Origin of the sequence: Salisediminibacterium halotolerans (assembly GCF_003814815.1) — a bacterium.
GTDB classification, from domain to species: Bacteria; Bacillota; Bacilli; order Bacillales; family Salisediminibacteriaceae; genus Salisediminibacterium; species Salisediminibacterium halotolerans.
This window is the reverse complement of sequence record NZ_RKQQ01000001.1, coordinates 1-115,343: the sequence shown is the minus strand read 5'-3', so window position 1 is coordinate 115,343 and position 115,343 is coordinate 1. Positions and strand designations below refer to the sequence as shown.

The 115,343-nt window shown below is 47.3% G+C and carries 114 protein-coding genes, 1 other RNA gene and 3 riboswitches (1 of these 118 running past the window's edge); of the genes, 92 read left to right on the top strand and 23 right to left on the bottom strand.

Annotated features, from left to right (window positions below):
• Positions 1 to 90: the 5' end (the start) of a hypothetical protein gene (locus EDD67_RS00565; protein WP_121439258.1), read on the bottom strand. 174 nt of this gene lie to the left of the window's left edge; 90 of the gene's 264 nt are visible here — the first part of the coding sequence; it begins with the start codon at positions 88 to 90; the stop codon falls past the left edge of the window.
• Between the two features lie 37 nt (positions 91 to 127).
• The gene (locus EDD67_RS00560; protein WP_158638162.1) at positions 128 to 529 is read right to left on the bottom strand and encodes a single-stranded DNA-binding protein; all 402 of its coding nucleotides are present in this window, start codon (positions 527 to 529) and stop codon (positions 128 to 130) included.
• A 471-nt stretch (positions 530 to 1,000) separates the two neighbouring features.
• Between EDD67_RS00560 and EDD67_RS00555 the strand changes: the two genes are divergently transcribed.
• Positions 1,001 to 1,198 carry a cold shock domain-containing protein gene (locus tag EDD67_RS00555; protein WP_121439256.1) on the top strand — a complete coding sequence of 66 codons (198 nt, stop codon included), beginning with the start codon at positions 1,001 to 1,003 and terminating at the stop codon, positions 1,196 to 1,198.
• 192 nt (positions 1,199 to 1,390) lie between these two features.
• Positions 1,391 to 1,948, top strand: coding sequence for a ribosome hibernation-promoting factor, HPF/YfiA family (hpf, locus tag EDD67_RS00550; protein ID WP_093073894.1), 558 nt, complete (start codon positions 1,391 to 1,393; stop codon positions 1,946 to 1,948).
• A 58-nt stretch (positions 1,949 to 2,006) separates the two neighbouring features.
• Here the strand turns inward: hpf and ptsG are convergent, their stop codons facing one another.
• Together ptsG and glcT are read right to left on the bottom strand one after the other, a co-directional pair.
• The gene (ptsG, locus tag EDD67_RS00545) at positions 2,007 to 4,031 is read right to left on the bottom strand and encodes a glucose-specific PTS transporter subunit IIBC (RefSeq protein WP_093074312.1); all 2,025 of its coding nucleotides are present in this window, start codon (positions 4,029 to 4,031) and stop codon (positions 2,007 to 2,009) included.
• Between the two features lie 232 nt (positions 4,032 to 4,263).
• Positions 4,264 to 5,109 (bottom strand): glucose PTS transporter transcription antiterminator GlcT, encoded by an 846-nt coding sequence (glcT, locus tag EDD67_RS00540; RefSeq protein ID WP_121439255.1) that lies wholly within the window; start codon positions 5,107 to 5,109, stop codon positions 4,264 to 4,266.
• A gap of 215 nt (positions 5,110 to 5,324) precedes the next feature.
• On the opposite strand from glcT, the gene secA reads away from it, so the two are divergent.
• Positions 5,325 to 7,868 carry a preprotein translocase subunit SecA gene (gene secA, locus EDD67_RS00535; RefSeq protein WP_121439254.1) on the top strand — a complete coding sequence of 848 codons (2,544 nt, stop codon included), beginning with the start codon at positions 5,325 to 5,327 and terminating at the stop codon, positions 7,866 to 7,868.
• An 84-nt stretch (positions 7,869 to 7,952) separates the two neighbouring features.
• A protein-coding gene (gene prfB / locus EDD67_RS00530; protein WP_121439253.1) for a peptide chain release factor 2 occupies positions 7,953 to 9,054 on the top strand; the annotation gives its coding sequence in 2 pieces (ribosomal slippage) (positions 7,953 to 8,024 and positions 8,026 to 9,054; 1,101 coding nt in all).
• A gap of 211 nt (positions 9,055 to 9,265) precedes the next feature.
• Here prfB and EDD67_RS00525 read toward each other — a convergent pair.
• The gene (locus EDD67_RS00525; RefSeq protein WP_123875781.1) at positions 9,266 to 9,487 is read right to left on the bottom strand and encodes a hypothetical protein; all 222 of its coding nucleotides are present in this window, start codon (positions 9,485 to 9,487) and stop codon (positions 9,266 to 9,268) included.
• 212 nt (positions 9,488 to 9,699) lie between these two features.
• Between EDD67_RS00525 and EDD67_RS00520 the strand changes: the two genes are divergently transcribed.
• From EDD67_RS00520 to hisIE, 25 genes are all read left to right on the top strand, one after another.
• On the top strand, positions 9,700 to 10,524 hold the full coding sequence (locus EDD67_RS00520; protein WP_371859247.1) for a YitT family protein: 825 nt from the start codon (positions 9,700 to 9,702) through the stop codon (positions 10,522 to 10,524).
• 50 nt (positions 10,525 to 10,574) lie between these two features.
• Positions 10,575 to 10,934: a c-type cytochrome gene (locus EDD67_RS00515; RefSeq protein WP_158638161.1), complete on the top strand. Its 360-nt coding sequence runs from the start codon at positions 10,575 to 10,577 to the stop codon at positions 10,932 to 10,934.
• A gap of 232 nt (positions 10,935 to 11,166) precedes the next feature.
• Positions 11,167 to 11,853, top strand: a complete 687-nt coding sequence (gene ftsE, locus EDD67_RS00510; RefSeq protein ID WP_093074299.1) for a cell division ATP-binding protein FtsE — start codon at positions 11,167 to 11,169, stop codon at positions 11,851 to 11,853.
• A complete protein-coding gene (ftsX, locus tag EDD67_RS00505; protein WP_093074297.1) occupies positions 11,843 to 12,736 on the top strand; it encodes a permease-like cell division protein FtsX in 894 nt (297 codons plus the stop codon). Before ftsE ends, ftsX begins: the two co-directional genes overlap by 11 nt.
• 145 nt (positions 12,737 to 12,881) lie before the next feature.
• Positions 12,882 to 14,315, top strand: coding sequence for a murein hydrolase activator EnvC family protein (locus EDD67_RS00500; protein ID WP_242005952.1), 1,434 nt, complete (start codon positions 12,882 to 12,884; stop codon positions 14,313 to 14,315).
• Between the two features lie 177 nt (positions 14,316 to 14,492).
• The gene (locus EDD67_RS00495; RefSeq protein ID WP_121439250.1) at positions 14,493 to 15,971 is read left to right on the top strand and encodes a S41 family peptidase; all 1,479 of its coding nucleotides are present in this window, start codon (positions 14,493 to 14,495) and stop codon (positions 15,969 to 15,971) included.
• A 153-nt stretch (positions 15,972 to 16,124) separates the two neighbouring features.
• A complete protein-coding gene (locus EDD67_RS00490; RefSeq protein WP_121439249.1) occupies positions 16,125 to 17,732 on the top strand; it encodes a PDZ domain-containing protein in 1,608 nt (535 codons plus the stop codon).
• Positions 17,733 to 17,900: 168 nt separating this feature from the next.
• A complete protein-coding gene (gene uvrB / locus EDD67_RS00485; RefSeq protein WP_121439248.1) occupies positions 17,901 to 19,898 on the top strand; it encodes an excinuclease ABC subunit UvrB in 1,998 nt (665 codons plus the stop codon).
• A 6-nt stretch (positions 19,899 to 19,904) separates the two neighbouring features.
• Complete coding sequence (uvrA, locus tag EDD67_RS00480; protein WP_121439247.1) at positions 19,905 to 22,796, top strand: excinuclease ABC subunit UvrA; 2,892 nt, start codon at positions 19,905 to 19,907, stop codon at positions 22,794 to 22,796.
• 140 nt (positions 22,797 to 22,936) lie between these two features.
• The gene (locus EDD67_RS00475) at positions 22,937 to 24,118 is read left to right on the top strand and encodes a DUF4097 family beta strand repeat-containing protein (protein ID WP_121439246.1); all 1,182 of its coding nucleotides are present in this window, start codon (positions 22,937 to 22,939) and stop codon (positions 24,116 to 24,118) included.
• Between the two features lie 66 nt (positions 24,119 to 24,184).
• The gene (locus EDD67_RS00470) at positions 24,185 to 24,388 is read left to right on the top strand and encodes a PspC domain-containing protein (RefSeq protein WP_121439524.1); all 204 of its coding nucleotides are present in this window, start codon (positions 24,185 to 24,187) and stop codon (positions 24,386 to 24,388) included.
• Positions 24,388 to 24,744, top strand: coding sequence for a phage holin family protein (locus tag EDD67_RS00465; RefSeq protein ID WP_121439245.1), 357 nt, complete (start codon positions 24,388 to 24,390; stop codon positions 24,742 to 24,744). Before EDD67_RS00470 ends, EDD67_RS00465 begins: the two co-directional genes overlap by 1 nt.
• Positions 24,745 to 24,884: 140 nt before the next feature.
• Entirely contained in the window at positions 24,885 to 25,820 is a 936-nt protein-coding gene (gene hprK / locus EDD67_RS00460; RefSeq protein ID WP_121439244.1) for an HPr(Ser) kinase/phosphatase, read from the top strand.
• A gap of 32 nt (positions 25,821 to 25,852) precedes the next feature.
• On the top strand, positions 25,853 to 26,704 hold the full coding sequence (gene lgt / locus EDD67_RS00455) for a prolipoprotein diacylglyceryl transferase (RefSeq protein ID WP_121439243.1): 852 nt from the start codon (positions 25,853 to 25,855) through the stop codon (positions 26,702 to 26,704).
• A 17-nt stretch (positions 26,705 to 26,721) separates the two neighbouring features.
• The gene (locus EDD67_RS00450) at positions 26,722 to 27,687 is read left to right on the top strand and encodes a nucleoside recognition domain-containing protein (RefSeq protein WP_121439523.1); all 966 of its coding nucleotides are present in this window, start codon (positions 26,722 to 26,724) and stop codon (positions 27,685 to 27,687) included.
• Between the two features lie 19 nt (positions 27,688 to 27,706).
• Complete coding sequence (ppaX, locus tag EDD67_RS00445; protein ID WP_093074277.1) at positions 27,707 to 28,366, top strand: pyrophosphatase PpaX; 660 nt, start codon at positions 27,707 to 27,709, stop codon at positions 28,364 to 28,366.
• A 31-nt stretch (positions 28,367 to 28,397) separates the two neighbouring features.
• Positions 28,398 to 28,922: an acyltransferase gene (locus EDD67_RS00440; protein ID WP_093074275.1), complete on the top strand. Its 525-nt coding sequence runs from the start codon at positions 28,398 to 28,400 to the stop codon at positions 28,920 to 28,922.
• A gap of 160 nt (positions 28,923 to 29,082) precedes the next feature.
• Positions 29,083 to 30,276 (top strand): ATP phosphoribosyltransferase regulatory subunit, encoded by a 1,194-nt coding sequence (locus tag EDD67_RS00435; protein ID WP_121439242.1) that lies wholly within the window; start codon positions 29,083 to 29,085, stop codon positions 30,274 to 30,276.
• Entirely contained in the window at positions 30,269 to 30,919 is a 651-nt protein-coding gene (gene hisG, locus EDD67_RS00430; protein ID WP_121439241.1) for an ATP phosphoribosyltransferase, read from the top strand. The genes EDD67_RS00435 and hisG overlap by 8 nt, the downstream gene beginning before the upstream one ends.
• Positions 30,916 to 32,226 (top strand): histidinol dehydrogenase, encoded by a 1,311-nt coding sequence (hisD, locus tag EDD67_RS00425; RefSeq protein ID WP_121439240.1) that lies wholly within the window; start codon positions 30,916 to 30,918, stop codon positions 32,224 to 32,226. Before hisG ends, hisD begins: the two co-directional genes overlap by 4 nt.
• A complete protein-coding gene (gene hisB / locus EDD67_RS00420) occupies positions 32,186 to 32,779 on the top strand; it encodes an imidazoleglycerol-phosphate dehydratase HisB (protein WP_121439239.1) in 594 nt (197 codons plus the stop codon). The genes hisD and hisB overlap by 41 nt, the downstream gene beginning before the upstream one ends.
• Positions 32,776 to 33,402, top strand: coding sequence for an imidazole glycerol phosphate synthase subunit HisH (gene hisH, locus EDD67_RS00415; RefSeq protein WP_186805966.1), 627 nt, complete (start codon positions 32,776 to 32,778; stop codon positions 33,400 to 33,402). The genes hisB and hisH overlap by 4 nt, the downstream gene beginning before the upstream one ends.
• Complete coding sequence (gene hisA, locus EDD67_RS00410; protein WP_121439237.1) at positions 33,395 to 34,138, top strand: 1-(5-phosphoribosyl)-5-[(5-phosphoribosylamino)methylideneamino]imidazole-4-carboxamide isomerase; 744 nt, start codon at positions 33,395 to 33,397, stop codon at positions 34,136 to 34,138. Before hisH ends, hisA begins: the two co-directional genes overlap by 8 nt.
• A complete protein-coding gene (gene hisF, locus EDD67_RS00405; protein WP_121439236.1) occupies positions 34,132 to 34,890 on the top strand; it encodes an imidazole glycerol phosphate synthase subunit HisF in 759 nt (252 codons plus the stop codon). The genes hisA and hisF overlap by 7 nt, the downstream gene beginning before the upstream one ends.
• Complete coding sequence (gene hisIE, locus EDD67_RS00400) at positions 34,887 to 35,528, top strand: bifunctional phosphoribosyl-AMP cyclohydrolase/phosphoribosyl-ATP diphosphatase HisIE (RefSeq protein ID WP_121439235.1); 642 nt, start codon at positions 34,887 to 34,889, stop codon at positions 35,526 to 35,528. The genes hisF and hisIE overlap by 4 nt, the downstream gene beginning before the upstream one ends.
• A gap of 79 nt (positions 35,529 to 35,607) precedes the next feature.
• Here the strand turns inward: hisIE and EDD67_RS00395 are convergent, their stop codons facing one another.
• Complete coding sequence (locus EDD67_RS00395; RefSeq protein ID WP_121439234.1) at positions 35,608 to 37,110, bottom strand: phytoene desaturase family protein; 1,503 nt, start codon at positions 37,108 to 37,110, stop codon at positions 35,608 to 35,610.
• 43 nt (positions 37,111 to 37,153) lie between these two features.
• On the bottom strand, positions 37,154 to 37,714 hold the full coding sequence (locus tag EDD67_RS00390) for a methyltransferase family protein (RefSeq protein ID WP_121439233.1): 561 nt from the start codon (positions 37,712 to 37,714) through the stop codon (positions 37,154 to 37,156).
• A 185-nt stretch (positions 37,715 to 37,899) separates the two neighbouring features.
• Here EDD67_RS00390 and EDD67_RS00385 point away from each other — a divergent pair, with 185 nt between their 5' ends.
• The 7 genes from EDD67_RS00385 (at position 37,900) to EDD67_RS00355 (ending at position 43,750) form a co-directional block, all read left to right on the top strand.
• Positions 37,900 to 38,940, top strand: a complete 1,041-nt coding sequence (locus EDD67_RS00385) for a tetratricopeptide repeat protein (RefSeq protein WP_121439232.1) — start codon at positions 37,900 to 37,902, stop codon at positions 38,938 to 38,940.
• 208 nt (positions 38,941 to 39,148) lie between these two features.
• Positions 39,149 to 40,108: a thioredoxin-disulfide reductase gene (gene trxB, locus EDD67_RS00380; protein ID WP_121439231.1), complete on the top strand. Its 960-nt coding sequence runs from the start codon at positions 39,149 to 39,151 to the stop codon at positions 40,106 to 40,108.
• Positions 40,109 to 40,363: 255 nt separating this feature from the next.
• Complete coding sequence (gene rapZ, locus EDD67_RS00375; protein ID WP_093074247.1) at positions 40,364 to 41,263, top strand: RNase adapter RapZ; 900 nt, start codon at positions 40,364 to 40,366, stop codon at positions 41,261 to 41,263.
• Positions 41,260 to 42,204, top strand: a complete 945-nt coding sequence (locus EDD67_RS00370; protein WP_121439230.1) for a gluconeogenesis factor YvcK family protein — start codon at positions 41,260 to 41,262, stop codon at positions 42,202 to 42,204. The genes rapZ and EDD67_RS00370 overlap by 4 nt, the downstream gene beginning before the upstream one ends.
• A 46-nt stretch (positions 42,205 to 42,250) precedes the next feature.
• A complete protein-coding gene (gene whiA, locus EDD67_RS00365; RefSeq protein WP_093074243.1) occupies positions 42,251 to 43,189 on the top strand; it encodes a DNA-binding protein WhiA in 939 nt (312 codons plus the stop codon).
• 67 nt (positions 43,190 to 43,256) lie between these two features.
• On the top strand, positions 43,257 to 43,514 hold the full coding sequence (locus tag EDD67_RS00360) for an HPr family phosphocarrier protein (RefSeq protein WP_093074241.1): 258 nt from the start codon (positions 43,257 to 43,259) through the stop codon (positions 43,512 to 43,514).
• Between the two features lie 53 nt (positions 43,515 to 43,567).
• The gene (locus EDD67_RS00355) at positions 43,568 to 43,750 is read left to right on the top strand and encodes a hypothetical protein (protein WP_093072285.1); all 183 of its coding nucleotides are present in this window, start codon (positions 43,568 to 43,570) and stop codon (positions 43,748 to 43,750) included.
• 217 nt (positions 43,751 to 43,967) lie between these two features.
• Here EDD67_RS00355 and clpP read toward each other — a convergent pair whose 3' ends face one another.
• Positions 43,968 to 44,552 (bottom strand): ATP-dependent Clp endopeptidase proteolytic subunit ClpP, encoded by a 585-nt coding sequence (clpP, locus tag EDD67_RS00350; protein ID WP_093075257.1) that lies wholly within the window; start codon positions 44,550 to 44,552, stop codon positions 43,968 to 43,970.
• Positions 44,553 to 44,824: 272 nt separating this feature from the next.
• Between clpP and rpoN the strand changes: the two genes are divergently transcribed.
• The 16 genes from rpoN to EDD67_RS00270 all read left to right on the top strand — a co-directional run bounded on the left by rpoN (position 44,825) and on the right by EDD67_RS00270 (position 60,536).
• Positions 44,825 to 46,171 (top strand): RNA polymerase factor sigma-54, encoded by a 1,347-nt coding sequence (gene rpoN / locus EDD67_RS00345; RefSeq protein ID WP_121439229.1) that lies wholly within the window; start codon positions 44,825 to 44,827, stop codon positions 46,169 to 46,171.
• A gap of 10 nt (positions 46,172 to 46,181) precedes the next feature.
• Positions 46,182 to 46,421: a glutaredoxin family protein gene (locus tag EDD67_RS00340; protein ID WP_158638160.1), complete on the top strand. Its 240-nt coding sequence runs from the start codon at positions 46,182 to 46,184 to the stop codon at positions 46,419 to 46,421.
• 185 nt (positions 46,422 to 46,606) lie between these two features.
• Positions 46,607 to 47,632 carry a sugar-binding transcriptional regulator gene (locus EDD67_RS00335; protein ID WP_093075250.1) on the top strand — a complete coding sequence of 342 codons (1,026 nt, stop codon included), beginning with the start codon at positions 46,607 to 46,609 and terminating at the stop codon, positions 47,630 to 47,632.
• Positions 47,633 to 47,774: 142 nt separating this feature from the next.
• On the top strand, positions 47,775 to 48,782 hold the full coding sequence (gene gap / locus EDD67_RS00330; RefSeq protein ID WP_121439227.1) for a type I glyceraldehyde-3-phosphate dehydrogenase: 1,008 nt from the start codon (positions 47,775 to 47,777) through the stop codon (positions 48,780 to 48,782).
• A gap of 99 nt (positions 48,783 to 48,881) precedes the next feature.
• Complete coding sequence (locus tag EDD67_RS00325) at positions 48,882 to 50,066, top strand: phosphoglycerate kinase (protein ID WP_093075244.1); 1,185 nt, start codon at positions 48,882 to 48,884, stop codon at positions 50,064 to 50,066.
• A 26-nt stretch (positions 50,067 to 50,092) separates the two neighbouring features.
• A complete protein-coding gene (gene tpiA, locus EDD67_RS00320; protein ID WP_121439226.1) occupies positions 50,093 to 50,851 on the top strand; it encodes a triose-phosphate isomerase in 759 nt (252 codons plus the stop codon).
• A complete protein-coding gene (gene gpmI / locus EDD67_RS00315) occupies positions 50,844 to 52,382 on the top strand; it encodes a 2,3-bisphosphoglycerate-independent phosphoglycerate mutase (RefSeq protein WP_093075239.1) in 1,539 nt (512 codons plus the stop codon). The genes tpiA and gpmI overlap by 8 nt, the downstream gene beginning before the upstream one ends.
• A 24-nt stretch (positions 52,383 to 52,406) precedes the next feature.
• Complete coding sequence (eno, locus tag EDD67_RS00310; RefSeq protein WP_093075237.1) at positions 52,407 to 53,690, top strand: phosphopyruvate hydratase; 1,284 nt, start codon at positions 52,407 to 52,409, stop codon at positions 53,688 to 53,690.
• 80 nt (positions 53,691 to 53,770) lie between these two features.
• Positions 53,771 to 54,817 carry a Gfo/Idh/MocA family protein gene (locus EDD67_RS00305; protein ID WP_121439225.1) on the top strand — a complete coding sequence of 349 codons (1,047 nt, stop codon included), beginning with the start codon at positions 53,771 to 53,773 and terminating at the stop codon, positions 54,815 to 54,817.
• Positions 54,818 to 54,915: 98 nt separating this feature from the next.
• Complete coding sequence (secG, locus tag EDD67_RS00300) at positions 54,916 to 55,146, top strand: preprotein translocase subunit SecG (protein ID WP_121439224.1); 231 nt, start codon at positions 54,916 to 54,918, stop codon at positions 55,144 to 55,146.
• Between the two features lie 109 nt (positions 55,147 to 55,255).
• Positions 55,256 to 55,951 carry an alpha/beta hydrolase gene (locus EDD67_RS00295; protein ID WP_093073982.1) on the top strand — a complete coding sequence of 232 codons (696 nt, stop codon included), beginning with the start codon at positions 55,256 to 55,258 and terminating at the stop codon, positions 55,949 to 55,951.
• Between the two features lie 22 nt (positions 55,952 to 55,973).
• On the top strand, positions 55,974 to 56,729 hold the full coding sequence (locus EDD67_RS00290; protein ID WP_121439223.1) for an alpha/beta hydrolase: 756 nt from the start codon (positions 55,974 to 55,976) through the stop codon (positions 56,727 to 56,729).
• Between the two features lie 38 nt (positions 56,730 to 56,767).
• Positions 56,768 to 59,047, top strand: coding sequence for a ribonuclease R (gene rnr, locus EDD67_RS00285; protein ID WP_121439222.1), 2,280 nt, complete (start codon positions 56,768 to 56,770; stop codon positions 59,045 to 59,047).
• A 125-nt stretch (positions 59,048 to 59,172) separates the two neighbouring features.
• Complete coding sequence (smpB, locus tag EDD67_RS00280; RefSeq protein ID WP_093073976.1) at positions 59,173 to 59,643, top strand: SsrA-binding protein SmpB; 471 nt, start codon at positions 59,173 to 59,175, stop codon at positions 59,641 to 59,643.
• 112 nt (positions 59,644 to 59,755) lie between these two features.
• Positions 59,756 to 60,122, top strand: a transfer-messenger RNA (tmRNA) gene (ssrA, locus tag EDD67_RS00275).
• Positions 60,123 to 60,317: 195 nt separating this feature from the next.
• Positions 60,318 to 60,536 carry a hypothetical protein gene (locus tag EDD67_RS00270; RefSeq protein ID WP_093073974.1) on the top strand — a complete coding sequence of 73 codons (219 nt, stop codon included), beginning with the start codon at positions 60,318 to 60,320 and terminating at the stop codon, positions 60,534 to 60,536.
• Between the two features lie 36 nt (positions 60,537 to 60,572).
• Here the strand turns inward: EDD67_RS00270 and EDD67_RS00265 are convergent, their stop codons facing one another.
• Positions 60,573 to 61,937, bottom strand: coding sequence for a dipeptidase (locus tag EDD67_RS00265; protein ID WP_121439221.1), 1,365 nt, complete (start codon positions 61,935 to 61,937; stop codon positions 60,573 to 60,575).
• A gap of 193 nt (positions 61,938 to 62,130) precedes the next feature.
• On the opposite strand from EDD67_RS00265, the gene ilvD reads away from it, so the two are divergent.
• A complete protein-coding gene (gene ilvD, locus EDD67_RS00260) occupies positions 62,131 to 63,834 on the top strand; it encodes a dihydroxy-acid dehydratase (protein ID WP_186805959.1) in 1,704 nt (567 codons plus the stop codon).
• Positions 63,835 to 63,877: 43 nt separating this feature from the next.
• On the opposite strand, the gene EDD67_RS00255 is transcribed toward ilvD, so the two are convergent.
• The 3 genes from EDD67_RS00255 to EDD67_RS00245 are packed head-to-tail and all read right to left on the bottom strand — an operon-like array spanning position 63,878 to position 66,097.
• Positions 63,878 to 64,279 (bottom strand): ATP-binding protein, encoded by a 402-nt coding sequence (locus EDD67_RS00255; protein WP_121439219.1) that lies wholly within the window; start codon positions 64,277 to 64,279, stop codon positions 63,878 to 63,880.
• A gap of 13 nt (positions 64,280 to 64,292) precedes the next feature.
• The gene (locus tag EDD67_RS00250) at positions 64,293 to 65,771 is read right to left on the bottom strand and encodes a SpoIIE family protein phosphatase (protein WP_121439218.1); all 1,479 of its coding nucleotides are present in this window, start codon (positions 65,769 to 65,771) and stop codon (positions 64,293 to 64,295) included.
• 23 nt (positions 65,772 to 65,794) lie between these two features.
• Positions 65,795 to 66,097 carry an STAS domain-containing protein gene (locus tag EDD67_RS00245; RefSeq protein ID WP_093073964.1) on the bottom strand — a complete coding sequence of 101 codons (303 nt, stop codon included), beginning with the start codon at positions 66,095 to 66,097 and terminating at the stop codon, positions 65,795 to 65,797.
• A 217-nt stretch (positions 66,098 to 66,314) separates the two neighbouring features.
• Here EDD67_RS00245 and EDD67_RS00240 point away from each other — a divergent pair, with 217 nt between their 5' ends.
• Both EDD67_RS00240 and EDD67_RS00235 read left to right on the top strand, forming a co-directional pair.
• The gene (locus EDD67_RS00240; protein ID WP_121439217.1) at positions 66,315 to 67,673 is read left to right on the top strand and encodes a methyl-accepting chemotaxis protein; all 1,359 of its coding nucleotides are present in this window, start codon (positions 66,315 to 66,317) and stop codon (positions 67,671 to 67,673) included.
• 55 nt (positions 67,674 to 67,728) lie between these two features.
• Positions 67,729 to 67,851: riboswitch (SAM riboswitch) on the top strand.
• Between the two features lie 89 nt (positions 67,852 to 67,940).
• Positions 67,941 to 68,978 (top strand): homoserine dehydrogenase, encoded by a 1,038-nt coding sequence (locus tag EDD67_RS00235; RefSeq protein WP_121439216.1) that lies wholly within the window; start codon positions 67,941 to 67,943, stop codon positions 68,976 to 68,978.
• Between the two features lie 21 nt (positions 68,979 to 68,999).
• Here EDD67_RS00235 and EDD67_RS00230 read toward each other — a convergent pair whose 3' ends face one another.
• Genes EDD67_RS00230 through EDD67_RS00220 form a run of 3 tightly spaced genes read right to left on the bottom strand, consistent with a single transcriptional unit; the run spans position 69,000 to position 72,135 of the window.
• Entirely contained in the window at positions 69,000 to 70,430 is a 1,431-nt protein-coding gene (locus EDD67_RS00230) for a sensor histidine kinase (RefSeq protein WP_121439215.1), read from the bottom strand.
• A complete protein-coding gene (locus EDD67_RS00225; RefSeq protein WP_093073956.1) occupies positions 70,427 to 71,125 on the bottom strand; it encodes a response regulator transcription factor in 699 nt (232 codons plus the stop codon). Before EDD67_RS00225 ends, EDD67_RS00230 begins: the two co-directional genes overlap by 4 nt.
• Positions 71,125 to 72,135 (bottom strand): YncE family protein, encoded by a 1,011-nt coding sequence (locus EDD67_RS00220; protein ID WP_121439214.1) that lies wholly within the window; start codon positions 72,133 to 72,135, stop codon positions 71,125 to 71,127. Before EDD67_RS00220 ends, EDD67_RS00225 begins: the two co-directional genes overlap by 1 nt.
• 191 nt (positions 72,136 to 72,326) lie before the next feature.
• On the opposite strand from EDD67_RS00220, the gene secY reads away from it, so the two are divergent.
• From secY to gcvH, 6 genes are all read left to right on the top strand, one after another.
• On the top strand, positions 72,327 to 73,622 hold the full coding sequence (gene secY, locus EDD67_RS00215; protein WP_121439213.1) for a preprotein translocase subunit SecY: 1,296 nt from the start codon (positions 72,327 to 72,329) through the stop codon (positions 73,620 to 73,622).
• A gap of 208 nt (positions 73,623 to 73,830) precedes the next feature.
• Entirely contained in the window at positions 73,831 to 76,218 is a 2,388-nt protein-coding gene (locus tag EDD67_RS00210; protein ID WP_121439212.1) for a 3-hydroxyacyl-CoA dehydrogenase/enoyl-CoA hydratase family protein, read from the top strand.
• A gap of 23 nt (positions 76,219 to 76,241) precedes the next feature.
• Positions 76,242 to 77,423: an acetyl-CoA C-acetyltransferase gene (locus EDD67_RS00205; protein ID WP_121439211.1), complete on the top strand. Its 1,182-nt coding sequence runs from the start codon at positions 76,242 to 76,244 to the stop codon at positions 77,421 to 77,423.
• A 74-nt stretch (positions 77,424 to 77,497) separates the two neighbouring features.
• The gene (locus EDD67_RS00200; RefSeq protein ID WP_121439210.1) at positions 77,498 to 79,279 is read left to right on the top strand and encodes an acyl-CoA dehydrogenase family protein; all 1,782 of its coding nucleotides are present in this window, start codon (positions 77,498 to 77,500) and stop codon (positions 79,277 to 79,279) included.
• A 219-nt stretch (positions 79,280 to 79,498) separates the two neighbouring features.
• On the top strand, positions 79,499 to 79,858 hold the full coding sequence (locus tag EDD67_RS00195) for an arsenate reductase family protein (protein WP_121439209.1): 360 nt from the start codon (positions 79,499 to 79,501) through the stop codon (positions 79,856 to 79,858).
• A gap of 19 nt (positions 79,859 to 79,877) precedes the next feature.
• Positions 79,878 to 80,261 (top strand): glycine cleavage system protein GcvH, encoded by a 384-nt coding sequence (gcvH, locus tag EDD67_RS00190; protein ID WP_121439208.1) that lies wholly within the window; start codon positions 79,878 to 79,880, stop codon positions 80,259 to 80,261.
• A 227-nt stretch (positions 80,262 to 80,488) separates the two neighbouring features.
• Here gcvH and EDD67_RS00185 read toward each other — a convergent pair whose 3' ends face one another.
• On the bottom strand, positions 80,489 to 80,710 hold the full coding sequence (locus tag EDD67_RS00185; RefSeq protein WP_123875780.1) for a hypothetical protein: 222 nt from the start codon (positions 80,708 to 80,710) through the stop codon (positions 80,489 to 80,491).
• 118 nt (positions 80,711 to 80,828) lie between these two features.
• Here EDD67_RS00185 and EDD67_RS00180 point away from each other — a divergent pair, with 118 nt between their 5' ends.
• The 19 genes from EDD67_RS00180 (at position 80,829) to EDD67_RS00095 (ending at position 100,826) form a co-directional block, all read left to right on the top strand.
• Positions 80,829 to 82,088, top strand: a complete 1,260-nt coding sequence (locus tag EDD67_RS00180; RefSeq protein ID WP_121439206.1) for an MFS transporter — start codon at positions 80,829 to 80,831, stop codon at positions 82,086 to 82,088.
• Positions 82,089 to 82,170: 82 nt separating this feature from the next.
• A riboswitch (SAM riboswitch) is annotated at positions 82,171 to 82,281 on the top strand.
• A gap of 170 nt (positions 82,282 to 82,451) precedes the next feature.
• Positions 82,452 to 83,477, top strand: coding sequence for a methionine ABC transporter ATP-binding protein (locus tag EDD67_RS00175; RefSeq protein ID WP_121439205.1), 1,026 nt, complete (start codon positions 82,452 to 82,454; stop codon positions 83,475 to 83,477).
• Positions 83,470 to 84,156 (top strand): methionine ABC transporter permease, encoded by a 687-nt coding sequence (locus tag EDD67_RS00170; protein ID WP_121439204.1) that lies wholly within the window; start codon positions 83,470 to 83,472, stop codon positions 84,154 to 84,156. The genes EDD67_RS00175 and EDD67_RS00170 overlap by 8 nt, the downstream gene beginning before the upstream one ends.
• Before the next feature lie 32 nt (positions 84,157 to 84,188).
• The gene (locus tag EDD67_RS00165) at positions 84,189 to 84,998 is read left to right on the top strand and encodes a MetQ/NlpA family ABC transporter substrate-binding protein (protein ID WP_121439203.1); all 810 of its coding nucleotides are present in this window, start codon (positions 84,189 to 84,191) and stop codon (positions 84,996 to 84,998) included.
• Positions 84,999 to 85,279: 281 nt separating this feature from the next.
• Positions 85,280 to 85,432, top strand: a complete 153-nt coding sequence (locus EDD67_RS13755) for a YuzK family famiily protein (RefSeq protein ID WP_162843770.1) — start codon at positions 85,280 to 85,282, stop codon at positions 85,430 to 85,432.
• A gap of 409 nt (positions 85,433 to 85,841) precedes the next feature.
• Positions 85,842 to 86,624, top strand: a complete 783-nt coding sequence (gene sufC / locus EDD67_RS00160) for a Fe-S cluster assembly ATPase SufC (protein WP_093073932.1) — start codon at positions 85,842 to 85,844, stop codon at positions 86,622 to 86,624.
• A gap of 27 nt (positions 86,625 to 86,651) precedes the next feature.
• Positions 86,652 to 87,959, top strand: coding sequence for a Fe-S cluster assembly protein SufD (gene sufD, locus EDD67_RS00155; protein ID WP_093073930.1), 1,308 nt, complete (start codon positions 86,652 to 86,654; stop codon positions 87,957 to 87,959).
• A gap of 1 nt (position 87,960) precedes the next feature.
• Positions 87,961 to 89,184 (top strand): cysteine desulfurase, encoded by a 1,224-nt coding sequence (locus EDD67_RS00150; protein ID WP_121439202.1) that lies wholly within the window; start codon positions 87,961 to 87,963, stop codon positions 89,182 to 89,184.
• Positions 89,171 to 89,632: a Fe-S cluster assembly sulfur transfer protein SufU gene (gene sufU / locus EDD67_RS00145; RefSeq protein ID WP_093073926.1), complete on the top strand. Its 462-nt coding sequence runs from the start codon at positions 89,171 to 89,173 to the stop codon at positions 89,630 to 89,632. The genes EDD67_RS00150 and sufU overlap by 14 nt, the downstream gene beginning before the upstream one ends.
• A gap of 177 nt (positions 89,633 to 89,809) precedes the next feature.
• A complete protein-coding gene (gene sufB / locus EDD67_RS00140; protein ID WP_121439201.1) occupies positions 89,810 to 91,207 on the top strand; it encodes a Fe-S cluster assembly protein SufB in 1,398 nt (465 codons plus the stop codon).
• A gap of 64 nt (positions 91,208 to 91,271) precedes the next feature.
• A complete protein-coding gene (locus EDD67_RS00135) occupies positions 91,272 to 92,138 on the top strand; it encodes a DUF72 domain-containing protein (protein ID WP_121439200.1) in 867 nt (288 codons plus the stop codon).
• Between the two features lie 83 nt (positions 92,139 to 92,221).
• Positions 92,222 to 93,046: a sulfite exporter TauE/SafE family protein gene (locus EDD67_RS00130; protein WP_121439199.1), complete on the top strand. Its 825-nt coding sequence runs from the start codon at positions 92,222 to 92,224 to the stop codon at positions 93,044 to 93,046.
• Positions 93,047 to 93,087: 41 nt separating this feature from the next.
• Positions 93,088 to 94,500 carry a bifunctional metallophosphatase/5'-nucleotidase gene (locus EDD67_RS00125; RefSeq protein ID WP_242005950.1) on the top strand — a complete coding sequence of 471 codons (1,413 nt, stop codon included), beginning with the start codon at positions 93,088 to 93,090 and terminating at the stop codon, positions 94,498 to 94,500.
• 30 nt (positions 94,501 to 94,530) lie between these two features.
• Positions 94,531 to 95,637, top strand: coding sequence for an HD-GYP domain-containing protein (locus EDD67_RS00120; RefSeq protein ID WP_121439198.1), 1,107 nt, complete (start codon positions 94,531 to 94,533; stop codon positions 95,635 to 95,637).
• 25 nt (positions 95,638 to 95,662) lie between these two features.
• Positions 95,663 to 96,457 (top strand): thymidylate synthase, encoded by a 795-nt coding sequence (locus EDD67_RS00115; RefSeq protein WP_121439197.1) that lies wholly within the window; start codon positions 95,663 to 95,665, stop codon positions 96,455 to 96,457.
• A complete protein-coding gene (locus EDD67_RS00110; protein WP_121439196.1) occupies positions 96,454 to 96,939 on the top strand; it encodes a dihydrofolate reductase in 486 nt (161 codons plus the stop codon). The genes EDD67_RS00115 and EDD67_RS00110 overlap by 4 nt, the downstream gene beginning before the upstream one ends.
• 70 nt (positions 96,940 to 97,009) lie before the next feature.
• A riboswitch (Lysine riboswitch) is annotated at positions 97,010 to 97,189 on the top strand.
• 115 nt (positions 97,190 to 97,304) lie between these two features.
• The gene (locus tag EDD67_RS00105; protein ID WP_121439195.1) at positions 97,305 to 98,861 is read left to right on the top strand and encodes a Na+/H+ antiporter NhaC family protein; all 1,557 of its coding nucleotides are present in this window, start codon (positions 97,305 to 97,307) and stop codon (positions 98,859 to 98,861) included.
• Between the two features lie 204 nt (positions 98,862 to 99,065).
• Positions 99,066 to 100,409: a sodium-dependent transporter gene (locus tag EDD67_RS00100; protein WP_121439194.1), complete on the top strand. Its 1,344-nt coding sequence runs from the start codon at positions 99,066 to 99,068 to the stop codon at positions 100,407 to 100,409.
• Between the two features lie 99 nt (positions 100,410 to 100,508).
• The gene (locus EDD67_RS00095; RefSeq protein ID WP_121439193.1) at positions 100,509 to 100,826 is read left to right on the top strand and encodes a YutD family protein; all 318 of its coding nucleotides are present in this window, start codon (positions 100,509 to 100,511) and stop codon (positions 100,824 to 100,826) included.
• A gap of 42 nt (positions 100,827 to 100,868) precedes the next feature.
• Here the strand turns inward: EDD67_RS00095 and EDD67_RS00090 are convergent, their stop codons facing one another.
• Positions 100,869 to 101,135 carry a DUF3055 domain-containing protein gene (locus tag EDD67_RS00090; RefSeq protein WP_093073906.1) on the bottom strand — a complete coding sequence of 89 codons (267 nt, stop codon included), beginning with the start codon at positions 101,133 to 101,135 and terminating at the stop codon, positions 100,869 to 100,871.
• Positions 101,136 to 101,232: 97 nt separating this feature from the next.
• On the opposite strand from EDD67_RS00090, the gene EDD67_RS00085 reads away from it, so the two are divergent.
• The 4 genes from EDD67_RS00085 (at position 101,233) to EDD67_RS00070 (ending at position 104,317) form a co-directional block, all read left to right on the top strand.
• Complete coding sequence (locus tag EDD67_RS00085) at positions 101,233 to 101,679, top strand: DUF86 domain-containing protein (RefSeq protein ID WP_093073904.1); 447 nt, start codon at positions 101,233 to 101,235, stop codon at positions 101,677 to 101,679.
• A 115-nt stretch (positions 101,680 to 101,794) separates the two neighbouring features.
• The gene (locus EDD67_RS00080) at positions 101,795 to 102,442 is read left to right on the top strand and encodes a helix-turn-helix transcriptional regulator (RefSeq protein WP_121439192.1); all 648 of its coding nucleotides are present in this window, start codon (positions 101,795 to 101,797) and stop codon (positions 102,440 to 102,442) included.
• A 46-nt stretch (positions 102,443 to 102,488) separates the two neighbouring features.
• Positions 102,489 to 103,259, top strand: a complete 771-nt coding sequence (locus tag EDD67_RS00075; protein WP_121439191.1) for a TIGR01457 family HAD-type hydrolase — start codon at positions 102,489 to 102,491, stop codon at positions 103,257 to 103,259.
• A gap of 80 nt (positions 103,260 to 103,339) precedes the next feature.
• Positions 103,340 to 104,317 carry a 2-hydroxyacid dehydrogenase gene (locus EDD67_RS00070; RefSeq protein WP_093073898.1) on the top strand — a complete coding sequence of 326 codons (978 nt, stop codon included), beginning with the start codon at positions 103,340 to 103,342 and terminating at the stop codon, positions 104,315 to 104,317.
• Positions 104,318 to 104,361: 44 nt separating this feature from the next.
• Here the strand turns inward: EDD67_RS00070 and EDD67_RS00065 are convergent, their stop codons facing one another.
• On the bottom strand, positions 104,362 to 104,598 hold the full coding sequence (locus tag EDD67_RS00065; RefSeq protein WP_093075195.1) for a NifU family protein: 237 nt from the start codon (positions 104,596 to 104,598) through the stop codon (positions 104,362 to 104,364).
• A 174-nt stretch (positions 104,599 to 104,772) separates the two neighbouring features.
• On the opposite strand from EDD67_RS00065, the gene EDD67_RS00060 reads away from it, so the two are divergent.
• Positions 104,773 to 105,090 (top strand): DUF1462 family protein, encoded by a 318-nt coding sequence (locus EDD67_RS00060; protein ID WP_121439190.1) that lies wholly within the window; start codon positions 104,773 to 104,775, stop codon positions 105,088 to 105,090.
• Positions 105,091 to 105,123: 33 nt separating this feature from the next.
• On the opposite strand, the gene EDD67_RS00055 is transcribed toward EDD67_RS00060, so the two are convergent.
• Positions 105,124 to 106,194, bottom strand: a complete 1,071-nt coding sequence (locus EDD67_RS00055) for an NAD(P)/FAD-dependent oxidoreductase (protein WP_093075201.1) — start codon at positions 106,192 to 106,194, stop codon at positions 105,124 to 105,126.
• Positions 106,195 to 106,440: 246 nt separating this feature from the next.
• On the opposite strand from EDD67_RS00055, the gene EDD67_RS00050 reads away from it, so the two are divergent.
• Positions 106,441 to 106,677, top strand: coding sequence for a YuzB family protein (locus EDD67_RS00050; RefSeq protein ID WP_162843769.1), 237 nt, complete (start codon positions 106,441 to 106,443; stop codon positions 106,675 to 106,677).
• Positions 106,678 to 106,776: 99 nt separating this feature from the next.
• Positions 106,777 to 107,013 (top strand): hypothetical protein, encoded by a 237-nt coding sequence (locus EDD67_RS00045; RefSeq protein ID WP_093075207.1) that lies wholly within the window; start codon positions 106,777 to 106,779, stop codon positions 107,011 to 107,013.
• Between the two features lie 34 nt (positions 107,014 to 107,047).
• Here EDD67_RS00045 and mqnE read toward each other — a convergent pair whose 3' ends face one another.
• Positions 107,048 to 108,142, bottom strand: a complete 1,095-nt coding sequence (mqnE, locus tag EDD67_RS00040) for an aminofutalosine synthase MqnE (RefSeq protein WP_093075210.1) — start codon at positions 108,140 to 108,142, stop codon at positions 107,048 to 107,050.
• A 227-nt stretch (positions 108,143 to 108,369) separates the two neighbouring features.
• Between mqnE and EDD67_RS00035 the strand changes: the two genes are divergently transcribed.
• Positions 108,370 to 108,720, top strand: coding sequence for a HesB/IscA family protein (locus tag EDD67_RS00035; RefSeq protein WP_093075212.1), 351 nt, complete (start codon positions 108,370 to 108,372; stop codon positions 108,718 to 108,720).
• A gap of 90 nt (positions 108,721 to 108,810) precedes the next feature.
• On the opposite strand, the gene EDD67_RS00030 is transcribed toward EDD67_RS00035, so the two are convergent.
• Positions 108,811 to 109,809, bottom strand: a complete 999-nt coding sequence (locus EDD67_RS00030; RefSeq protein ID WP_093075215.1) for an NAD(P)/FAD-dependent oxidoreductase — start codon at positions 109,807 to 109,809, stop codon at positions 108,811 to 108,813.
• A gap of 422 nt (positions 109,810 to 110,231) precedes the next feature.
• Between EDD67_RS00030 and EDD67_RS00025 the strand changes: the two genes are divergently transcribed.
• The 3 genes from EDD67_RS00025 to EDD67_RS00020 all read left to right on the top strand — a co-directional run bounded on the left by EDD67_RS00025 (position 110,232) and on the right by EDD67_RS00020 (position 112,190).
• A complete protein-coding gene (locus EDD67_RS00025; protein WP_121439189.1) occupies positions 110,232 to 111,443 on the top strand; it encodes an NAD(P)/FAD-dependent oxidoreductase in 1,212 nt (403 codons plus the stop codon).
• A 78-nt stretch (positions 111,444 to 111,521) separates the two neighbouring features.
• A complete protein-coding gene (locus tag EDD67_RS14200; protein ID WP_371859246.1) occupies positions 111,522 to 111,752 on the top strand; it encodes a YuiA family protein in 231 nt (76 codons plus the stop codon).
• Positions 111,753 to 111,869: 117 nt separating this feature from the next.
• Positions 111,870 to 112,190, top strand: a complete 321-nt coding sequence (locus tag EDD67_RS00020) for a YuiB family protein (protein ID WP_121439188.1) — start codon at positions 111,870 to 111,872, stop codon at positions 112,188 to 112,190.
• A gap of 103 nt (positions 112,191 to 112,293) precedes the next feature.
• Here the strand turns inward: EDD67_RS00020 and EDD67_RS00015 are convergent, their stop codons facing one another.
• Complete coding sequence (locus EDD67_RS00015) at positions 112,294 to 112,776, bottom strand: divergent PAP2 family protein (protein WP_093075226.1); 483 nt, start codon at positions 112,774 to 112,776, stop codon at positions 112,294 to 112,296.
• A gap of 122 nt (positions 112,777 to 112,898) precedes the next feature.
• On the opposite strand from EDD67_RS00015, the gene EDD67_RS00010 reads away from it, so the two are divergent.
• Positions 112,899 to 114,131, top strand: coding sequence for a hypothetical protein (locus EDD67_RS00010; protein ID WP_121439187.1), 1,233 nt, complete (start codon positions 112,899 to 112,901; stop codon positions 114,129 to 114,131).
• 192 nt (positions 114,132 to 114,323) lie between these two features.
• On the opposite strand, the gene EDD67_RS00005 is transcribed toward EDD67_RS00010, so the two are convergent.
• Positions 114,324 to 114,917: a biotin transporter BioY gene (locus EDD67_RS00005; protein WP_093075232.1), complete on the bottom strand. Its 594-nt coding sequence runs from the start codon at positions 114,915 to 114,917 to the stop codon at positions 114,324 to 114,326.
• Positions 114,918 to 115,343: the final 426 nt, after the last annotated feature.

Below are 115,343 nucleotides of genomic sequence, written 5' to 3'. Positions count from 1 at the left end.
TAGATCATCGACGATTTCAAGTGAGGCGAGCTGGTTATCGATTTTGGCGAGCTTGTGCATCATTACTTTCGTCAGTTCTGAGTCAGTCATCGTTTTTGTTCTCCTTTAATCTTTTTAAATGGGTTTATCAAAAAGGAAGATTGTCTTGCGGCAAAGCGGTGTCGAGCGCGGTTTCTTGCGGGACGGGGATCTCGCCGTTGTTATCATGGTTGCGTTTTAACTGCAGAAATCCGACGTTTTCGGCGATCATATCCGGGACAGAGATGCGTTCATCTTCTTCTTTTTGCAAATGTCGCATAACTACCCGCCCGTTGACAGAAATGAGCGATCCTTTTGTGCAATAATCGGCGACAAGTTCGGCGAGCCGTTTCCAAGATACCATCGGAATAAAGTCGGTATCGTACTGCCCTTTACTGTTTTTAAACGGTCGGCGCACAGCAACGGTGAAGCGTGTGTAACTGACGCCGTCTTTCGTTGTTTGGATTTCCGGGTCTCTTGTCAGGCGTCCGATAAATGTAAATTGATTCATGTTTATCCCTCCTAAATATGATTGGCTGTTTCTCCTTCTGCTCCCTTCGTAAGAGTGTTCCGGCATAAGCGCTTACAGCCCGTCCGGATTGTCGCCTACCTGCATTGACTAATCGCCGCAGCTGCACTGAAGATGTTAAAGGGGGATATGTATTGTCTGTATCAGAAAGCTGGTGGGGAATATTGACGGTGATAGAGGACACAAGCGAGGTCGTAAGCGTGGTGTAATCCGTTTCAGAGAATGAATGGCATCAATTCCACAAAACGGATTAGATGACAAATTAATAGTAGCGGATTGTAAGGATTAAAACACGTGGCTTTATACCTATATTTTCGTGTTCACAATTTGTTCAAAAAGGGAGCTTTTGAATGGAAAAATTCGTAAAGTGTTTGACGAAAGCGTTTGCAATTGATAATATAAAAGTGTGGAATCGTCCACAGAACTTTTTTACGAAGGGATTGTGTTGCGAACATGCAAGGAAAAGTAAAATGGTTTAATGCAGAAAAAGGTTTTGGTTTTATCGAACGGGATGGCGGTGACGATGTATTCGTACACTATTCTGCTATCGACCAAGAAGGATTCAAAACATTGGATGAAGGACAAGACGTAGAATTTGAAATTGTTGAAGGCACACGAGGTCCGCAAGCCGCAAACGTACAAAAAGTGTAACGAAGCGTATACATGAGACAGACAAACATATCGAACGACTGAAAGGTGCCCCGTTTTCTTTAAGCTGAAGAAAGCGGGTTTTTTTCCATAATCAAGTAACTGAAAATTCCGTGAAATTTATTCCGGTTTAAGCAGGAATTCATAAGGGGAAGAGAGAATTATATATACATACCCGAAAGGAGGAGTTTGCTTATGAATTTTAATATTCGTGGCGAAAACCTGGAAGTTACATCATCATTAAGAGATTACGTCGAGAAAAAGGTGGGCAAGCTAGAAAAGTATTTTGATACAGCACCATCCTCCGATGTCCACGTTAAAATGAGTGTTTTGAATAAAGAGCAAAAGGTAGAAATTACAATACCAATGCCGCGTCTGTTGCTCCGTGCTGAAGAAAAACACACGGATATGTACGCAGCGATTGATCTTGTAATTGAAAAACTTGAACGTCAAATTCGTAAGCATAAAACGAAAGTAAATAAAAAATTCCGCACGGACGACAGCTTGAAGTATATGTTTAAAAACGAGCTGGAGCCGCTTGCAGAAGAAGAAATTCCGGCAGATGACGAAGATGTGCAAATCGTTCGGACGAAGCGGTTTGATTTAAAACCGATGGACGCCGAAGAAGCGGTCCTGCAAATGGACATGCTCGGGCACAATTTCTTTGTTTTCGCCGATGCAGCCAGCGGATCGACAAGCGTTGTGTATAAGCGCCGCGACGGCAAATACGGGCTGATTGAGCCGGAAGCTTAAACGAATAACGAATACAAAGCCGCCGTTCACAGAACGGCGGCTTTCAGTGTGTCTATTGTTATGATGAAAGCCGGATGCGGTCGTTCTCACCCGCAAGCGTGCTGCCGGCTTCGGCAATTGTTACGCTCTGGCTTTCGTGAAGATTTGTGAAAATCACCGGTGTGATTGCCGATTTTGCATGTTCATATACATAGTTTAAATCAAATTCAAGCAAAAGGTCACCGGTTTTGACGGTATCGCCTTGCTGTACGTGTGCAGAGAATCCTTCGCCTTTCAGGTTGACGGTATCGACACCGACGTGGATGAGAATTTCTGTACCGTCTTCTGTCTGCAGCCCGATCGCGTGGTTTGTCGGGAACAGGTTGACGACCGTCGCATCGACTGGCGAAACGACGTTTCCGTTTGCCGGTTCAATCGCAAAACCGTCGCCCATCATTTTTTGCGCAAACATATCGTCCGGCACATCAGCGAGCGGTTTGATTTCTCCTTCGAGCGGCATAGCTACTTCTACGGAACTTTCAACTGCAGCAGCTGACTCAGCAGCAGCGGGATTTTCTTCCCGGCGCGGCGTCTTACCGCTTATGATGTCTTGCATTTGTCCTTTAATCGTTTCCGAGCGCGGTCCAAAAATGGCTTGGACATTTTTATCGATTTGCATCACGCCGGATGCGCCGAGCTCTTTCAAGCGTTCTTTGTCGACTTTTTCGGTATCAGCGACGGAAATACGCAGGCGTGTAATACAAGCATCTAGGTACGTCAAGTTTTCTTGCCCGCCGAAGGCAGCGATGACTTCGTGCGGCAAATCGTCGTTCGATGTTTTCGTTTCACTGCTGTCGCCGTTATTTGCTTCACGTCCAGGCGTCATTAAGTTGAATTTTTGAATCGCAAAACGGAAGCCGAAATAATAAATCAGCGAGAACGCCAGACCGACAGGGACAACGAGCCACCAATCTGTTCGGTTCGGCAAAATTCCGTATAAGAAATAGTCGATCACACCGCCGGAAAAGGTCATGCCGATTTGCACATCAAGAATGTGCATTGTCATAAACGAGAGACCGGCAAATATTGTGTGTACTGCGAACAAAATCGGAGCGACAAACAAAAAGCTGAATTCAATCGGTTCAGTAATACCGGTAAGAAAAGATGTCAAGGCAGCTGAGCCCATAATTCCGGCGACAACCGCTTTATTTTCCGGGCGGGCGCAGTGATAAATCGCCAACGCCGCAGCCGGCAGGCCGAACATCATAAACGGAAACTTCCCGGTCATGAATGCTCCAGCGGTAATTTCGGCCCCGTCACGGATTTGCGCAAAAAAGATTTGCTGATCGCCGCGAATGATTTCCCCGGCGGCGTTCGTGTACTGGCCGAATTCAAACCAAAACGGCGAATAAAAAATATGGTGCAGACCAAACGGGATGAGCGCGCGCTCAATCACACCAAAGACGAATGTTGAGATAGTACGGTTTGATTCGGTCATAATATAAGCCAAGTTGTTAAGCCCGTCTTGAGCAAAAGGCCATAAGAAGTTAAGCGCGACACCGAGCAAAATCGCTGAGGCAGCGGTAATAATCGGCACGAATCGTTTGCCGGCAAAAAAGCCTAAGTAAGACGGCAATTCAATAGTATAGAATCGATTGTACATGTAAGCGCCTAACAGACCGGCGATAATTCCGCCGAAGACGCCGGTTTGCAAGGTCGGTATCCCTAGAACCATCGCAAGGTCGGGGCTTCCCTCGACCATGCCGGCATCGATTCCGCTGATGACGCTCATCGTTACGTTCATAATTAAGTAACCGATGATCGCGGCAAGGCCGGCAACGCCGTCACCGTCAGATAAGCCGATTGCCACACCGACAGCAAAGAGCAAAGCTAAATTAGCGAAAACAATATCGCCGGCTTCTTGCATCATTTCAGCAATTAAAGCGACTGTCGGCGTATCGAGAAAAGCGAAGCGGGCAATCATGTCCGGGTTTTGCATGGCATCGCCGAAAGCGAGCAATATTCCGGCTGCCGGGAGCAAAGCAACTGGCAGCATCAGTGAGCGTCCTACTTTTTGCAGAACACCGAATGAATTTTTAAACATTGTCAGAACCTCCTGATTTTTTTAGAAGTGAAAGAGAGCAGCGCGCCGGTCGTCATTACTGCGGGCAAAACGGCCGTTTTTTGCCATAAAAAAAAGCATGAGGGAAAAGGAACGCAGGTTGAAACCGCAGCAAGAAGATAGACTTCTCCTCACGGCCAAGCTGCAAAGTCCTTTTCTCTCATGCCTGCTTTATCAGTAACACGGAAAAAGATCAGCGTAATAAGTTATAATTTTATAATGATGTGCGCACATTGTCCTCGAGCCGCTGCAAGTGCAACGTTAAATAAACGGCTTCGGACTCGGGAACAGCTGTCTTTAAGCGCTGTTGCATCACTTTCATCAACTTCCAGGCTAAACTATAGCATACGGGATATTCCGATTGCAATACCGTTTTCAAAGAATCGTGATTTTCAACGTAATTTTCGTTTCGGATCCGTTCAACCGCGTGATGAAGGTGACGGACGAGCCGTAAATAGTTTGCGTCTTGCCGGTCGATTTTGATATCAAGGTGCGTCTCGATCATCCCGATCAGTTCAGAAACGAGTTGGGTATGCTGATTGATTTCGTTTAAATTGCGATTTGTGACAGCACTGTGAATATGCAGGGCGATAAAGCCGATTTCACCTTCCGGGAAACGGATGTCGAGTTGACCGTTCAGCCATTCCGTCAGTTCTGAAGCGACGGAAAATTCTTTTGGGTAGGCAAGTTCGGTCTCTTTAAGAAACGGATTTTTAATCCCGTGCCCTTGTTCAATACGGCGAATCGTAAAATACAAGTGGTCGGTTAATCCGACGTGAATGTGTTCATTTACTCTTGCTTGGAAGCGGTCTTCCAGTTTTTCGACAAATTCATTCATAATCCCGACGAATGTTTCATCGACAAAATCGAGCAGTTTCACATACTGATCCTGTTCCTGCCTGTCTTTTAGCACGAAAAACTTTTCCGCCTGTTCATCAGCAATCGGATCGCCGGCTGAGCGGTTGAAACCGAGCCCTTTTCCGATTAAGATGACTTCCTCGTGGTCAGGGTGTTCCGCGACGACAACGTTGTTATTCAAGGTTTTTTTTACTTTCAGCATGGGCGGATCCCCCCGGTAATTTCAAACTGACGCCAAGTATAAAGAATAATCGTCAACTATTCAACAATATTCGACAATTATCTCGAAGGGCGGGACTGCTTGTAAGGCTTTCGGCAAACTGATAAAATGTACAGTAGCGTTTTATGAGGTTTTGCTCGGGTGGTTTATCTTCTTGAGCCAAACGGCGTGAAAAATCGAAAAGGGAGCCATGTCCGATGTTAGGAATGTTAAAGAAAGTGATCGGCGATTCGGATGCGCGCCATCTGAAGAAACTGCAAAAAACGGTAGATCAAATTAATCAATACAGTGATGAACTGAAGCTTTTAAGCGACAGTGACTTGCGTCAAAAAACGAATGAGTTTAAAGCACGTTATGAAGACGGGGAAAAACTTGATGATATGCTTCCTGAGGCTTTTGCGACTGTTCGCGAAGCATCGAAGCGGGTGACGGGAATGACGCATTTTGACGTCCAGCTTTTAGGCGGAATTGTGCTGCATTACGGAGATATCGCCGAGATGAAAACCGGAGAAGGGAAGACGCTTGTTGCTACGCTCCCGGTTTATTTGAACGCGATCACCGGAAAAGGAGCACACGTCGTCACTGTTAACGAATATCTTGCCCGGCGTGACGCCCGTGATATGGGGGAGATTTATGAATTTCTCGGCTTGAGCGTAGGACTCAATGTCAGCGGGATGAAAAAAGAAGAAAAGCGGGAAGCCTACCTCGCAGATGTCACTTACGGCACGAATAACGAGTTTGGTTTTGATTATTTGCGCGATAACATGGTGACGTACAAAGAGCAAATGGTCCAGCGTCCGCTTCATTTTGCGATCGTGGACGAAGTCGATTCGATTTTGATTGACGAAGCACGGACGCCGCTAATCATTTCAGGATCGGCGAACCGCACGAGTGAACTATACACCGCCGCGAATTCCTTCGTGCGGATGTTAAAGGAAGACCGTGATTATACGTTCGATGAACAGACGAAAAACGCTCAATTGACAGAAGAAGGGGTCAACAAAGCTGAACGGGTATTTAATATTAACAATTTGTTTGATTCCGAACACGTCCAGCTGAATCACAATATTACTCAAGCATTGAAAGCGCACTTGTCGATGACGCGCGATGAAGACTACGTCGTGCAAGACGGCCAAGTGGTCATTGTCGACCAGTTCACCGGACGTCTGATGACAGGCCGGCGTTTCAGCGACGGGCTGCACCAGGCGATTGAAGCGAAGGAAGGGCTTGAGATTAAGCGTGAGAGCATGACGCTTGCGTCGATTACGTTCCAGAACTTCTTCCGGATGTATGAGAAACTCTCGGGGATGACCGGGACAGCGAAAACAGAAGAAGAAGAGCTCCGGAATATTTACAATATGAACGTCTTTGCTGTGCCGACTAATGAACCGATGGTCCGCGAAGACCGGTCGGACTTAATTTATAAAACGCTCGATGCGAAACACCGCGCAATCGTAAACCATATCGAAGAGCTGTACAAAACAGGGCAGCCTGTGCTTGTCGGTACAGTAAATGTCGATTCTTCCGAGCTTGTATCGAAACTGTTGAAGAAACGAAAGATTCCGCACAATGTCTTAAACGCAAAAAATCATGCGAAAGAAGCGGAAATTATTGCAAATGCGGGTACAAAAGGCGCGGTTACGATTGCAACGAATATGGCCGGACGCGGTACCGACATCAAACTCGGCGACGGCGTCGCTGAACTCGGCGGGCTGTTTGTCCTCGGCACGGAGCGCCATGAATCGCGCAGAATTGATAACCAGCTCCGCGGACGTTCCGGCCGGCAAGGCGATCCCGGTGTTTCGCAGTTTTATTTGTCTTTGGAAGACCCGCTTATGCGCCGGTTCGGCTCGGAAAACATGAGCAAGATGATGGAGCGGCTCGGGATGGAAGAAGATCAGCCGATTGAAAGCCGGCTCGTTTCACGGGCAGTTGAACAGGCGCAAAAACGTGTGGAAGGAAACAACTTCGACGCACGGAAACAGATTCTCTCCTATGACGATGTTATGCGTGAACAGCGCGATGTGATTTATAAGCAGCGCATGGAAGTGCTTGAATCTGATAATTTGCGCCCGGTGATTGAAGATATGCTCAGCAACGTGGTGAAGCGGACGGTTGAACTGTATACGCCGGAAGAGGACGTGCCGGAAGACTGGAACCTGCAAGGCATTCTCGATTACGTCAACACGTATTTATTGACAGATAAGCAAATTGAGGAGACGGAATTGAAAGGCCTTGAACCGGAAGAGATGCACGAGCTGATCTTTGAACGCGTCAACGACGAGTACCAAGCGCGCGAAGATTACTTCGGTTCAGCGGAAATGCGCGAATTTGAGCGTGTAATCCTGCTTCGGTCTGTCGATCAAAAGTGGACGAATCATATTGATCAAATGGAACAGCTTCGTCAAGGCATTCACTTGCGTGCATACGGTCAGGGCGACCCATTGCGTGACTATAAATTCGAAGGCTTTGAAATGTTCGAGGAAATGGTCGAGAGTATTGAAGAAGAAGTGTCACGCTATATTATGAAATCGCAAATTAAAGGGAACATGGAAAGAAAGCAAGTTGCCGAAGAAAATGAAGCGGTGCATCAATCTTCATCAGACCCGGAGAAAGCGGCTAAAGAGAAGCAGTCAAACAAGCCGTACCAAAAGAATGCTGAAGATGAAACCGGCCGGAATGAACCGTGTCCTTGCGGTTCCGGCAAAAAATACAAAAACTGCCACGGACGATTGCAATAAGTTTGCCGCATTTGCGCATTCTTTTGCTGAGAGAAATTGGCCGATAGGATTGGAACAGCAGTATTTACGAAAGGTTGATCAGAGATGGATAAAGCGGAAATTCGACATGAATTGCAAAATATGGCTAACCGATTAGCGGAATTCAGGGGGTCTCTTTGACGTCACTGAAAAAGAGACCCGCATAGAGGAATTGGAAGAGCGCATGGCCACCCCGTCTTTTTGGGATGACCAAACGGAAGCGCAAAAAGTCATCGGTGAAACAAATGCGCTAAAAGAAATGACCCAAACGTACAGAAAGCTGGAAGAAGAGCTTGAAAACCTGGAAATCTCTTTTCAGCTTGTTGAGGAAGAAGGCGATGAGGAATTAGCCGCGGAGATGGAAGCGCAGTTAAAAACGCTCATTAAAGAAGTAAATGCGTTTGAACTGCAGCTGCTTTTAAGCGGACCGTACGATAAAAACAATGCAATCTTAGAAATTCATCCGGGCGCGGGCGGCACGGAATCACAAGACTGGGCGAGCATGCTCTTGCGCATGTATACCCGCTTTGCGGAATCAATGAATTTCCAAGTTGACACGTTGGATTATTTGCCCGGGGATGAAGCGGGTGTGAAGAGTGTTGTCTTGCAAATTAGCGGGCCGAATGCCTACGGTTATTTGAAAGCGGAAAAGGGTGTTCACCGTCTCGTTCGCATCAGCCCGTTTGATTCTTCCGGACGGCGTCACACGTCGTTTGCTTCCTGCGAAGTCATGCCGGAGTTAGATGATAATGTTGAAGTGACGATCAACAGCGATGACTTGCGTATTGATACATTTCGTTCCAGCGGTGCAGGCGGTCAGCACGTCAACACGACCGATTCGGCAGTAAGAATCACCCATTTGCCGACAAATACCGTGGTCAGCTGTCAGTCGGAGCGTTCACAGCTTAAAAACCGGGAAAAAGCGATGAAAGCGCTCCGGTCGAAGCTTCATCAGCTCGAACTGCAAAAACAGCAGGAAGAAGCGGATGAAATCCGGGGCGAACAGTCTGATATCGGCTGGGGCAGTCAAATTCGCTCGTACGTTTTTCACCCGTATAATATGGTGAAAGATCACCGGACAAACTATGAAGTCGGCAATACAGAAGCGGTGATGGACGGGAAATTGATGCCGTTCATCGACGCTTACTTGCGCAAACAAATCGAATAACAAGAAGCACCGCTTAAGAAGCGGTGCTCAGACTGTAGACAAACTATATTTTGATGTCAGCCATGAATCCACTACCCTCCGCTTGCCCCGGGCAAGGACTCAGCTAGTATTCGGCGGCCTCGGGCCGCCGAATCCGGATCTTCGTCGCTTGCTTTCCCGGAGGCGTCGGAGGAGTGGATGCATGGCTTCTTTTTTTATAAATACACTCACTTCAAAAAATAGGATGACCCAGCATCCCGGCTTTCTCCTGCGGGATAGCGAGACAGACGAGACCCTGCAGGGCATCAGCCCGAAGCGGCTCGGCGCTCGCCCGCGGACTAGTAAGACACGGCGAAGTCTTTTTGAGCCGATGTCGCAGTGATACCTTCAGGTGAAAGAAGCCGGACGATGCGTCGTCATCCGTTCCTTTTAACATGACAACTAATGATGTCATGACTTTGTCAACACTCTGAGCACCGCTTAAAAAAAAGCGGTGCTTTTTTATTCTAAAGCGTTAGCGGGTTCGCGTTTACAGGCTTTGCAGCCGGTGATATACTACTGAAGGATTTTAATGCGAAAGCGGTGAAGACTTTTATGATGAAAGAATTAAATCGCAATCGGCATCAACCGCTGCTCTCGCCGGCTCAGCAGACGGTTGCCGAGTTTATGTTTGTACTGCTTGGGTCCGCGCTCGTTGCGGTATCATTCAATTTGTTTTTGTTGCCTAACCAAATTGCTTCAGGCGGAGTTTCCGGGATTTCGACCATTACATATAACGTCTTCGGCATCGAACCGGCCTATGCGCAATGGGCGTTAAATATTCCTTTGTTTATAGCGGGGATCCTGCTGCTCGGAGGGAGTTTGCTTGGGAGCGTCATGTACGGGATGAAGACGCTGGCCGGAACACTCTTCTTGCCGTATGTCGTTTACTTAACCCGCGAATTGGAGCCGGCGACAACCGATCCGCTTTTGGCGGCCATTTTTGGCGGTATCGGGGTCGGGCTCGGTTTAGGAACGGTTTTTCGGACGCACGCATCGACCGGCGGCACCGACCTTGCGGCGCAAATTTTCAATAAATATACCGGTATTTCACTCGGGGTATCCGTTTTTGTTATGGACGGGCTGATTGTCGCGACAAGTGCCGCAGTGTTCGGTTTTGAATTTGCGTTGTATGCACTGATCGCCTTGTTCACGACGGGGAAAACGATCGATATCGTCCAGATCGGTTTTGGCTATTCGAAGCAAGTGCTGATTATTTCGGAAAAGGAAGAAGCGGTGAAAAACGCGCTTTTAACGAAAGTTGATCGGGGTGTAACCAAACTGAACGCCTTCGGCGGGTACACAGATGATGAAAGACCGGTGTTAATGTGTGTGGTCGGCCGAAATGAAGTGACAAAATTAAAGCGTGTCGTGCAAGAAATTGATTCCGGGGCGTTTATGATTGTAAATGACACCTCCGAAGTGCTCGGTGAGGGTTTCAAAAAAGTGTAATTCGGTTATAATTGAAATGTGTGAAGATTAAAACGAGGGGGATGAAAGAGATGAAGAAATTGACAGCCATGCTGGCGAGCGCCGTCATTATTCTCGGTGCATGCGGAAATGCTGAAGAAAACAATGACGCAGATCCTGCAGAGAATAATAATGCCGCGGAAGAGAATAATGCAAATGAAAATGCTGCTGACAGCGGTGAGTATGATCTAGCGAACGGGGAAGAAATGTATAACGGCAATTGTGCCTCTTGTCACGGCGGAGATTTAGAAGGCGGTTCAGGTCCCGGGCTTGAGGGGCTTTCGCATGACGAGGTCTTAACGGCTATCCAAGAAGGCCCAGGAAGCATGCAGGCAGATATTGTCGAAGGTGATGACGCGGAAGACGTTGCCGCGTGGGTTGCGGATCAGTAATTGTCCGGAGTTACAATAGCGGAATAATAGCAACTTCCAGCTCTTTCCATGACAGCGTTATGGAAAGGGCTTTTTTATTTTTGTAGTCAGATTGAAATCTAATTGTAAAAAACTTTAACTGTTCTTGTCGAAAATTGATGATATAATGTGATAGGTATTGTCAAGAATTGCGGCTTATTATCAAGAATAATCAATTATACACACGACTAAATATACATAGGAAGTGATCAGTTTGATTCAAATGCAGGATGTTTGGAAAACTTATCCAAACGGTGTCATGGCGATTAACGGGATGACCATCCATATCGACAGCGGAGAATTCGTGTATATTGTCGGGTCCAGCGGCGCCGGCAAATCGAGTTTTATTAAAATGCTCTACCGAGAAGAAAAGCCGACGCGCGGAGAAATCTTCATCGATGACAAAAAACTTGCTGATTATAAGGAGCGGCATATTCCTTATTTGCGCCGGAATATGGGTGTTGTATTCCAAGACTTTAAACTGTTACCCGGTTTAACCGTGTTTGAAAACATCGCTTTTGCTCTGGAAGTTATTGAAGAGAAAAAAGATGAAATTAAACGTCGCGTGATGCAAGTGTTAGATATTGTCCGGTTAAAAAATAAAGCGCGTTTTTATCCGCACGAACTTTCCGGCGGTGAACAGCAGCGCGTTGCGATTGCCCGTGCGATTGTCAACAATCCGTCGGTATTGATCGCTGATGAACCGACAGGAAACCTTGACCCGGATACGTCTTGGGAAATCATGCATATTTTAGAAGAGATCAATGACCGCGGTACAACCGTGTTGATGGCGACACACAACCGCGAAATCGTCAACAGTATGCGCAAACGGGTAATTGCTATTGAAGGAGGCCGCATTGCGCGGGATGAAGTTAGGGGGACGTACAACAATGAAAGTTAGGACATACGGCCGCCACTTTAAAGAGGGCAGCAAAAATCTCGTACGCAACGGCTGGATGACGTTTGCTTCAATTAGCGCCGTGACGGTGATGCTGCTTGTCGTCGGCGCTTTTCTTGCCGTGATCATGAACATAAATCATTTTGCCGACTCGCTGGAAGAAGATGTCGAAATTCGCGTTTTTATCGACCGCGATGCGGAAACATCGGAACAGGATAACTTGGAAGAAAATATCGACACGCTCTCGGGCGTCGACACGATTGATTATATCCCCCGCGACGAAGGTTTGGAAGACTTTATTGACAGTTTGGGTGATGAAGGGGATTATTTCGAGTCGCTCCGCGAGGAGAACCCGTTAAACGACGTGTTTGTCGTGAATGCCGAAAATCCTGAGCAAACGGATCGTTTGGCTGCCGACATTGAAGGCATGGATCATGTTGAAAACCTTGAATACGGCCAAGATATTTTTGAACAGCTGTTCTCCGCGACTGATTTCATCCGGATTGCCGGAATTGTCTTGATCGCCGGGCTGCTGTTCACAGCGATATTCTTGATTGCGAATACAATTAAATTGACAATCATTGCCCGAAAAACCGAAATCGGCATTATGAAACTTGTCGGTGCGACAAACAGTTTTATTCGCTGGCCGTTCTTTATTGAGGGACTGCTGCTCGGAATCCTCGGGTCGATTCTGCCGATCGCTGCCCTGACCTATGGCTATGACCAGCTTTATCATGCGATCGGCGAACGGACCGGTTTGGATTTCTTTGAATTCTTGCCGCCTTACCCGATGCTTTTGCAAATTTCTGTCCTGCTGGTTGTTACAGGTGCAGTCGTCGGTGTATGGGGAAGCTTAATGAGTGTTAGGAAATTCTTGAAAGTATAGCCGGATTTATTAACGGAATAATGATCGCCAGTCAGCCGGAACCGAACAGTTTGGCTGACCGATCATTGTTCGTTTCAAAGAACGACGCCTATTTCCCGGGAAATAGGCTTACATATTGCAAAACGTAAGGAAAGGAGCAAGCGCAGTGAAAAAGACGATGATCGGTTTACTGACAATCCCGTTATTTTTGTTAACGGACGCAGCTGTAAATACATATTCATCTGTTTCGGCAGAATTTAATGAAGACAAAGGGGAAGACCTGGAAGAACAGATCGAAGAATTCCGCGCAGAACAGGATGAAGCAGCGGAAGAGTCGGATTTAACGGAAGAAGAGTTAGAAGAAATTGAAGAAGAAATGGATGAAGTGGAAGCGGAACTCGCCGAATTGGATGAGCAAATGGCGGAGACGCAGATGGAAATTGATGATAAAGAAGAGGAAAAAGCTGCAACGGAGTCGCGAATCAGTGACTTGCACGCTGACATTGAAGAACTAGAAGAACGCATTGCTGAGCGTGACGATATTTTAAAAGACCGAGTCCGTTCGATGCACCAAAACGGCGGTGATGTCAGCTATCTTGAAGTCGTGCTCGGAGCGCAAAATTTCGGTGACCTAATCGAGCGGATCTCAACGCTGAACACAGTGCATGAGCAAGATCGCGATATTTTAGAAGAGCACATTGCAGATATGAAAAGTTTAGAAGAAGCAAAAGCGGCGCTTGAAGAAGAACTTGCCGCTTTAGAAGAACAAGTAGCGGAACTTGAAAGTCTGGAAGCTGATTTAGATGCTCAGATGGAAGAAAAAGACGCTTTCCTCGAAGAGCTGGAAGAAGAGGGTTATGATCTTGAAAATGATTTAATGTCGCTTGAGGATGAACAAGAATTCCTTGAACAGCAGGAAGCAGCCGCAGAGCAGGAACTGCAAGCTTGGGAAGAGGAAAAAGAGCGGATTGAAGAAGAAAAAGAGCGCCAACGGCAAAAAGAGCTTGAGCGTCAGCGCCGAGAAGAACGTGAGCGTCAGCAGCAGGAAGAAGAGGAACGCCGCGCTCAAGAAGAAGCTGAGGCGGAAGAACAGGAATCATCGACATCTTCCGGAAGCGACAACAGCGGCTCAAGCAACAGTTCGGGCAGTAATAACACGTCAGCCGAAGCTGAGAGCTCTTCCAGCGGCGGAACGCTGGCGCGTCCGGCAAACGGCCGTGTCACATCCGGTTTTGACCCGAATCGCAAGCACCCGGTTCACGGCGATGTGCGCCCGCATACAGGAAAAGATTTCGGGCGTGACGGCGGCACAGATATATATGCAGCTGAAGACGGAACGGTTATTTCCTCCAGCCGCATGGGCGGATACGGAAATACAGTGATGATTTCGCATAACATTGACGGCCAGGCCGTGACGACGATGTATGCTCATTTGGCTTCATCAAGTGTCTCGGCGGGAGACCGTGTTTCGCGCGGAGAACGGATTGCTACGATGGGGACAACCGGAACGTCAACCGGCGTACACTTGCATTTTGAAGTTCACCCTGGCGGTTATTCCGGCGGCTCGTCAGCTGTTCCTCCGGCTGAATGGCTGAATTAATCTTAAACACCGAAGCTGAAAAACCCGCGTATGTTTTGTTAAGCATGCGCGGGTTTTCTTTATTTTGCGGGTAAATATTCAGCGAATTATTTTCGAACGAGCTGACAGTCTGATATCATAACGGTAATGAATGATTAAAAAATGCGTTGCGATAAATAATTCGAATGAGGTGTCGAAATGAACAAAAAAAATGCAGTCCTCCCCGTGGCTGTCGTGTTTTCATTAGCTGCGGGCGCTGGCGGTATGTATGCGGCGATGGACTTAACCGATACGGAAGACTCTCAAGAGGAAAGCGTAAACGAAGAAGCTCTATTGAATGAAGAAGTTAGCGAAGAAGAAGACGGCGCTGACCTTGCTTCTGAGCTGGAAAAAATCGAAGAAACGTTTAACATCGTCTCATCACAGTACATTGATGATGTTGACGAGACGGAATTGGTAGATGGAGCGATTTCCGGCATGCTGGAAACGCTTGATGATCCTTATTCTGTTTACATGGACGAAGAAACGGCCGGAGAGTTTATGGAGTCGCTCGATTCCTCGTTCGAAGGGATCGGCGCGGAAGTGAATATGACCGACGGGCAAGTGACGATTGTTGCGCCGATTCCGGATACACCGGCTGAAGAGGCCGGGTTGCGTCCGAATGATCAGCTGATCGAAATTGACGGCGAAAACATCGAAGATTTATCGTTAAATGAAGCGGTGATGGAAATTCGCGGTGAGAAAGGAACGACGGTGACGTTAACGATTGACCGCCCGGGTTCCAGCGATTTAATGGAGATCGACGTCGAGCGTGACGAAATTCCTGTCGAGACCGTTTCTTCAGAAGTTGTTGAAAAAGACGGACAGACGATCGGTGAATTAGAAATCCGCTCATTTTCGGAAAACACCGCCGAACAGTTTGAGGAAGAACTGATGGCGTTAGAAGATGAAGGTATCGACGGTTTGATCCTCGATGTACGCGGCAATCCGGGAGGTTATTTGCAGAGTGTTGAGCAGATCGGCGACTTGATTGTACCCGGCGGTGAACCGATTGTGCAGATGGAAGATCCGAACGGCGAAGTTGTCCGGGAAATTTCCAATCTCGAAGAAGATAAAGACTACCCGATTGTCACTTTGATTAATGAAGGCAGTGCATCGGCATCAGAAATATTGGCAGCTGCATTAAAAGAAGCCGCCGATCAAGATGTTGTCGGCGAAACGACATTCGGCAAGGGTACAGTCCAACAGACACTGCCGTTTGAAGATGGAAGTGAATTGAAGCTCTCGATGTTCCGCTGGTTGACCTCTGCCGGAAATGATATTGACGAAAACGGGGTCGAGCCGACTCATGAAGTTTCCCAGCCGGACTACTTTTATTTATCACCGCTGGAAAATGACGAGCCGTTGGAATACGATATGTCCAATGACGACGTTGAAACAGCGCAAGTTATGCTCGGCGCGATGGGATATGATCCGGGACGGGAAGACGGCTATTTCGATGAGTCTACCGAAGAAGCAGTCCGGTCCCTGCAAGAAGAGGAAGGTTTAGAAACAAGCGGCCAAATTGATGAAGACACGGCTGATCGTATGCAGGAGCTTCTGATTGATTTAATTCAAGATCCAGATGAAGACCTCCAGCGTGAAAAAGCGATCGAACTTCTCACAGACGGCGAATAATCATGTTCATAATCAAACCGCGGTGCAAATTATCGCCCGCGGTTTTCTCTTTTGAAAGAATTTGCGAAAAATTCCTTTTCTTTTTAATGGAATCCTTTAAAATGAAAGGGAGAGAAGCTCAGTTATTTATCGTGTGGAGGAGGCATTGTTTCAATGGAAATCGGTACAGAAATATTGTGGGCGATCGTCAGGCTGTTGATGAACCCTCTTACATATATTTTTTTAATTGTTTCATGGTGGGCCGCGGCGGCTGTTGTTAAACGGCAGCGCCGGGATTTTCATACGAGAGTGCACAGTATCGGTGATCAGCTGATCTCTCCGGCTGCGGTATCTTTCATAGCGGCTGCAGCTGTCACGGCGGTTATTCTGCTGATAGGAGTTGAATTGCCCGCAGGAGTGCTTATGCTCTTAGGCGCGGTTTGGCTTCCGTTGCTGCTTACGCGCAACGGACGGTGGATGAGTTTTACGGTCGCCGGTCCGTTAACGCTGTTAATTCTCCCTTGGCTTCCTGCCGGCGGGACGGATTGGCCGCTCGTGAATCAGCGTCTCGCCGAAATATCAGAATGGAATGTGTACAACTTTGTGATTCTTTTGGCTGTCATGGCTTTAGCCGAAGCGGTGCTAATCCGTAAAGACGGCGCCGCGCAAACGTCGCCGACGGTTGTGCGCAGCCCGCGGGGGAAAATGGTCGGAGAGCACCGGGCGCGCCGGATTTGGTTATTGCCGGTCGTTTTTCTTTTTCCGGCCGGAGCAGTTTCCGGCTCGGCTTATTGGCCGCTGCTTCCCGAATTAGCCGTAACAGGCGGACTCGGGTTTATCGCTGTCCCTTTTCTGCTCGGTTTGCAGCTGCGCATTCACAGTGATATGCCGGCCGACGGCGTCCGAAAAGTCGGATTTCGTTTAACGCTGCTCGCTCTTTTAACAGCGGGTGCTGCTGCCGGTGCTTACTGGTATGAACCGTTAATTTGGGCGGTTCCGGCTCTTATGCTTTTGGGCCGCGCAGGAATATTTTTTGTCTATCAAGCCGGCGACCAAAAACGCATCAGTCAGTTCCCGCGCCTAGAGCAGGGAATGAAAGTGCTCGGTGTCCTTCCTGATACAACAGCGGAAAAACTGGAAATTCTAATCGGAGAAATCATTACAAAAGTAAACGGGCGTGAAGTTCTTTCCCAGCGAGAATTTTACGACGCCCTGCAGCAAAACCCGGCCTTTTGTAAATTGGAAATAAAGGATCGAAACGGTGAACCGCGCATTGCGCAGGCGTCAGTATACGAAAAGGATCACTATCAAATCGGCTGCCTCTTTGTACCTGACGACGAATACGGGAATTTATCCTCACGGGCGCTCCGTTCATCGGCAGTTATCCAAAGCGACCGGGCGGATATTGCCCGGGAACGCTCTGAGGAAGACTCGGCTGCTTTTCACGCGGAAGAAACAGCTGCGGGGTTCGACGAAGATATAACGGCTGAAACGCCGGAGAATGAGGCAGACTCACAGGCGGTAAATGATGACAGCGGAGATAACGTTCATGAGCGATTCTCGGAAAGCTCAGCAGAGGAAGAGAACCCCGAAGAAGAGGAAAGAACCGATGCAGAAGAAGAGCCGGAACCGCTTTTGGAACAGCAAGATGATCTGCCGGACGAAGCTTACGGACAAGCTTCCGGTTTATCTGCTTTTTACGATGAATTTCGCGATACGCGCCCCAAGCGTGATTACCAACGGCCGACGGATGCAGATGAAGACTATGATAAGAATGTTTAAACGGTTAACCGCCTGCTTAGGCGGTTTTTTCGTATGATTTTGACCGAATGCACGTTCGCAGTCTGTATGATATAATCGGTGCCTGCCAGTCAAAACAGTTGCTTTCACATGATAGAATCGTTACGCTCAAACAAGATAAACGGCAGGAAATGAAGGGGAGGGCGATCAATGACCTTGCAGGAGAGCGAAACATTTCAACTGGAATCGGCTTACGAGCCGCAAGGCGACCAACCGCAGGCAATTGAGCATCTCGTTAATGGTATATACAATGGGAAGCAGTTTCAAACTCTGCTCGGGGCGACAGGAACGGGCAAGACGTTTACCGCGTCAAACGTGATTCAGCAAGTCAATAAACCGACGCTTGTCATTGCCCACAATAAAACGCTCGCAGGTCAGCTCTACAGTGAGTTTAAAGAGCTGTTTCCGAACAACCGGGTAGAGTACTTTGTCAGTTATTACGATTATTATCAGCCGGAAGCGTATATTCCGCAGTCGGACACATATATCGAAAAAGATGCAAGCATTAATGATGAAATTGATAAATTACGGCACTCCGCGACAAGCGCTCTGTTTGAACGCAATGATGTCATCATCGTGGCCAGTGTTTCATGCATATACGGTCTCGGTTCCCCGGAAGAATACCGCGATCTTGTTGTCAGCCTGCGAAAAGGCATGGAGCGCGAGCGGAACAATTTACTGCGTCAGCTCGTCGATGTGCAATACGAACGCAACGATATAAATTTTACGCGCGGAACGTTTCGCGTACGCGGCGATGTAGTTGAAATTTTTCCTGCTTCGCGTGATGAACACTGCTTGCGTATTGAATTTTTCGGTGATGAGATCGACCGGATTACCGAGGTTGATGCTCTGACCGGTGAAATTCTCGGCGAACGCAATCACGCTGCGATTTTTCCCGCTTCGCACTTTGTGACTCGCGAGGAAAAATTAAAGCGGGCGATCGAAAACATTGAAAAAGAACTGGAAGAACGGCTCGCCGAGCTGAACAGCCAAGATAAACTGTTGGAAGCACAGCGGCTCGAACAGCGGACCCGCTACGATATCGAAATGATGCAGGAAATGGGGTATTGTTCCGGCATCGAGAACTACTCCCGGCATTTAACGTTTCGAGAAGCGGGAGCAACGCCGTATACCCTGCTTGATTTTTTCCCGAATGATTTCTTAATGATTGTCGATGAGTCGCACGTGACGCTTCCGCAAGTGCGGGGAATGTACAACGGCGACCAGGCGCGTAAATCAGTACTCGTCGATCACGGTTTTCGTCTTCCGTCAGCAAAGGACAACCGGCCGCTGACATTTGCGGAGTTTGAAGAGCATATTCATCAGGCGCTGTTTGTCTCGGCTACGCCCGGCCCTTATGAACTGGAGAAGACCCCGGAACTTGTCGAACAGATTATTCGTCCGACAGGTCTGTTAGACCCATCGATTGATGTCCGCCCGATCGAAGGGCAAATTGATGACTTAATCGAAGAAATCCGCATCCGGCGCGAACGCAATGAACGGGTGTTGGTGACGACATTGACGAAAAAAATGTCGGAAGATTTGACCGACTATTTAAAAGAAATCGGTATTCGCGTCAAATATTTGCACTCAGATATTAAAACGCTCGAGCGCATTCAGATTATCCGTGACTTGCGTAAAGGCGAATTCGATGTACTGATCGGGATCAATTTGCTGCGTGAAGGACTCGATATGCCGGAAGTATCGCTCGTTACCATTTTAGATGCAGACAAAGAAGGATTTTTGCGCGCAGAACGCTCGTTGATTCAAACGATGGGCCGTGCCGCCAGAAACGCGAACGGCCATGTCATTATGTATGCAGATAAAATAACGAAGTCAATGGATATTGCGATCGAAGAAACGAAACGGCGCCGCACGAAACAAAAGGCGTATAATGAGGAGCACGGGATTACGCCGACAACGATCAGCAAACCGATTCCGGAGCTGATTCAGGCGACGTATGCCGCCGAAGAGGAAGAAGCGTACGAAGCGTTTACGAAGGCGCCGCAAGAACAGCTCAGTAAAAAAGACCGTGAAAAGGTAATTGAACGAATGGAGACGGAAATGAAGCAGGCGGCGAAAGATTTAGATTTCGAACGGGCTGCCGAGCTGCGCGATGTGATTTTGGAGCTTAAATCGGAAGGGTGACAAAAGATGCCATTGGAAAACCTTACTGTTAAGGGAGCGCGGTCGCACAATTTAAAAGATATTGATGTGACGATTCCGCGCGATAAACTGATTGTTATGACCGGGCTGTCCGGGTCCGGCAAGTCTTCGCTCGCTTTTGATACGATTTATGCTGAAGGCCAGCGCCGTTACGTTGAATCGCTTTCGGCGTATGCGCGTCAATTTCTCGGTCAAATGGATAAACCGGATGTCGATTCGATTGAAGGCCTTTCACCGGCGATCTCGATCGATCAAAAAACGACCAGCCGCAATCCGCGTTCGACAGTCGGCACCGTGACGGAAATTTATGATTATTTGCGCTTGCTGTTTGCGCGCGTCGGCCGTCCGGTTTGTCCGACACACGGGATTGAAATTTCATCGCAAACCGTACAGCAAATCGTCGATCAGCTCCTCGGCTATGAAGAACGGACGAAAATGCAAATTCTCGCTCCGATCGTTGCCGGCCGAAAAGGAACGCATCAAAATGTACTGACCGATATCAAAAAGCAAGGCTTTGTCCGCGTGCGTGTCGACGGAGAGATGCATGAAGCGGCCGAAGCGGATCAATTAGAGTTAAATAAAAACAAAAAACATAACATTGAAGTCGTGATCGACCGGATTGTCATTAAGGAAGGAATTGAAGCGAGATTAGCCGATTCTGTCGAAACAGCAGCTAACCTTGCGGACGGCAAGGTGCTCGTCGATGTTATCGGCGAGCAAGAATTGACATTCAGCCAAAAACACGCCTGTCCGCATTGCGGTTTTTCGATCGGTGAATTGGAACCGCGAATGTTTTCGTTTAACAGTCCGTTCGGGGCGTGTCCTACGTGCGACGGAATCGGGCACAAATTAGAAGTCGATCAAGACCTTGTCATTCCCGATCCATCGCTTTCGCTTCGGGATCACGCGATCCAAGCGTGGAAGCCGGTCAGTTCCCATTATTACCCGGAACTGCTCGCGAGTGTTTGTGATCATTTCGGTATCGATATGGATACGCCGTTTAAAAATCTGCCGGAGGATCAGCAGAATATCGTTTTATACGGAGGCGGTTCGGAAATCATCAGCTTTCGGTTTGAAAATGAGTTCGGACGCACACGCGAAAAAGACATGACCTTTGAAGGCGTTTTGACAAATATTTCCCGGCGCTACCGGGAGACCGGTTCTGATTATATTCGCGAGCAAATGGCTTCATACATGACAGAGACGACCTGTCCGACCTGCAGCGGAAACCGTCTGACAAAAGAATCGCTTGCGGTTAAAATAGCGGGGTATCATATCGGCGAATTGACTGATATGTCTGTTAAAACCGGCAAGGGTTTTTTCGAAGAATTGACGCTGTCAGATAAAGAGATGACGATCGCGCGGATGATCATCCGCGAAATCGATGAACGGCTCGGATTTTTAATGAACGTCGGCTTGGAATATTTGACGCTTTCCCGTTCAGCGGGAACCCTTTCCGGCGGGGAAGCGCAGCGGATCAGACTGGCAACGCAAATCGGCTCTTCTCTAATGGGCGTTCTCTATATTCTTGACGAACCGTCGATCGGCCTCCACCAGCGCGATAATCACCGTTTGATTACGACGCTGGAGCGGATGCGCGATCTCGGCAATACGCTCATTGTTGTCGAGCACGATGAAGATACGATGCTCGCAGCCGATCACATCATTGATGTCGGCCCCGGGGCCGGTGCGCATGGCGGATGGATCACGGCTGAAGGAACACCGGAAGAAGTGAAAGCCAACTCCGCATCGTTAACCGGGGAATACTTGTCCGGGAAGAAATTTATTCCGCTTCCGGCTGAACGCCGGCAACCGGACGGCCGCAAGCTGTCGATCACAGAAGCAGAAGAAAATAATTTGCAAAAAACGAATGTAGATATCCCGCTCGGCATGCTCGTGGCGGTGACAGGAGTTTCCGGGTCGGGCAAAAGTACGCTTATTAATGATATTTTGTACAAATCGCTGGCGCAGAAACTGACGACAGCAAAAGAAAAACCGGGAAAAGTGAAAGAAGTGGCCGGCACTGAACATTTAGAGAAGGTTGTTGAAATCGATCAATCGCCGATCGGCCGGACACCGCGGTCAAATCCGGCTACTTATACGGGTGTATTTGACGACATTCGCGACGTGTTTGCGATGACGAACGAAGCGAAAGTGCGCGGCTACAAAAAAGGACGCTTTAGTTTTAACGTCAAAGGCGGCCGCTGTGAAGCGTGCCGCGGCGACGGGATTATTAAAATTGAGATGCATTTTCTGCCGGATGTCTACGTGCCGTGTGAAGAATGCGACGGAAAACGGTACAATCGCGAGACGCTGGAAGTGAAATATAAAGGAAAAAGTATTGCCGACGTGCTCGCGATGACAGTTGAAGATGCGCTGGAATTCTTTGAGAACATTCCGCGGATAAAAAGAAAAATTCAGACGCTGTTTGATGTCGGACTCGGATATATGACGCTTGGACAGCAGGCGACGACGCTATCAGGGGGCGAAGCACAGCGCGTGAAACTGGCTTCGCAGCTGCACCGGCGAACAAACGGCAAGTCGCTTTATATTCTTGACGAACCGACAACAGGGCTGCACGTCCACGATATCGGCCGTTTGCTGAACGTGCTGCAGCGCCTTGTTGATAACGGCGATACGGTATTAATCATTGAGCATAACCTTGATGTGATTAAAACAATGGATCACGTCATCGATCTCGGTCCGGAAGGCGGAGATAAAGGCGGGAAGCTTGTCGCCTCTGGCACACCGGAGGAAGTCGCAGCAATCGCTGACTCGCATACGGGGAGATACTTGCAGCCGATCCTTGAACGCGAGCGCGCCCGTATGAAAGAACGCTTAAAAGAAAAAGAAAGGGCGGCGGCAGAGTCGCCGAACTGACATGGAATGCCGTATTCTTACGGCATTTTTTTGTTGAAACTTTTAAGCCGGCTTTTCGTAATCCAAGACGAGTAAAAATTTATGAAAAAGGGAATTATATAAGGTGACTGTGCGTATGAACATTTTAAGGAGGGGTTGAAATGTCAGAAGAACGCAAAATGGTGCTGAAAATGATTGAAGACGGGAAAATCACTGCGGAAGAAGGCTCGCAGCTGTTGGAAGCTCTGAAAGAGGATTCTTCCGGCCAAGTGAAAGAAGATATTTCGAAAGTGAAGGATGCGGAAGACGCGCAAGAAGCATCGCAAACGACCGACAAAAAAGCCGCGGGCCATGAAGCAAAACCGGAAGACGGCTATATATCAAAAGATGTCAATTGGGACGCGGAAGGCGGCTTTCGGCGGGCAGAAGAGAAAGTACAGACCTTCGCCGGCCGGTTCACAGATTTTATTGAAGATGCGATTTATAAAATCAAAGAGTCCGATTTGGATTTCAATTTCGGCAATTCAGTTGAAGTTCAGCATATATTTCATCATTCCGGAGCGCATGTAGAAGAAGCGCGCGTGCATATTGAAAACGGCAATGTCGAGTTCCTTCCGTGGGACGGAGATGATGTCCGCGTGGAGTGCAATGTCAAAGTATACAAAGTGGAGGATGCCGAAGAGGCTCGCCGCACATTTTTAAACAATGTCGTCTTTGAAGTTTCTGACGATAAAGTCAAACTCGAGTCAAAGAAAAAAACGATGAAAGTCCATACGGTTGTCCGTGTTCCCCGGGCTAAATTGGAAGAAGTGAAAATCTATGCGTTTAACGGCAAGATAACCGGGGAACGTGTATCGGCAGATAAGGCAGAAATGCAGACCGTAAACGGGCGGATTCAATTCGATCATCTGCACGCAGATAAATTGAAGTTAGAAACCGTCAACGGGACTGTCAGCGTGAATCATTTGGACGCGGAAAAAGCCGATATTAAAACTGTAAATGGAACCGTGACGATTAAGAGCGCCCGCGGGGATACAGAAGCTGAAACATTGAACGGCACCATCCATTTCAGTTTAACCGATCCGACGTTCTCCCGTGCTTATTTGAAAACAACGACAGGCAGCGTCCATGTAGCGGTGCCGTCAAGAATGAAAACAGAAGGGGTTCTGAAATCGACGATTGGAAACATTGACTGCGATCTTCCGAGAATGACAATTATTGATGAGAAGCGGGACTTTGCAAGCAAGCGCGTGTCGTTTATATCGAATAAAAACGGTGACCGGCAGCTTTACTTGGAGGTCGAAGCGACAACCGGATCGATCTATGTGCAATCAGAACACTAATCCGCCCCTTATTATCGGTTCCCCCAAATGAAAAAACGAACTGCCGAAAAAATCGAGAAGGGCGTGATGAGATTGAAACGATTATACAAGTCTGAAAGCGATCGTAAAATAGCAGGCATTTGCGGAGGTCTCGGCGATTATTTCAATATCGATCCGACAATTATCCGGATCGTCTTTTTGATCTTGATTATCCCGGCCAATATTATGATGATTCTCGGTTATATTTTGATGATGCTCGTGATTCCCGATGAATCGGAAGTGGCGTCCTAATGGTCTGGCTCGTTCATATTTTAGTAAATGCCGTGACCTTGATGATCATTGCGCACTTTTTCGCTTCGGTAACATTATCAGGGTTTGGCGCGGCGATTTTAGCCAGTATTATTCTCGGGATCGTCAATATGATTGTTAAGCCGATTCTCGTGATCTTGACGCTCCCGGTGACAGTTTTAACACTCGGTTTGTTTTTGTTTGTGATCAATGCGATCACACTGTTGTTAACTTCTGCTGTTATGGGCGACAACTTTTCGATTGACAGTTTCGGGATGGCTGTCGTGGCAGCGGTGATCTTTGCGATCTTGAGTTCGTTAATCCACTCATTTATTATCGATCCGCTGACAAAACGATAAATGCGTCTAAACGGAAGGAGGTCCCGCTCCTTCCGTTCTTTTATGAATTTCCTTTCTGTCAATCGGCTTTGGGTGTGCTAAAATAAAAGTATTATTTAGCGCGGCCGCCTTATATGGTCAGCCTAAGGAGGAATTTTTGTATGGCGGAAGTTACAGCAAAAGACTTGATTGAGGAATTTAATTTAGAACTTATTAATAATGAAGAACAAACAGTTTTCAGGCCGGTCACGACCAGCGATATTTCTCGGCCCGGCATGGAGATGGCCGGTTATTTTACATATTACCCGGCCAAACGGATTCAGCTGCTCGGTAAAACGGAGCTCTCATTTTATGAAGAACTTTCTGAAAGTGATAAGGAAGACCGAATGTACCGTCTATGTACATACGATACACCGGCGATTATCATTTCGCGCGGCATCGAAGCGCCGGAATTTTTAATTGCCGCTGCAAATGCGGTCGGGGTTCCGTTATTGTCGAGTGAAAAAACAACGACAAGAATGAGCAGTATGCTGACGACGTTTTTAGAAAGCCGCTTAGCGCCGATGACGGCGATGCACGGTGTGCTAATTGATATTTACGGAATCGGCGTTTTAATTACGGGATCAAGCGGCGTCGGGAAAAGCGAAACAGCACTGGACCTTGTGCGCCGCGGGCATCGGCTTGTCGCTGACGATTCTGTCGAAATACGTCAAGAACATGACGGTATTCTCGTCGGTCGTTCGCCGGAATTGATCAAGCATTTGCTTGAAATCCGCGGTCTCGGAATCATCAATGTCATGACGCTGTTTGGAGCCGGATCGGTGAGGAATTTCAAGCGTATCGGTTTGGCGATCGACTTGGAGATTTGGGACAACAAAAAACAGTATGACCGCTTAGGGCTCGATGAAGATTCAGTAAAGATCTTCGACACCGAAGTCCCGAAAATTGAAATCCCTGTTCGGCCTGGGCGCAACTTGGCAGTAATCATCGAGGTAGCGGCGATGAACTTCAGGCTGAAGCGCATGGGAATCAATGCAGCAGAGCAATTTTCTGAACGTCTGTCCAGTGTGATCGACGAAGGAGCATCTGAAGACTGAAAATCAGTTAAAAATAATTTCGAGGTGAAACAATGATTACAGCAACAGCTCAACCACTCAATCCAATCGCATTTGAACTCGGACCGCTGACCGTTCATTGGTACGGCCTGATCATCGGCATCGGCGCTGTCCTCGGTTATCTTCTTGCTCAATCGGAAGCGAAAAAACGCGGCTTGCCTGAAGATACATTGGCGGATCTTTTACTGTTCGCTTTGCCGCTGGCGATTTTAGGAGCGCGTCTTTATTACGTGATATTCTCGTGGGAAAATTATGCCGATCAACCTGTGCGCGCCCTTTATATATGGGAAGGCGGGCTGGCGATTCACGGCGGGTTAATTGCCTCGGCGATTACAGCGATCGTGTTTGCGCGAAAAAAAGGGTTATCTTTCTGGAAAATTGCTGATATTACTGCTCCGAGCATCTTGCTGGGCCAGGCTGTCGGCCGCTGGGGTAATTTTATCAATCAGGAAGCTTACGGAGGCGAAGTTTCACGCGGATTTCTTGAAAGTTTGTTCCTGCCGGAATTTATTATTGAACAAATGTTTATTAACGGTGCCTATCATCATCCGACGTTTTTATACGAATCGCTTTGGAATCTTGCCGGTGTAGCGCTGTTATTGTATTTGCGCAAAGTCAATATGCGGCAAGGTGAACTGTTTATTACGTATATGATTTGGTATTCGTTCGGGCGCTTTTTTATCGAAGGTTTGCGGACCGATTCATTGATGCTCTTCGATGTTATTCAAGTCGCGCAGCTGATTTCGCTCGTGGCGATTGCAGGGGGGATGGCTCTGCTCGTTTACCGGCGGAAAACAGGAATGTCCAACAGGCGTTACTTAGATGCTGAGCCACAGAAAACAAACGTAAAGAAGTCAAAATCATAAGGAGAAACGTAACGATGATCTTGACGCTGAAAAAAGGCTTGCGCGCCGGGCTTGAAACATCATGGAAACTGGGGAAAATCATTTTCCCGATCACCCTGATTGTGACGATGCTCAGTCAAACGGCGGTGATGACGTGGCTGACGGAGATTTTGCGGCCGTTAATGAGCACGTTCGGTTTGACAGGCGAGTCGGCGCTTGCTCTCGTATTAGGGAATGTTCTGAATTTGTATGCGGCGATCGGCGCAATGCTGACGATGGATTTAACGGTAAAACAAGTTTTTATTATCGCCGTGATGCTGTCGTTTTCGCACAACTTATTTGTCGAATCGGCGGTAGTGAAGCAATTGGGGCTGAAAATTTCCGTCGTGCTTGTTGTCCGCATCAGTCTGGCTGCCGTATCCGGCTGGCTGATTCATCTTTTTTGGCAGGGCGGAAGTGAACAGGCGCAATACGGTTTTGCTTCCGGAGCGGCGCAGGAAGAAGTCAACGGGATGTGGCCGATTATGCTGCACGGAATTGAAAGCGCCGTGTTCGGGATTATTCAGCTCTCTATGATTGTGATCCCGATCATGATCGGGATTCAAATTATGAAGGATCTCGCCTGGCTGCCGTATTTCTCGAAATGGATGGCGCCGTTTACACGGATGTTAGGCATTGAACGGAACACGTCAACGACGCTCGCTGCCGGAATGGCATTCGGACTTGCCTACGGAGCGGGGGTGATGATTCAGGCGGTAAAAGAAGACGGGGTGAAAAAGAAAGATCTTTACCTTGTGTTTATTTTTCTCGTCGCGTGTCACGCGGTTATTGAAGACACGTTGATTTTCATACCGCTCGGCATACCTGTTTGGCCCCTTCTCGCTGTCAGGCTGATCACGGCAGTGCTGCTTACGATGGCTGTTGCCTTTGTATGGAACCGTCTGGAATCTGACGCAGAAACGGAACACCAATCTGCTTGGGGACCAGCGAAAGATAACGGATAGAAAGGAAGCTGAGAAACTGATGGAAGCAAAAAACAACAAGATCGAAACCGTCTTGTTTGATTTAGACGGGACGCTGATCAATACGATGGATTTAATTACGCTCTCGTTTTTGCATACGCTGGAAATTTATTTTCCCGACCGGCATTATACGCGGGAAGAGGTGCAAACGTTTATCGGACCGCCATTATCCGAGACATTCGGCCGCCTTAATCCCGGCAAAGAAGAAGAGATGATCACGGAATATCGAAAATTCAATCATGCGAATCACGACCGGCTTGTCACCCCATACGAAGGCGTGACAGAGACGCTGGAACAATTGCACGCCGAGGGCCGGAAAATGGCGATCGTTACGTCAAAACGGCGGGATACTGCCATTAAAGGGCTTGAACTGATGGACTTGACGCGGTTTTTCCCGGTGATCGTCAGCCTTGATGAAGTGACTAAGCACAAACCTGACCCAGAGCCGCTTGATATTGCGCTTGAGCAGCTGGATGCCGAACGCAGCAGCGCGATGATGGTCGGGGACAGCGAACATGATATTCTCTCGGGTCAAAACGCCGGCATGCTGACAGCCGGTGTCGCTTGGAGCATTAAGGGCCGGGAACATCTCGCGGCTTACAGACCGAATATTATGCTCGAAAAGATGCCGGATTTGCTCGACTATATCAATAACGGCTGATCAGCCGGAAACAGGTTGCGGGGGGTTTCAATTGGGACGGAATACAGAGCGGTATCCGGTCAGAAAAGACAATTCACTTTGGCATATATATAAAACCGTATCGTTTTGGAAAGTGGTAAAAAATTTCGCCGTCATTCAAGCTGCCCGCTATACCCCGTTTTTGCCGCTGAAAATCCGGCTGTACCGAACGTTTTTACGCATGGAAGTCGGCGACAAGACCGCTTTTGCGCTGATGGTTTTCCCGGATGTGATGTTTCCTGAACGAATTTCCGTCGGGAAGAACAGCGTTATCGGCTTTAATACGACGATTTTGGCGCATGAGTATTTAATAGATGAATATCGAATCGGTGATGTGACGATCGGTGACAACGTCATGATCGGAGCGAATACAACCATTCTCCCCGGCGTGACGATCGGCGACGGCGCGATTGTATCGGCAGCGACACTCGTGCATAAAGATGTTCCGCCTGGGGCGTTTGTCGGCGGAAACCCGATGACAGTGATCCGTCCGGGCGGTTCTGCATCTGATTCAAAACGAAACCAGCGGGATGATTGACCCGGTGGTTTTATTTGCATTTCGGCCGGGGATTTCTCACTGTCTGTTGACGGGGCTGGATGGAACAGGTAAACTACTATTTAACATCTTTATCGCTCTATCACATTAGCAAACTAAAGTAAAAGTGGAGGGCGTTGTCTTAAAAGAGAGGAGTCTGCAAATGACCAAGCTGTATATGTTTGAAAAACCGCTCGGCATGCGCGATACGCTGCCGGAACTGTTTGAACTTAAACGCTCAGTAAAAGAAACGATTCAAAAAGAGGTCAGCCTCTGGGGATACGAAACGATTGAAACACCGACGTTGGAGTTTCATGAAACCGTCGGACAAGCTTCGGCCATCCTCGATCAGCAGCTGTTTAAACTGCTCGACCAACAAGGGAACACATTAGTGCTTCGCCCTGATATGACAGCGCCGATTGCCCGGATTGCCGCATCGACATTAAAAGACGCCGAACGCCCGCTGCGTTTGACGTATGACGCGCCGGTCTTTCGAGCTCAAGAACGTGAAGGCGGACGCAATGCAGAATTTGAACAGATCGGCGTGGAATTGATCGGCGATGATTCAGAGAGTGCGGATGCAGAAGTGATTTCACTTGTAACATCTGCACTTGAGCGTCTCGATTTGCCGTCTTATCAAGTCGCGATCGGACACATCGGTTTTGTCAATGCTTTCTTGCAGGAAGTGCTCGGCAACGAAACACGCGCGGCAGAATTCCGCCGTTACTTATATGAGAAAAATTATGTCGGTTTTCAGCATGCAGCCGAAAAGCTCCCGCTCTCCTCGATCGACCGCAAACGGCTGCAAGGGCTGCTTCGTTTGAAAGGTTCGCCGGATGTATTAAACGACGCCCGGCGTATTGCTGAATCGCGCGAAGCTAATGAAGCGCTGGATCAGCTGGAAAAACTGATCGGCATTTTGGACGATTACGGAGTCAAAAATCATTTTATGATCGATTTAAATATTGTCATGCATATGAGCTATTACACGGGGACAGTTTTCGAAGCCTACAGCGAAGAGATCGGTTTTCCAATCGGCAGCGGCGGACGTTACGATAAACTGCTCGAGCAATTTGACTATCACGAACCGGCGACCGGTTTCGGTCTTCGGCTCGATCGTCTGACAGAAGCGCTCGGCAAAGAGAAAAAAGCACTCGGGAAGGATACTTGTTTAATCTTCAGTCAAGAGCGAAGAAAAGAAGCGATGGCAAAAGCAAAAGAGATGCGCGCTGCCGGAAACCAGGTTGTAATGCAGGAAATCACCGGAATCGCTGATGTCGACGCTTACTCAAAGCAGTTTGCTGACGTCGTTTATTATGTCGGAAGCCAAGGAAACGGAGGAGTCGAACATGAATGAAGAACGTTTAACGGTCGCGATGCCGAAAGGGCGGATTTTTGACGATGCTGTCGATCTGCTGCGAAAGGCCGGTTACCCGCTTCCGCCCGAATTTGAAGATTCGCGTAAATTAATCATCGACGTTCCGGAAGCATCGATGCAGTTTATCCTCGCGAAACCGATGGATGTGCCGACGTATGTCGAGCACGGCGTTGCCGATGTCGGCGTTGCCGGTAAAGACGTGATGATTGAAGAGAAGCGCGATGTCTATGAAGTGCTCGATTTAAAAATCAGCGCTTGTTACATGGCTGTTGCTGCGCTGCCGTCGTATAAAGCAGAAGCGGAAATTTCGCCGAAAATTGCGACGAAGTATCCGAATTTAGCAAACGAATATTTCCGCCAAAAAGGCGAGCAAGTTGAAATGATAAAACTGAACGGATCGATTGAGCTTGCCCCGATTGTTGGCTTGGCCGATCGGATTGTCGACATTGTTTCGAGCGGTGCGACCCTCCGTGAGAACGGATTGGAAGAAATTGAAACGATGATGCCGATCACGTCACGCTTTATTGTTAATCCAGTCAGCTACCGGACGAAAGCTGCGATGATCGACGATATAGTGGACAGATTGGCGGCTGTGTTGCAAAAAGGAGCTGGTCACGTATGAAGATTATCAGCCTGGATGAAACGGTATCGTTAAAACGAGCGATTGATCAAGGAACAGAGAATCAGCGAAAATCGGTAGAACGGATTTTAGAAGGAGTCAAAACCGGCGGCGATCAAGCCGTCCGTCACTATACCGCAGAATTTGACGGCGTCGATCTGTCTGAACCGGCTGTAAAAGCAGAGGAAATCGCAGCGGCATACGAACGGATCGATCAAGAAACGATCGAAGTGATCCGCGAGGCGATTGCCAACGTCGATGCGTTTCACAAGCGGCAAATTCAACAGTCCTGGTTCGCAAGCGAGGAGAACGGGACAATACTCGGTCAAAAGGTCATTCCTCTCGATGCAGCCGGTGTGTATGTCCCGGGCGGACGAGCTGCGTATCCGTCATCGATCATTATGAATGTTGTGCCCGCGTTAGCGGCCGGAGTCGAACGAATCGTAATGGTTTCTCCTCCGCTTGAAGATGGTTCGCTTCCGGATATCGTGCTCGTAACGGCGAATGAACTCGGCGTCACAGATATTCGCAAGATCGGCGGCGCGCAAGCCGTTGCAGCTTTGGCTTACGGGACCGAGACTCTTCCTGCGGTCGATAAAATTACCGGACCGGGAAACATTTTTGTCGCCCTGGCCAAACAGCTTGTGTTTGGAACGGTTGATATTGATATGATCGCAGGTCCGAGCGAAATCGTTATCTTAGCGGATGAAACAGGGAAGCCGGACTATATTGCCGCGGATTTATTAAGCCAGGCTGAACATGATCCGATGTCTTCAGCGATCCTCGTTACGACAGATAAGGATTTAGCTGAACAAGTATCGTCAGAAGTGAGCCGGCAATTAGAGACCCTCCCGAAAGAAGAGATTGCCGCGGCCTCAATCAGAGATCACGGCGCGATTTATACAGCAGCTTCGGAAGCAGAAGCGATTGACGCGATTAACAGACTTGCCGGAGAACATTTAGAACTGCACGTCCGTGATCCATGGGCGGTGCTGCCGAAGATCCGCCATGCCGGTGCCATTTTTCTCGGAGAAAACAGTTCTGAACCGGTCGGCGACTACTTTGCAGGCCCGAATCATGTGCTTCCGACAAACGGAACAGCGCGGTTTTCGAGTCCGTTGAATGTTGAAGATTTCACAAAAAAATCGAGTATTATCTCCTACAGCCGTCAAGCGCTGGAAGAAAACGGCGCTAAAATAGCCGGTTTCGCCCGGCTGGAAGCATTGGAAGCACACGCGCGTGCTGTTGAGATCAGAATGGAGGATTCTAATGGAAAAACGGACAGCAACGAAAACACGGAAAACGAATGAAACAGATATTTCTCTCACGTTTGCGATTGACGGACAAGGCCGTTCTGAACTTGATACCAACGTGCCGTTTATGAGCCATATGCTTGATTTGTTTACGCGTCACGGTTTATTTGATCTGCAGTTGAGCGCTCACGGAGATACGGAAATCGACGATCACCATACAACCGAAGATATCGGGATCGTTTTAGGCGCTGCCTTTCATGAAGCGTCAGTTGATAAAAAAGGGATCAAACGTTACGGCAACGTGACGGTGCCGATGGATGATGCGCTCGTTCAAGTTGTCGTCGATTTAAGCAACCGGCCGCACTTTGTCCTGCACGGAGAAATCCCGGCTGTGAAAGTCGGCACGTTTGATACGGAACTGATCGAAGAGTACTTATGGAAATTTGCCGTGGAATCGCGGATGAACCTGCACGTTGTCATTCAAGCGGGCACGAATGTTCATCATATTATCGAAGCGATTTTTAAAGCGTTAGGAAGAGCGCTCGATGAGGCGACGCAGTTTGACCCGCGCGTAACAGATGTGCCGTCGACGAAGGGAAGTTTATCATGATCGGCGTCGTCGATTACGGCATGGGCAATTTGCACAGTGTGATGAAAGCGTTGGAACGGCTTGGCAGCGAAGCGTTTTTATCCGGCGATCCAGCGGAGCTGCAAAAAGCAGATAAGCTGATCCTGCCCGGTGTCGGATCATTTCGCGACGGGATGCAGGAACTGAAAACGCGCAAGCTCGATACCTTTTTGACCAGCTGGAAAAAAGACGGCCGTCCGCTTCTCGGCATATGTCTTGGAATGCAGCTTTTGTTTGAAGCGAGTGAAGAACGCGGTGAAACAGCCGGGCTGGCATTTCTTCCCGGACGTGTCCGGCTGTTTCCGGCGGGAAACTGGAAAGTCCCTCATATGGGCTGGAATCAACTGACGGTCTCAAAGCCTGATCATCCAGCAATGTTTGGGGTTGACGGCGGTCATGTGTACTTTGTGCATTCCTATGTCGTCGAACTCGGCGACGCGGCTGCCGATGTTGCGCATACGTATTATGCCGGAATGACCGTACCGGCGGTTGTTGCAAAGGGAGATGTATGGGGCACGCAGTTTCACCCGGAAAAAAGCAGCGTCGTCGGCATGGCTATACTTAAAAATTTTTTGCACCATAAAGGAGGACCATCCCGTGACTGATTTTCATATTTACCCGGCTGTTGATATCCGGGACGGAAAATGTGTGCGTTTGATCCAAGGAGATTATGACCGGGAAACGATTTACGGCGATTCTCCGTATGACATGGCAGCCCGCTTCGCAGCACAAGGGGCAAAATGGATTCATATCGTTGATCTTGACGGTGCGAAAGCAGGCAAGCCGGTGAATGTGACACCGATTGTTGAAGCGGCGCGCAACTTAGAAGCGAAAATCGAGGTCGGCGGCGGGATCCGCACGGAACAAGATGTCCATACGTATATGGAAGCAGGCGTGGACCGGGTCATTCTCGGCAGTTCAGCTATTTCCGATCCTGTGTTCGTAAAAAATATGCTTGCGGAATACGGCGGTGACCGAGTCGCGATCGGAATCGATGCGCGTGACGGTTACGTCGCAACCCACGGCTGGCTTGAAACGTCCGAAGTGAAAGCAGAAGAACTCGCGAAAGAACTGGCTTCTGTCGGCGCGGAAACGTTTATTATGACGGATATCTCCCGCGACGGCATGATGGAAGGTGCGAACGTCGGAGCGATTGCCTGGCTTGCGAAAGTGACGGGAAAGAAAGTAATTGCCTCCGGAGGCGTCAGTTCGATGGACGACTTGCGCCAATTGCGGCAGCGCTGCGGAGAAGGAATTGTCGGCGCGATTGTCGGCAAAGCAATTTATACGAACAAAATTGATGTTGCTGAAGCAGTGCAGGAGGTGGACGGCCCGTGCTGACTAAACGGATCATTCCTTGTTTGGATGTGAAAGAAGGCCGTGTCGTCAAAGGTGTGCAGTTTGTCAATCTTCGCGATGCCGGCGATCCGGTCGAATTGGCGTCTTTTTATGATCGTGAATGGGCGGATGAGCTCGTATTTTTAGATATTTCGGCTTCGCATGAAGGGCGCGAGACGATGGTAGATGTCGTCGAAGAAGTTGCCGGAACGTTAGCGATTCCGTTTACTGTCGGAGGCGGAATCAATTCATTGGATGATATGAAACGAATCCTCCGGGCCGGAGCGGATAAAGTGTCATTGAACACCGCGGCAGTGAACCGCCCGGAACTCGTCCGCGAAGGCGCTGATTTCTTCGGGACGCAGTGCATTGTTGTGGCGATTGATGCGAAGTGGGATGAATCGCTGCGATCATGGCGTGTGTATACCCACGGGGGCCGCAATGCATCGGCGTGGGAAGTGAAGGATTGGGCCGCTCATGTCGTCTCTCTCGGTGCAGGCGAACTGCTGTTAACGAGCATGGATCAAGACGGGGAGAAAAGCGGCTTTGATGTGAATTTAACACGAACCGTCAGCCAGCATGTAGATGTTCCGGTTATTGCCTCGGGCGGCGCCGGGAAAAAAGAAGATTTTTACGAAGTATTTACTGATGGAGAAGCTGATGCGGCTTTGGCCGCGTCGATTTTTCATTACAAAGAAACATCGGTCGCGCAAGTGAAAAGCTATCTTAAAGAGAAAGGGTTGGACATTCGATGAACATTGATGAACTCACATTTGATGAACAAGGATTGCTTGCTGCAATCGTCCAAGATGCCGCATCGAAAGAGGTTTTAACCCTCGCTTATATGAACAGGGAATCGCTGACAAAAACGATCGAAACGGGTGAAACGTGGTTTTTCAGCCGCTCACGAAATGAACTCTGGCATAAAGGGGCAACGTCCGGCAATAAGCAGCGTGTGAAAGATATCCGGTTTGATTGTGATCAGGACGCTCTGCTCGTATTAGTGGAACCGAACGGTCCTGCTTGTCACCGTGGAACATACAGCTGTTTTACTGAATCGTTGCTGCAAACGGAGTCTGAATCCGCTGAAGCGGAACAGACGAACCGTTACGAGATCATTGAAGAGCTCGAAACGCTTCTTGCGACAAGAGAAGCTGAACGTCCGGAAGGATCGTATACGACCTATTTATTTGCTGAGGGCGTTGATAAAATACTTAAAAAAGTCGGCGAAGAAGCTTCCGAAGTTATTATTGCGGCAAAAAACCGCGATAAAGAAGAGCTGACCTGGGAAAGCGCTGATCTGCTGTATCATTGGCTCGTGCTGTTGCGCGAGCAGAAGCTCCCGCTCGATGATGTGCTGGCACGTTTAAAGGAACGCCACGGCCAGCAATAATGCATGATGCACGAAAATATAGGCAAAATCGTATGCGAAACGCCCGCGTTCAAAATGAACGGGGGCGTGTTTCAGTTCGTTAATTTTCTTCTGTACGGTCGCGGATGATCAGGTCGGTCGTCAGCTGCCCCGACAAGGTCACCATCGGTACACCGCCGCCCGGGTGGGTAGCTCCGCCGGTGAAATAAAGGTTATCATAAATCCGGCTTCGTGCCGGGATTTTGAAACCGCCGTTCGTGTTTTTATTCGAAGCAATGCCGTAGATCGAGCCGCCATTCGATCCATAGAGCTCTTCAATCGTATCCGGCGTAAATTGATATTCAAATTCAATGCTCTCGCGCAGCCCTTCCATGCCCATATTTTCAAGTTTGTTCAGCACTGTTTCGCGGTAATCGCTCCAGTCAGTCTTCTTTTTTGCGAGCGTTTTCGGCGGAACGTGCGTTAATACGAATAAATTTTCTTTTCCGTCAGGGGCTTGGCTCGCGTCCGATTTTGCTGAGATACCGATGTATACAGTCGGATCCTCGGCAGGTATCCCTTTTTCGTAAATTTGTTTGAACTCAAGTTCAGGATCCTCCGAAAAGAAGAAGTTATGGTGATTCAATGCGTCAAATGTCCGGTTCGTGCCAAGCAAAAGCACAAGTCCGGAAACCGTCGGTTCATACGTTTTCGAAAGCTGTTTGACTTCTTTTTTCGTTTTTCCGTTTTTCGGTGCGAGCGTTTGGTAGGCAGGAATCGCTTCGAGATTTGATACGACAACATCTGCTGCGTAATAGTCGCCGTCAGCAGTAACTGCGCCGGTAACAGTTTCGCCGTCAAGAGCGAGGTGTGAAACCGGAGAGGCGGTAAGGATATCGACCCGAAGTTCTTCTAATAAAGCTTCCATCCCTTTAGCAATATTGTACATGCCGCCTTTTACGTAATGAATGCCGAGCCCGAGCTGGACGTAAATCAGCTGGTTTAAAATGGCTGGTGACTGATAAGGATTGGAACCGACGTACATCACGAAAAAGTTAAACAGCTGTTCCAAGTACGGGTTATTGAAATACTTCTTTGTGCTGTCGGCAACGGAATGAAACGGGTCCATTGCCATTAGCTCTTTCATTGTGTGAAGCTTGCGGAACTCATTTAATCCGGAAATGCTCGTTTTATAAAAGCTTTTCATGCAAAGATCGTACATATCTTCGGAATATGATAAAAAATCAGACAGCTGTGAGCCGGGACGCTCAGAAACTTTGCTCATTTCGCTGATCATGTCCGGCAGATCCGCTGTGACATCTATGGATGTGCCGTCGGGAAAAAAGGTGCGCCACTGCGGTTCAATCCGCTGTACCTCGATATAGTCGTCCAGCTTTCGGTTGACGCGCTCAAACAGCTGTTCAAGCACCCACGGCATCGTTAAAATCGACGGCCCGGTATCAAACTGAAATCCATTGCCTGATCGGCGGTTCAGCTTTCCGCCGATTGCGTCATTTTTTTCGAGAACCGTTACTTGGTACCCTTCGCCGGCTAAGCTGATCGCAGCTGATAGACCGCCGAGCCCTCCGCCGATAACGACTGCATTTTCTTTTTGTCGATTCATTCAAAAGCACCTCCGAGAATTTTAGTCATCCGATGTGTCGCGTTTAATAAATATATGGAAACAGCCTGTATCGCTGTTTAGCCCAGTTTTGGTATTCGGCGCCGAACGTGTCAGTCAGTAGAGTTTCTTCCGAGCGGATGCGTTTTAATAAAAGCGGGAGAAATCCGGCCGCGGCAATAAAGAACCCGGCTAAACTTGCTGTATAGAGAACAAAGCCGAAAACAGCCGTGAACAGCCCGGTATATAAAGGATGACGCAGGTAACGGAATGGGCCGCTGCTGACGACTTTGTCGCCGTCTTGAACGTGGAGCCCCCTGGTGAATTGTTTCCCGAGTTCACGGATTCCCCAATAACGCAAAAGAATGCCCATAGCAAAAAGAACAGCTCCGGCAAGAGCAGACCCCGGAAACGGAAACGAGGCGACTCCGCTTTCTCTCGACAGTAAAGAAATGACGATTGCCAGAAGAACAGCCAGGAAGATCGTCGGGAAGCTTTTCGAACTTTCCTCATTCGCAGAAGCGTTGCTTTTGCGGCTGCGAAAAAAAAGGAATTCGCCGATCCAAAGGACGGCAAAGGCGGTGATGATCCAATCGCTGATCGTCATAGTCGGGCTGATCTCCCTTCGTTTAACAAAAATTATACAACCTGTACATGCTTTTATATTGATACCCTTTTTTAGGAAATGTAACACTCTTCTTTTCATTTGGCGAACACGAATTGCTGTTTGTAGCCAAATAAGTGACATGGTATAGTTGAACTAATTATGTAATGAAACGGAGATAAAAAAATATGTCACGATCAAGAGATAATGATGAAAAAAAAGCGCCGATTATTCCGATCGCGCGCGACGCTGAATTTTTTTTTAACAAAGGGAACGAACTATTAGAAAACAACCAGCCGGAACGTGCGCTTCGTTTCATGCAGCGGGCAATGGCTGCCAATCCAAATCATCCGGCATACGCTTGTCAAACCGCTATCCTGCTTTCAGAAACAGGGCGATACGAAGAATCAAATGAATTGTTGTATTATATTTACGAAAAGCTTGATTCAACGAATAATGAATCCTTTTTTTTCCGGGCAAATAATTTTATCGCGATGAATCGGTTTGAAGAAGCTGGGTTTGAATTAACACTCTATATTCAGAATGATCCAAACGGTCAGTATGTTGAGGACGCAAAAGCGTATTTGGCGCTGCTGCACGAACACGAGCAAGCGGAAAACGAAACAGCTGCGTCAGCAGAAGTGCAGTCTGATAACGCTCTTCGTTTGCTTGTCTGCGGTGATTATCAAGCGGCAGAAGAAACAGCGAGAAAACAGCTGGAGAAAGATCCGCAACAATCGTGTCATTATGCTTATTTAGCCGAGGCGCTTATCGAGCAAAAGCGGCTGGCAGAAGCTGAAGAAATTGTTACTGAATGGATGCCCTTCTCTTACGGACCGCAGTTTCATTGTTTGCTTGCGCGGTTGTTATTTGAGCAAAATAAAGTGACGCGCGAGGAAGCGGCTGCGCTTCTCAGCAAAATTCACCCGTTGCATCGCGGTGATTATTATTACTGGGGAAGAATGCTTTTGCGCTTCGATCTGTTCGAGCTCGCATTTAAAGTTTACATGCACGTTAAAATTTCACGGAAAGCCGTGAAGGATTTCTCTTTTTACCACGAACTGGCGTTGTTGGTATGGCGTAATCGATCGGCCGAAGAGGCTGAAGAAATTTGGCAATGGATTCAGCAGAATGACCGTGAGTATCCCCCGGTCGTTCGAGAGATGCTGACGCAGGTTCAAAAGAGGGAATTCCCGGCTGATATTGAGCGGGTGCTTCCGTATGCTTAAGAAAAACCGCGCTTTTGACAAACACGTTTTCGTGCGTTAATATACGGGTATGGGTATAGTGACCGCGATGAAATATAGTGTTGGCAGTTAATTAAAACGAGTCACCATGACGTACAGGCAACGTTATAGACATTCGCGGATCAGCCCGTTATGATGACGGTAGGTTCAATTCAAAACGATGATTGAAGAATTAGAGGAGTGAAAAATGATGAGTGAAGAAACCATTTATGATGTTGTCATTATTGGCGCAGGCCCTGCCGGGATGACGGCAGCTGTGTACACATCGCGCGCGAACATGTCGACGGTGATGCTGGAGCGCGGCATGCCCGGCGGTCAGATGGCGAACACAGAAGACGTTGAGAACTACCCGGGGTATGACAGCATTCTCGGTCCGGATCTCTCACAAAAAATGTTTGATCACGCCCGCAAATTCGGGGCCGAGTATAAGTACGGCGATGTGAAAGAAATTATTGACGGCAAAGAATATAAAACCATTGTTACCGGAAGCGGCGAGTTAAAAGCCCGGTCTGTCATTATAACAACCGGCGCGAAGTATAAAGAACTCGGAGTTCCGGGTGAGAAAGAACTGGGCGGTAAAGGGGTATCCTATTGCGCTATTTGTGACGGCGCCTTTTTCAAAGACAAAGAACTTGTTGTAATCGGCGGCGGCGATTCGGCTGTTGAAGAAGCCGGTTACTTGACAAAGTTCGCTTCGAAAGTCACGATCATCCACCGGCGTGATGAGCTGCGCGCACAGCGAATCCTGCAAGACCGCGCATTTGACAACGACAAAATCGAATTTATGTGGAGCCATGTCGTCACCGAGATTAACGAGAAAGACGGAAAAGTCGGCAGTGTTACTGTAGAAAGTACAAGAGACGGATCCCGAAGCGAGTTTGCAACAGACGGGGCATTCATTTATATCGGCATGCTTCCGATCAGTGAACCGTTTTTGAATCTCGGTATTACGAATGAGGACGGTTATATTGAAACGGATGAAGAGATGAAGACGTCGATCCCGGGAATTTTTGCTGCAGGCGATATTCGGGAAAAACATTTGCGGCAGATCGTCACAGCGACAGGGGACGGCAGTGTGGCAGCACAAAACGCTTACCATTATGTTGAAGAGCTGAAAGAAGAAATGAAGGAAGCGGCTAAACAAACTTAATGATTTGAAAAGTGTTTTTAACCGCTGTTTAACGCCTTTGTAACGTCATTGAAACAGAGATACGTTAGGATGAAGTTAAGGATTGACCCCCTTATGTATGTATATCAATTTGATGTGTGACGCAGGCGATTGCCTGCGTTCTTTTTTTTGGATCGTGCTCCATCAGGGATGGATAGTCGCTGAAGCTGAGATATAGTATAATTAAATTTACAATCATACCCGGCATTCATTTGCATCATGAAAGGGGACATCGGAATGAACGAAGAATCGAACACGGCTCAGCCGCTTGAACTAGTCATAATTACCGGCATGTCCGGCGCAGGCAAGACCGTCGCCGTACAAAGTTTTGAAGACATGGGGTATTTTTGTATCGATAATCTGCCGCCGGCGCTGATTCCGAAATTTATTGATTTGGTTGAAGGGTCAGCCGGAAAAATGAATAAAGTTGCGCTTGTCATTGATTTGCGGGCGCGGGAGTTTTTTGATCAGCTGTTTGACGCGATTGATTTATTATCCGGTCAAACGCTTGTTACGCCGAGAATTTTATTTTTAGATGCGAGTGATGCAACGCTCGTAAAAAGGTATAAAGAAACGCGCCGCAATCATCCGCTGGCAGAAGGGTCCGGTCCGCTCGACGGCATTCAGGCCGAGAGGGATATGTTAAATCATATGAAAGGGCAGGCGCAGACGATTATTGATACGACCGATTTGAAACCGCTCCAGCTTCGCGAACGGATATTAACGGAATTCACCCGGGAAACGCGGGATGTGTTTTCCGTTCAGCTGCTGTCTTTTGGTTTCAAACACGGCATTCCGATCGATGCGGATCTTGTTTTTGATGTCAGATTTTTGCCGAACCCGCATTATATCGATGAGATGCGGCCGAAAACCGGCCTTGATGAAGAGGTTTATCACTATGTTTTAAAATGGAATGAAACGCAGCAATTCAACGATAAACTGTTCGATCTCCTCGCGTATATGCTGCCGCATTACGAACGCGAAGGTAAACAGCAGCTCGTGATTGCGATCGGCTGCACAGGCGGAAAACACCGCTCGGTCACCTTGGCAGAATATTTCCGCTTAAAAATCGATGAGTTGAATTATCCGGCATATGTTACTCACCGCGATATTGAAAAGGGGCGTTCCAACCCATGAGACGAGCGAAAATAACCGTAATCGGCGGCGGAACGGGGTTATCCGTTTTATTAAAAGGACTGAAACATTTTCCCGTTGATATTTCGGCGATCGTGACCGTCGCAGACGACGGTGGAAGTTCCGGGCGTTTGCGTGAAGAATTGGATATACCGCCGCCGGGCGACATTCGCAACGTCCTTGTTGCTTTGTCTGAAGTCGAACCGCTCGTCGAAGAGCTGTTTCAGCACCGTTTTGAAAACGGCACAGGTCTAAGCGGCCACTCACTCGGGAACTTGCTGCTCGCCGGAATGAGTTCGGTCATGGGCGATTTTTCCCGCGGTGTGAAAGAAGTCAGCCGGGTGTTAAACGTAAAAGGCCGCGTGATTCCGGCATCAAATCACCACTTGACGCTCCACGCGGAATACAAGGACGGTTCTTACGGGAAAGGTGAATCGATGATACCGCGGGCCGGTAAACCGATTAAGAGGGTTTTTTTAGAACCTGAAGATTGCGAAGCGATGCCGGAAGCACTGGAAGCGATCAAAGAAGCGGATTTAGTTATTCTCGGACCGGGAAGTTTATATACGAGCGTGATTCCGAACCTGCTCGTTCCGGGAATCGGCGATGCGCTTAAACAAACGGCGGCGAATCGTGTGTATATTTGCAATGTCATGACCCAGCCCGGTGAGACCGACGGGTATTGTGTTTCAGATCACATCAGCGCGATCAATGAACACGCACAATACCGGCTTGTCGATGCGGTTATCATGAACACACAAACGATCCCGCTGTCTTATAAAGAACGTTATGAGCATGAAGGAGCAAAGCCGGTCACACCGGATGCGGCCAAATTGCGCGATATGAATATTGACCTCATTGAGGATGAATTGCTTCTTTTTTCAAATGAAGTTCTCCGCCATGATGCGAAGAAATTGTCGGAGCGCTTGTTAACTTTATTGTAACAGCAGCAGTCATCTGTCATAATATCAAGGCTTGGAGGTGAGACAGGTGTCGTTTGCATCGATGACAAAAAAAGAATTGACCCAGCTCGAGAACGAAGAGTGCTGTGCGAAGGCAGAATTAGCAGCCCTAATCCGCATGAACGGGTCGGTTAACCTCAACAACATGAAGCTGTCTTTAGATGTGCAAACGGAGAACGCTGCGATTGCCCGGCGAATCTATACACTGTTGAAATCGTTGTTTGACGTCCACGTTGAGTTATTAGTCCGGAAGAAAATGCGCCTGAAAAAAAATAATGTTTATGTCGTCCGTTTGACAAATCAAGCACGCGAAGTGTTAGTGCCGTTAAAAATCGTCACCGATACGTTTGCGTTCACACGGGAAATTGATGCTTCCTTGATCGAAAAAGATTGCTGTAAACGCGCCTATTTGCGCGGGGCCTTCTTGGCCGGCGGATCGCTCAATCATCCGGAGACTTCCTCGTACCACTTGGAAATTTTTTCGTTTTATCAAGAGCACAATCAGTCGCTGCAGCGTTTGATGAATGAATTCGAGCTTGGCGCGAAAATGATCGAACGGAAGAAAGGGTTTATTCTTTATTTAAAAGAAGGCGAAAAAATCAGCGAATTTTTGAACATCATCGGGGCCCATCAAGCGCTGTTTAAATTTGAAGATGTCCGGATCATGAAAGATATGAGAAACTCTGTAAATCGGCTTGTGAACTGCGAAACGGCAAATTTGAATAAAACCGTCGGCGCTGCGATGCGGCAAGTTGAAAATATTCGTTTGATTCAAAATGAGGCAGGTCTGGATGCTTTACCGGAACGCTTACAGGAAATGGCGAAATTACGAATTGAACATCAAGACGTGACATTGAAAGAACTAGGCGATATGATGGAAGAGAAAGTAAGTAAATCAGGTATTAATCACCGGATGAGGAAAATCGAAGAATTTGCCGAAAAATTGCGCGCAGGGAAAAACGTTTAACCCTGCCCTTTTTACAAAAAGTTATGTAAGCGTTTAGAAAGCAGTCTAGAGGAGGAGGCAGGAAGCAATGATCGAAAAAAAAGTAACCGTCAAACGCAAATCAGGTTTGCAGGCGAGGCCCGCAGCTCTGTTTGTTCAAGAAGCGAACAAATTCAACGCAGATATTTTTATTGCTATGGACGGCAAAAATGTAAATGCGAAAAGTATTATGGGGTTAATGAGCTTGGCGGTGAGCGCTGATAAAGAAATAACATTAAAAGCAGACGGTGCAGACGCAGAAGAAGCTCTTGCCGCACTGACAGCATTTGTCGAACGGGATGAATAAGAAAACGCCTGGTATCGTTATGATACCGGGCGTTTTAGAGTGTTAACAAAGTCATGACATCGTTAGATGTCATGTTAAAAGGAACGGATGACGACGCATCGTTCGGCTTCTTTCCGCGGGCGAGCGCCGAGCCGCTTCGGGCAGACGCCCTGCAGGGTCTCGCCTGTCTCGCTATCCCGCAGGAGAAAGCCGGGATGCTGGGTCATCCTCCTTTTTTGAATAGAGTGTATTTATAAAAAAAGAAGCCATGCATTCACTCCTCCGACGCCTCCGGGAAAGCAAGAGACGAAGATCCGTATTCGGCGGTCTCAGGCCGCCGAATACTAGCTGAGTCCTTGCCCGGGGCAAGCGGAGGTTAGTGGATTCATGGCTGACATCAAAATATAGTTTGTCTACAGTCTGAAACGCCCGGTATCGTTATGATACCGGGCGTTTTTCGTCCGTGCCGACATTTTAGCTGTTTTTTGTCATCACTTCGTCAATAATGCCGTATTCTTTCGCATCTGCAGCGCTCATGAAATTGTCGCGGTCTGTGTCGATGCGGACCTTCTCAATATCCTGGCCGGTGCGCTCAGCGAGAATCTGGTTAAGTTTTTCTTTCATTTCAACGATCCGTTTCGCGTGAATTTCAATATCGGACGCTTGTCCCTGGGCGCCGCCGAGCGGTTGGTGAATCATCACTTCGCTGTTCGGCAAGGCATAGCGCTTGCCTTGTTTGCCGGCGGTCAATAAGAATGCTCCCATCGATGCGGCCATGCCGGTACAAATTGTTTGCACTTCAGGCTTAATAAACTGCATCGTATCGTAAATAGCCATGCCGGCTGAAATCGATCCACCCGGTGAGTTAATGTATAAAGAAATATCTTTATCCGGATCGTCCGCAGCCAAGAAAAGCAATTGAGCAACGATCGAATTGGCGACGTTGTCATCAATCGGCGTGCCGAGCATAATAATGCGGTCTTTCAAAAGCCTTGAATAAATGTCATAAGCTCTTTCACCTTGGTTCGTTTGTTCAATGACCGTAGGGATTAGGTTCATTTGTTTATTCCTCCTTCATTTTCTGTTAAGTATATACTACTTGCTTATCTTCCGTACAGGTCTAATGATAACCTCAAAGGTCAATGAAGGTCAAATAAATTGGTTTGCGAACATTCATAACGTTTTACAGCTGATGCTGTGACCCTATTTCCGGGCGCCCAAGCTTTTAAACGTCATTTGCAAAACAATCTCTTCTCGACAAAACCTCATGCAGGTGATGTATAATAAAATTAACGAAATCGACGACCTGAAACCGATAGGAGGCTTCACCGATGAACATGGATTTCGGTTTATATCAGCAGCAGTCGATGAAGCTTGTGATGACAAATGAGCTGCGTCAAGCGATTACGATTTTACAATATTCTGCTTTGGATTTGGAACAATATTTACATGAGCAGCAATTAGAAAACCCGCTCATTGAATTGGCAGAACGCGACGAGTCCGAAGAGCTTGTCCGCGAATCCGTCAACCGCGAGGAACCATTTTATGATCGGCAGATCCGGACAAATGCAGAAGGGGACGAAGCTGAATTTGATCAAATCGGCGATCAGCAGGAAACCTTGCAGGATGCGCTGTTAAACCAAATACGGCTGCTTCATGTTTCGGAGGATATCCGCAAGGTCATCAGTTATATCGTCTTGTCGACCGATGAAAACGGCTATCTTACTCAATCGGACGAAGAATTGGCTGCCGAATTGAACGAAGACGTTTCTGTTGTGTCATCCGCTTTAGAGCTTTTGCAATCTTTAGAGCCGCATGGAGTAGGCGCCCGCTCCCTGCAAGAATGCCTTTTGATTCAGCTGGAAATGATGGGAACGCGGGATCCGTTAGCAGAACGGATCGTTTCTCACCATTTCGAACTTCTCGCTGCGAAGCAATATAAACGAATCGCTAAAGAAGAAGCGATCCGAACCGAAGAGGTCCAGGCTCTTGCCGACTTTATCGCCACCCTCTACCCGAAACCGGGAGCCGTTTTTCAGCAAAATACGGCCCGTTACGTCGTGCCGGACGTCCATGTTATTCGCGTCGGCGATGAGTTTCATGTCAAAATGACCGATGACAATATTCCGAAGATGTATATGAACCGGGATTACGAAAAGCTTTTAAAGTATGATAACGGCGCTGTCGAAGCATATATGAAGAAAAAGTACGAGCAGTTTTTATGGATCCAAAACAGTATCGAACAGCGCCGGCAAACGATTATCAAGGTGACCGAAGCGATTGTCCGGCATCAATACGATTTTTTTCTGTACGGCCCGGAACGCTTAAACCCGCTGACATTAAAAGCAATCGCGGAAGAGACTGAAGTGCATGAATCGACCGTTTCGCGGGCGACAACGAATAAATATGTGCAAACGCCGCGCGGACTGTTTGAATTAAAGTATTTTTTCAATTCATCGGTCGGCGATCGCCAATCCGGCGCCAACGCATCGGAGCGGGTAAAAATCTACGTTAAAAAAATGATTGAACAGGAAGAAAAACAAAAACCGCTGTCAGATCAAAAAATTGCCGAACTGTTAAAAGACGCGCATGCCATCGATGTTTCCCGCCGGACGGTCGCGAAGTACCGGGAAGAGATGCATATCCCGTCCTCATCGAAACGAAAGCGCTACAGCTAAGGAGGAAAAAATGGAGGTTCACTTTTATACAAAGGAAAATTGTTCACTATGCGAACAAGCCGAAACAGTTTTGAACATGCTGCAGTCAGAGCAGCTGATAACCCGTGTTCACCGTATTGACATCGGGGAGAGTGATGAGCTGATTGAGAGATTTCAGCTGAGAATTCCGGTTGTTGCAGCAAATGACGGAATCGTACTGGCGGAGGGCGCGGTAAGCTACGGGGAAATTGCCGCGTCGCTCTCTTCCTGACAAAATGTTCACATATTTTTAATTGATTGTTGGCAGTTTCCTTGCTATTATAGGAAATGAAGGTTCGCACACTTCCCCCGAGATTTTACATCGGCAGGTTCTTTTTTTTCGTTTGGCGGGACGGAAAGTGCCTAAGAGGGACGCTTATTGACCCGTTTAAGCCCGTGCACAAAGGAGCATCACACATGAACATGGTATTGGATGTGCAAAAAAAATTGTTGCCGGACTTAATGGAAGTGATGGAAACGCGTTATCGGATTTTACGGTTCATCCGGCTTATGCAGCCGATCGGCCGCCGTGCGCTCTCGATCAACTTGGATATGTCCGAGCGTGTTCTCCGCAGCGAAGTTACCTTTTTAAAAAAACAAGGGCTTGTTGAATTCCAGCAAACCGGGATGATCCTCAGTGCGGAAGGTCAAAGTGTTCTTGAACAGCTCGAGATCGTGATGAAGGAAGTCTTTGATATCCGTTCGCTGGAAGAAGATTTAGTCGAAAAGCTCGGTGTGAGAGAAGTTCATATTTGTCCCGGCGACAGCGATGAAACCCCCTGGGTACAAAAAGAAATGGGGCGAGCTGCTTTTCAGGTCATGAAAAACAATTTATTGCCGGAAAATAACGTCATTGCCGTCACCGGCGGACGTTCGATCGCCAATGTAGCCGACATGCTGATCCCTGACGCGAGTTTAAAAGAAACACTGTTTGTGCCGGCGCGCGGAGGGCTGGGAGAACAAGTTGAGAATCAGGCGAACACGATTTGTGCAACGATGGCCCGCAAAGCCCAAGGCAATTACCGCCTCTTGCATGTACCGGATCAGTTAAGCAAAGAAGCTTACGCGTCGTTGATTCATGATCCGGCGATTAAGAGCATTCTCGAGCAGATCCGAGCTGCGACGATGGTTGTTCACGGCATCGGCGAAGCAATGACGATGGCTGAACGCAGGAATGCCGAGGAAAGCGTCATGGAAAAACTGACGAAAAACGAAGCAGTTGCTGAAGCTTTCGGTTATTATTTTGACCGTTCAGGTGAAATTGTCCATAAGGTGCTGACGATCGGTCTGCAGCTGGAAGATTTAGAGCGTATCCCGACGGTTATCGCCGTTGCCGGCGGTGCTTCGAAATCCGAAGCGATCACGGCGTACATGAAACAAAGCCCTAATCGTATATTGATCACAGATGAAGGGGCAGCGAAAGAAATCTTAATGAAATTGTAAGTTTAAAAATCAGTATAAGTGAAATTAGTAAGGATAAATGTGCATTCAAGAGCATTGCCTGTTTTGTTGTGTAATCATTTGCAGAACAGCGCGCGCTCTTTGAAGATATAATAGGTTCACTATTTTAAAGGAGGAATTTTTCATGGCAACAAAGATTGGTATTAACGGATTTGGACGTATTGGTCGAGTCGTATTTCGCGAGGCAATGAACAATCCGGAAGTAGAAGTTGTTGCAGTTAACGATTTGACAGATGCAGATATGTTAGCTCACTTGCTTCAATATGACTCCGTTCACGGTAAGCTGAATGCAAAAGTAGAAGCGAAAGGCGACAACCTCGTTGTAGACGGGAAAGAAATCGCAGTAACTTCTGAAAAAGATCCTGCCAACCTTAAGTGGGGCGAGTACGGCGCAGAGGTCGTAATTGAATCCACAGGCATTTTCGTTCAGCGCGATGCAGCGGCGAAACACCTGGAAGCAGGCGCGAAAAAAGTTATCATCTCAGCTCCAGCTAAGCAAGAAGATAAAACAATTGTTATGGGTGTCAATGAAAACGACTATGATCCTGCGAAACACGACGTTGTTTCCAATGCTTCGTGCACAACGAACTGCCTGGCTCCATTTGCAAAAGTGTTGCAAGATAAATTCGGTCTGAAGCGCGGTATGATGACGACAGTACACTCATACACAAACGACCAAGCCGTTCTTGACGCTCCTCATAAAGACTATCGCCGTGCGCGTGCAGCAGCAGAGTCGATCATTCCGACAACAACAGGCGCTGCGAAAGCTGTTTCCCTTGTTCTTCCTGAACTTGAAGGAAAATTAACCGGCGGTGCTATGCGCGTTCCAACACCAAACGTTTCGCTTGTCGACCTTGTTGCAGAACTCGGTAAAGAAGTAACAGCTGATGAGGTAAATGCAGCGCTTAAAGAAGCAAGCGAAGGTGAAATGAAAGGCATCCTCGGATACAGCGACGAAGAGCTTGTATCGAGCGACTATAACGGCAATAACTATTCTTCCACAATTGACGCACAGTCAACGCTCGTGATGGAAGGAAACATGGTTAAAGTGATCTCTTGGTACGACAACGAAACAGGCTACTCTGCCCGTTGTGTCGACTTAGCAGCTCATATGGCTAAAAAAGGTCTGTAAGCCGCACGAAACAGTAATTATCCGTTTGTGAAAACAAAGGAGGCGGGCTCGTGTCCTGTCTCCTTTTTTACTTGAGATTCATAAAGGAGGCCGTCTAGAATGAACAAACAATCGATTCGCGATATTGATGTAAAAGGGAAACGCGTCTTTTGCCGTGTTGATTTCAACGTACCGATGAACGAAGGGGAAGTGACGGATGATACTCGTATCCGCGCCGCTCTTCCGACAATCCAAATGCTGATTGCTAAAGGGGCAAAAGTTATTCTTGCAAGCCACTTAGGGCGACCGAAAGGTGAAGCGTCGGATGAACTCCGTCTCGATCCGGTTGCAAAGCGTTTGTCAGATCTTTTGCAGCAAGAAGTTTATAAAGTTGACCAGGTCGTCGGCGAAGATGCAGAAAAGGCAGTAAACGGCCTTGAAGAAGGCGACATTGTTTTATTAGAGAACGTTCGCTTTGAAGCCGGCGAAGAGAAAAATGATGCTGAGTTGGCCGAAAAGATGGCTAAACTTGCTGATGTTTATGTCAATGATGCCTTTGGCGCGGCGCACCGCGCTCATGCGTCAACAGAAGGTATTGCCCGTCACGTTCCGGCAGTTTCCGGACTGTTGATGGAAAAAGAACTGGATGTCCTCGGCGAAGCGATGCTCAATCCGAAACGGCCGTTTACAGCGATCATCGGCGGTGCGAAAGTAAAAGACAAAATTAACGTCATCGACAACCTGCTTGATAAAGTTGATCATCTGATTATCGGCGGCGGCTTGGCGTATACGTTTATTAAAGCCCAAGGCTATGAAATCGGAAATTCGCTCCTTGAAGAAGATAAAATTGATTTAGCTAAATCGTTTATGGAAAAAGCTGAAAAGAACGGCGTGAAGCTTCATATGCCGATTGATGCCGTTGTTGCGGATAAATTCGGTGAAGATGCCAACACGCAGGAAGTCGATATTGACAGCATTCCAAACGACTGGGAAGCGCTTGATATCGGCCCGAAAACACTGGCACAATTCCGTGATATTGTTGCGGATTCTCAGCTTGTTATTTGGAACGGACCGATGGGTGTATTCGAATTGGAGAAATTCGCAAAAGGCACGATCGGTGTAGCCAAAGCGCTTGCTGATGCAGAAAAAGCTTACACAGTAATCGGCGGCGGTGATTCGGCAGCAGCCGTTGAACAATTCGGCTTTGCGGAAAAAATGGATCACATCTCCACCGGCGGCGGAGCTTCGCTGGAGTTTATCGAAGGAAAAGATCTGCCGGGCGTTGTAGCATTGAACGATAAGTAAGCGATCGAAAAGAAGGAGGCAATTTCATGCGTAAACCAATTATTGCAGGTAACTGGAAAATGAATAAAACGAAAAATGAAGCGCTGGACTTTATCCAAGCTGTCAAAGGGGCCGTTCCTTCGCAAGAGAAAGTGGAGTCGGTAGTTTGTTCGCCGCATCTATTTCTCGATGCGCTCGTGCAAGAGTCCGTCGGTTCCGATGTAAAAATCGGCGCGCAAAACATGCACTTTGAAGAAAACGGCGCATTTACCGGTGAAGTCAGCCCGGCCGCTCTCAGCGACCTCGGTGTTCAATACGTGGTTATCGGTCACTCCGAACGCCGTGAGATGTTTGGTGAAACGGACGAAAGCGTTAATCAAAAAGTTCATGCCGCGTTTAAATTCGGTTTGACGCCGATCGTCTGCGTCGGTGAATCGCTCGAACAGCGTGAGAGTGATCAAACGAACGATGTCGTCACGAAACAAGTGAACGGCGGTCTGAAAGGACTGAGCGAAGATCAAGTAAAACAGACGGTCATCGCATATGAGCCGATTTGGGCGATTGGTACAGGCAAAACGGCGACATCAAAAGACGCGAATGAAACATGCGGTGTTGTCCGTGCAGCCGTAAAAGACGCTTTCTCAGCCGATGCAGCTGAAGCCGTCCGCATTCAGTACGGGGGCAGTGTAAAGCCTGCAAACATTAAAGAACTTCTCGAGCAGTCTGACATTGACGGGGCACTTGTCGGCGGAGCCAGTCTCGAAGCAGAAGCTTTCTTGCAGCTCGCGGAGGCAGGAAATGAGTAAAAAGCCTAATGCACTGATTATTCTCGACGGCTTTGCCTGCCGGGATACAGAAGAAGGAAATGCTGTAGCACAGGCGAACACGCCGAATTTTGACCGTTACTGGAGCACGTATCCGCATGCGATGCTGAAAGCGAGCGGTTTAGCTGTCGGCTTGCCGGAAGGTCAAATGGGCAACTCGGAAGTCGGCCATATGAACATCGGCGCCGGCCGCGTCGTTTATCAAAGCTTGACAAAAGCCAACTTAGCGATCGAGGACGGGACCTTTTTCGATAATGAGGTTTTCCAAAAAACGATCAGCCATGTAAAAGAAAAAGGGTCGTCGCTTCATTTGTTCGGACTCTTGTCTGACGGAGGTGTGCACAGCCACATTAAGCATTTGTTTGCTCTTTTAGAAATGGCGAAAAAACAAGCGGTCGACAAAGTTTATGTTCATGCGTTTCTCGATGGACGCGACGTCGGACCGACGACCGGGAAAACGTACATTGAACAGCTGGAAGAAAAAATGAACGAACTCGGTGTCGGTCAAATCGCAACGCTGCAAGGACGCTATTACGCGATGGACCGCGATAATCGCTGGGACCGAGTTGAAAAGAGCTATCGCGCGATGGTTTACGGTGAAGGCCAGAAGTTCGTATCAGCAGCTGATGCGCTGGATGAATCCTACAGCCGTGACATTCACGATGAGTTCGTTGTCCCGACAGTGATGACGAAAGCAGACGGCGAAACACCGGTTGCAACGATCCAAGATGAGGACGGCGTAATCTTTTACAATTTCCGTCCGGATCGGGCGATCCAAATGTCGAACTTATTCACGAACGATTCGTTTGACGGGTTTGATCTTGGGCCGAAGTTTCCGAAAAACCTCTACTTTACAACGCTTACTCATTACAGCGATTCGGTGAATGCAGAAGTGGCGTATCCGCCGGAAGATTTAGAGAACGTTCTCGGGGAAGTTGTCGCGAACAACGGGCTTAAGCAATTGCGCATCGCCGAAACCGAAAAGTATCCGCACGTAACGTTCTTTTTCAGCGGCGGCCGCGAGGAAGAGTTCGACGGTGAAACACGGGTGCTGATTGATTCTCCGAAAGTGGCAACGTATGATCTGAAACCGGAAATGAGCGCCTATGAAGTGACGGATGCATTGCTGAAGGAAATTAATGCCGATAAGCATGATATGATCATCCTCAACTTTGCCAATCCGGATATGGTCGGTCATTCCGGTATGCTCGAGCCGACGATCCAAGCAGTTGAAGCAGTCGACGAATGCCTTGGCAAAATCGTTGATTTAATCGAGGAAAAAGGCGGAAAGTCGATTATTACAGCCGATCACGGTAATGCTGATCAGCTCACGATGGAAGACGGCAGTCCGATGACCGCCCACACGACAAATCCGGTTCCGGTGATCGTGACAGATAAGAACGTCGAACTGCGTGAAGACGGGATTCTCGGTGATTTAGCGCCGACGATGGTCGAGCTGCTAAAAATCGAAAAACCTGAACAAATGACAGGAACGTCTTTAATTAAAAAATAACTTACTCATGAAGGAGTGTTTCATATGACAATGATTACCGATGTATATGCACGTCAAGTATTGGATTCCCGCGGGAACCCGACGGTCGAAGTGGAACTGACAACAGAAAACGGCTTTGGACGCGCTATTGTGCCAAGCGGCGCTTCTACCGGCGAACACGAAGCAGTTGAACTGCGCGACGGCGGCGACAGCTGGATGGGCAAAGGTGTTTCCAAAGCAGTCGAAAACGTAAACGAAGTGATTGCCCCTGAAATCGTCGGTTTTGATGCAACAGACCAGCTTGGTTTGGATCAGCTGATGATTGATTTAGACGGAACACCGAATAAAGAAAAACTCGGTGCAAATGCTATTCTTGGTGTATCGATTGCGGCTGCGCGCGCAGCTGCTGACGCGCTCGGACTTCCGCTTTATGTATATCTTGGCGGATTCAGTGCGAAAACACTGCCGACACCGATGATGAACATTCTTAACGGCGGCGAGCACGCTGACAACAGTGTCGATATTCAAGAGTTTATGATTATGCCTGTCGGTGCAGAGTCATTCACAGAAGCGCTGCAAATGGGCGCAGAAATTTTCCACAACTTGAAAAAAGTTCTCAGCTCTAAAGGTCATAACACCGCTGTCGGTGACGAAGGCGGTTTTGCACCGAACTTGAAGTCCAATGAAGAGGCGCTTGCTACGATTATCGAAGCGGTTGAAAAAGCCGGATATAAGCCGGGTGAACAAATTCAGCTGGCGATGGACGTTGCAGCCTCTGAAATTTACGAAGACGGCAAGTACAACCTGAAAGGCGAAGGTGTTGTAAAAACAGCTGACGAAATGGTTGACTTTTATGAAGACCTCGTTTCAAAATATCCGATTGTCTCCATTGAAGACGGATTGGATGAGAACGATTGGGACGGCTTCAAAAAGCTGACGGACCGTCTCGGCGACAAAGTGCAGCTTGTCGGTGACGACTTGTTTGTCACAAACACAGAAAAACTGACACGCGGAATCGAAGAAGGAATTTCCAACTCAATTCTCATTAAAGTGAACCAAATCGGTACATTGACGGAGACGTTCAACGCGATTGAACTGGCGAAGCGTGCCGGATACACGAACGTCATCTCGCACCGCTCCGGTGAAACGGAAGACAGCACAATTTCTGACATCGCTGTCGCGACAAATGCCGGTCAAATTAAAACCGGTGCGCCGTCCCGTACGGACCGCGTTGCGAAGTATAATCAGCTTCTGCGCATTGAAGATGAGCTTCAATATGTCGGCAACTATGCCGGAAAAACAGCATTTTACAACCTGCAAAACAAATAAGCACAGTCATCCCCCGGTTTTCTTTGAAAACCGGGGGATTTTTCGATACAGTAAAATTAAAGAGAAAGGGTGATTGGATCATGAAACCTTTGCAAGTCGGGATCATCAGCGCAGGAAAGATTGCGCAAGATGCGCATATGCCTTGGTATGATAACGATCCGCGCACACAGTTGCGCGCCGTATCATCGCGGACAGCTGAAACAGCGCAGCGAGCAGCCGATAAATTCGGAATCGCGCACGTTTATACAAGCGCAGAAGAGATGCTCGCGAAGGAAAATTTGGATGTTGTCAGCGTTTGCTCCCCTAACGCTTTGCATGCCGACCATGTGATACGTGCGTTGCAGGCAGGCTGCCATGTGCTTTGTGAAAAACCGCCGGCAATGAATGAAGCCGAAGCGCTTAGAATGGAACAGGCAGCGAAAGAGGCAGGCAAACACTTGCTGTACGGGTTTCATTTCCGCCACCGCTGCGAAACAACGGTATTAAAGCGGGCGATTGATGCCGGAGAACTGGGCGAAATTTATCATATGAACGTGCAGGCGATGCGGCGCAGAGGCATTCCGGGCTGGGGCGTCTTCACAGATAAAAACTTGCAGGGAGGCGGGCCGCTTATCGATGTCGGCGTGCATATGCTTGATTTAGCGATAAATTTAAGCGGTTTTCCTGAACCCGTTGAAGCATCGGCTGTTACGCACCAGCGGTTGGGCAAAAAGCCGGGAGTCGGTCTGTTTGGCGAGTGGGATCCTCATACGTTCAGCGTCGAAGATCTTGCCAGCGGCATGATTCGTTTTGAAAACGGGGCCTCGCTTGTGCTGGAAACGTCCTACGCGGCGAATATTGAAACAGACGAGCATTTAAATGTCTCGTTGCTGGGGGACAAGGGCGGGGCGGACTTTCACCCTTTCGCTCTTTATAAAGAAGAGTACGGCGCATTATTCGACCGGATTCCCCGCTTTATCGAACAGACCGGTCCGGATGATCCTTACCAAGCGCAGATCACGCATTTTTTGAATGTGATTGACGGCAAATCAAAGCCGATCATCCAGCCGCACGAGGGGCGTTATATTCAAAAAATTCTCGATGCCCTTTATGAATCAGCAGAAAAGAACCGCGCTGTAACGTGTTAAACGGACATAGCCCCCGCTCCCGTGAAGGTATTGCGTATGCGTTTGGCTCGTGATATGATCTATTAAGGCTTAGATGTGCGTTATGGAGGTGTACAGAAGTGGAAGCGATCGTTTCGGTTTTACTTGTTATTGTATCAATTTTACTGATTACCGCCGTTTTACTGCAATCAGGAAGAAGTGCCGGCCTGTCGGGAGCGATTTCCGGCGGCGCCGAACAGCTTGTCGGGAAACAAAAAGCCAGAGGGATGGAAGCGGTGTTAGGCCGTGCAACCGTTGTCCTCGGCATTCTCTTCTTTTTGCTGACGTTGGTTTTAGGGTATTATATGTAACCGTGTACCATGAAGCAGCAGGCCGGAACCGGTCTGCTTTTTTTTGATTTAACGAGCGGCAAACAACGATATAGTCATGTTAATCGGGCTCCAAAAGGAGGTGGTGAAAGTGATCGGCTGTTTAATTCTGCACGGGTTTGCCGGCTCGCGCGAAGATATTCAAGAGATTGAAACGCATTTTACGGAAAAAACAAACTGGCTCGTTTATGTTCCTGATCTCCCCGGGCATGACGGAACGAAGGACAGTTTAAAGGCAGTAACTTACAAGCATTGGCTCTTAAAGGCGAAATACGCGTTGGAAGAGCTGCTTGAACGCTGTGATACCGTCTATCTGATCGGTTTTTCGATGGGCGGTGTTATTGCCAGTTATTTATCCGTACATTACCGGGTTGACCGGTTAGTTTTAATCAGTGCGGCCGCCTTTTATCTTAACCCGAAGCAGCTGGCCAGCGATTTAACGGGCTGGGCGGTGGAAGGCCTCCGCGGTGAACTGTCTGAAGACGAGTACTATTTGCTTTACCGCGACAAATTGCAAAATACTCCGGTGAAAGCGACGATTGAGTTTGCCAAGATGGTTCGGAAAATCCGCCCTCACTTTAGCGAAATCAGCGTGCCGACGTTAATCATCCAAGGCGAAAAGGACGGCCTCGTGCCTGTGAAAAGCGCTGAGTATATTTACAACGAAATACGTTCGGAGGATAAAGAAATTTATTTCTTCCCGGAAGCTAAACATTACATTTGGCACAGCGGGGAAAAGGAAAGTTTGCTCAAACGAATCGATCAATTTTTGCACGATAAACAGTAACTGACGGAAGGAAGATGACGTGATGGTAAAAGTAAACATCCCTCAACCATTTACATTTGAAGGCGGCGGAGACCGGGCAGTTCTCCTTTTACACGGCTTTACCGGCAATTCGGCTGATGTCCGGATGCTCGGCCGTTATTTGGAAAAGCGCGGCTACACATCGCACGCGCCGCATATGCAAGGACACGGAGTACCGCCGGAAGAATTATTTGCAGCTTCCCCGAAAGATTGGTGGCGAGATGTCGTCGCGGGTTATGAGCATTTGCAGTCGCTCGGTTACGAAAAAATCGCTGTCGGCGGTTTATCACTCGGAGGTGTGTTTTCCTTAAAACTCGGGTATACCTATCCTGTAAAGGGAATCATTCCCATGTGCGCTCCAATGGAAATTCGCGGGGAAGATATTATGCACGAAGGTGTCATCCGTTACACGCAAGAATTCAAAGAATACGAAGGGAAATCATCCGCCGTGATCGACGAAGAAATTTCGGCACTCGGCGATGCCCCCCGAACGACCATCAAAGCTTTACAAACATTATTAAACGACGTGCGCAGCAATATCGATATGATTTACACACCGACATTTGTTGTACAGGCAAGACATGATCAAATGATCGAGCCGAAAAGCGCAGAGATCATTTATGAAGGCGTCGAGTGTGATGATAAACACCTTAAATGGTACGAAGAGTCAAGCCATGTCATTACGCTCGATAAAGAGAAAGACCAGCTGCACGAAGATGTGTACGAATTTCTTGAAAGCCTGAACTGGGATGATGTCTGATCGTTATTGCGCCATGCAGTCGAAAGGAGTAATTAACAATGTCACAGACATTAACAGAAGACATCCTCAATTATTTACGATCAGAGGCGGAAAAGCCTCAGTCGGTGAAAGATTTAGAAGAAGCATTCAATATTGAAGGTGCAGAAGAATCTAAAAAGCTTATTCAAGCGTTAAATGAATTAGAAGACGGCGGTTATGCCGTCCGGACACGAACAAACCGCTACGGTGTGCCGGAAAAAATGGACCTCGTCCGCGGCGAAGTGATTATGAATCCGCGCGGCTTTGCTTTTATAAAAACGGCCGAAGAAATGGACGATGTATACATTTCACCGGAAGAAATGAGCACAGCGATGAACGGCGATACAGTATTAGTCCGGTTGAATGACCGAAAAGAGGGCGCCCGTCCGGAAGGGTCGGTTATCCGGATCGTAAAACGATCGGTCACGCAAACGGTCGGAAAATACATCGATGAAAAGAACTACGGTTTTGTTGTCTCAGACGACAAACGAATACCGGCTGATATTTTTATCCCGAAAGGAAACGAACTCGGTGCTGTTGACGGTCATAAAGTATTGGTAGAAATTACGAAGTATCCGGAAGGGCGCAAGCTCGCCGAAGGCCATGTAAAAAAAGTGCTCGGCCATAAAAACGATCCGGGTGTTGACATTCTCTCGATTATTCATAAACACGGACTGCCCGGCGAGTTTCCTGAAGAGGCCATCACGCATGCAAACAACGTGCCCGATGAGATTGAAGAAGAAGATTATGAAGGACGGCGCGATTTAAGAACGGAAACGATTGTTACGATCGACGGGGCAGATGCGAAAGATCTTGATGATGCCGTTGAAGTAAAAACGCTCGAGAACGGCAATATGCAGCTCGGTGTTCATATTGCCGACGTAACCAACTATGTCACAGAAGGCTCGCCGATTGATAAAGAAGCTTACGAGCGCGGGACGAGCAGTTATTTAACCGATCGCGTGATTCCGATGATTCCGCACCGGCTCTCAAACGGAATTTGTTCACTGAACCCGCAGGTCGACCGCTTAACGTTATCGTGCACGATGGAAATTAACAATGACGGTCAAGTCGTTTCGCACGAAATTTATCCAAGTGTGATCCGTACGAACGAGCGGATGACATACGATGATGTGCGCAAAATATTAGTCGATGACGATGAAAAGACGAAAGAACGTTATCAATCGCTCGTTCCGATGTTCAAAGACATGGAAACACTCGCGGAAAAGCTGCGCAAAAAACGGTTTGCCCGCGGTGCTATCGATTTTGATTTTAAAGAAGCCGGTGTTGAAGTTGACGAAGACGGCACCCCGACCGACGTCGTTTTACGCGAGCGCAGCGTTGCCGAACGTTTAATTGAGGAATTTATGCTGGCTGCAAACGAGACTGTTGCCGAACATTTTTACTGGCTCAAACTGCCGTTCGTTTATCGAATCCACGAAAATCCGGACGAAGAAAAACTCCAGCAGTTTTTAGAATTTGTTACGAACTTCGGCTATTCGGTCAAAGGAAAAGGAAACAGTATTCACCCGGGGGCGCTGCAGGAGCTGCTTGAAGAGGTGCGCGGCGAACCGGAAGAAACTGTCATCAGCCGCGTGATGCTGCGCTCGATGCAGCAGGCGCGCTATGAGCCGTCAAACTTAGGGCATTTCGGTTTGGCTTCGGATTATTATACGCATTTCACCTCGCCGATACGCCGGTATCCGGACCTGATTGTCCACCGTTTAATCCGCACGTATTTGATCGAGGGCAAATCGGATCAAAAAACGATTTCGAAATGGCAAAATGAACTGCCGGAAATTACCGCACATTCCTCAGATATGGAGCGCCGGGCCGAAGAAGCGGAACGGGAAACGGACGATCTGAAAAAGGTTCAGTTTATGCAAGATAAAGTCGGTGAAGAATATACCGGGATTATCAGCGGTGTGACGAACTTCGGGCTGTTTGTGGAACTTCATAACACGATCGAAGGTCTCGTACATGTCAGCTATTTAACCGACGATTTTTATCATTTTGATCAAAAACAGTTTGTCATGATCGGCGAACGGACCGGCAATACATTCCGGCTCGGAGATGAAATTGACGTCCGCGTCGTGAAAGTGGATGTCGACGAGAGATCGGTCGATTTTGAAGTGGTCGGAATGAAACCGCGCAAAAGCAAAGGGAAACCGGCAGCGAAGACGGTTGCAGCGGATAAAGCAAAAAAAGACGGCGGTAAAGCCGGGAAAAACGGCAAGAAGAAAAAGAAGCAGCCGTTTTATAACGCCGCTCCGAAAAATAAAGCAAAAAAGAAAAAATAGCATTTAATGGGCCTGAAACTGTCCGCGCGGCAGTTTCAGGCTCCGATTTTTCTCTTTCCGTAGCGGCAGAAGCGGATATTTGATAAGATAAATGCGTGCATGAAACAAAGAAAGGATGCAGTTGAATGGCTACTGAAGGACGCGATATTGCTCAAAATCGAAAAGCGCGCCACGATTTTCACATTGAAGAAACGTTTGAATGCGGGATCGTGTTAACCGGGACGGAAATTAAGTCGGTACGAAACCGCCGCGTCAATTTTAAAGACTCCTTCGCCCGAGTTAAAAACGGCGAGGTCTGGATTCATAATATGCATATCAGCCCGTATGAACAAGGAAACCGATTCAATCACGATCCTGTTCGCGCGCGGAAGCTGCTTTTGCATAAAAAAGAAATTAACAAACTTGCCGGTATGACAAAAGAAAAAGGCTACACGCTTGTCCCGTTAAAAATGTATATTAAAAACGGTGTAGCGAAAGTATTGATCGGTATCGGCAAAGGGAAGAAAAAATATGACAAACGAGAAGATCTGAAACAAAAAGCGATGAAACGCGAAGTTGAAAGAGAATTTAAAGACCGTCAAATCGGACGTTCATAACCGGCCCAGGCCCTTTGACGGCCGAGAAAATTATGTTATAATTAAATAGAAAAGTTAAGGTCCAATTGAATAGGGATCTATTCAGTCCTCCTTGACGTTTCCTTACTGACACGGGGACGTTCTGGATTCGACAGGGATAGGTCGTGCTTAAACTGCGAGCCGAGCTGAGTGTCCTCGTAAAAACGCTCATCGCCAATAGCTGGCAAAGAAAACAACGATTTCGCTTTAGCAGCGGCGTAACAACCCTGCTAGCGGTTCCTGCCTTCATCGCCCATGTGAAGGATTAAGGGACTCACTCTAAGTGGGCTACGCCTCAACCCCGCCGTCTGAGGGGGCGAGGAAGAGATCAATCAGACTAGCCTCACGGAAGCCTGTCAGTTGGCTGAAGTCGAGGCGAAACACGAATAAACTGACTACGCTCGTAGACGTTTAAGTTGCGTTATCTCTGGACGCGGGTTCAATTCCCGCCGTCTCCACCAATTGCTTATAAACGCTGATATGGTGGGATATAGATTGTTTTGGTAACAAATCCGGCAGCATTTTTGAAAATATCGTCTCAACAGAGGCGGTTTTTTTATTGTCACAAATTCTGTCGACATTATTCTACAAATGTTTGTAAACATGATATAATGAATGTGCGAAACTTAACGAGATGTTTAAAAGGAGGGGCGACTATGAAGGTGATTTTTGACCGCCGGCTGACTGAATTAGAGCAAGAACGAATCCGCCAGCTTGTCGGATTTTATCGAGGGATTTCATTATTCCGTAACGACCGGGAATTATATATCGAAGAAAAAGAAAACTTCAGCTCTGAAGCCTGTATCATGACATTGAAGTCAACGGATGTGCCGATCGCATATATCGAAACAGAAAGCTATTTAAACGGCGCGTAAAAAGGCTGCTCCGCGATTTGACGGAACAGCCTTTTTTTACTGTGCGCATTTTTTGTAAAAGTCAGCAAGAACACGCATGCCTTTGTCGAAATGATCGAGCAGCAAGCTTTCATTCGGAGCATGGAGATTATCGTCAGGCGTGCCGAAACCAAGCAGAATGACAGGCATCGTCCATAACGAATCAATCCATTCAACAACTGGAATCGACCCCCCCAGCCGGACAAAAACCGTTTCTTTTCCGAATGCATCCGTTAAACTTGTCGCCGCTTTTTGGATCAGCGGCAAGTCAGGATCGACCTTGTAAGCTTTGGCAGACAGCGATTCGCGTTTAATCTCAGCCCGGACACCTTTTGGGGTCTCCTCTTCAATAAAGCGGACGATTGCATCTTGAATCGTTTGCGGATCTTGACCGGGGACGAGCCGGCAGGTCAGTTTCGCGGTTGCTTCGGAAGGAATGATCGTTTTAATCCCTTCTTCTTGATAACCGCTGTACATGCCATTGACTTCCAGGGTAGGGCGGGCCATCAAATGTTCATTGACCGTGTATCCTGCTTCCGGAACCGTTTCAACAACACCGAGTGAAGCGGTATAATCCTCTGAGGGCGCCGCATTCATTAAATTCCGTTCGTGATCAGTAAGTTCTTCACAGTCGTCATAAAACCCCGGAACCGTCACTTGTTCGTGTTCATTTTTCATTTTAGCGAGGAGCTGACTGAGTGCGACAGCGGGATTTTTCACCGCTCCTCCGTACAGGCCGCTGTGCACATCGCGATTTGGACCGTGCAGTGTCACTTCCAGACCGGTAAATCCTTTTAATCCGTAAAGCATCGTCGGCTGACCGGCAGACACCATCCCGGAGTCGGAAATCACGGCGAAATCGGCCTGATAAGCTTCGCGGTTCGCCTCGAGGTAAGGAAGAAGGTTCGCGCTGCCGATTTCTTCTTCGCCTTCAATGCAGACTTTCATATTAACGGGAAGCTGCCCTTCTGTTTTCATATACGCTTCAAATACGGCTAAATGCATCAATACTTGACCTTTGTCATCCGACGCACCGCGCGCATACAGGCGGCCTTCGCGAATAGAGGCTTGAAACGGATCGCTGTTCCACAGTTCAAGCGGTTCAGCGGGCTGCACATCGTAATGGCCGTAAAACAACCCCGTCGGAGCTTGTTCATGCTCCAGCCATTCTGCGTATACGAGCGGATGCCCCCCGGTTTCTTCAATTTGCACGTTGGCAAAGCCGATCTCTGTTAAATAATCAGCAACAAACTCGCCTGCTTTACGGACGTCGCTTTGATGTTCCTGTGATGTGCTGATGCTTTGAATCGCTAAAAAATCTTTCAGTTTATCCAACAGCGCATCACGGTTATCGTGTAAATATTTAATAACAGCTTCTGACATACAATGTTCCCTCCTTTGACGTTCCATTGTAATTTTGCCACATTTTCGTGCTTTTAGCGATGATGAATACGGTGACAGCAAAGTGATTTTTCTGAAAACTTATTGCATCAACGTGCTAAAATGAGTATGATGAAAATTATACATGCATATTCAGGCGACTCGTGAATATGTGAAGATGTGCAGTGCGGAAAGGATGAGAAATGTGAGTGAAGAAAAAGATTTGCGGATTAAAAGCCGCGTGATCAGTGAAGGAGCCAACCGGGTGCCGAACCGGTCGATGCTTCGGGCCGTCGGTTTTAATGATGAGGATTTCCAAAAACCGATGATCGGTGTCGCGAGCACCTGGAGCGAAGTGACGCCGTGCAACGTGCATATTGACCAGCTTGCCCGTGATGCGAAAAGCGGAGCGGAAAACGGCGGCGGCGCTCCGATGATTTTTAATACGATCATGGTCGCGGACGGTATCGCGATGGGACACAACGGCATGAGCTATTCGCTGCCGAGCCGTGAAGTGATTGCCGATTCGATTGAAACGGTTGTCGGTGCAGAAGCCTTGGACGGTATTGTCGCGATCGGCGGCTGCGATAAAACGACGCCCGGGTGTCTGATGTCGATCGGGCGTTTGAATCTGCCGAGTGTCTATGTATACGGCGGGTCAATCAAGCCCGGCAAGCTTGACGGCAAAGATATTGATATCGTTAACTCGTTTGAAGCGGTCGGCCAATATCAGCAAGGGGAAATCGACAGTGAGCAGCTTCATAAGGTCGAATGCAGCGCCTGCCCGGGACCCGGTTCGTGCGGGGGGATGTACACAGCGAATACGATGGCTGCAGCAGCTGAAGCGCTTGGAATGAGTATTCCCGGCTCATCATCTACTCCCGCTGTAGATGCGTATAAAAACGAAGAATGCAGACAAGCCGGCGAATTGATCACCGACTTGTTGAAAAACGATATTTACCCGCGCGACATTATGACAAAAGAAGCTTTTGAAAATGCAATCACAGTCGTAATGGCTCTCGGCGGTTCAACAAATGCCTTTCTCCATTTGTTGGCGATTGCCCGAAGTGCAGATGTCGACTTAACGTATGACGATTTTGAACGCGTCCGGCAAAATGTTCCGCATATTGCCGATTTAAAACCGAGCGGGCAATACGTCTTTGATGATTTATTTCAAGTAGGCGGTGTGCCGGCGGTTATGAAACTTTTGCATGAGCACGGGCTGATTCACGGTGATTGCCTGACGGTTACCGGCAAAACGATGGCAGAAAACCTCGCTGAAGCGAAAGGTTTATCCGAAGGTCAAGAAGTCATTTATCCGTTTGATCAGGCTAAAACAGAGAGCGGACCGCTGATTGTCTTACGCGGAAACCTTGCTCCAGAAGGAGCGGTTGCGAAGATGACCGGGCAAACGATCACCCGTTTTGAAGGGACTGTTAAAGTCTTTGACAGTGAAGACGAAACGACAGCTGCGATTGAAGCAGGCGAAATTGTTGAAGGGGATGTCGTCGTTGTCCGCTATGTCGGTCCTAAAGGCGGACCGGGCATGCCGGAGATGCTTTCGATTACGGCGATGATTGTCGGACGAGGTCTCGGCGGCAAAGTGGCTTTAATGACTGACGGGCGTTTCTCCGGCGGTTCACACGGTTTTGTCATCGGCCATATTGCTCCGGAAGCGGCCGCAGGCGGACCGATCGCGCTCGTTCAAAACGGCGACGAAGTCATCATCGACAGTGAAACACAAGAAATTACCCTGAACGTGTCTGCAGGCGAATTAGAAGAGCGCCTCGCGTTATGGAAGCAGCCGCCGATGAAGCAGCCTTACGGTGTGCTCGGCAAATACGCCAAACTCGTATCTTCTTCCGCTAAAGGTGCAATCACGGACGGCAATTTAGAATAAGCGCAAATCAATAAACCGAGCGGGGGGCGAAAGCCTGCTCGGTTTATTTTGTGACTTTGCGCTTAATCATCAGCGTGGTTGTTCCGGCTTGATCAGTAAGCGCCCAGTCGACGGTATTTTGAATAATGAACAGCCCGCGGCCGCGTTCTTTTTCCAATAGTGAGTCGGAATCTGCCGGTAATACGGCATCCTTGAAACAATAACCCGCGCCTTTATCTTCGATGCGCAAATACACCCTCGTCCGTCCTTCTTTAATATACACAATGACCGGTTTACTTTCATCCATGAGGTTGCCGTGCTCCCAGGCATTGTTAAAACACTCGGTCAAGGCAATGTGAACGAGCAGCGATTCGCTGCCGAACCAATCGTGAAAGGCAGCGTCAAACTCTTTGATGTTTTCCCGGAACGAATGCGGTGTGTAGTAATGCTGGCAATGAAAAATCATCGTTTTACCCCTTTTATTTCAGTTTTAAAATAATCGCGCTCGTGTCATCTTGAGAACGTCCTGCCAGTGCGGCGCGCTGAACGAACGAATAGAGTCCTTCGCATGTCACAGTGTTTGCATCTTGGAATGTATCCAGCGTTTCGAAAAACCCGTCGGTACCGAAGATTAATCGTGATTCGCGCGTCAGCGGGAAAGACCGGCGGCGAAACATCGACTGTTCAAACATGCCGAGCGGTGTGCCGGCGAATGATTTCCGTTCCGTATGTTCATTCGTGATATGAAGAAGATGCGGAATGCCGGCAGAGACGATATGGCAGCTTAAACGGTTAAAATCAATTTCGGCGATCATTGCCGCGGCAAAAGAATCGTCCGGCAAGTGCAGGCAGCAATGTTCGTTCATTTGTTTCATCTGTCCTTCAGCGCTGATGCGCTGCCGTTTGACAGAGGTTTGAAAGAGCGTGTTGAGAGCTGACGTTTGCATCGCTGTATAAATACCATGCCCCATAATATCGACAAGGTAGATGATCAGTTTGTTATTTTTTTGATCGAAATAGTATCCGTATGTATCGCCGCTTAAATAAAAATGCGGATAGTAAAACGAGGTGAAATCGAATTTTTTCCCCGTGATGTTGAGCGGTAATGAGTCTTTTTGTGACTGGACTGCACGGCTTAACTCTTGGTGAATCCTCGCATACCGCGAAACATCCTGGCCGATTCCGAAAAAGCCGATCAATGTAAAGGTTTCGTCGTATCTCGGGAAAAAACTCCATTCGGCCGCCTTGTATTGACCGGAGAACGGATCGTTAATTGTACAAAAAGCGATTTCCCGGTGGTTGGAGATTTCGCTGCGAAACGCTTTCCAGTCCTCGGCTGTCATGGGCAAAACCGCTTCAATCGATTCATAACCAAAACTGGAGGGAGCATCAGAAAAGAACGTGTTCGCTTCTTCGTTGTGGTAAACGAGCTGATTATGCAGGTTGAATACATAGCATGCACCGGGAACGGATTCAATCCAGGCTTCGTTCACCGCAGGCAAAGACTGGCGGCCCGGAGTGCTGCTGCCTGCTCTTTCTTTCATGAACATCATCATGTAAAAACAAGGATGCTCCGTTGTATCGTTACCGGAGAAAATCGGTTCAATCTGGATGTGGCCGGTAAAAAAATCTCCTTGTTTTCGGCGGATCGTGAGATACAAATCTGCTTGTACGTTGGCAAAAAAATGCTCCGTTAATGAAATGACTTTCGTTGTGTTCCAAGTGAACGGAAAGAGGATTTCAAGCCAATCGTTAAGCGCCCCGTTTAAATCCTCAGCGCTGTAACCGGTTCTTTCCTTAAAACGGGTGTTGACAAACAGGATGTGCCGATCGTTGGATTGGGCTTCAATTAAGGCGATTCCGAGAGGGAATTGTTTGTACATCGTTTCAATTTGCAGCCAGTCTTCCACGGCAGGGACCGTAGGCATCGGTAATGAATTTTTTTCTCCTTCGCGCATAACTTTGCTCCTCGCTGATGGTTTTAGTCAAAGTCGAATACAGCAGTCAGGCGCGTTAATTCAAACACCTTTTTGACGCCGTCTTTTGCACCGCGTATAAGGATCGTTCCTTGCTTTTCCCGTGTCTTTTTTAATACGGAAACGAGAATGCCCAGCCCGGCGCTGTCAATATAATGTAATTCATTCATATCAATAATAAACGAGCGGAAGCCGGCATCGATTTTGTCGTAAAGGTGTTTTCGTAAATCACCAGCGTCCTGAACCGTCAACTCTCCGCTTAAGTAGACAGTGACTTGCTGTTCGTGAATAACGGTGTCGCTTACCATAGTAAAACTCCTCCCAGGTGTGTTTGAGAACTTAGAACTAAGATTTATATCCCCTCTTCCGTTGCGGAATAAACGCTTTTCCGCTATAAATGCGGCTGAAAACAGGAAAAATGTCGAATTATGATTCTTTTATTGAGACTAAGGACTTAATAAGATATAGTTTATAAATAATCATGTTATGTAAGCTGATATCAATATAACTGGGGGATTTATCTTCATGAAAAAACAAACCGGGAAGTCGAAAAAGACCGTAACGATCCGAAAAAAATTGACGCTTGTGGCGGCTGCGGCGATTCTTTTTACGCTGATTATGAGCGCGCCGATTGCCTACATACAGCTGCTTGTTTTTGACCTGGAAGTATTGACAGCGGTCATGGGTGAAGGGCTGACAAACTTGCTGCAGACGTATTTCACGACGATTATGAACCTGATAATTATGGTGACGTTTATATTTGTTGCGTTGCGGTTTGTCGTCTTGCGTCCGGTCCAGCATATGAATGAAACGATCGACAGCATGCAAGGAAAGACGATTGACTTAACGAAGAAAACAAGCGTAAAAACGAATGATGAATTAGGAAAGCTCGGCCGAGCGTTTAATGAATTAAACGGAGAACTGTCTGGATTGATCCGCTCTGTCAGCTTATCGGCAGAAGACGTATCATCGGCCAGTGAAGAAAACGCACGCTCGATTCAAGATATGTCCGTCAGCTCAAGTGATGTCAAATCGAATGTGGACGACTTGCATGAACAGGCGAAATCAGGCAATGAGGCAATCAAAGAAGTGTCGCAGTCGTTACTGGAGCTGTCTTCACTGATTCAAATCGCAAAAGATAAGGCGATTTCGGCCAGCGGCCAATCAGCTTCAACGATGGAGATCACACAAACCGGCAAGAACAGGCTTGAAGATGTTGTCGGCAAGATGGGGCGAATGAAAGCTGAATCCCGGCAAACAATCAGCCAAGTTCAGTCGTTAGAACATTATTCGAAAGATATTCATACGATCGTCGATACGATTACACAAATTTCTGAACAGACGAATCTGCTTGCGCTGAATGCCGCCATCGAAGCAGCCCGTGCCGGTGAAGCAGGAAAAGGTTTTGCTGTTGTCGCTGATGAAGTCCGGAAACTCGCAGAACAAACGTCGCGCGAGGCGGAAAATGTAACCGGCCTGATTGAAAAAATGACTGCGACGACAAACGAGACTGTCCGAGAGATTGAACGGAGTGACGCGAGCATTGCTGCCGGAGCGGAAGACGTGCAGAAAATCAGCGAATCGATGACGGAAATTTTCAGTGCTGTCGATCAAAGTGTCAAGGATATGGAAGAAATTAAAGATATTACGAACGAAGAAGTCGCGACGTCGGAGAAAATCGTCGCGCTTATTGACCAGCTGGCGACCTTCATTGAAGATACGGAATCGAAAGCCTCGAATGTACTCGCTTCAGCAGATTCAACGAATGAAATGATTGAATCGATCTCCGCGAGCACTGAAGAAATGGCGACGATGGCAGAGAATCTTCATCAGGCTGTATCAGCGTTTAAAACAGACGAAACGGTTCAGGCGAAAATATCGTGACAAAATTTTGACATCAGCAAGCGTCCGTGCTACAGTTACACAAATAAAATCAATACACTTATCGAGAGCGGCGGAGGGACAGGCCCTGTGAAGCCCGGCAACCGGTCAGACCGTCAACACGGCTGACTAGGTGCTAATTCCTGCAAAACAGCGGTACGGCTGTTTTGGGAGATGAGTCGATGCATCTATCAAGATCTTCATTCACTCCCTGCCGTAATCGGTGAGGGAGTTTTTCATCGGCACATATAATAAGTGGAGGCGATTGAGATGACGAAAACCAGTGCAGCCGGTTCAACAAAAGATTTGGCAATTTTCGGATTCGGCACCGTCGGTGAAGGTGTTTATTCATCGATACAGGAAAAAGCTGCTGAGATAAAAGCGGTCACCGGGACAGAATTGCATATTTGTGCGGTACTTGTGCAAAACGTGGAAAAAGAGCGTAATGTTGCAGCAGGAACGGTTGTCACAGACAACCCGGCTGAAATTTTGGCCAATCCTGATTTAGATACGGTTGTCGAAGTGACGCCTGATGCCAAAACAGCTTACCCGCTCGTAAAAGAGAGTTTGGAGCGGGGGATATCAGTCGTGACAGCGAATAAAGAACTGGTCATGATGTACGGGACGAAGCTGCACGAAACGGCCGATCGGACAGGCGCTTCTTTTCTGTATGAAGCCGCCGTTGCTGCGGGGATTCCGGTGCTGACTTCGATTCGTGAGACGCTGCGTGTAAATAAGATCACCCGGGTCGAAGCGATTTTGAACGGGACGAGTCATTTTATGCTTACCGAGATGGAAAACCGCGGAATTTCGTTTGCTGAAGCTTTGTCTGAAGCGCAAGATCTCGGCTATGCTGAAGCGGTGCCGGATAAAGACGTTGACGGCTGGGACGCTTGGTATAAAGCGATTGTGTTGGCAAGGTGGATTTACGGCCAGAATACCCCGATTGACGTGTACGATCCTGAAGGGATTCGGGGTATTCAAGCTGAGGAATTGCGGCAAACACGCAAACAAGGGAAATGTTTGAAACCGGCAGTGACGCTGGAAAAGCAGGGGAAATCTGTCCAGATCACCGTTTCTGTCCGGGAACTTCCTTTAGATCATCCGCTTGCTTCTGTGCAGGGCGTTATGAACGGCGTGTATATCGAAAGTGATTTAATGGGGCCGCTGACTTTTCAGGGACCGGGAGCCGGCAAGTGGCCGACAGCGAGTTCAATTGTTGAAGATGTCGTCCGCGTGTATACAAACAAGTATATTCCGGGTTCGTTTGATGTTACATCATCCGAGCATCCATCAGTGACAGTTTAGCTTCTTTCCGTGAAGCATAAGTTACCCAATACCTTCGGAACCGTCAGCATCATACAGCGGCAGGTGAACTGTTACGGCAGTGCCTTTCCCAGGCTCAGATGAAAAGGTTAATTCACCGCTGTGGGTTTCGACAATTTGTTTTACGATTGACAGACCGATGCCGACTCCGCCGCGCTCACGGGAACGCGATTTATCGGCTCTGTAAAACCGGTCTGTCAAATAAGGAATCTTTTCCGGCGCGATCCCTTCACCGTTGTCGCTGATTTCAATCAGGGCGCTGCCTGCGTCCGCTTTTATCTCCGCACTGATATGTCCGTGTTGCGGCGTATAGCGCGATGCATTGTCGAGCAGATTGATGAACACTTGCAACAGCCGGTCTTCGTCGCCGAAAATAATCAGCTCATCATTGTACTCGGTTGACATCGATTGCTCTTTATCAGCGCGTTTTAATTGCGTGTTGCGGACAGCTTCTTCTAACAGCTCGGAAAGGACGAGCGGGCTGAAGCCCGTTTGTTTGTCGTCGGCTTTTTCAAGTTGCGTCAATGTAATGAGCTGATCGACAAGTCTGTTCATTCGTGATGCCTCATGATAAATAATCGCAGAATATTCACTGCATCGCCCGGTATCCGGGGCATCTTTCATCCCGGCAAGCAGCTCGCTGTATCCGCGAATATAACTGAGAGGCGTCCGCAGTTCGTGCGAAATATTTTGAATAAAGGCGCGTTTTTTTTCATCTTCATCAGCGAGGTTTGCTGCCAGGAACCGAAACGAATCGGCCAGCCCGGCAATTTCATTTTCAACATCGATGTGCAGCCTTCGTTCATAACGCCCTTTGGCAAGCTCTTCGGCATGGCGTTCAAGTTCTAAGATCGGATGAATAAATTCCTGTTCGACCCGTTTAATCAAAATAAATAAGATAAACAAAAAAATGCCGCCGATCAAAGCAACCGCAGGTATAATACCATAAAACGCTTCGTTAATTTCCGCAACGGGCCGGTACAACAGGATGACGGTGTCTAAATAACCGTCATCGATCACAACAGGCACGGCGGCGCCGAGAATACGCGTATCAAGCGCTTCGTGCATCCTTGAAATGATAACGGTTTCGCCGTTTTGGAGCTGACTCCGCTCAAGGCTGTTAATCACGAGTTCATTTTCCGGCTGTTCGAGCGGCACCGCGGAACCGAGCGCCATCGGATCGGAACTGACAACGCCGTAAAGGTTTGCCGATGAAAGGGTCCAATCGAGGCGCTCTTCAAATACAGCTTCCGGTTCGTGCAAATAAGCGTCTTTTAAACCGGAAGCTTGATCTTCAAGAATTTCGGCTTGGCTTTCTAAGTAGAGACTTTCATAAAAATAAAACGAGACAGAGGCAACGAGTCCGGCCGAAAAAAGGGCAATGGCTGCGAATAAGATCCACGCTTTCGCCTTAACGGATAGGTACTTTTTCAATGTCCCGGCACCTCTAGTTTATAGCCCATTCCCCACACCGTTTGGATACAGGAAGCCTCCGATTTCAGTTTTAAGCGGAGCGTTTTAACGTGTGTATCGACTGTGCGGGACGTCGCGTTCAAATAATCCATCCCCCAAATCAGTTCTAAAATCCGCTCGCGCGAAAACACTTGTTCCGGATGCTGCAAAAAAAGTTCGAGCAGTTCAAACTCTTTTTTCGTCAAGGTAATGAGTTCATTTTTCACATACGCCTTTTTCGAGGTGCGATTCAGCGAAATGTTGTGGAAAGTGAGCGTGTCGGGACCGTTTAGTTCAGCCGTCTGTTCAATGCCGACACGGCGGAGAACCGCTTCCATTCTGGCAATCAGTTCATCTTTGCCGAAAGGTTTGACGAGATAATCGTCTGCACCGAGCTTTAACCCGGCGACTTTGTCTTCTTCTTCCGTTTTTGCTGTCAGCATCATGATCGGCACAGACGATGTTTGCCGGATGGTTTTACATGTTTCATAACCATCCATGCCGGGCATCAGGATATCCAAAATAATAAAATCAATCGCTTGACTGTTGAGCAGGTCCAAAGCAGCGTCTCCGTCGGCCGCAGTAAACGCGCTGTAACCGGCGTCAGTTAACATGCTCGAGACGAGTTCACGCATTTGTTCCTCATCATCGACGATTAAAATGTTTTGTTTTTTCATTAGTTAGTTCCCTCCAAATAGATCATCGCATACGGCTGAGCTGGTACATCAACAGCCTGTTCGACCGTCACGCTTTCTGGATCGAGAAAAATCACCTGGTTGCCGTCAAGTGTGCTGATAAACAAGGTATCTTCAGTCATCAGACTGTAGTAGGGATTAAACGGCAAGTCGGCTGATTTTTCTATCTCGAATGTTGAGCTGTTCAATTGATAAAGTTCGTGCGAACCATGGCTTAAAATAAAAATGCTCTCAAAACCGGGGTGATACGAAAAGTCTACCGGCATCAACCCGGCAGGAATTTCTTTAATTTGTTCGTTTGAGCCGAGCGAATGGATATAAATGTGCTCGTTTAATTGTTCGCCGGCGCCGTGACCGCCGATGTATAGATGATTTTCAACCGCAGTTAAACCTTCCGGGCGCTGATTTACCTCAGCGGAAGCGGCCGATTCAAAAGGGTCCAGCGAAAACGACTGCATTTCATTATCGTATACGTTCAATAGGTAAAGACGGTCGGTTTCTTCAGCATACGTTAACGAATTCGGATGTGCGCCGGCAGCAATCGTTTGATGATCGGATGTGTGCAGCGAACGGTCTAATTCAAACATTGTAAGTGTGTCTCTTTCTGTATCAGCCGTGAAGAGGCGGTTAATTTCTTCAGCGTAATACAATTCGCTGATGCTTCCGTTGGCAGCATCGAAAGCCGGTTCAATCTCACCGGAATCCGGCTCGAGAATATACAGTGAACTGTCCTCTTGAGATGATAAAATGATCTCATCTAACGAAGCAATATAAACCATATCGGCAGCCGGGAACGGAAGCTCGCTTTCGGTAATCACCTCGCCTGTGCCCGGGTCAATCCAAGTCAAAAGCGCAAGCTCCTGATGCGAAACAGCGAGAAGTTCCTCGTAGCTGCTCGGTATATCAATGTTATTTTGTTCTGATTGACAGCCGTTTAACAAGGCCGCTGTAAAAAGCAAAGGGACTGATAAATAAAAACGAATGCCTGGCAAAAGTACCCCTCCAAAAACTGTGCCGTACCTTTTAATTTTACAGCAAAAATGAAAAGTTTATGTGAAATAAAGAAAATCAAGCTCTGATTTTTCGAGAAATTTTTCAAAAATCCTCTACGTTATCCAGTATAATATGATATTCTGTAGAAGTATATTCGGATGATTATAGATTATGAACAGAGGTGCTCGATATGTTTCGAACAATTAAAACGATCTTTTCGATCGGTGATTTGCGAAATAAGATCTTTTTTACATTAGCGATTTTATTTGTGTTCCGAATCGGCGCACATATACCGGCTCCGGGAGTCAATGCGGATGTCTTGGATTTCGAAGACTTGGCGGCGATCGGCTTGCTGAATGCTTTCGGCGGCGGTGCGCTGGAAAACTTCTCGATTTTTGCCACCGGAATCATGCCGTACATAACTGCTTCGATTATCGTTCAGCTTTTAAGGATGGACGTTGTTCCTAAGTTCGCTGAATGGTCCCGTGAAGGTGATCAGGGCCGAAAAAAACTTGCGCAGGTTACGCGCTACGGGACAGTATTAATCGCATTTGTCCAGGCGATCGGGATGTCGTTTGGTTTTAACAATATTATGCCGGGGCTTGTGCCGGATCCTACCTTGCTGACTTATTTAATGATTGCTTTGACATTAACGGCCGGAACAGCATTTTTATTATGGCTCGGTGAAACGATCACTGCTAAAGGCGTCGGCAACGGTATTTCTTTAATGATCTTTGCCGGGATTGCTTCAGCGATTCCTGGCGGCGTCGCACAAATTTACACGATTTATATTCAAGATGCCGGCGAGGAACTGTTTGTGAATTTAGTCATTGTCGCGTTGATTGCACTCGCATTTTTGGCGATTACGATCGGCGTTATCTTCGTGCAGCAAGCGATCCGCAAGGTGCCGGTGCAGTACGCGAAACGCCTCGGAGCAACAGGGCAGTCGCGCGGTGCGCAATCGTCTCACTTACCGCTGAAAGTAAACTCGGCCGGTGTTATCCCGGTCATCTTCGCGATGTCGCTGTTTATTTTCCCGCCGACAATTGCGAATTTCACCGGAGCGGAAGGAGCGCTTGCACAATGGGTTGTGCAGACGTTTGATTACACGAATTCAATCGGCATGATGGTTTATGCCTTGCTGATTATCGGGTTTACGTACTTTTACACGTTTGTGCAAATGAATCCAGAACAGATGGCGGAAAATCTGAAAAAGCAAAACGGTTTTATTCCCGGTATCCGTCCCGGGAAAACGACAGAAGCGTTCATTACGAGAACACTGTATCGTTTAACCTTCGTCGGCGCTTTGTTTCTTGCCACAGTTTCCGTATTACCTGTGCTCTTCACCCGCTTTGCCGGACTGCCGCAAGCGATTCAAATCGGCGGTACCGGTCTCCTGATCGTCGTCGGGGTCGCGCTCGATACGATGAAGCGGATCGAAAGCCAAATGATCGACCGGAAATATACAGGATTTATGCGCCGCTGATACGTCTTCAAACCTGCCCGAAGCTTAATAGCCGGGCAGGTTTTATTTTTAACGGAAAATTTTTCTCGTTGTACCACTTGCACATTGTCATTTTTTTCTTTAATATAGTAATTGCAAAGACTTTGTGACAGTTTCATGTATTTTTTAGCAAAATTTTTTATCCGAAAAATGAATGAGTGTTCATTCAAAAGGAAGAAGGAGGTACTTCATGATTAACCGTATCGGTAAAGCAGTTGTCCTGGGTTCAGGAATTATGGGATCCGGCATTGCAGCACACTTGGCTAACATCGGCATTCCTTCGTTGCTGTTAGACATTGTGCCGCATGAATTAACTGACCGCGAAAAACAGAAGGGGCTGACGCTTGAAGATAAAGCTGTCCGGAACCGGCTCGCTTCAGAAGCGGTGGCGAAATTGAAGAAACAAAATCCAGCTCCGCTCGCGAAAAATGACAACGCTGATCTTATTGAGGTCGGGAATATGGAAGATGATATGCACCGGCTTGCAGAAGCAGATTGGATTATTGAAGTCGTCGTTGAACGGCTCGATATTAAGCAGACGGTTTTTGCCCAAGTTGATCAACACCGGAACCCGGGTTCGATTGTCAGCTCGAACACATCAGGGATTTCAATTGAAGCTATGGCTGACGGACGTTCGGAAGATTTTCGGAACCATTTTCTCGGCACGCATTTTTTCAATCCGCCGCGCTACTTAAAACTGCTTGAAATTATTCCGACAAACGACACTTCACCTGAAGTCACTTCGTTTATGCGCCGGTTCGGCGAAGATGTTCTCGGAAAAGGAGTGGTGGAAGCGAAAGACACGCCGAACTTTATCGGCAACCGTATCGGGACTTACGGCCTGCTTGTCACCGTCAAAGAAATGATTGAACGCGGTTTCTCAATCGGCGAAGTCGATTCGGTTACCGGACCGGCGATCGGCCGTCCGAAAAGCGCAACGTTTAGAACCCTGGATGTGGTCGGTCTGGATACCTTCATGCACGTTGCCTCAAACGTTTACGATCAAGTAGAAGGGACAGAAAAAGAAATTTTTGACCCGCCGGCTTTTATGAAAAAGATGGCAGAAAACAACATGCTCGGCAGCAAAACAGGCCAAGGTTTTTATTACAAGAAAAAAGGTGAAAACGGAAGCGAAATATTAGAGCTCGATTATTCAGCGATGGAGTACGTTCCAAGCAAGAAATTGAAAGCGCCTTCAGTTGAGCAAAGCAAGCAGGCGAAAGGAAAGGCGGCAAAAATAAAAACACTCGCATACGCCGACGACCGTGCAGGCGAACTTGTTTGGAACGTATTAAAACCGACGCTTTTATACGCCGCTGAAAAATGCTCTGAAGTTGCCGATAACATTCGCGACATTGATCAAGCAATGAAATGGGGATTCGGCTGGGAACTCGGACCGTTTGAAACGTGGGATGCGCTCGGATTAGAAAAATCAATCGAAAAAATGAAAGAAGAAGGCGAAGCGATTCCGCAATGGGTTGAAGATATGCTTTCCGGCGGATTTACCTCGTTCTATCGAACAAGAGATGAGTTTTATCATCACGGTGAATATGTTAAAGCCGATATTAACGAAAAAGTGATCAACATTAAAACGTTAAAAGAAGATGAGAACGTCATTATGAAAAACAACGGCGCTTCGCTGATTGATGCGGGCGATGACATTGCCGTGCTTGAATTTACATCGCCGAATAACTCGATCGGTCTCGATGTATTACAAATGATCGGAAAGTCAGTGGATGAAGTTGAGACGAATTACAAAGGGCTTGTCATTAACAACCAAGGGAAAAACTTCTGTGTCGGGGCAAATTTGATGATGATTTTAATGGAAGCGCAAGACATGAATTTTCCGGAACTTGACCTCGTAATCCGGCAGTTTCAAAACAACATGGCGAAAGTCCGTTATTCCGCTAAACCGGTCGTGGCAGCTCCGTTTTCAATGACACTCGGCGGCGGTGCCGAAGCTTGTATGCCGGCAGCGAAAATTCAAGCTTCGATGGAAACTTACATGGGCTTAGTTGAAGCAGGTGTCGGTCTAATCCCCGGCGGCGGGGGAAACAAAGAGCTTTACTTGCGGCAAATTGAGCGCCTCCCGGACGGAGCGAAAATTGATTACCAGGCTGTCGCCAATCAAGTGTTTGAAACGATTGCAATGGCGAAAGTATCGAAAAGCGCCCAGGAAGCGGAAGAACTCGGGTTTATCCGTCCGCAAGACAGCATAAGCATCAATGGCGACCATTTATTGCACGATGCAAAACAGGAAGCGCTGCATTTATTTGAAAGCGGTTACCATCCGCCGAAACGGGAGAAGATCCCGGTTGTCGGTGAAAATGGGTACGCGACGATGCTTCTTGGCGCGAAGTCAATGAAGTTCAGCAACTACATCACAGACCATGATTTAAAAATTGCCGACAAGCTCGCATTTGTATTAGCAGGCGGACGCGTGCCGAAAAACTCGCGGGTTGATGAGCAGTATTTACTCGATCTCGAACGGGAAGCATTTTTAAGTTTAGTCGGCGAACAGAAAACACAGCAGCGTATGCAGCATATGCTGTCAAAAGGAAAACCGCTGCGCAACTGATCTGAACGAAGGAGGGGACTGTTTTGAAAGAAGCTGTTATTGTATCAGGGGCTCGAACCCCTGTCGGGAAAGCGAACAAAGGCACGTTGGCTTCGGTAAGGCCGGACGACCTCGGCGCGCTGACGATTCGCGAGACGCTGAAACGCGCGAATCATTTTGATCCTGAGCGAATTGATGATGTCATCATCGGGTGCGCGATGCCGGAAGCTGAACAAGGCATGAATATGGCCCGCAGTATTTCGGCATTAGCCGGATTGCCTGACAGTGTTCCGGCGATCACGATCAACCGCTACTGTTCTTCAGGGCTGCAAAGTATTGCCTACGGGGCTGAACGAATTATGCTCGGTCAGTCCGAAGCGATTATTGCCGGCGGTTCGGAATCGATGTCTGCGATCCCGATGGGCGGTCACGTCATTTCGCCGAATCCGTCGTTAGTCGAAAATGCCCCGGAATATTATATGAACATGGGCAACACGGCTGAAGAGGTCGCGAAGCAATTTCAAATCAGCCGCGAGGACCAAGATGCTTTTGCGGTCGAAAGTCACCGCAGAGCTGCCAACGCGTTGAAAGAAGGAAAGTTTGCAGACGAAACGGTTTCTGTTCCGGTAACATTGCGTTCTGTCGATGAAAATCACCAGCTTATTGAAAAGGAAGTCACACTTGATCAAGATGAAGGTGTCCGCGAAGACACGTCGCTGGAAGGATTAGCAAAGCTGAAGCCGGCTTTCAATCAAGTGAACGGTTCCGTCACCGCAGGTAATGCATCGCAAATGAGCGACGGAGCAGCCTCCGTTCTCGTCATGGAACGGGAAGCGGCTGAAAAAGAAGGCTTGACTCCGTTAGCGAAATACCATTCGTTCGCTGTTGCCGGTGTGGCACCGGAGGTCATGGGAATCGGCCCGGTAAAAGCGATCCCGAAAGCTGTTGAACAGGCCGGATTAACAATCGAAGACATTGGCCTGTTTGAATTAAACGAAGCGTTTGCCTCACAGTCGCTGCAAGTGATCCGCGAATTGGGACTCGACCACGAGATCGTCAATGTTAACGGCGGAGCGATCGCACTCGGTCATCCGCTTGGATGCACCGGTACAAAGCTGACGCTCAGTCTGGTTCATGAAATGAAACGCAGAAACGTTAAATACGGTGTTGTCACGATGTGCATCGGCGGCGGCATGGGAGCAGCAGGGGTATTTGAACTTATCTGAGCGTTTCAAACGGACAGAAGACACCGTTCGTGCCGGTAAGCAAAATGGAAGACTAAAAAAGGAGGCAGTTGATTATGACAACAGAAAACAAGACGCTTCGGGGCAGCAGCTTTTTGCTCGAAACCGCAACGCCGGAGGATATTTTTACCCCGGAAGATTTCACTGATGAACATGAAATGATTGCGAAGACGACCGAAGATTTCGTTAAAGAAAAAGTTGTTCCGGAAATAGAGTATATCGAACAGCATGAATTTGACCGTTCCGTGCGCCTGATGAAACAAGCGGGAGAATTGGGACTTCTCGGCGCCGACGTCCCCGAAGAATACGGCGGAATCGGTTTGGATAAAATCAGCTCAACGCTGATTACCGAAAAATTCGCGCTCGGCGGATCGTTTTCCTTAACCCACGGCGCCCATGTCGGGATCGGCACGCTGCCGATTGTATATTTTGGGACAGAAGAACAGAAGAAGCAATATTTGCCTGATTTGGCGACAGGGGAAAAAATCGCAGCCTATGCTTTGACGGAGCCAAGTTCAGGTTCTGATGCTCTCGGGGCAAAAGCGACGGCAAAATTAAATGATGCAGGTACCCATTATATTTTAAATGGCGAAAAGCAATGGATCACAAACGCGGGTTTCGCGGATGTGTTCGTAGTTTATGCAAAAGTAGACGGCGAACAATTCAGCGCTTTTATCGTCGAGCGCGGCCATGAAGGCGTTTCAGTCGGACCGGAAGAGAAAAAAATGGGCATTAAAGGCTCGTCGACAAGAACACTGCTCTTGCAAGATGCAAAAGTGCCGCAAGAAAATGTTCTTGGCGAAATCGGCAAAGGCCATGTCATCGCGTTTAATATTTTAAATCTTGGGCGGTTTAAGCTCGGGGTGGGCTGTATCGGCGGCGCCAAGCGCGCGATCGAACTGTCCGCCAAATACGCCAATGAACGCAAGCAGTTCAAAACACCGATCGCGCAGTTTACGATCATTCAAAAGAAATTGGCTGAAATGGCTGCGAAAACGTACGCAATGGAAAGTACGATTTACCGTACAGCCGGTTCGATTGAAGAAGCTTTCGGAAGTCTCTCAGAAGACGAGCAAAAAGACGGCAAGGCTGTCGGCAAAGCCATTGCAGAATACGCAGTAGAGTGTTCACTAAACAAATTTTTCGGCTCTGAGGTGCTTGATTTTGTCGTCGATGAAGCAGTACAAATTCACGGCGGTTACGGTTTTATGACCGAGTATGAAGTGGAAAACATGTATCGCAATTCGCGAATCAACCGGATTTTTGAAGGAACAAACGAAGTGAACCGCATGCTCGTCCCGGCAACAATTATGCGCAAAGCGATGAAAGGCGAACTTCCGCTGTTAGAAAAAGCGAACGGCCTGCAAGAAGAACTGATGATGATGATGCCGGAAGAAGTCGGTGATGAAACGCTCGAGCAAGAAAAGTATTTGCTGCAAAATGCGAAAAAAATCTTCCTGATGATTGCCGGAACAGCAGCGCAAAAATACGGCGAAGACTTGCAAAAAGAGCAAGAAATGCTCGCGAATGTTGCTGATCTCGTCAACGAAGTTTTCAATATCGAATCGATGATTTTGCGCACAGAAAAAGCGATGCAGAAAAACGGCGAAGAAAAAGAACATCAAAAACTGTTAATGACGCAAATTTACTCGCAGGAAGCATTCAATCATATTGAATCGATCGCAAGAGAGTCACTTGTAACGCTGGAAGACGGCGATAACTTGCGGACAATGCTGTCGATTTTGAAAAAGCTGACTCGTCATACGCCGCTTGATCTTATCCAGAAGAAGCGGGAATTAGCAGAAAAGATTATTAAAGAAGAGAAGTACGTGCTGTAACGGATACAGCAGATAATCACCGTTATTCACTTTGGGGCACTTCCCCTGCCCTAAAAAAATAGACTCCTTTCATCAAAAGGGGGCATTTTCCTCTCTCAACGCAGGGGCTCTGTTAAAACAACAGAGCCCTTGCGTTATGTTGAAAGAAACGATTCACTGTCGCAGAAAATACCGGAATATGGTAAGATCAAAGCAAATCGCTGAAAAGGAGTGAGTTTATTGGCGCTTACACTGTATCATTATCCGCAATGAGGCACGTGCCGCAAGGCAAAAAACTGGCTGGACAGCCAGGAAATAAATTATGAAGAGATTCATCTCGTGAATAATCCGCCGTCAAAAGACGATTTGAAAAAAATGTATGACAACAGCGGATTAGAGCTGAAGAAATTCTTTAACACGAGCGGGAAGAAGTACCGGGAACTCGGCGTGAAAGATAAGATGACAAGCGCAACTGAAGATGAACTGCTTGAACTTCTTGCTTCGGACGGCATGCTGATTAAGCGGCCGCTTGTAACCGACGGCAATCATGTGACGGTCGGCTTCAAAGAAGAAACTTTTGAACAAACGTGGAAAAACTAACTTGAAGGAGCAGATAGCGATGAATTTACCGCAAGAGCTGAAGTATTCGAAAGAGCACGAATGGGTCAAGGTTGACGGAAACAAGGTTGTTATCGGTATAACTGAGCATGCGCAGGATGAACTTGGCGATATCGTTTTTGTCGAGCTGCCGGAAAAAGGTGATCAACTGACTGTCGATGAACCGTTCGGCAGTGTCGAATCGGTCAAAACGGTCTCGGAACTTTATGCTCCTGTGAGCGGCGAAGTTCTCGACGTAAACGGTGAGTTGGAAGATTCGCCGGAGTTTGTCAATGAATCTCCGTACGAAAAGGCTTGGATGGTCGTAGTTGAATTGAGCGACGCATCGCAGCTGGATGCATTAATGGATGCAGATACTTACAAACAGATGATTAGCGAAGACTAAAACTGTATTCGTGATCAAGCAAGCAGCTGACATTTTGTCAGCTGTTAGACTGTAGACAAACTATATTTTTATGTCAGCCATGAATCCACTATCCTCCGCTTGCCCCGGGCAAGGACTCAGCTAGGATTCGGCGGTCTGAGGCCGCCGAATCCGGATCTTCGTCTCTTGCTTTCCCGGAGGCGTCGGAGGAGTGGATGCATGGCTTCTTTTTTATGAATACACTCGCTTCAAAAAAGAGGGTGACCCAGCATCCCGGCTTTCTCCTGCGGGATAGCGGGACAGACGAGACCCTGCAGGGCATCAGCCCGAATCGGCTCGGTGCTCGCCCGCGGACTAGTAAGACACGGCGAAGTCTTTTTGAGCCGATGTCGCAGTGATACCTTCAGGTGAAAGAAGCCGGACGATGCGTCGTCATCCGTTCCTTTTAACATGACATTTAATGATGTCATGACTTTGTCAACACTTTGGCAGCTGACATTTTGTCAGCTGTTTTTTATGGAGAGGCTTTTCTTTTGCGGTGAAGTCGCGTATATTTAGAGCATCGAAATAAATTGCTGGAGTGTTCAAATGGGAAAGATTATCGGAGAATGGCGGGATCAATTCCGCCGTTACAACCGAAACGTCAAATTATTTTTACTCAGTTCTGTCCTTGTTCATATCGGGATGGGCATTTTTATGATTATTTACAATTATTACATCAGAGAGCTCGGTTACGACGATCAAACGAACGGCTCTGTGATCGCGATGCAGTCAACGGCTACCGCGCTTTTTCTTTTGCCGGCCGGGATCATGAGCGACCGGACAGGACGGAAGAGGATTCTTTTGATCGGTGCCTTGCTCGGCGGAGCGAGTCTGCTTTTGCGGGCTTCGATTTCGCCGGAACTGCTCTTGCTTGCCGGCGCTTTTATGACCGGCATGTTCATGGCCTTTATTCAAGTGTCATCGATTCCGCTCTTAGCAGAAAATTCAACGCAGCAGCAAAGAGTGCATTTGTTCAGCTTGAATTTTGCGATTATGATGGGCGCTCAAGTTATCGGCAATTTGGCCGGCGGTTCTTTAAGCGACGGTTTTCATTTGTTAGCGGGGTTCTCTCAGCTTTGGAGTATTCGATTAACACTTTTGTTGGGCGGCGTGATTTTTTTATCATCGCTCATTCCGATTTTAAAAATTAAAGAGGCGCAGAAAATAACGAAACAGACGGTGGAAGACCGGTCGTTTAAAAAGCTCTTCCGAACAAATAAAGAGGGATTAAAAATCATTTTGCTTTTTGCGGTAGCGCAAATGATTATCGGTTTTGGCTCAGGGCTGGTGATTCCTTATTTAAATTTGTATTTTGTTGACCGGTTTGAAACAACGCATACGATGGTCGGAATTATTCTCTCATCCGGTCAGGCAATGACTGCGGTAGCGATGATGATCGGTCCGGCTGTTGTGCGAAAAGCCGGCGAAGTCAGGGCGGTCGTAATTTTACAGCTCGCCTCGATCCCGTTCTTATTAATCACGGCGTTTACAGAAATGCTTTGGCTCGCTGTGTTCGGATTTTTATTCCGTCAGGCGCTGATGAATGCCGGCAATCCGATCCAAATGTCATTAATGATGAGAAGCGTTGACGATTCAATAAAAGGCTTGGCTCATTCTGTCGGGCAAGCCGTATTTCAATTAGGCTGGGCCGTTATGGGACCGGTCTCGACAACAATTGTTCTCGTCTACGGCGCCTACGAAGGCTATGCGATCGTTTTTTCGATTACGGGCGGGCTTTATTTGCTCGGCACCTTTTATTTCTATCTCGTTTTTCGAAAACGGATCCCCGACGCTGAAGAAATATAGCGCGTTTTTCATTTGCAAATCTCGTTGGTTGACATTACTTTCGGAGCATAGTAAGATACTCTTCATAAATATAAATACATTCTTCTTATCCAGAGAGGCGGAGGGACTGGCCCGATGAAGCCCGGCAACCACTGAACATTCGGAAGGTGCCAATTCCAACAGAGCATGGATTTACATGTTTGAAAGATGAGGAGAAAGGTGTCTGAATTATACGCAGAACCTTTCTGTTTATCTGTTGTGAATGGATAGACAGAAAGGTTTTTTTAATGTCCTCTTTCTTTCTTGCGTTAATCAGAGTGAACAGATAGGATTAGTTAAGTTAGGACAGTAAATTGAACAGGATGTTCAGAAAGGAGGCGCGCAATGATTTCATTGACAAAATTAACGAAAATCTTTCCTTCAGCTCAAGAACCGATTACAGCCGTGGATGATATTAATTTGACGATCCCGGCGGGAGAGATTTTTGGTGTGATTGGATACAGCGGTGCGGGGAAAAGCACGCTGATCCGTTTGTTGAATCAGCTTGAAGAGCCGACATCGGGCGAAGTGAGTGTTGACGGTAAGACGATCAGCAAGCTGTCTAAACAAGAACTCCGTTTTGCCCGTCAGGAAATAGGGATGATTTTTCAGCATTTCAATCTGCTTTGGTCCCGGACTGTCGCTGAAAATATTGCCTTTCCGCTCGAGATTAAAGGGGAAGATAAGGAGAAAAAGGAGCAGCGCATCAATGAGCTGATCGACCTTGTCGGGTTGACAGGCCGCGGTGAGGCTTACCCTTCACAATTGAGCGGAGGTCAAAAGCAGCGTGTCGGTATTGCCCGCGCGCTGGCAAACAATCCGAAAGTGCTGCTTTGCGATGAAGCGACATCGGCATTAGATCCGAAAACGACCGATTCGATTCTCGATTTGTTGACCGATATTAATCAGAAACTCGGGTTAACGATTGTATTAATTACTCACGAGATGCACGTGATCCGCAAAATCTGTCACAGCGTGGCCGTGATGGAAGAGGGGCGCTTTGTCGAGCAGGGCGATGTGTTAAATGTATTCAAACACCCGAAAGAAGCGATGACAAAAGAATTTGTCAAACAAGTGACCGAACCGGATGATACTGAGGAAGCGCTGCAGCATTTATTTGACGGTGCGCATCAAGGGCATTTGTGCAGACTTACCTTCACCGGAAACGACGCTAAGCGGACGCTGATTAATGATGTGATCCGCTCATATGATGTCACGGTCAATATTTTGCAAGGGAAACTGTCCCAAACCCGGCACGGAACATACGGGACGCTGTTTATTCAGATGCAAGGCGAGCCGCCGGCGATTGAGGAAGTGCTCGCTTATATTCGCCGGCATGAAGTCGATGTGGAGGTGATCAGCCATGACTGATCGTTTAGTCGGTTCCGCATGGATGATGCAAAACGTTAATTGGGAGAATATGTGGGAAGCAACGCTTGAAACACTTTATATGTCCGTTATTGCGCTGACTTTTACGTTTCTGTTCGGGATACTGCTCGGGTTGCTTTTATTTCTGTCAGACCGCGGTCAGCTTTGGGAAAATAAAACCGTGAACGCGATTACGGCAGCTTATGTGAATATATTCCGATCGATTCCCTTTATTATTTTGATCGTGCTGTTAATACCGTTTACGCGGACGATTATGGGCACAATGCTCGGCCCCTCAGCAGCGTTGCCGGCATTGATTATCGGCGCGGCGCCGTTTTATGCAAGACTTGTCGAGATCGCGCTAAGAGAGATTGATAAAGGGGTGATTGAAGCGGCAAAGTCGATGGGGGCAAATAACCGGCAAATTATTACGAAGGTTTTGCTCCCGGAATCGATGCCTGCTCTTATTTCCGGTATTACAGTGACATCGATCGCGCTGATCAGTTACACAGCGATGGCAGGTGTCATCGGCGCAGGCGGTCTCGGTGATTTAGCTTACCGTGACGGATTTCAGCGCAGCAATACGGACATTACACTTGTAGCGACATTTATCGTCTTAATTATTGTGTTTATTTTCCAATATATCGGCGATTTTCTCACGAGAAAAATAGATAAACGCTAACAGCTTAACAAATTAACCAGGAGGGATTTTTAATGAAAAACACAGTGAAAGTAACAGGACTAGGATTGCTGTCAGTCAGTGTATTAGCAGCTTGCGGCGATGATGAGGAGACGCTTGTTGTCGGTGCTTCGAACGTTCCCCATGCGGAAATTCTGGAGTTTGCCGAGCCGCTTATAGAAGATGAAGGGGTTAACATTGAGATCGAGTCGTTTCAAGACTATGTGCTTCCGAATGAAGCGCTCGATGAAGGAGAGCTCGATGCCAATTATTTTCAGCACGAGCCTTACCTGGACAGTCAAATCGAAGAACACGGATATGATTTTGCCCACGCCGGAGGCATTCATATTGAGCCGATCGGGCTGTATTCGCAAGATTACGGCAGCATCGACGAATTGCCGGAAGGCGCAGAAATTATTATGAGTGACTCGGTTGCCGATCACGGAAGAATTTTAATAATGCTTGAAGAAGAAGGTTTGATTACTTTGGATGAAGATGCCGGCGTTAATGCCGAAATTGCTGATATCGAAGACAATCCAAATGATCTGACATTTACTGCGAACGTTGAAGCTGCCTTGCTTCCGACCGCATATGAAGAAGGGGAAGGCGACGCTGTATTAATCAATTCCAACTACGCGCTCGATGCCGGATTAAATCCGCTTGATGACGCAATCGCAACAGAATCGGCTGATGCTGACAATCCGTATGCCAATGTGATTGCAGCCCAGTCCGGTGATGTCGACGACGAACGAATTGAGACGCTCGTCGAGGTGCTTCGCTCCGAAGAAGTGCGTGACTTCATTATTGAAGAGTACGACAACGCGGTTGTACCGGTAGAAGAATAATCATCGAAAACGACAGGTGAGACGAGGTTATTGTCAGACAATTTTGAGCAATGAAGCGTATTGCCGAGCAAATGTGACGAATAATCGCTCTCCATCTTGTGAGATTAAGTGACAAAGTGAGACGGGATATTGTCAGATAATTTATCCTTTTATCCGAATTGGTTCCATTCAGTTTCAATGTTAAAGTAATCACATAGTCGAATTCATTTACAAAAAATGAGACAAAGCGGAAAGGAATGTGATTTACTATCTATCAGATTGATGCAAAACACACAGGTGATATGGAAAAAGCGATGCACCAAAATCACGGCATCGGTTATGCGGAGTACAATCAATGCCTGCATACCCGTCTGCAGGTCGAGGAAGATCGCGAAAAAAATCACCGCGAGAGTTTGCAGCTGATTGATCAACTACAACGTCAAGTTCACGGATGAATATCGTAAGTAAACAAAAGCGGTCTGTACACACATGTGTGCGGGCCCTTTTTTATGTGTTGACGCTGCAAGTAAAGCCGGGAAAAGCGCGCTAATTAATAGCTATTCTCAATTAGGTGAGGTGAAAGGGGCATTTATTGAGAATGGGAGAAGGCTTGGCAGGCGGGAAACAACTCAAATTGACCGGGGAAGACAAGGGGAAGCGTCGCTGTCAAGGGTTGATACGCTGTTTGAACATTGGCGATGAGTGAAAAAACAAAGAAATAAAAGAATTTGTGACTTTTTCTTGAACTGATATTGCAAATGATATAAGATTGTAATGAGAATAGATTGAGAATGCTTCGGGCATTTTCAAGTCTTATCCTAGCAGTTTTCAAATAGATTTTCAAAATAAATGGAGGTATTTATTATGACCAAGCCAAATCTCTCAGTGAAAGATCTTCACGTATCAATCGAAGAAAAAGAAATTCTTAAAGGGTTGAATATCGAAGTGAACGGCGGAGAAATTCATGCTGTCATGGGCCCGAACGGAACGGGCAAATCGACGCTGGCATCCGCTTTAATGGGGCACCCGAGTTTTGAAATTGAAAAAGGGGAGGCGTATCTCGATAACAACAACCTTTTTGATATGGAAGTGGACGAGCGGGCTCAAGCCGGTTTGTTCTTAGCGATGCAGTATCCAAGCGAGATTTCCGGTGTGACAAATTCTGATTTCATTCGGTCTGCGATGAACGCGCAGCGCGAAGAAGGTGACGAAGTGTCACTGATGAAATTCATTCGCCAAATGGATGAAAAAATGGACATGCTCGAGATTGATCAATCGTTTCAACACCGTTATTTAAACGAAGGCTTCTCTGGCGGCGAGAAAAAACGCAATGAAATCCTGCAGCTGATGATGCTGCAACCGCGCATGGCCATTTTGGATGAAATCGACTCCGGTCTTGATATTGATGCATTGAAAGTCGTTGCTAAAGGTGTGAACAGCCTGCGCAGCGAGGATTTCGGCTGCTTGATTATTACCCATTATCAGCGCCTGTTGAACTATATCACACCGGATTACGTGCACGTGATGATGCAAGGACGCATCGTGAAATCCGGCGGACCTGAACTGGCGCAGAAACTTGAAGAACACGGATATGATTGGATCAAAGAAGAAATCGGTATCGAAGACGAAACAGTCGGCAAAGAATAATAACGGTGATTACGAGGAGGTATACAGATGACAGCAGAAGTCACATTCCCTATCAATAAACAGCAGCTTGAAAGCTTCTCTAATGACCGTCATGAGCCGAAATGGTTTACGGATTTCCGCCTTTCATCATTAGAGCAAGCTGTGAATTTAGAGATGCCAAAACCAGATAAGACAAATATCAGCAAGTGGAACTTTACGTCCTTTGGCATCAATGCGAATACGGCGGCAGGAACATCGTTCGATTCGCTTTCAGACAGTGTCAAGACACTCGTCGGCGAAGAAAAAGACGTGCAAAACCTGCTCGCGCAAAAAAACGGTCAAACGATTTATCAAGCAGTTAACGAGGATTTAACTAGCAAAGGTGTCATTTTCACGGATATTGCGACAGCGCTTAACGACCATGAAGAACTCGTGAAAAAGTTCTATATGCAAGACGCGGTTTCTGCGAATGAACACCGTTTAACTGCACTCCATGCAGCGCTTGTTAATGGGGGCACGTTCATTTATGTGCCGAAAGATGTGGAAATTGAAGCCCCGTTGCAGGCGGTTTATGCCCATGAAGGAGACTTCGGCCTGTTTAATCACGTGTTGATCGTTGCTGAAGCGAACAGCAAACTGACGTATGTTGAAAACTATATTTCTGAAGGGTCAGGCAGTGAGGCGGTTGCCAATCTCGTCGCCGAAGTGTACCTCGATGAAGGTGCGAAAGTCAGCTTCGGTGCGGTGGATAACTTGGCCGAAACGGTCACGACCTACACGAACCGCCGCGGACAAGTGAACGGCCGCGATGCTCAGCTGTACTGGTCGCTCGGACAAATGAATGACGGCAATACTGTCTCGGAAAATACGACCTATTTGATGGGAGAAGGATCTTACGGTGATGCGAAAACCGTATCGATCGGCCGCGGACAGCAGTCACAAAACTTCACGACTAATATTGTCCATTACGGAAAAAACAGTGACGGGCAAATTTTAAAACACGGTGTCATGAAAGACCGGGCAACATCTATTTTTAACGGTGTAACTAAAATCATTAACGGCGCAACAAAGGCGAACGGCGAGCAGACAGAACGTGTGTTGATGCTCAGCGATAAAGCCCGCGGTGACGCGAACCCGATTTTATTAATCGATGAAGACGACGTGACGGCAGGACACGCTGCATCGGTCGGCAACATTGATCCGCTGCAGATGTTTTATCTCATGAGCCGCGGAATGAACCGAACAGAAGCAGAACGCCTGATTATTCACGGTTTCTTAGCGCCGGTTGTCGACGCGCTCGCGATTGAAACCGTTAAAAACCAAGTGTTTCATGTGATCGAAAGGAAAGTGTATTAACATGAATGTCGAGGATGTCCGCCGTGATTTTCCGATCCTTCATCAAGAGGTAAACAATCATCCGCTCGTATACTTGGACAGCGCGGCAACATCACAAACTCCGGCACAAGTGATTGACGCGATCGATGATTATTATCGCCGCTACAATTCGAATGTCCACCGGGGTGTGCATACCCTCGGGTCGCTGGCGACAGACGGGTATGAAGGAGCGCGTGAGACGGTTAAACGTTTTCTCGGCGCTAAGCGAACAGAAGAAATCGTGTTTACGCGCGGAACAACGGCTGCTCTCAACCTCGTTGCCTCGAGCTACGGACGGGCGAACTTAACGGATGCGGACGAAATTGTGATTACGCCGATGGAACACCACAGCAATATCATCCCGTGGCAGCAAGCGGCTAAGGCGACGGGGGCGCAGTTAAAATATATTCCGCTCCAGCCGGACGGAACAATGTCGATCGAAGACATTCGCAGCACGGTTACGGAAAAGACGAAGATTGTTGCGGTCACACATGTATCGAATGTGCTCGGAACGGTGAACCCGGTTAAAGAGATCGCTGAACTCGCCCATGAAAACGGCGCCGTGATCGTGGTCGACGGCGCCCAGGCGGTCCCGCATATGAGCGTTGATGTTCAGGAAATGAACGTTGATTTTTATGCGATCAGCGGCCATAAAATGTGCGGTCCGACTGGGATCGGCGCGTTATACGGAAAGAAGAAATGGCTGAAAAATATGGAGCCGGTCGAGTTCGGTGGAGAAATGATTGATTTTGTTGATTTGTATGATTCGACATGGAAAGAACTTCCCTGGAAATTTGAAGGCGGTACACCGATTATTTCCGGGGCGATCGGAATGGCGGCGGCGATTGATTATTTGCAATCGATCGGACTTGAGGAGATAGAAGCTCATGAACAGCGGCTCGTTACCTATGCTGTCTCGCGAATGAATGAAATCGAAGGTGTCAATGTATACGGTCCTGAAAAACGGGCCGGCCTGGTGACGTTTAATTGCGAGGGTGTTCACCCGCATGACCTGGCAACGGTTCTTGATTCGAAAGGTGTTGCTGTGCGTGCCGGTCACCACTGTGCCCAGCCTTTGATGAAGTGGCTTGATGTCACAGCTACTGCAAGAGCGAGCTTTTATCTGTATAATACAGAAGAAGAAGTCGATGTTTTTGTAGAAGCATTAAAAAAAGCAAAGGAGTATTTTGGTGATGTCTTCATCTGATCAGTTAGATACACTTTACCGGCAAGTCATTATGGATCATTATAAAAATCCGCGCAACAAAGGTGAACTCCAAGACGGAGACACGTTAAAAATCAATATGAATAACCCGACATGCGGAGACCGTATTCAGCTCCAAATGAAGGTGGAAGACGGCAAGATTGCTGAAGCAAAGTTTATCGGCGAAGGGTGTTCGATCAGTCTTTCCTCGGCATCGATGATGACGCAGGCGATCAAAGGCTTGGACGTTGACGAAGCGCTGCAAATGTCTGATATTTTTTCCAAGATGATGCTTGGGGAAGAAGTGGATGACAGCAAGTTCGATTTAGGCGATATCGAAGCGCTCCAAGGCGTATCGAAATTTCCGGCGCGAATTAAGTGTGCAACGCTCGCTTGGAAGGCAATGGAACAAGGGCTTTCCGACGGTGAAGATGAAGATGATGACGACTGATCTGTGCAAGCGGGTTGGTTTTCACTGCCGATGTAGTGTAAAATAGGAGGCAACACTCCTTGTCATCGCTATTCGCTGGGGTGTACGAAAAAGTTTACAGTCGACCTGCCGTTGGTTACGTTGAATATGCACGACAGGCAGCAGCCGCTGCCGCAGATTGTACAAGGAGGGGTTAACATGGCAAAAGAAATGCCGGAAATCAGTGAGTATCAATACGGCTTTCATGATAAAGACGTATCAATTTTCCGTTCGGGAAAAGGGTTAACAACTGAGATCGTTGAAGAAATTTCCCGCATGAAAGAAGAACCGCAATGGATGCTGGACTTTCGTCTTAAAGCGCTCGAACAGTTTTATAAAATGCCGATGCCGCAGTGGGGCGGCGATTTAAACGAGTTGGATTTTGACGACATTACGTATTACGTTAAACCGTCGGAAAAATCAGAGCGCTCTTGGGATGAAGTGCCGGAGGAAATTAAAAATACGTTTGATAAGCTCGGCATACCAGAAGCAGAACAAAAGTATCTTGCCGGTGTGTCGGCGCAGTATGAATCTGAAGTCGTTTATCACAATATGCAAGAAGATCTTGAAGAACTCGGGATTATCTTTAAAGATACCGATACAGCGTTGAAAGAAAATGAAGAGCTTTTTAAAGAAAACTTCGGAACGGTTGTTCCGCCGTCAGACAACAAGTTCGCTGCACTCAACTCTGCTGTATGGTCCGGGGGCTCGTTTATTTATGTCCCTAAAGGGGTTAAAACAGAAAGTCCGCTTCAAGCGTACTTCCGGATTAACTCGGAAAACATGGGTCAATTTGAGCGAACGCTGATTATTGCTGACGAAGACAGTTCTGTTCATTACGTTGAAGGCTGTACAGCACCTGTATATACGACGAATTCCCTGCACAGCGCGGTTGTCGAAATCATTGTTAAAAAAGATGCGTACTGCCGTTATACAACCATCCAAAACTGGGCGCCGAACGTCTTTAACCTCGTGACGAAGCGTACCGTCTGTGATGAGAACGCAACGATGGAATGGGTGGACGGCAACATCGGCTCGAAGCTGACGATGAAGTACCCTTCCGTCATTATGAAAGGGCGTGGAGCCCGCGGAAACGTGCTTTCGATCGCGATTGCCGGTAAAGGCCAGCATCAAGATGCCGGTGCGAAAATGCATCACCTTGCGCCGGATTGTTCATCGTCGATTGTATCCAAATCGATTTCAAAACAAGGCGGAAAAGTCACGTACCGCGGAATTGTCAACTTCGGCAGAAAAGCGGAGCGTTCAAAATCAAATATTGAGTGTGACACACTCATTATGGATAATCAATCCACATCGGATACGATTCCGTACAATGAGATCATGAACAACAATATTTCGCTTGAACACGAAGCGACCGTATCAAAAGTTTCGGAAGAGCAGCTCTTTTATCTCATGAGCCGCGGTGTTTCGGAACAAGAAGCAACCGAAATGATCGTCATGGGCTTTATCGAGCCGTTTACGAAAGAATTGCCGATGGAATATGCTGTAGAAATGAACCGTCTAATCAAATTCGAGATGGAAGGTTCGATCGGTTAAAACCAACAAAAGGCGAATCCGTCCGCGGATTCGCCTTTTTTACTCATGAAAAAAGGTGATCGCTTTGAGTGACAGAGATATCCGCATCGGACTTACCGGCTGGGGAGATCATTATTCCTTATACGAAACTCCTCATGAAACAAACCGAAAATTACATACGTATGCCGGGTATTTCCCGGTTGTCGAACTGGATGCATCTTTTTATGCGATTCCGGCGCAAAAAACGGTAGAAAAGTGGATTGCTGATACGCCGGCATCCTTTCAATTCATTGTCAAGGCTTATCAAGGGATCACCGGTCATCAGCGCGGGGAAATACCCTATACGACAAAAAAAGAAATGTTCACGGCTTTTGAAGCGGCGTTTAAGCCTTTGCAGGAAGCCGGGAAACTGGGCGCAGTTCTTTGTCAGTTTCCGCCGTGGTTTGATGTGAGAAAAGAACATATCGATTATTTGCGTGCCGCCAGAGCGGAGCTGTCTGCCTTTGATACGGCGCTTGAATTCCGGCATCAGTCATGGTTTACCGATCAATACCGCGAGAAGACGCTCGATTATATGATTCGCGATCAATGGATTCACAGCATTTGTGATGAACCGCAAGCCGGCGAAAAATCAGTGCCGTTTGTTCCCGTCGCGACGGATGAAAATAAAACCGTCGTCAGGTTGCACGGCCGCAATATTGCCGGATGGAACAGTCCGGCAAGCGGCGAGGATTGGCGGGCAGTCCGCTATTTATATGATTACAGTTCGGCGGAACTTGATCAGCTTTCTGCTGATTTAACCGCGCTGAATGATCAATCAAGCACGCTTTACGTTCTTTTTAACAACAATTCAGGCGGTCATGCCGCAGCCAATGCGCTGGATATGATCTCTAAACTTCAGCTGCAATACACCGGGCTCGCTCCGAAGCAGATCGATCTTTTTTTCGGCTGATAAATGAACGAGTTGAAAAATGGCCGGCGATCGCTTAGAGTTTTAAGTAACTAAATTGTTTAAAGATCGGAGCCGAATCGACAATGGAGTGGATGTTATTATTTATTACCGGTGTCATCGCTGCTGTTTTCGGCAGCATGCTCGGCTTAGGCGGCGGTGTTATCGTTGTTCCCGGCTTGTTTTTCCTGCAAGAAGAAATTCCGCCGGTGAGCGGGATAACGCCGCAAACGGCTGTCGGGACGTCGATATTGATCATGATATTCACCGGTTTATCGTCAACGTCGTCGTATATAAAAAAAGGCACCGCCGATATTAAAAGCGGGCTGATATTCTTTATTGGGAGCGGCCCCGGCGCGTTGACCGGAGTGGCTTTAAATCAGCTTGTGACGTCAGGGCCGTTTTTTATTCTCTTCGGCCTGTTTATGATCATGATTTCTTTTGTGCTGATGATCCGGCATAAAGTGAAGCCGTTGAAACGCGCGGAGACCGGGATTCACAGAACGTGGACAGCTGCAGACGGGCAACGGACTGAATACGGTTTTCAGCCGGCATCAGCGATTCCGCTTTCTTTTGTCATCGGGATGATATCCGGACTTTTCGGTGTCGGCGGCGGAGCGCTTATGGTTCCGGCAATGATTATGCTGTTTGCTTTTCCGGCACATGTTGCTGTGGCAACATCAATGTTTATGATCGTACTTTCATCATTGATCGGTTCGGCCGCCCACATTGCTTTAGGGAACGTCGCTTGGCTTTACGCCTCCGCTCTCATTCCCGGGGCATACCTCGGCGGGAAAGCCGGGGCTTTTTTAAACCAGCGTCTCACGAGCGGCAAACTGATCGTACTGTTTCGTCTTTTTTTACTTGTCATGGCAGGAAAGTTTATCTGGGATGGCTGGATGATGCTGTAAAATAAATAAGTTCATGATTAACTGGGTAGGGTGTGATAACCGTGACGACGTTGAACATATTGGCGACGAATGATCTTCACAGCGCGCTTGAAAGCTGGCCGAATGTAACGGCGCTGTTAAAACATAAACGAGATGAGGCTGTTAATAAAGGGGAAGAAGTTTGGCTTTTTGACATCGGCGATCATTGCGATCGGGTCCATGCGATGACAGAAGCTTTGAAGGGGCAAGGCAATGTCGAACTGTTAAATGACATGGCCTATGATGCCGTTACGATCGGCAATAATGAAGGAATCACCTTTTCAAAAGAGGATTTAATGGCGTTATATGCGGATGCGCAATTTCCGGTGATCTTAAATAACCTTTTTCATGAAGACGGTTCGCGCCCGGAATGGGCCGTTCCCTCGCTCGTGATGACGACAGATGAAGGGGCGAAAATCGGTCTGACAGGGGCGACGGTTCCATTTCGTCAATTTTACGAACCGTTAGGCTGGCACATTGCTGACCCGGCTGCTTCTGTCAAAGCTGAAACGGAAAAACTGAAACAAGAGTGTGATTTCATCATTTGCCTGTCTCACCTTGGTTATCACGAAGATGAAACGTTGGCTGAGAACAACCCGGATCTGGATTTAATCTTCGGATCGCATACGCATCACCTCATTGAGAGCGGCGTTAAAGTGAGAGACACCTGGATCAGCCAATCCGGGCGCAGCGGAAATTATATCGGCGAGGTGCAACTGTCGATACAGCAAACAGCGGAGGGATCTTTCCGTGTGACGGTCAAAGAAATCCGCTCTGTACCGGTGGATAAAGCAATATCTGATCCGCAAACAGAAGCTTATTTGGAGTTGTTGCAAAATCGTGCAAATCGTATATTGGCTGAACCGCTGACTGTGTTAAAATCAAAACTTGAAGTGAATTGGTACGAGCCGAGCTTTTTTACTGCTTTGATGGCGGATACCGTTAAAGAATGGTGCGATGCGGAAATTTCGATGGTTAACGCCGGAGTGTTGCTTGACAGCCTCGGCCCCGGGACTGTGACGCGCGGAGATGTGCATACGCTTTGTCCTCATCCGATCAATCCCGTTACCGTTGCGATTTCCGGTGATCAGTTATTAGAGACGATCCGACAAGCGCGTTCGTCAGAAATGACCGCGTATAAACTGAAAGGCTTCGGTTTTCGCGGGAAAGTGCTCGGTCACATGGCTTTTGCCGGCCTGCAAATCAATCAGTCCACATCGTATATTTCCGATCAGCACGTCCGTATTAATGGTGTGCCGATTGAACGTAAAAAGACATACACGCTGGCGACGCTGGATATGTTTACGCTGGGGAGACTCTACCCGCCGCTCGGTTCTGCGGCGAAAAAAAATTATTTTATGCCTGAATTTTTACGGGATTTGCTTGCATGGAAACTCATACAATTAAACGGATCGCTCAGCCGAAAAAACTCGTGAGATGATCAATGCTGACAAAGGGCGGACATTATGAAATTAAAAACGATTCACAGCTTACAAGAAAACGATACACTCGCTAAGCCGATCTACAATGATGAAGGGCAAATTTTGCTTAACAGCGGCGTCAGTTTAACAGTGTCGATGATTTCCCGCCTCGTTCATAAAGGGATTCAATTTGTGTATGTTGAAGACGCGCTCACTGCTGATGTTTACGTAGACGATGTGCTGAACGACAGCGTCCGGCGCAAATCAATGAAACAAATTCACGAGAATTTCTCAGAGATCTCCAGGCAAATGGCAATGGGAAAAGTTGTTGAAATGGAAAAAATGTCCGGTCAATTCTCAGAGATTGTCAATTCAATTTTGGACAGTGTCCGAAACCACAATGAGGCTGTGTTGATGCTGTCTGATGTGATTAGTTACGATTCGTATATTTTTCACCATTCACTGAACGTGACGGTCTATGCATTGGCTACGGGACAAGCGCTCGGTTTAAATGCGAAAGAACTGCATGAGCTCGGCATGGGTGCGATTTTACACGATGTCGGAAAAATGTCGTTGCCGGCATCGGTTTTGAATAAAAAAGGGAAATTAACGGAGGAAGAATTTGCCGTTGTTAAAGAACATACCGAAGCCGGTTTTGACTTGCTGCGAAAAACGAATACGATTCCTTTACTGGCAGCTCACTGCGCTTTTCAGCATCACGAACGCCTTGACGGTTCAGGATATCCGCGTGAGCTGAAAGACGGCGCGATTCACTATTACGCGAAAATACTGGCAGTAGCAGATGTGTTTGACGCTGTGACATCGGACCGGATTTACCGGGATGCCATGCTTCCGCACGAAGGGTTGGCTATTATTCAAGCGGGTGCCGGCCAGCTTTATGACTGCGATATCGTTGAAGCTTTTTCAAAAACGGTGGCGATCTATCCGGTCGGTGCGACGGTGCAATTGAGTGACGGACGGTCGGCTGTCGTGATCAAATCGACAAAAGAGCTTCCGGAACGGCCGCTTGTCAGAGTTACGCACGAACAAGACGGCAGCAAAGTCGAACCGTATGATCTCGATATGAGTGAAACCTTAAATATCACGATCGTAACTTGTGAGACGTTAACCGAACAACTCAGCGATTATTAAATCCGAAACAAATGAGGGATGCTTTTTGTACGCTTATTTAAACTTATGCCGGCATGTGCTGGAAAGAGGAACGGAAAAAGATGACCGCACAGGAACAGGAACGATCAGCACGTTTGGTTATCAAATGCGCTTTGATCTTGCGGAGGGATTTCCCGTCGTCACGACGAAGAAGATGGCGCTGCGGGCAATCATCCATGAGCTGTTATGGTTTATTCAAGGAGACACAAATGTGCAGTATCTGCAAGACAATAATGTGCGCATTTGGAATGAATGGGCGGATGAAAACGGCGATCTCGGTCCGGTATACGGACGCCAATGGCGAAGCTGGCCGGCTCCGAACGGGGAATCTGTCGATCAGCTCCGGGACGTGATCGAACAAATCAAACATAATCCAGATTCACGCCGCCACGTAGTCAACGCATGGAACGTCGGCGAGCTCGATGACATGGCGCTTGCGCCTTGTCACTGTCTGTTCCAATTTTATGTCGCTGACGGTAAGCTCTCATGCCAGCTTTATCAGCGAAGCGCCGATTTGTTTCTCGGTGTTCCGTTTAATATTGCTTCTTACGCGCTTTTGACGATGATGGTTGCACAAGAATGCGGGCTAAAACCGGGCGATTTCATCCATACGTTTGGTGATGTTCACATATATAACAATCATGTGCAGCAAGTAAAAGAGCAGCTGACAAGAGAGCCGTTTCCCCGCCCGGAAATGAAGCTCAATCCGGATCGGACCAAGATTGAAGACTTTACGATCGATGATTTTGAGCTGATCGGCTATGAGCATCATCCGGCGATTAAAGGAGAAATCTCGATATGATTCGGCTGATCGCAGCGATGGATCAATGCGGAATAATCGGCAGCAACGGGGCGATGCCTTGGCATTTGCCGAACGATTTGAAATTTTTCAAAGAAACAACAGAAGGCAAGCCGATATTGATGGGAAGAAAAACATTTCTTTCGATCGGGCGCCCGCTCCCGAAACGGGAAAACATTGTCGTAACGTCGAACCGGCAATTTTCTGCAGAAGGCGTTGCCGTGCATCATGATCTCGATCAAGCGCTGCAGCTAATTGATGAACAGGACGGGTTTGTCATCGGCGGCGCAGAAATCTATCAGCACGCCATCGCGCATGCGGATGAATTGTATATCACCGTAATTGAAGAAACATTTGCGGGCGATACCTATTTTCCTGATTTTTCTTTGCAAGAGTGGGAACTCACATGGGAACAACGCGGGAGCGAGGACGAAAAGAATCCGTATCCGCATGTTTTTCGGGTATATAAACGTATTAACACTTGATTCTCTGAATTTGATTTGTTAACATAGTGATCGTTGTAAAAAGCAGATAACAGAAAACCTCATCGTTTGCAGGTGAGGTAGAGGCGCAAATGCGATCAGTACGGCTTTTGAACTGCGGGGAAGTGATGAAAAAGCCGAAAAGGAGTATTTGCCGAAGTTTGCAGCGGTCCCGCCGCTTGCAGGCTGGGGTGCCGCCGAACAGGCGGTGCACTGTCACAGCACCAACTTGCTGTGGAGGACTACTGACAATGTTAAGGATGGGGACGTTCGATTGCTTTGATTCGACATGATTTAAAAGCACAGGTGATGCCCCTGTGCTTTTTTTTGACGTTTTTTATAAGATCAGTTAAGGAGGAAACGTATCAATGGACCATGGAGTACTATCGCTTGTGCCGCCTCTGTTGGCGCTTTTAATGGTCATTTTGACAAAAAAAGTGCTGCTTTCGCTCGGAATTGGAATTATTGTCGGAGCGCTGATGGTGAATCAAGGAGAAGAAATGTTCGTCAACGAAGCGATGATGCAAGTATTGTCAATCGTGACCGATATATTTTACGTTGACGGCGGAGTGAATACGTGGGAATTTTACATTTTATTGTTTTTATTAACGCTCGGTATGATCGCCTCATTTATTACGTTGACCGGGGGGAGCCGCGCGTTCGGTGAGTGGGCGTTGAAAAAAGTGAAGACCCGCACCGGCGCTCAGTTCACATCAGGCTTTCTCGGGATCTTAATCTTTATTGACGACTACTTCAACAGTTTGACAGTCGGAAATATCAGCCGCCCGTTTACGGACCGTCATAAAATATCCCGGGCTAAGCTGGCGTACGTCGTTGATTCGACGGCTGCTCCGATTTGTGTCATCTCGCCTGTGTCGAGCTGGGGCGCCTATATCATCACAATTATCGGCGGCATTTTAGTCAGTCACGGGGTAACACAATATGAGGCGCTTCAAGCCTTTATTATGATCGCGCCGATGAATTTCTACGCGATTTTTGCAATATTGCTTGTCTTTGCGGTCGCTTATTATAAACTGGATTTCGGCTTAATGAAACTGCACGAAGACCGGGCGATGAGTTCAGCGCAGCTTGTAGACCCGGAAAAAGGAGCTGTCCCCGGAGAGAGCGAGGCGGCCAAACCGGTTGTAACCGGGAAAGTCGGCGATCTCATTTGGCCGATCGTCACGCTGATTGTCGCGACTGTTTTCTTTATGGTATTCACCGGGATTCAAGGTACTGAAGGTGAAGCGACTGTATTGTCCGCATTTGAAAACACTGATGTTGCCGCGTCTTTGCTTTACGGCGGGTTAATCAGTCTTGTCATAACCGTTATCCTTGCTTTTATCCGCCGGCTGTCATTCCGACAGTTCGGCACGGGTGTGTATGCAGGCATTCAATCAATGCTTCCGGCAATTTACATTTTGATTTTTGCCTGGACGATTATTGAAATCATTGATGAATTAGGGACCGGGGAGTATTTAGCGGGACTCGTTAATGAACATATCCATCTCGGTTTGCTGCCGGCGCTTTTATTTCTGATTGCAGGTGTGATGGCATTCAGTACAGGCACGTCTTGGGGTACATTCGGGATTATGCTTCCGATTGCAGGGGATATCGCTGCCGCAACTGATATCTCTATGATCCTCCCGGTATTAGCAGCTGTGCTTGCCGGCTCGATTTTCGGCGATCACTGTTCACCGATATCGGATACGACGATTCTTTCTTCAACGGGGGCAGGCAGTCACCATATCGATCACGTACTGACACAGCTTCCGTACGCATTATTAGTCGGTGTGATCAGTATTGCCGGATTTTTAGCGCTGGGTTTTACCGGCAGTGTGCTCGCAGGATTAGCTTTGGGAGCCGTGCTGTTTATTCTTATCGTCATTATTTTGCGGTTATTTACAGCTGGACGGACGGCTTAATAACGGACACATTCCTTGTCAAGGCATGACAGGGAATGTGTTTTTTTATGAATATTCGGAAAATACTTTACATTAAATTGTCTGATAACTATAATGAAATAACAAGTGGGGAAAAAGGTCGTTCATTTGGAGGGGAGGTACAAAGAGTCTGGCAAATATCTAGTATTGATTGCTTAGATGCAGAAAACGAAAGGGGTTGGAGTCATGGCTAACGGAAGAGAACAATGGGCAACGAAATTAGGTTTTATTTTAGCGGCAGTTGGTTCCGCAGTCGGTCTCGGAAACATTTGGCGTTTTTCTTATGTAGCAGGGGAAAGCGGCGGTGCAGCGTTTTTACTTATCTATTTATTATGTATTTTTTTAATCGGACTGCCGGTTTTGCTTGCTGAATTTTCGATCGGCCGTAAAGGTCAAGCGGACGTCGTCGGTTCATTTCATAATCTTGCGCCCGGCAAGCCGTGGGTAATCGGCGGTGTGCTCGGTGTTGTGACATCGTTTTTAATATTATCGTTTTACGGTGTAATTGCCGGCTGGGTATTGTATTTCTTATACAGCTTTTTAACTGGAGCGGCAGTCGGTTTAGAACCGGGCACATACGAAGGGTTTTTTGGCGAATTTATTGGCGGAACGATCGGACCGGTATTTTGGCAAATTCTTTTTATGGCCTTTGTTGTCTCAATTGTTTATTTTGGTGTGAAAAAAGGGATCGAATTGGCCAACCGTATCTTTATGCCCCTGCTTGCGATTATTTTAATTATGCTTGCGGGATACAGTCTGACGTTGGAAGGTGCGGGTGAAGGCTTAAGCTTTTTATTCGCCCCCGATTGGACGGCGTTTGCTGATCCGGCGATCTATGCTTCCGCAGTAGGTCAGGCCTTTTTCACCTTGTCGCTCGGCATGGGCGCGATGATCACATACAGCAGTTATCTGCCGAAAGAAACCCGCCTGCCAAGTGCGGCCGGAGGCGTCGTTGTTTTAGATACGTTGTTTGCGATTGTTGCCGGCATTATGATCTTCCCGGCTGTTTTCACGTATGCCGTTGATCCGGCAGACGGCCCGGGCTTAATCTTTGTTGTTTTGCCGGAAGTATTTAATGAAATGGGCACGGCAGGAACAATTTTTGCGATTTTCTTTTTCTTTCTTGTTGCCATTGCGGCTCTCTCATCCGCGATTTCGCTTTTGGAGGTTTCCGTTTCTTATGTGATGCGCAAACTGGAAGTTTCCCGTCACAGAGCAACTCTAATGGCCGGTATTGCCGTCACGTTGTTGGGCATTCCGTCTGCATTGAGCCAAGGCGGCCCGTTAACAGAGTTTACGATTGCCGGGTTGCCGTTTTTGGATGCTGTAGACACACTGACTGACCAATATACCTTGCCTCTTGGCGGATTAGTCATTGCTCTATTTGTCGGCTGGGGTTGGAACAAAGTGGATGCCCTGCAGGAAACCGGCTTAACAGAGACAGCGATCGGCAATGTTTGGATCTGGTTCATTCGCTTGATAGCGCCGATCGGCATCCTCTGGATACTATGGCAAAACCTTTTCGGATAATCGGGTTAAAGCCTCTGCAGCTGAACGGCTGCAGAGGCTTTTTGTATTGAAATTCCTTTTAGAATAAGGCAAGATAGGTAGAGAAGGCAGGTGGTTTTAATGATTGAAATCCAAGGCATTACATATGAAATTGTTGAAAATGTCAAAGAAGGATTCGTTGAAGAAGCGTTTGTCGAACGCTACAGCGATGTGTTAAATAAATACGATTACGTCGTCGGCGATTGGGGTTACGAGAAACTTCGCTTAAAAGGGTTTTATAGTGAAGACCAGAAAAAAGCAGCATTTGAGTCAAAAATTACGTTCTTACCTGAATACCTCTATGAATATTGCAATTTCGGCTGCGCTTATTTCGTGCTGAAAAAGGTGCCGGCTGCCGAGAAAAAAGACGATTCAGCTGTTGATACAAAAGACAAATAAAACGCACAGCTTCCCGAGTGACCGGGCAGCTGTGCGTTTAGGTCAAATCACTTCTTTAAGAAAATCGCGAAGTTCTTCGGCATCGTCGTCGTCGAGCCGAAAAGCTTGCTCCAGGTAACCTTCTTCTTCCAAATCGTCTTGACCGATAATGCCGTAACGGCTCGACTGCATATCTAAAACGAGCTTTTTCCCATAATACCGGTTTGTTTGCACAATCGCTAAATCAAATCGCTGCGCTTCTCCCATGAAACTTACGTACCGTGTGTCAGTCGGTTCATTTTCATCGTACAGAAAAAATCGTTCAGACATTCCCGTCATCCTCTCATCAATGCAGTCTTTTGACATCAGTTTATCACGGGAGGGTGTTTTTGCACACAATAATCATTATTAAAGGGGAGTTAAGGCTTTGTACTTTGTTGACAAAAATTTGCTGGAAAACCGCTTAGCATACTTTGAACTGCTGGCGGCTGAATGCGCGAACCTTGAAGTTCCCGAATCGATGCCGGAAAAATTAGCGGTTGAGCGAACAGCTCATCTGCTGATTGAAATCATTATCGATGTCGGCAATCAAATGATCGACGGCTTTATTATGCGCGACCCAGGCGGATATCATGACATCTTGACGATCCTTGCCGACGAAAAAGTCATCTCCGATAACGACAGAGATGCCGTGCAGCGTGTGATCCCTTGGCGGAATACGCTGATGCAAGAGTATACAGAAATCGACCATGAAGCGCTTTTTTCAGCGCTTATCCAGGAATTTGACAGCTTTATGCGTTTTCCGGCCAACGTTCGGACCTATATTGCAGAGGAAGAGGGACCCGTCTCTGCTTTCTTGCCGCAAAAAGAATAATGTGAAATAGTGAACAAATTAAGAACACAATGCGTCAATTTTGCAAACTTTCATAACAGCAAATTTACACCGCCCTCATCCTCGGCTAGAATGAAAGGAGAAGGAAGGTGAGCATATGACGACAATGAAAACCACCTCGACACGCGAACAGATTATCGAATTGTTAAAACGGCGGGAACAAATGACGGTATCAGCTATCGCTGCAGAGTTAAATATAACCGAGATGGCCGTTCGGCGCCATTTAAACACGCTCGAACGTGATCATGTCGTGGTAACGACTTTACAGCGTCAAGCGATGGGACGGCCTACGAACGTGTATGAACTCTCCAACGAAGGTCAAGAGCTGTTTCCCCGTTCTTACGGTGAACTGTCGATCGAATTGTTGAAGATTATTCAAGAAACAGACGGGATGACGAAAATTGAAGAACTGTTTGAGCGCCGCAAGGACCGTTTAAAGAGAACATATGAAAAGCGCATGTTTATGAAAGGGTTCGATGAACGGGTTAAAGAACTGGCAGCGATTCAAAGTGAGCTCGGTTATATGGCTGAAGTGTGTGAAGATGAAACAGGCGGTTATTTGTTAAAAGAATTTAACTGCCCGATTGCAGAAGTTGCGAGAGAATTCCCGGTTATTTGCGAAGCGCAGAAGTCATTGTTTAAGGATTTGTTAGAAACGGATGGCGTTACGTGTGAATTGTGCATGGCAACTGGACAGGGAGATCATTGTTATTATAAAATCGTAAACAGTCAAGCTCATAACTAACGCCGCTCAGTTGAGCGGCGCTTCTTTTTGGAAAGGGAGGATAAAAATGACGAAAAATTATCAAGGCTATTTAATTGATTTAGACGGCACAATGTACCGCGGCGAAGAAACAATTGACGCTGCGGCCAAGTTTGTCGAGCGGTTGAACGAGAAAAACATTCCGCATTTGTTCGTGACGAATAATTCATCGCGCACTCCGGAACAAGTGGCTGAAAAACTTTCCGCGATGAATATCCCCGCAACAGCAAAAGATGTTTTTACAACCAGCATGGCGACAGCGAATTACATTTACGATCAATTCGGAACGGCTTCTGTGTACATGATCGGTGAAGAAGGGCTGAGCCAAGCTTTGAAGGATAAAGGTATGAAGTTGTCGACAACACAGCCGAAAGCAGTCGTAATCGGTATTGACCGCGCGATTAATTACGAAAAACTGTCAAACGCCTGCCTAGCTGTCCGGGCAGGAGCCGCTTTTATATCGACCAATGCTGATGTTGCGATCCCTAGTGAGGAAGGGCTTCTGCCGGGCAATGGTTCTATTACATCAGTAGTAAGTGTGTCGACCGGCCGCTCGCCTCAGTTTATCGGCAAACCGGAATCAGTTATTGTCGACCAAGCGCTGGATGTGTTGGGTACTGACCGCTCCGAGACGCTCATGGTCGGAGATAATTACGATACGGACATTATGGCGGGAATCAACGCAGAGATGGATACACTTTTAGTCCATACAGGGGTGACATCCCCCCGGGAACTGCAGGAAAAAGCTGTACAGCCTACTTACGTTCGAACGTCTCTCGATGAATGGAAGATTGAGTAGGCGATAATATTTCACTCTGTTTATCAGCTGATCATCTGATGTATAATGAAACAGACGCTTATTTGAAGGAGTGAAATATGATGAGTAAACCGTACGTTTATATTACGAGAAATGTCCCGGCTGAAAGTTTAGAACCTCTCCGGGATGTTGCCGAAGTCGAAATGTGGCCGCATAAAGAAACCCCGGTGCCGCGGGAAGTTTTGTTAGAAAAGGCGAAAACATCTGATGCACTTTTTACCATGCTCTCAGACAAAATCGATGCGGAAGTGCTTGACAGTGCAGAAAATTTAAAAGTCGTCGCTAATTTGGCGGTCGGTTTTGATAATATCGACGTGCCGCACGCGACTGAAAAAAAGATTGCCGTCTGCAATACACCGGAAGTATTAACTGATACAACGGCTGATTTAACCTTTGCCTTGCTGATGGCAACCGCGAGACGCCTTCCGGAAGCGGTTGATTATGTAAAGAACGGTGAATGGCAAAATTGGGCGCCGTTATTGATGGCAGGCCATGACGTTCACCATAAGACGATCGGGATTGTCGGAATGGGCCGAATCGGTCAAACTGTAGCTAAGCGTGCAACCGGTTTTGATATGAACATTCTTTATCACAACCGCAGCCGAAAAACGGAAGCGGAAAACGAACTCGGTGCTTCCTACGTCTCGTTTGATGAACTCATCGAAACGTCGGATTTTGTGGTCTGCATGGCTCCGGCAACCAACGATACAGAAGATCTGTTTACATATGAGGTCTTTGAAAAAATGAAATCCTCGGCAATCTTTATCAATGCTTCGCGAGGTTCAGTTGTGGTGGAAAATGATTTGGAAAAGGCGCTTGCAAATAAAGAGATTGCCGCAGCCGGGTTGGATGTTTTTCGGCATGAACCGATTGGAGCCGACCATCCGCTTTTAAAACATTCGAATGTCGTAGCCCTTCCGCATATTGGCAGCGCCAGTGTTGAAACACGCAAAGAAATGACTGCGCTCGTCAGCCGGAACATTCGCAATGTATTGGAAGGAAACAGCCCGGAAGCGATCGTTAACGAAGAAGTTTTATAAAAAAACGCCGGGGAGCGGATCCCCGGCGTTTTTAGAATTACTTATTAAAATACTTGTTCGAGTTCCGTTACGCCAGGAACTTCCTCGAGCAGCGCACGTTCGATCCCGGCTTTCAATGTAATCGTTGAACTTGGGCATGACCCGCAGGCTCCCATGAGCCGAACTTTTACGACACCGTCCTCAATATCGACGAGTTCAACATCACCGCCGTCACGAAGTAAAAAAGGACGCAATTTATCGAGGACTTCCTGTACTTGATTTTCCATTGTTTCTGTTGCCATTAATGAACACTCCTTTCTTTACACTCCATTATAGTATGGAGGAAGAAAAAAATCTATATTTTTCGCTTTTAAATTCAGGTAAACACGATTCCAATGTTGCGAACGCCGTTTTTCGTGCAGCCGCTTGATTGTATGATAAAATACAATCAAGCGAGACAAAAGGAGGCTGTTCAGATGAGAACTGTCATTTCTGTATACGGTGCCGAGGAAAAATGTGCGAGCTGCATCCATCTTCCAAGCGCAATCGAAACGAAAGAATGGCTGGAAGCTGCTTTGAACAGGAAATTTCCGGATGCTGCGATTGAGTACCGCTACTGTGATATTCAATTTCCGCAAACGGAAGAAGATCGTTATTATGCGAGAAAAATTCAAGCTGACGAGTATTTTTATCCGTTAGTCGTTTTAAACGGACGTGTCGTAGCGGAAGGTGATCCGCACTTGCCTGATATAGCAAAGGAAGTTGCCGCACTTGCCGACGTTGCGGCGGAGTAACCGGATCGGGCCCTGACGCTGTCAGGGCTTTTTTTACGAACCGGAGTGATGTTTATACATCCAAAGCACCCCTGATTTTAACACACGCGGAACACGGCCGGTCATCGGCCGTTCTCCCATATATCCAAAGCCGTGCTTTTTTCCGAGCGAACCGAGCACCCCTTTCAGCTTAATTTTCGGCATTTCTTCAGGATACGGTTCTCCGTTCCATTTTTTTGCGAGCAGCGAGACGACCCGTTCTGCTTGGGCTTCTGCAAGCTGCGCGCTTGGTGCGTGTTCTGACGTTGCGCAATCACCGACGACAAACACATTGTTATAATCAGGGAGATGGTGATACTCAGTCACTTTAAGGCGTCCGATAGCATCTTGCGGGACATCGAGCTCCCGGACAAGTTTGTTTGCTTGGATCCCGGCCGTCCAAATAACGGCATCTGTTTCGAGCGGTTCATCGTGGTTGAAGATTTTGTTGCGTTCAACTTTTGTAATATTGGCGTGATTAACAATTTGCACCTCATTGTTATCAAACCACTCGGTTACATAATTAATCAATTTTTTCGGAAACATGGAAAGAATCGTTTCCCCGCGGTCAAACAGAATAATTTCTAAATCCGGCCGGCTTTCCCGCAGTTCACTGGCGAGTTCAACACCGCTCAAGCCGGCGCCGACAATCGTTACCCGGCCGTTTGGGCGCACGCCTTGCAAAACTTGATATGTTTTCCGCGCCCGTCTCATGCTTTGAATGCTCAAGGTATGTTCGTCCGCTCCCGGGACGCCGTGATATTTATCTTCGCAGCCGAGACCGATGATTAAATCATCATAAAAAACAGCTTCTCCGTTGGAGAGGCTCACCTCCTGAGATTCGAGATCAATGCCGGTGACCGTTTCAAACATTAATTCGAGCCGGATGTCATTGGGAAACTGGATTCTTAACTCCTGGTCAGACACCGTTCCGGCAGCCAGTGCATAAAATTCAGTTTTCAGGCTGTGATAAGGTTCTTTTTCGATTAATAACACGGAAACTTCTTTAATATTTTTTTCATCCAGCAGTTTGTGAATGGCACGAAGTCCCCCGTACCCTCCTCCAAGGATGACAAGCTTTTTCACGGCACATACCTCCTAAGGATCACCATGGAGCAGACCGTCTTAGCCTCAAAAGCGATCGCGTAAACTCCGATAGTATTTGACAATTTAGTGACAGTTTAAATATATCAGCTTTTTTTTGATCCGACAACAATAAATGAAAACGGTTTAATATATAAACATAGTGAATGTGTGCAGAATGATTGACTTTTTGAAAAGCAGGCGATAGCATGTACGGTGAATTCGGAGAAGCAATTGAGGTGAATGGTTTTGAAACCTATTATAGAATTTTGTATGAGCAACATCGCGAGCGGATCAAAAGATGCATTTGAAAAACTGGATAATGATCCGGATTTAGATGTGATTGAGTATGGGTGTTTAAGTTTTTGCGGTCAGTGCGCGCGAATGAAATTTGCTCTCGTAAACGGAGAGATGGTTACCGGTCAGACAAACGATGAATTGGTTGAAAATGTCTATCAATTCCTCGAAGAAAATCCAATGTTTTAAACCGGTGCAGAGCACCGGTTTAAAATGTTTAGAGCTTATTGGCAGCAAAAGAGCCCGGTAAAGCTTTGACAAGGAAATCAGAGGGAGTGAGAAGCCGAAATGAGACCAATCCCGTTTAGCCACACGTGGCCTTATGACATACAAATAGGGGATATATATGTGCCGTCCTGTCCGTTTTGCGGTGAAGATCAGGTTCGGACAAATTTGTCAGCCGAAGGGCTGGCCCGGGCGAAAGAAGGTATTAAAGCCAATGTTCACATGCCGTGCTGTTTAGAGACGATCACAGTGTTAGAAGCCGATGATGACTACTTTTGGACGTCTAAACCTTTACGATAAAACGTCTGTCCTGAGAAAGGACAGACGTTTTTTATTAATATTCTTTTATGACATTGTAGAATGTGTCCCGTTCAACAGGCTTTTTATCGGCGCCTTTAATCATATAAATCAACTCTTCGCGCGTGATGCCTTGCGATGTCAGTGCCCCGGCCGAATGCGAAATGCGCTCTTCGATCAATGTGCCGTGAATATCCGAGCTGCCGTAAGTCAAGGCCATTTGTGTCAGCTGCGGGCCGATATTGATCCAATAAGCCTTAATATGATCAAAATTATCAAGCATCAAACGGCTGATAGCAATCGTACGCATATCATCGTAAGCGGTCGTTCGACGTTTCAAGCTGGCATTGACGCTTTTTGGCTGCATCGCCAACGGTATAAAAACCATGAAGCCGTTTGTTTTATCTTGAAGCTGACGAAGACGGTCCATATGAATAAGCCGCTCTTCTTTCGATTCGATCGAACCGTACAGCATCGTTGCGTGAGTTTTCATGCCGAGTTCGTGAGCAATTTCATGAGCTTCAAGCCATTCATATGTCGTTGCTTTTTCCGGACTCATTTTTTCCCGGTAACGTTCGGTCAAAATTTCAGCGCCTCCCCCGGGAAGGGTGTCCAGGCCGGCTTCTACGAGCATTTCCAGCACTTCGCGCATCGTGTAACCGTAATTGCGGGCAAAAAATTCAATTTCTGCCCCGGTATAGGCTTTGATCGAACATTGCGGGTAGTGTTTTTTTAACGTGCGGATCGTGTTCAAATAGTATTCGAACGGAACCTCAGTATTATGACCACCGACGATATGAAATTCACGGATATTATCATTCCACCGCTTTTCTACATACTCGAGCAGCTCTTCTTCATGCATCGTATACGCGCCTTCTTCACCGGGTTTGCGTTTAAAGCCGCAAAACGTGCAGTTGGCTTCACAAACATTCGTCGGATTGATGTACATATTTTCAATGAAATAAACATTTTTTCCGTTTTTGTTCTCGTTAACTTGGTTCGCAAGTTGAGCGACACTGAGTAAATCAGTTGTTTCATATAGCCGTAAACCGTCTTCAATAGTCAGACGTTCACCGTTCATGACTTTTTCTTGAATATCTTGCAAATTCGGGTCGAGTAACACCGTGTTCATTTGAATCCCCCTGACGTTCAATTCAATTGCATTGTTCTTGTATCAACAAATGTTCCTGCCAAACATACTGCAAAATGTTCGAAACTCGAAACTGACTTAATCTTATCATCATCTTGTTAATCGAGGCAATAAATCCGTTTAAACGTTCACAACTTTCCTGTCCCTTGCTGAGAAGCAGGGAAAGCTTTATAATGAAGCTACGCTGAAAGATAGAGGAGGCTCACGATATGCTGACGATTACGGAAGCAGCAGCGAATCAGGTCAAAGCGATGATGGAGGAAGAAGAGGGGGCAGCTTATCTTCGTGTCGGTGTTCAAGGCGGCGGTTGCAGCGGTCTTTCATACGGCATGGGATTTGATACGGAAAAACATGAAGATGACACGTTAATCGAAGTTGAAGGTTTAAACGTTTTAGTCGATAATGAAAGTGCTTCAATGATCAAAGGCACGACGATTGATTTTAAAGAAAATATGATGGGCGGCGGTTTTACGATCGACAATCCGAATGCGATCGCCAACTGCGGCTGCGGCTCGTCTTTTCGTACGGCGACAAATGCGGGCACACCGGAAGATTGCTGATTACAAACCGGTAACGCTAAAAAAAGCTCCCTCGTTTAATGACGAGGGAGCTTTTTACATAGACAAATGTATCGAAGCGGTTGGACAGGATTAAGACATGATACTGGAACTGTGACCGGCTGTGGCGCTGGCTGTCGGATCGATGTATACTTTTGCTTTATTAACGGCAGTCGGCGCTTCGCCAAAGCCCGAAGCAATAAGTTTTGCTTTTCCTTCATACGTACAAATATCCCCGCACGCATAAATGCCTGCAATATTAGTTTCTTGGTTCGAATTCACAACAATTGAATTTTTTTCGATTTCCAAGCCCCAATTTTTGATCGGACCAAGGTTTGAAATAAAGCCGTAGTTGACAATCAATGTATCGATGTCAATTCGTTTTGTATTCTCGCCGTCTTTTTCCTTTAGCGTAACGGCTGTGATTTTGTCTCCGTCATGGTGCAGTTCATGCACGACATAAGGGGTGACAACATTAATTTTTTCGGAATTCATCAGCTGCTCGACACTGTGCTCGTGAGCACGGAATTTATTACGGCGGTGCACAATCGTTATTTCCTCAGCAATCTCTTCGAGCATTAACGTCCAATCGACAGCTGAGTCACCGCCTCCGGCTAATACGACGCGATCGCCGGAAAACTGATTCAGGTCATTGACAAAATAGTGCAGATTTTTTCCTTCGAATTGTTCTGCGCCTTCAATGTCCAGGCGCCGCGGTTTAAACGCGCCGACTCCGGCGGTAATGATAACCGTTTTGGAATAATGAACCCCTTTATCTGTTCTGAGCGTAAAGACGTTATCCGCGCCTTTTTCCACACTTTCAACAGACTCTTCCAATGCATACGTCGGTTCAAACTGCGCCGTTTGTTCCGTTAAGTTGTCAACGAGTTCTTGAGCTCTTACTTTCGGGAAGCCGGCGATGTCGTATATGTACTTTTCCGGGTACAATGCTGACAGCTGCCCTCCCAATTGCGGCATAGCTTCGATCAGTTTCACTTTTGCCTGTCTCAGCCCGGCGTAAAATGCCGTAAAAATCCCGACAGGACCTCCCCCGATAATCGTGATATCGTAGACCTCTTTTTCTTCGGACATAACTCCCACCTCCACCTATATTAACAGTTGCTTCAGTTTAATTATAATGTTTCTCGAAGTTGAAAGAAAGGGCTTGCGGATATTATTTCATATTACAAAGAAATTGCTTCACCAGCGGTTTGAATAAAAACATTGATAGATTAAAACTATTTAAATAGGGGTAAAGTCTCTGTAGAAGGAAAAATTCGTTTTTTGTTAATAAAATGTTCAATAAATCGTCAATTTACTGTTGAAAAATATGTGTGTAGACACTATGATGAAAAAGGATAAAATACGAGCTTAAACCTCGAGGGACCGGAACAATTTAACGTATTTTTTTCGCCTTGGTACGTGAACAGTATCACAAACTTGACGATAAATCAGGTTGAAAGCAAATGTTCAACAGGCAGCGTAATCAATAAGATTAATTGGGAGTGAGTAAAATGAATCGAAAGCCCAAAATTTTAATTCTCGGTGCAGGATATGGCGGGATGATGACAGCTTCTCGTTTACAAAAAGGGAATTTTCATCAAGACGCAGAAATCACGCTGGTGAATAAGCATGATTATCACTATCAGACGACTTGGCTTCATGAACCTGCGGCAGGAACACTTCATCACGATCGGACAAGAATGAAGATCACTGATATTATTGATACCCATAAAGTAAATTTCATTAAAGACAGTGTCGTCAGTATTGATAAAGAAAATAAAAAAGTGAAGTTGGATAAAGAAGAATTGGATTACGATTATTTGGTTATCGGGCTTGGTTCTCAGCCTGAAACATTCGGTATTCCGGGTGTTTACGACCATGCTTTTTCAATTCGGAGCGTGAATTCCGTCCGGCTGATTCGTGAGCATATTGAATATATGTTCGCTAGTTACAATAAGCAGGATGAAAAAGATGATTCTTTGTTGACCTTTGTCGTTGCCGGAGCAGGATTTACAGGAATTGAGTTTGTCGGTGAATTGTCTGAACGAATTCCCGAATTGTGTGAAGAGTACGATATTGCCCGTGAGAATGTCTCCATGTACTCCATTGAAGCTGCTCCGACTGCGCTGCCCGGATTCGATGAAGAACTCGTTGAATATGCGATGAATTTGCTTGAAAGCCGCGGGGTTAATTTCAAAATTAATACCCCGATTAAAGAAGTTCAGGACGGAAAGGTTTTGCTGGACGACGGCGAAGTTATTGATTCACAGACCATCGTCTGGACGACCGGTGTGCGCGGAAACAGTATTGTAGAAGAAGCCGGTTTTGAAGCGATGCGCGGCCGTGTCAAAGTGGATGCGAACTTGCGCGCACCGGGTCACGAAGATGTCTTCATTATCGGCGACTGTGCGCTGATTATTAACGAAGAAATCAATCGGCCGTACCCGCCGACAGCGCAAATTGCTATTCAACAGTCTTATACGTGTGCAAACAACATTAAAGCGCTCATTAAAGGCACAGAAGAGGAACTGGAAGAATTTCAGCCTGATATAAAAGGAACGGTAGCTTCGCTTGGCGGGAAAGAAGCAATCGGAGTTGTCGGTGATCGCAAGTTGTATGGCACGTCAGCATCAACAGTCAAAAAACTGATCGATAATCGTTATCTGTACTTGCTCGGCGGAATGCCCCTCGTTCTGAAAAAAGGAAAACTGAATTTATTTTAGAGAGATTTAACCGGCTGCATCTGCAGCCGGTTTTTTTATGAAAAGCGAAACAAATCAGGTGCGGGGCGGCAATTCAAAATGCGCGGAAGAGTTTTTTCTTTTCAAATATACGGGATGATGGTATATTGTCAGAAATATCTGAATATTATAAGAGGGGGAGAGGCTGTGCCGCTGCCGAAGCAAAAAGTTAAGCAAGGAGAGTGTCCGTATTGCAAAGGAAAAGGATACCATCAGCCATTGCTCGGCGGAACTGAAACGTGCTATCAATGCGCCGGTTCCGGAAGTGATAAAACTGAAAAGACAGGATAATGATGCTTTTTTAGTGCTTCGGCTATTTAGCCGGAGTCTTTTTTTGTAAACTTTGTTCGTTGACGCAAACGGCTCTATTCAGTAAACTAAACTTTGACCTGATGGGGGTGAAAGATAATGCTTAATATACCGCAAATGATCATTGCGATCTTGCTTTACTTTGTTCTGTTTTTTGGGATTGGCTTTATTTTAAATATGCTGCTTCGTTCTACTTGGACAATGGCGATTATTTATCCGATTGTGATTATGTTTATTGTCGGGAATGCCGGATTTTTCAGTTACTTCACAAACCCGGGGGCGTCATTTACTGATCTTGGCGAGAGCCTTGTTTCTTTAGCGGCGGCAGATGCAATTATTTTAACGGCCGGGTTTATCGGTGCGGTGTTATCCGGGATTGCCAACAAAATGCTGCGCGATCGCGGATATCAAATGTTCTAAAACAAAAAGAAGCTGAGACAAAACCCGGTAAATAAGAATGGCCCTCACTGATGTGAGAGCCATTTTTTATCTTTTACAAGAAACCTTTTGTCCCGGCTTCTTTTTATATTCCGAAATAAGTGAAGTGGAGCGTTACAGCGATGACAATACCGAGCAAGCCGCCGAAAAAGACTTCGATCGGCTGGTGGCCGAGAAGTTCTTTCAATTCTTTACGCTTCTCCTGCTCTTTTTTGTCCGGCCATTGTTTAAACTCTGATACAATTTTATTAAAATCAGTCACGAGCTGATTAACGACGGTAGCTTGTTCGCCCGCGTGCCGCCTGACACCGGTTGCGTCGAACATAACGATTATACCGAAAACAGCGGCGATCGCAAAATAAGGGGAATCCGCTCCGAAATCAATCGCGATAGCAGTTGCCAAGGCTGTCACCGCACCGGAATGTGAGCTTGGCATGCCGCCGGTGCTCGTCAGCAGGCTCCAGTCAAACGTTCGTGTTGCAATAAAAAATAAAGGGACTTTAATAAATTGCGCAAATCCAATTGATATAAGAGCCGCCCATAACGGGAAATTAGAAAATATCTCCATAATCCGGTGATGTTCCTTTCTTGCGATCCGTCCAAAAGATCGCTTACTTTGTGAGGCATTCATTATAACACAAGTGAAATTATTGTATCATTGGTTGTGCCAGATCAGAGGAGGATAAATTGATGAAGGCATTTAGCACAGTTTATGTTGCGGCACTTCACGACGACGGCAGCATTTCCCGGAGAACGTTGTCGAAACTGAAACAGCTGTTCGGGGAACCGTTACAAGGCCCAGTAAATCCGCGAGAGGTTTTCAACTTTTTTTATCTGGCTGAGCAAAATGCTGCTGTTGTCGGTCTCCGCACAAGGGCGAAAATGAGCGGATACGAAATGCGCACCCGGGCGCGAGAAGCGGCGGAGAAAGCCGATCTGCACAAAGCGGATACAGTCATAATTATAGAAGAAACTTTTTCTTCTTCAGAAATCGCTTTATTCCATGAGCTGATTCGCGGGTTGTTTGAGAACAACCTCATTATAACGCGCTGGCTGCCGAAAGCCTATTCTGTTTTTATCAGCAGTGAAGAGAGGGCTTATATTCCGGCAGATTTAAGCGAACTTACTTGGCTGTTGCAATATACAAACACACATGACGCTTTGGAACGACTAGACTTTGAACGCTTGCCTTCGAACATATCTATCAAAAGGTTGACTGAAGATGACCTTCATGGCTTAGGTTTCGGCAGTGTGCACGAACTCTTTGCGAAGGATCCCGAGTTGTTCGAAATGACTTATGAGCCGGCCGGGTTTGAAGGAGCTCCCCTTGTTGTAACAGCAGGATCTGCAAAGAGAGGAACTTTAGCCCGGATCCTGCCGCTCGTGTTTGAATATTTAACAGCATTTAATTTCCCTCATCCGTTAACCGTTTTACTTATTAGGGGCGACCAGAGCAAAATAATTCAAAGCAGGACATATCGGCTTATAACAGAGCAATTGACTGATAATCAATTGAATGTAAATCAGTTTTTTTATTTAATGTCAGAGGCTGTTTATTACAGTTTTTCGTTTGCTCCTAAGGGGATCCTGACTGTGTTAAGTGAAAAAGAGGTTGGAGCCGAGACGGATTGCGGCGATTATCGGCCAGCCTTTTATTCCAAGGCGCAATTCGGCCGACAAATTCCGCTGGATTTAAACGAGCCTTTTTTACCGGTTATGACCGAACCCGAAACGGCTTTGGGCGCTTCGTTTCATGGGTTGGAGCGCGTTGCTGCTCTTGTTGAAAAAGAACAAATCCCATGGGTCCATACGTTTTCAAAAGCAGCGGGGGCGCCAAGTTCAGAAAAGATGATTAACCGTGATTTTTTGGATGACTTTTATGCATTAACCGCTAATATTCGTTATATTGCCGAAAATATTTAATGTTTTATGTTTTTTCTTTGCTTATATCAGATGAAATTGGCATTTTGTCAAAGGGAGAAAAGGCGAGCTTGATTGGCGGTATCGATGAGCAGGGGGGAGTTTCGCATATATCTGCTGATATCATGTAAACGCCGGCGGCCAAATGCCGCCGGCGTTTAGTCTTTTGCTCCTGCTGTTACTCGTCACTCCCCTTCAAGATATAAGCCGGCTCTCTTTTTTAAATGAATTTTGAATGAAGCGGTAACGGCGCAACTTGTATGCAAGCCCAGCCGTGATAAAAGCGAAAACAACATCTTTAATAAAAAAGGGGATCATAGATAAAGCGGCCGCCGTCATCGCTTCTTGATTCATCGCAGAAAGATAGCCGGTGTACAGCACAAGATAAGGAACCCCGAATAAATAGTTCAGTGCAAGTCCGGTGAAAACAGCGAAAAAAGAAGATTGTTTTGTCAAGTTTGCCAGTGATTCTGTCAGCTTGCCGGTTATGAAAGCTACCCCCGCAAAAGAAATGAGAAATCCGAAAGTCGGTGATAGCAAACTTTGAAGCCCTCCCGAAAAGCCGGCAAAAACCGGCGCCCCGAATATCCCAAGAAGTACGTATCCGAAGATTGCGAGTGCGCCATTTCGTTTCCCGAGAATGATTCCGGCTAAGGCAGCGATAACAGTCTGGAAGGTAAGCGGGACAGCTCCAACTGTTATAAAGGCTGTCAAATTAGCTGAAACGGCCATGAGTGCAATGAATAGCGCACTTTTCGTTAACATGTGAACTTGATGTTGTTGTGCCAATAAAATGATCTCCTCTCGCAAATTTGTTAACCTGTATTTCTTAAGGTTAACAATAAGGTTAGCGGATATCGAGGGAGGAGGTCAATAATTTCATAAATATTTTATATTGACGGATGCAAATAAACGAGATTATAATGTTCTACGTCAACGAAAAAAGGCAAGTTGCTTATGCAAAATTAAAAAATTAAATTTTGCCTTGCTCGCGAATCACTTTTTTGATATAGTAATCCTTGTTGCGGACGAAGCAATTTATTCGCCGCAAATTCATTTCAATCGAATGTTGACAACGGCATTGTTGAAGTGATATTATATAAAAGTCGCCGTAAAGCGACAAAGCGATTCAGCTGCCCTTTGAAAACTAAACAAAAGCCAAGCGTAAAGTGGGATATAGTAAGAAGATATCCCGTCAATTTAGCAAGACAAGTC

Bases quoted from the DNA above. Each gene is read 5' to 3' on its own strand.
- EDD67_RS00120 (WP_121439198.1), top strand. From the start codon at position 94,531: ATGAAATTAAAAACGATTCACAGCTTACAAGAAAACGATACACTCGCT.
- EDD67_RS00210 (WP_121439212.1), top strand. From the start codon at position 73,831: ATGATTAACCGTATCGGTAAAGCAGTTGTCCTGGGTTCAGGAATTATG.
- sufB (WP_121439201.1), top strand. From the start codon at position 89,810: ATGGCAAAAGAAATGCCGGAAATCAGTGAGTATCAATACGGCTTTCAT.
- rpoN (WP_121439229.1), top strand. From the start codon at position 44,825: ATGAACATGGATTTCGGTTTATATCAGCAGCAGTCGATGAAGCTTGTG.
- EDD67_RS00340 (WP_158638160.1), top strand. From the start codon at position 46,182: ATGGAGGTTCACTTTTATACAAAGGAAAATTGTTCACTATGCGAACAA.
- EDD67_RS13755 (WP_162843770.1), top strand. From the start codon at position 85,280: ATGGAAAAAGCGATGCACCAAAATCACGGCATCGGTTATGCGGAGTAC.
- EDD67_RS00435 (WP_121439242.1), top strand. From the start codon at position 29,083: ATGACCAAGCTGTATATGTTTGAAAAACCGCTCGGCATGCGCGATACG.
- EDD67_RS00010 (WP_121439187.1), top strand. From the start codon at position 112,899: ATGAAGGCATTTAGCACAGTTTATGTTGCGGCACTTCACGACGACGGC.
- EDD67_RS00335 (WP_093075250.1), top strand. From the start codon at position 46,607: ATGAACATGGTATTGGATGTGCAAAAAAAATTGTTGCCGGACTTAATG.
- gcvH (WP_121439208.1), top strand. From the start codon at position 79,878: ATGAATTTACCGCAAGAGCTGAAGTATTCGAAAGAGCACGAATGGGTC.
- mqnE (WP_093075210.1), bottom strand. From the start codon at position 108,142: ATGAACACGGTGTTACTCGACCCGAATTTGCAAGATATTCAAGAAAAA.
- EDD67_RS14200 (WP_371859246.1), top strand. From the start codon at position 111,522: ATGCGCGGAAGAGTTTTTTCTTTTCAAATATACGGGATGATGGTATAT.
- EDD67_RS00520 (WP_371859247.1), top strand. From the start codon at position 9,700: ATGTTTGTACTGCTTGGGTCCGCGCTCGTTGCGGTATCATTCAATTTG.
- EDD67_RS00560 (WP_158638162.1), bottom strand. From the start codon at position 529: ATGAATCAATTTACATTTATCGGACGCCTGACAAGAGACCCGGAAATC.
- EDD67_RS00110 (WP_121439196.1), top strand. From the start codon at position 96,454: ATGATTCGGCTGATCGCAGCGATGGATCAATGCGGAATAATCGGCAGC.
- hisD (WP_121439240.1), top strand. From the start codon at position 30,916: ATGAAGATTATCAGCCTGGATGAAACGGTATCGTTAAAACGAGCGATT.
- hisIE (WP_121439235.1), top strand. From the start codon at position 34,887: ATGAACATTGATGAACTCACATTTGATGAACAAGGATTGCTTGCTGCA.
- EDD67_RS00470 (WP_121439524.1), top strand. From the start codon at position 24,185: ATGAGATTGAAACGATTATACAAGTCTGAAAGCGATCGTAAAATAGCA.
- sufD (WP_093073930.1), top strand. From the start codon at position 86,652: ATGACAGCAGAAGTCACATTCCCTATCAATAAACAGCAGCTTGAAAGC.
- ptsG (WP_093074312.1), bottom strand. From the start codon at position 4,031: ATGTTTAAAAATTCATTCGGTGTTCTGCAAAAAGTAGGACGCTCACTG.
- EDD67_RS00150 (WP_121439202.1), top strand. From the start codon at position 87,961: ATGAATGTCGAGGATGTCCGCCGTGATTTTCCGATCCTTCATCAAGAG.
- hisH (WP_186805966.1), top strand. From the start codon at position 32,776: ATGATCGGCGTCGTCGATTACGGCATGGGCAATTTGCACAGTGTGATG.
- EDD67_RS00180 (WP_121439206.1), top strand. From the start codon at position 80,829: ATGGGAAAGATTATCGGAGAATGGCGGGATCAATTCCGCCGTTACAAC.
- EDD67_RS00075 (WP_121439191.1), top strand. From the start codon at position 102,489: ATGACGAAAAATTATCAAGGCTATTTAATTGATTTAGACGGCACAATG.
- EDD67_RS00060 (WP_121439190.1), top strand. From the start codon at position 104,773: ATGAGAACTGTCATTTCTGTATACGGTGCCGAGGAAAAATGTGCGAGC.
- ilvD (WP_186805959.1), top strand. From the start codon at position 62,131: ATGAGAAATGTGAGTGAAGAAAAAGATTTGCGGATTAAAAGCCGCGTG.
- hprK (WP_121439244.1), top strand. From the start codon at position 24,885: ATGGCGGAAGTTACAGCAAAAGACTTGATTGAGGAATTTAATTTAGAA.
- EDD67_RS00045 (WP_093075207.1), top strand. From the start codon at position 106,777: ATGAGACCAATCCCGTTTAGCCACACGTGGCCTTATGACATACAAATA.
- secA (WP_121439254.1), top strand. From the start codon at position 5,325: ATGTTAGGAATGTTAAAGAAAGTGATCGGCGATTCGGATGCGCGCCAT.
- EDD67_RS00170 (WP_121439204.1), top strand. From the start codon at position 83,470: ATGACTGATCGTTTAGTCGGTTCCGCATGGATGATGCAAAACGTTAAT.
- EDD67_RS00245 (WP_093073964.1), bottom strand. From the start codon at position 66,097: ATGGTAAGCGACACCGTTATTCACGAACAGCAAGTCACTGTCTACTTA.
- rapZ (WP_093074247.1), top strand. From the start codon at position 40,364: ATGAACGAAGAATCGAACACGGCTCAGCCGCTTGAACTAGTCATAATT.
- trxB (WP_121439231.1), top strand. From the start codon at position 39,149: ATGAGTGAAGAAACCATTTATGATGTTGTCATTATTGGCGCAGGCCCT.
- EDD67_RS00065 (WP_093075195.1), bottom strand. From the start codon at position 104,598: ATGGCAACAGAAACAATGGAAAATCAAGTACAGGAAGTCCTCGATAAA.
- sufU (WP_093073926.1), top strand. From the start codon at position 89,171: ATGTCTTCATCTGATCAGTTAGATACACTTTACCGGCAAGTCATTATG.
- hpf (WP_093073894.1), top strand. From the start codon at position 1,391: ATGAATTTTAATATTCGTGGCGAAAACCTGGAAGTTACATCATCATTA.
- EDD67_RS00070 (WP_093073898.1), top strand. From the start codon at position 103,340: ATGAGTAAACCGTACGTTTATATTACGAGAAATGTCCCGGCTGAAAGT.
- EDD67_RS00250 (WP_121439218.1), bottom strand. From the start codon at position 65,771: ATGCGCGAAGGAGAAAAAAATTCATTACCGATGCCTACGGTCCCTGCC.
- glcT (WP_121439255.1), bottom strand. From the start codon at position 5,109: ATGCTGAAAGTAAAAAAAACCTTGAATAACAACGTTGTCGTCGCGGAA.
- EDD67_RS00490 (WP_121439249.1), top strand. From the start codon at position 16,125: ATGGAAATCGGTACAGAAATATTGTGGGCGATCGTCAGGCTGTTGATG.
- EDD67_RS00465 (WP_121439245.1), top strand. From the start codon at position 24,388: ATGGTCTGGCTCGTTCATATTTTAGTAAATGCCGTGACCTTGATGATC.
- EDD67_RS00185 (WP_123875780.1), bottom strand. From the start codon at position 80,710: ATGACATCATTAAATGTCATGTTAAAAGGAACGGATGACGACGCATCG.
- EDD67_RS00555 (WP_121439256.1), top strand. From the start codon at position 1,001: ATGCAAGGAAAAGTAAAATGGTTTAATGCAGAAAAAGGTTTTGGTTTT.
- EDD67_RS00370 (WP_121439230.1), top strand. From the start codon at position 41,260: ATGAGACGAGCGAAAATAACCGTAATCGGCGGCGGAACGGGGTTATCC.
- EDD67_RS00100 (WP_121439194.1), top strand. From the start codon at position 99,066: ATGGCTAACGGAAGAGAACAATGGGCAACGAAATTAGGTTTTATTTTA.
- EDD67_RS00080 (WP_121439192.1), top strand. From the start codon at position 101,795: ATGACGACAATGAAAACCACCTCGACACGCGAACAGATTATCGAATTG.
- EDD67_RS00325 (WP_093075244.1), top strand. From the start codon at position 48,882: ATGAACAAACAATCGATTCGCGATATTGATGTAAAAGGGAAACGCGTC.
- EDD67_RS00015 (WP_093075226.1), bottom strand. From the start codon at position 112,776: ATGGAGATATTTTCTAATTTCCCGTTATGGGCGGCTCTTATATCAATT.
- EDD67_RS00225 (WP_093073956.1), bottom strand. From the start codon at position 71,125: ATGAAAAAACAAAACATTTTAATCGTCGATGATGAGGAACAAATGCGT.
- EDD67_RS00270 (WP_093073974.1), top strand. From the start codon at position 60,318: ATGAAGGTGATTTTTGACCGCCGGCTGACTGAATTAGAGCAAGAACGA.
- EDD67_RS00290 (WP_121439223.1), top strand. From the start codon at position 55,974: ATGGTAAAAGTAAACATCCCTCAACCATTTACATTTGAAGGCGGCGGA.
- uvrB (WP_121439248.1), top strand. From the start codon at position 17,901: ATGACCTTGCAGGAGAGCGAAACATTTCAACTGGAATCGGCTTACGAG.
- EDD67_RS00165 (WP_121439203.1), top strand. From the start codon at position 84,189: ATGAAAAACACAGTGAAAGTAACAGGACTAGGATTGCTGTCAGTCAGT.
- EDD67_RS00030 (WP_093075215.1), bottom strand. From the start codon at position 109,809: ATGTCCGAAGAAAAAGAGGTCTACGATATCACGATTATCGGGGGAGGT.
- EDD67_RS00305 (WP_121439225.1), top strand. From the start codon at position 53,771: ATGAAACCTTTGCAAGTCGGGATCATCAGCGCAGGAAAGATTGCGCAA.
- ppaX (WP_093074277.1), top strand. From the start codon at position 27,707: ATGGAAGCAAAAAACAACAAGATCGAAACCGTCTTGTTTGATTTAGAC.
- EDD67_RS00355 (WP_093072285.1), top strand. From the start codon at position 43,568: ATGACATCGTTAGATGTCATGTTAAAAGGAACGGATGACGACGCATCG.
- eno (WP_093075237.1), top strand. From the start codon at position 52,407: ATGACAATGATTACCGATGTATATGCACGTCAAGTATTGGATTCCCGC.
- gpmI (WP_093075239.1), top strand. From the start codon at position 50,844: ATGAGTAAAAAGCCTAATGCACTGATTATTCTCGACGGCTTTGCCTGC.
- EDD67_RS00235 (WP_121439216.1), top strand. From the start codon at position 67,941: ATGACGAAAACCAGTGCAGCCGGTTCAACAAAAGATTTGGCAATTTTC.
- EDD67_RS00255 (WP_121439219.1), bottom strand. From the start codon at position 64,279: ATGATTTTTCATTGCCAGCATTACTACACACCGCATTCGTTCCGGGAA.
- hisG (WP_121439241.1), top strand. From the start codon at position 30,269: ATGAATGAAGAACGTTTAACGGTCGCGATGCCGAAAGGGCGGATTTTT.
- clpP (WP_093075257.1), bottom strand. From the start codon at position 44,552: ATGAACCTAATCCCTACGGTCATTGAACAAACGAACCAAGGTGAAAGA.
- EDD67_RS00265 (WP_121439221.1), bottom strand. From the start codon at position 61,937: ATGTCAGAAGCTGTTATTAAATATTTACACGATAACCGTGATGCGCTG.
- rnr (WP_121439222.1), top strand. From the start codon at position 56,768: ATGTCACAGACATTAACAGAAGACATCCTCAATTATTTACGATCAGAG.
- EDD67_RS00475 (WP_121439246.1), top strand. From the start codon at position 22,937: ATGTCAGAAGAACGCAAAATGGTGCTGAAAATGATTGAAGACGGGAAA.
- hisB (WP_121439239.1), top strand. From the start codon at position 32,186: ATGGAAAAACGGACAGCAACGAAAACACGGAAAACGAATGAAACAGAT.
- EDD67_RS00385 (WP_121439232.1), top strand. From the start codon at position 37,900: ATGTCACGATCAAGAGATAATGATGAAAAAAAAGCGCCGATTATTCCG.
- EDD67_RS00095 (WP_121439193.1), top strand. From the start codon at position 100,509: ATGATTGAAATCCAAGGCATTACATATGAAATTGTTGAAAATGTCAAA.
- EDD67_RS00525 (WP_123875781.1), bottom strand. From the start codon at position 9,487: ATGACATCATTAGTTGTCATGTTAAAAGGAACGGATGACGACGCATCG.
- sufC (WP_093073932.1), top strand. From the start codon at position 85,842: ATGACCAAGCCAAATCTCTCAGTGAAAGATCTTCACGTATCAATCGAA.
- EDD67_RS00035 (WP_093075212.1), top strand. From the start codon at position 108,370: ATGCTGACGATTACGGAAGCAGCAGCGAATCAGGTCAAAGCGATGATG.
- EDD67_RS00495 (WP_121439250.1), top strand. From the start codon at position 14,493: ATGAACAAAAAAAATGCAGTCCTCCCCGTGGCTGTCGTGTTTTCATTA.
- EDD67_RS00175 (WP_121439205.1), top strand. From the start codon at position 82,452: ATGATTTCATTGACAAAATTAACGAAAATCTTTCCTTCAGCTCAAGAA.
- EDD67_RS00090 (WP_093073906.1), bottom strand. From the start codon at position 101,135: ATGTCTGAACGATTTTTTCTGTACGATGAAAATGAACCGACTGACACA.
- EDD67_RS00360 (WP_093074241.1), top strand. From the start codon at position 43,257: ATGATCGAAAAAAAAGTAACCGTCAAACGCAAATCAGGTTTGCAGGCG.
- EDD67_RS00105 (WP_121439195.1), top strand. From the start codon at position 97,305: ATGGACCATGGAGTACTATCGCTTGTGCCGCCTCTGTTGGCGCTTTTA.
- EDD67_RS00130 (WP_121439199.1), top strand. From the start codon at position 92,222: ATGGAGTGGATGTTATTATTTATTACCGGTGTCATCGCTGCTGTTTTC.
- lgt (WP_121439243.1), top strand. From the start codon at position 25,853: ATGATTACAGCAACAGCTCAACCACTCAATCCAATCGCATTTGAACTC.
- EDD67_RS00390 (WP_121439233.1), bottom strand. From the start codon at position 37,714: ATGACGATCAGCGATTGGATCATCACCGCCTTTGCCGTCCTTTGGATC.
- secY (WP_121439213.1), top strand. From the start codon at position 72,327: ATGTTTCGAACAATTAAAACGATCTTTTCGATCGGTGATTTGCGAAAT.
- EDD67_RS00025 (WP_121439189.1), top strand. From the start codon at position 110,232: ATGAATCGAAAGCCCAAAATTTTAATTCTCGGTGCAGGATATGGCGGG.
- uvrA (WP_121439247.1), top strand. From the start codon at position 19,905: ATGCCATTGGAAAACCTTACTGTTAAGGGAGCGCGGTCGCACAATTTA.
- ftsX (WP_093074297.1), top strand. From the start codon at position 11,843: ATGAAAGTTAGGACATACGGCCGCCACTTTAAAGAGGGCAGCAAAAAT.
- EDD67_RS00020 (WP_121439188.1), top strand. From the start codon at position 111,870: ATGCTTAATATACCGCAAATGATCATTGCGATCTTGCTTTACTTTGTT.
- gap (WP_121439227.1), top strand. From the start codon at position 47,775: ATGGCAACAAAGATTGGTATTAACGGATTTGGACGTATTGGTCGAGTC.
- EDD67_RS00395 (WP_121439234.1), bottom strand. From the start codon at position 37,110: ATGAATCGACAAAAAGAAAATGCAGTCGTTATCGGCGGAGGGCTCGGC.
- EDD67_RS00240 (WP_121439217.1), top strand. From the start codon at position 66,315: ATGAAAAAACAAACCGGGAAGTCGAAAAAGACCGTAACGATCCGAAAA.
- EDD67_RS00200 (WP_121439210.1), top strand. From the start codon at position 77,498: ATGACAACAGAAAACAAGACGCTTCGGGGCAGCAGCTTTTTGCTCGAA.
- smpB (WP_093073976.1), top strand. From the start codon at position 59,173: ATGGCTACTGAAGGACGCGATATTGCTCAAAATCGAAAAGCGCGCCAC.
- tpiA (WP_121439226.1), top strand. From the start codon at position 50,093: ATGCGTAAACCAATTATTGCAGGTAACTGGAAAATGAATAAAACGAAA.
- EDD67_RS00515 (WP_158638161.1), top strand. From the start codon at position 10,575: ATGAAGAAATTGACAGCCATGCTGGCGAGCGCCGTCATTATTCTCGGT.